This is a genomic window from Pseudomonas sp. sp1636 (assembly GCF_030376615.1).
In the GTDB taxonomy this organism is placed as follows: Bacteria; Pseudomonadota; Gammaproteobacteria; order Pseudomonadales; family Pseudomonadaceae; genus Aquipseudomonas.
In genome coordinates this window covers 54,659-166,378 of record NZ_JARRAB010000008.1, presented here as the reverse complement: position 1 = coordinate 166,378, position 111,720 = coordinate 54,659, and the positions used below count along the sequence as shown (strand labels likewise).

109 protein-coding genes and 4 pseudogenes (2 of these 113 only partly in view) are annotated in these 111,720 nt (G+C 62.1%); 67 read left to right on the top strand and 46 right to left on the bottom strand.

All coding sequences use genetic code 11. From position 1 onward, the window contains the following. The 22 genes from tsf to ispD form a co-directional block, all read left to right on the top strand. Positions 1–772, top strand: the 3' portion of a protein-coding gene (tsf, locus tag P8H27_RS10425; RefSeq protein WP_289637282.1) for a translation elongation factor Ts. 98 nt of this gene lie to the left of the window's left edge; 772 of the gene's 870 nt are visible here — the last part of the coding sequence; its start codon lies beyond the left edge, outside the window; it ends in the stop codon at positions 770–772. Between the two features lie 193 nt (positions 773–965). After that, positions 966–1,709 (top strand): UMP kinase, encoded by a 744-nt coding sequence (gene pyrH, locus P8H27_RS10420; RefSeq protein ID WP_289637280.1) that lies wholly within the window; start codon positions 966–968, stop codon positions 1,707–1,709. Then, the gene (gene frr / locus P8H27_RS10415) at positions 1,706–2,263 is read left to right on the top strand and encodes a ribosome recycling factor (protein ID WP_289637279.1); all 558 of its coding nucleotides are present in this window, start codon (positions 1,706–1,708) and stop codon (positions 2,261–2,263) included. Before pyrH ends, frr begins: the two co-directional genes overlap by 4 nt. 16 nt (positions 2,264–2,279) lie before the next feature. Further along, entirely contained in the window at positions 2,280–3,035 is a 756-nt protein-coding gene (gene uppS / locus P8H27_RS10410; RefSeq protein WP_289637278.1) for a polyprenyl diphosphate synthase, read from the top strand. Continuing rightward, the gene (locus P8H27_RS10405; protein ID WP_289637276.1) at positions 3,035–3,850 is read left to right on the top strand and encodes a phosphatidate cytidylyltransferase; all 816 of its coding nucleotides are present in this window, start codon (positions 3,035–3,037) and stop codon (positions 3,848–3,850) included. Before uppS ends, P8H27_RS10405 begins: the two co-directional genes overlap by 1 nt. Continuing rightward, positions 3,847–5,037, top strand: coding sequence for a 1-deoxy-D-xylulose-5-phosphate reductoisomerase (gene ispC / locus P8H27_RS10400; protein WP_289637274.1), 1,191 nt, complete (start codon positions 3,847–3,849; stop codon positions 5,035–5,037). The genes P8H27_RS10405 and ispC overlap by 4 nt, the downstream gene beginning before the upstream one ends. Positions 5,038–5,103: 66 nt before the next feature. Continuing rightward, positions 5,104–6,456, top strand: a complete 1,353-nt coding sequence (gene rseP / locus P8H27_RS10395; protein WP_289637272.1) for an RIP metalloprotease RseP — start codon at positions 5,104–5,106, stop codon at positions 6,454–6,456. Between the two features lie 90 nt (positions 6,457–6,546). Beyond that, complete coding sequence (bamA, locus tag P8H27_RS10390) at positions 6,547–8,898, top strand: outer membrane protein assembly factor BamA (protein ID WP_289637270.1); 2,352 nt, start codon at positions 6,547–6,549, stop codon at positions 8,896–8,898. 44 nt (positions 8,899–8,942) lie between these two features. After that, entirely contained in the window at positions 8,943–9,446 is a 504-nt protein-coding gene (locus tag P8H27_RS10385; protein WP_289637268.1) for an OmpH family outer membrane protein, read from the top strand. 2 nt (positions 9,447–9,448) lie between these two features. After that, positions 9,449–10,507 carry a UDP-3-O-(3-hydroxymyristoyl)glucosamine N-acyltransferase gene (gene lpxD / locus P8H27_RS10380; RefSeq protein ID WP_289637266.1) on the top strand — a complete coding sequence of 353 codons (1,059 nt, stop codon included), beginning with the start codon at positions 9,449–9,451 and terminating at the stop codon, positions 10,505–10,507. Between the two features lie 47 nt (positions 10,508–10,554). Beyond that, entirely contained in the window at positions 10,555–10,995 is a 441-nt protein-coding gene (gene fabZ, locus P8H27_RS10375) for a 3-hydroxyacyl-ACP dehydratase FabZ (RefSeq protein ID WP_172147869.1), read from the top strand. Between the two features lie 10 nt (positions 10,996–11,005). After that, positions 11,006–11,782, top strand: coding sequence for an acyl-ACP--UDP-N-acetylglucosamine O-acyltransferase (gene lpxA, locus P8H27_RS10370; protein WP_289637263.1), 777 nt, complete (start codon positions 11,006–11,008; stop codon positions 11,780–11,782). A 3-nt stretch (positions 11,783–11,785) separates the two neighbouring features. Next, complete coding sequence (gene lpxB, locus P8H27_RS10365; RefSeq protein ID WP_289637261.1) at positions 11,786–12,919, top strand: lipid-A-disaccharide synthase; 1,134 nt, start codon at positions 11,786–11,788, stop codon at positions 12,917–12,919. Continuing rightward, positions 12,919–13,515 (top strand): ribonuclease HII, encoded by a 597-nt coding sequence (gene rnhB / locus P8H27_RS10360; protein ID WP_289637260.1) that lies wholly within the window; start codon positions 12,919–12,921, stop codon positions 13,513–13,515. Before lpxB ends, rnhB begins: the two co-directional genes overlap by 1 nt. Before the next feature lie 131 nt (positions 13,516–13,646). Further along, positions 13,647–17,165, top strand: coding sequence for a DNA polymerase III subunit alpha (gene dnaE / locus P8H27_RS10355; protein WP_289637259.1), 3,519 nt, complete (start codon positions 13,647–13,649; stop codon positions 17,163–17,165). A 186-nt stretch (positions 17,166–17,351) separates the two neighbouring features. Next, on the top strand, positions 17,352–18,302 hold the full coding sequence (gene accA, locus P8H27_RS10350) for an acetyl-CoA carboxylase carboxyl transferase subunit alpha (protein WP_289637323.1): 951 nt from the start codon (positions 17,352–17,354) through the stop codon (positions 18,300–18,302). Positions 18,303–18,395: 93 nt separating this feature from the next. After that, positions 18,396–19,712, top strand: a complete 1,317-nt coding sequence (gene tilS / locus P8H27_RS10345) for a tRNA lysidine(34) synthetase TilS (protein WP_289637258.1) — start codon at positions 18,396–18,398, stop codon at positions 19,710–19,712. A gap of 177 nt (positions 19,713–19,889) precedes the next feature. Further along, complete coding sequence (locus P8H27_RS10340) at positions 19,890–21,521, top strand: CTP synthase (protein ID WP_289637257.1); 1,632 nt, start codon at positions 19,890–19,892, stop codon at positions 21,519–21,521. Between the two features lie 4 nt (positions 21,522–21,525). Next, complete coding sequence (kdsA, locus tag P8H27_RS10335; RefSeq protein WP_289637255.1) at positions 21,526–22,371, top strand: 3-deoxy-8-phosphooctulonate synthase; 846 nt, start codon at positions 21,526–21,528, stop codon at positions 22,369–22,371. A gap of 141 nt (positions 22,372–22,512) precedes the next feature. Then, positions 22,513–23,802, top strand: a complete 1,290-nt coding sequence (gene eno, locus P8H27_RS10330; protein ID WP_289637253.1) for a phosphopyruvate hydratase — start codon at positions 22,513–22,515, stop codon at positions 23,800–23,802. 190 nt (positions 23,803–23,992) lie between these two features. After that, positions 23,993–24,271: a cell division protein FtsB gene (gene ftsB, locus P8H27_RS10325; RefSeq protein ID WP_289637252.1), complete on the top strand. Its 279-nt coding sequence runs from the start codon at positions 23,993–23,995 to the stop codon at positions 24,269–24,271. Positions 24,272–24,286: 15 nt separating this feature from the next. Further along, positions 24,287–24,997: a 2-C-methyl-D-erythritol 4-phosphate cytidylyltransferase gene (gene ispD / locus P8H27_RS10320; protein WP_289637251.1), complete on the top strand. Its 711-nt coding sequence runs from the start codon at positions 24,287–24,289 to the stop codon at positions 24,995–24,997. Between the two features lie 80 nt (positions 24,998–25,077). On the opposite strand, the gene P8H27_RS10315 is transcribed toward ispD, so the two are convergent. Further along, complete coding sequence (locus P8H27_RS10315; protein ID WP_289637249.1) at positions 25,078–25,971, bottom strand: LysR substrate-binding domain-containing protein; 894 nt, start codon at positions 25,969–25,971, stop codon at positions 25,078–25,080. A 179-nt stretch (positions 25,972–26,150) separates the two neighbouring features. On the opposite strand from P8H27_RS10315, the gene P8H27_RS10310 reads away from it, so the two are divergent. The 9 genes from P8H27_RS10310 to rpoS all read left to right on the top strand — a co-directional run bounded on the left by P8H27_RS10310 (position 26,151) and on the right by rpoS (position 34,232). Beyond that, a complete protein-coding gene (locus tag P8H27_RS10310) occupies positions 26,151–27,263 on the top strand; it encodes an S-(hydroxymethyl)glutathione dehydrogenase/class III alcohol dehydrogenase (RefSeq protein WP_289637247.1) in 1,113 nt (370 codons plus the stop codon). 83 nt (positions 27,264–27,346) lie between these two features. Beyond that, a complete protein-coding gene (fghA, locus tag P8H27_RS10305; protein ID WP_374761343.1) occupies positions 27,347–28,201 on the top strand; it encodes an S-formylglutathione hydrolase in 855 nt (284 codons plus the stop codon). A 107-nt stretch (positions 28,202–28,308) separates the two neighbouring features. After that, positions 28,309–28,782, top strand: coding sequence for a 2-C-methyl-D-erythritol 2,4-cyclodiphosphate synthase (gene ispF / locus P8H27_RS10300; RefSeq protein ID WP_289637245.1), 474 nt, complete (start codon positions 28,309–28,311; stop codon positions 28,780–28,782). Further along, positions 28,779–29,837: a tRNA pseudouridine(13) synthase TruD gene (truD, locus tag P8H27_RS10295; protein WP_289637243.1), complete on the top strand. Its 1,059-nt coding sequence runs from the start codon at positions 28,779–28,781 to the stop codon at positions 29,835–29,837. The genes ispF and truD overlap by 4 nt, the downstream gene beginning before the upstream one ends. Beyond that, positions 29,825–30,574 carry a 5'/3'-nucleotidase SurE gene (gene surE / locus P8H27_RS10290; RefSeq protein WP_289637242.1) on the top strand — a complete coding sequence of 250 codons (750 nt, stop codon included), beginning with the start codon at positions 29,825–29,827 and terminating at the stop codon, positions 30,572–30,574. Before truD ends, surE begins: the two co-directional genes overlap by 13 nt. 41 nt (positions 30,575–30,615) lie before the next feature. Then, positions 30,616–31,251 (top strand): protein-L-isoaspartate(D-aspartate) O-methyltransferase, encoded by a 636-nt coding sequence (locus P8H27_RS10285; RefSeq protein WP_289637320.1) that lies wholly within the window; start codon positions 30,616–30,618, stop codon positions 31,249–31,251. A 27-nt stretch (positions 31,252–31,278) separates the two neighbouring features. Next, positions 31,279–32,217 carry a DUF368 domain-containing protein gene (locus P8H27_RS10280; protein WP_289637241.1) on the top strand — a complete coding sequence of 313 codons (939 nt, stop codon included), beginning with the start codon at positions 31,279–31,281 and terminating at the stop codon, positions 32,215–32,217. A gap of 56 nt (positions 32,218–32,273) precedes the next feature. Beyond that, entirely contained in the window at positions 32,274–33,122 is an 849-nt protein-coding gene (locus P8H27_RS10275) for a peptidoglycan DD-metalloendopeptidase family protein (RefSeq protein WP_289637239.1), read from the top strand. A gap of 105 nt (positions 33,123–33,227) precedes the next feature. Further along, positions 33,228–34,232 carry an RNA polymerase sigma factor RpoS gene (rpoS, locus tag P8H27_RS10270; RefSeq protein WP_289637238.1) on the top strand — a complete coding sequence of 335 codons (1,005 nt, stop codon included), beginning with the start codon at positions 33,228–33,230 and terminating at the stop codon, positions 34,230–34,232. 117 nt (positions 34,233–34,349) lie between these two features. Here rpoS and rnt read toward each other — a convergent pair whose 3' ends face one another. Together rnt and pyrC are read right to left on the bottom strand one after the other, a co-directional pair. Further along, positions 34,350–35,027: a ribonuclease T gene (rnt, locus tag P8H27_RS10265; RefSeq protein ID WP_289637236.1), complete on the bottom strand. Its 678-nt coding sequence runs from the start codon at positions 35,025–35,027 to the stop codon at positions 34,350–34,352. After that, entirely contained in the window at positions 35,024–36,070 is a 1,047-nt protein-coding gene (gene pyrC / locus P8H27_RS10260; protein WP_289637234.1) for a dihydroorotase, read from the bottom strand. The genes rnt and pyrC overlap by 4 nt, the downstream gene beginning before the upstream one ends. 237 nt (positions 36,071–36,307) lie before the next feature. Here pyrC and P8H27_RS10255 point away from each other — a divergent pair, with 237 nt between their 5' ends. The 3 genes from P8H27_RS10255 to gloA all read left to right on the top strand — a co-directional run bounded on the left by P8H27_RS10255 (position 36,308) and on the right by gloA (position 39,052). Continuing rightward, positions 36,308–37,192, top strand: a complete 885-nt coding sequence (locus tag P8H27_RS10255) for an OmpA family protein (RefSeq protein WP_289637232.1) — start codon at positions 36,308–36,310, stop codon at positions 37,190–37,192. 156 nt (positions 37,193–37,348) lie between these two features. After that, positions 37,349–38,566, top strand: coding sequence for an argininosuccinate synthase (locus P8H27_RS10250; protein ID WP_289637231.1), 1,218 nt, complete (start codon positions 37,349–37,351; stop codon positions 38,564–38,566). A 93-nt stretch (positions 38,567–38,659) separates the two neighbouring features. Beyond that, a complete protein-coding gene (gloA, locus tag P8H27_RS10245) occupies positions 38,660–39,052 on the top strand; it encodes a lactoylglutathione lyase (RefSeq protein ID WP_289637230.1) in 393 nt (130 codons plus the stop codon). Positions 39,053–39,182: 130 nt separating this feature from the next. On the opposite strand, the gene P8H27_RS10240 is transcribed toward gloA, so the two are convergent. From P8H27_RS10240 to metG, 9 genes are all read right to left on the bottom strand, one after another. Next, positions 39,183–39,362 carry a PA3496 family putative envelope integrity protein gene (locus tag P8H27_RS10240; protein ID WP_289637228.1) on the bottom strand — a complete coding sequence of 60 codons (180 nt, stop codon included), beginning with the start codon at positions 39,360–39,362 and terminating at the stop codon, positions 39,183–39,185. A gap of 105 nt (positions 39,363–39,467) precedes the next feature. Next, complete coding sequence (gene nth, locus P8H27_RS10235) at positions 39,468–40,106, bottom strand: endonuclease III (protein WP_289637226.1); 639 nt, start codon at positions 40,104–40,106, stop codon at positions 39,468–39,470. After that, on the bottom strand, positions 40,103–40,816 hold the full coding sequence (locus P8H27_RS10230; RefSeq protein ID WP_289637224.1) for an electron transport complex subunit E: 714 nt from the start codon (positions 40,814–40,816) through the stop codon (positions 40,103–40,105). Before P8H27_RS10230 ends, nth begins: the two co-directional genes overlap by 4 nt. Beyond that, the gene (gene rsxG / locus P8H27_RS10225) at positions 40,813–41,538 is read right to left on the bottom strand and encodes an electron transport complex subunit RsxG (RefSeq protein ID WP_289637222.1); all 726 of its coding nucleotides are present in this window, start codon (positions 41,536–41,538) and stop codon (positions 40,813–40,815) included. Before rsxG ends, P8H27_RS10230 begins: the two co-directional genes overlap by 4 nt. Before the next feature lie 2 nt (positions 41,539–41,540). Continuing rightward, positions 41,541–42,572, bottom strand: a complete 1,032-nt coding sequence (locus P8H27_RS10220) for an RnfABCDGE type electron transport complex subunit D (protein WP_289637221.1) — start codon at positions 42,570–42,572, stop codon at positions 41,541–41,543. Between the two features lie 146 nt (positions 42,573–42,718). Further along, positions 42,719–44,992: an electron transport complex subunit RsxC gene (gene rsxC / locus P8H27_RS10215; RefSeq protein WP_289637220.1), complete on the bottom strand. Its 2,274-nt coding sequence runs from the start codon at positions 44,990–44,992 to the stop codon at positions 42,719–42,721. Next, complete coding sequence (gene rsxB / locus P8H27_RS10210) at positions 44,989–45,564, bottom strand: electron transport complex subunit RsxB (protein ID WP_289637219.1); 576 nt, start codon at positions 45,562–45,564, stop codon at positions 44,989–44,991. The genes rsxC and rsxB overlap by 4 nt, the downstream gene beginning before the upstream one ends. Then, positions 45,561–46,145 (bottom strand): electron transport complex subunit RsxA, encoded by a 585-nt coding sequence (gene rsxA, locus P8H27_RS10205; RefSeq protein ID WP_289637217.1) that lies wholly within the window; start codon positions 46,143–46,145, stop codon positions 45,561–45,563. Before rsxA ends, rsxB begins: the two co-directional genes overlap by 4 nt. Positions 46,146–46,293: 148 nt before the next feature. Further along, positions 46,294–48,336, bottom strand: a complete 2,043-nt coding sequence (metG, locus tag P8H27_RS10200; RefSeq protein ID WP_289637318.1) for a methionine--tRNA ligase — start codon at positions 48,334–48,336, stop codon at positions 46,294–46,296. A gap of 199 nt (positions 48,337–48,535) precedes the next feature. On the opposite strand from metG, the gene apbC reads away from it, so the two are divergent. Beyond that, complete coding sequence (gene apbC, locus P8H27_RS10195; protein ID WP_289637215.1) at positions 48,536–49,627, top strand: iron-sulfur cluster carrier protein ApbC; 1,092 nt, start codon at positions 48,536–48,538, stop codon at positions 49,625–49,627. A gap of 106 nt (positions 49,628–49,733) precedes the next feature. Here the strand turns inward: apbC and P8H27_RS10190 are convergent, their stop codons facing one another. Continuing rightward, positions 49,734–49,943 (bottom strand): cold-shock protein, encoded by a 210-nt coding sequence (locus P8H27_RS10190; RefSeq protein ID WP_090498617.1) that lies wholly within the window; start codon positions 49,941–49,943, stop codon positions 49,734–49,736. A 325-nt stretch (positions 49,944–50,268) separates the two neighbouring features. Between P8H27_RS10190 and dcd the strand changes: the two genes are divergently transcribed. Next, a complete protein-coding gene (dcd, locus tag P8H27_RS10185; RefSeq protein ID WP_289637211.1) occupies positions 50,269–50,835 on the top strand; it encodes a dCTP deaminase in 567 nt (188 codons plus the stop codon). Between the two features lie 75 nt (positions 50,836–50,910). On the opposite strand, the gene nadE is transcribed toward dcd, so the two are convergent. Continuing rightward, entirely contained in the window at positions 50,911–51,738 is an 828-nt protein-coding gene (gene nadE / locus P8H27_RS10180; RefSeq protein ID WP_289637209.1) for an ammonia-dependent NAD(+) synthetase, read from the bottom strand. Between the two features lie 456 nt (positions 51,739–52,194). Between nadE and P8H27_RS10175 the strand changes: the two genes are divergently transcribed. After that, positions 52,195–52,422 (top strand): hypothetical protein, encoded by a 228-nt coding sequence (locus P8H27_RS10175; RefSeq protein WP_289637207.1) that lies wholly within the window; start codon positions 52,195–52,197, stop codon positions 52,420–52,422. A 311-nt stretch (positions 52,423–52,733) separates the two neighbouring features. On the opposite strand, the gene P8H27_RS10170 is transcribed toward P8H27_RS10175, so the two are convergent. The 4 genes from P8H27_RS10170 to P8H27_RS10155 form a co-directional block, all read right to left on the bottom strand. After that, positions 52,734–55,271, bottom strand: coding sequence for a penicillin acylase family protein (locus tag P8H27_RS10170; RefSeq protein WP_289637205.1), 2,538 nt, complete (start codon positions 55,269–55,271; stop codon positions 52,734–52,736). Positions 55,272–55,352: 81 nt separating this feature from the next. After that, a complete protein-coding gene (locus P8H27_RS10165; protein WP_289637203.1) occupies positions 55,353–55,814 on the bottom strand; it encodes a DUF2489 domain-containing protein in 462 nt (153 codons plus the stop codon). 7 nt (positions 55,815–55,821) lie between these two features. Then, positions 55,822–56,022, bottom strand: coding sequence for an SEC-C metal-binding domain-containing protein (locus P8H27_RS10160; protein WP_289637202.1), 201 nt, complete (start codon positions 56,020–56,022; stop codon positions 55,822–55,824). A 6-nt stretch (positions 56,023–56,028) separates the two neighbouring features. Next, positions 56,029–56,526: an LEA type 2 family protein gene (locus P8H27_RS10155; protein ID WP_289637316.1), complete on the bottom strand. Its 498-nt coding sequence runs from the start codon at positions 56,524–56,526 to the stop codon at positions 56,029–56,031. 112 nt (positions 56,527–56,638) lie between these two features. Between P8H27_RS10155 and P8H27_RS10150 the strand changes: the two genes are divergently transcribed. Further along, a complete protein-coding gene (locus P8H27_RS10150) occupies positions 56,639–57,193 on the top strand; it encodes a hypothetical protein (protein WP_289637200.1) in 555 nt (184 codons plus the stop codon). Between the two features lie 63 nt (positions 57,194–57,256). Here P8H27_RS10150 and P8H27_RS10145 read toward each other — a convergent pair whose 3' ends face one another. Further along, a complete protein-coding gene (locus P8H27_RS10145) occupies positions 57,257–57,745 on the bottom strand; it encodes a YchJ family protein (RefSeq protein WP_289637198.1) in 489 nt (162 codons plus the stop codon). Between the two features lie 5 nt (positions 57,746–57,750). Beyond that, positions 57,751–58,248, bottom strand: a complete 498-nt coding sequence (locus P8H27_RS10140; RefSeq protein WP_289637197.1) for a DUF6231 family protein — start codon at positions 58,246–58,248, stop codon at positions 57,751–57,753. A gap of 438 nt (positions 58,249–58,686) precedes the next feature. On the opposite strand from P8H27_RS10140, the pseudogene P8H27_RS10135 reads away from it, so the two are divergent. The 4 genes and pseudogenes from P8H27_RS10135 to P8H27_RS10120 form a co-directional block, all read left to right on the top strand. Further along, positions 58,687–59,043 (top strand): annotated as a pseudogene (locus tag P8H27_RS10135) (OmpA family protein); the annotation flags it as partial. Positions 59,044–59,147: 104 nt separating this feature from the next. Continuing rightward, positions 59,148–59,879 (top strand): OmpA family protein, encoded by a 732-nt coding sequence (locus P8H27_RS10130; protein WP_289637196.1) that lies wholly within the window; start codon positions 59,148–59,150, stop codon positions 59,877–59,879. Positions 59,880–60,010: 131 nt separating this feature from the next. Continuing rightward, on the top strand, positions 60,011–60,316 hold the full coding sequence (locus P8H27_RS10125) for a DUF1145 domain-containing protein (protein ID WP_289637195.1): 306 nt from the start codon (positions 60,011–60,013) through the stop codon (positions 60,314–60,316). Beyond that, the gene (locus P8H27_RS10120) at positions 60,309–61,070 is read left to right on the top strand and encodes a collagen-like protein (protein ID WP_289637194.1); all 762 of its coding nucleotides are present in this window, start codon (positions 60,309–60,311) and stop codon (positions 61,068–61,070) included. Before P8H27_RS10125 ends, P8H27_RS10120 begins: the two co-directional genes overlap by 8 nt. 45 nt (positions 61,071–61,115) lie before the next feature. Here P8H27_RS10120 and P8H27_RS10115 read toward each other — a convergent pair whose 3' ends face one another. After that, positions 61,116–61,580, bottom strand: coding sequence for a CopD family protein (locus P8H27_RS10115; RefSeq protein ID WP_289637193.1), 465 nt, complete (start codon positions 61,578–61,580; stop codon positions 61,116–61,118). A gap of 116 nt (positions 61,581–61,696) precedes the next feature. Between P8H27_RS10115 and dinG the strand changes: the two genes are divergently transcribed. The 4 genes and pseudogenes from dinG (at position 61,697) to pdxH (ending at position 66,544) form a co-directional block, all read left to right on the top strand. After that, positions 61,697–63,841: an ATP-dependent DNA helicase DinG gene (gene dinG / locus P8H27_RS10110; protein ID WP_289637191.1), complete on the top strand. Its 2,145-nt coding sequence runs from the start codon at positions 61,697–61,699 to the stop codon at positions 63,839–63,841. A gap of 88 nt (positions 63,842–63,929) precedes the next feature. Next, positions 63,930–65,075, top strand: a complete 1,146-nt coding sequence (locus P8H27_RS10105) for a serine hydrolase domain-containing protein (protein WP_289637189.1) — start codon at positions 63,930–63,932, stop codon at positions 65,073–65,075. A gap of 96 nt (positions 65,076–65,171) precedes the next feature. Next, positions 65,172–65,792 (top strand): annotated as a pseudogene (locus tag P8H27_RS10100) (OmpA family protein); the annotation flags it as partial. A gap of 104 nt (positions 65,793–65,896) precedes the next feature. Next, a complete protein-coding gene (pdxH, locus tag P8H27_RS10095; protein ID WP_289637188.1) occupies positions 65,897–66,544 on the top strand; it encodes a pyridoxamine 5'-phosphate oxidase in 648 nt (215 codons plus the stop codon). Positions 66,545–66,669: 125 nt separating this feature from the next. Here the strand turns inward: pdxH and P8H27_RS10090 are convergent, their stop codons facing one another. Then, complete coding sequence (locus P8H27_RS10090; RefSeq protein WP_289637186.1) at positions 66,670–66,906, bottom strand: hypothetical protein; 237 nt, start codon at positions 66,904–66,906, stop codon at positions 66,670–66,672. A 149-nt stretch (positions 66,907–67,055) separates the two neighbouring features. Here P8H27_RS10090 and P8H27_RS10085 point away from each other — a divergent pair, with 149 nt between their 5' ends. The 10 genes from P8H27_RS10085 to P8H27_RS10040 all read left to right on the top strand — a co-directional run bounded on the left by P8H27_RS10085 (position 67,056) and on the right by P8H27_RS10040 (position 76,625). Further along, entirely contained in the window at positions 67,056–67,520 is a 465-nt protein-coding gene (locus tag P8H27_RS10085; RefSeq protein ID WP_289637185.1) for a glycine zipper domain-containing protein, read from the top strand. 419 nt (positions 67,521–67,939) lie between these two features. Then, complete coding sequence (locus P8H27_RS10080) at positions 67,940–70,732, top strand: monovalent cation/H+ antiporter subunit A (RefSeq protein ID WP_289637184.1); 2,793 nt, start codon at positions 67,940–67,942, stop codon at positions 70,730–70,732. A gap of 1 nt (position 70,733) precedes the next feature. After that, positions 70,734–71,063 carry a Na+/H+ antiporter subunit C gene (locus P8H27_RS10075; RefSeq protein ID WP_289637182.1) on the top strand — a complete coding sequence of 110 codons (330 nt, stop codon included), beginning with the start codon at positions 70,734–70,736 and terminating at the stop codon, positions 71,061–71,063. Next, complete coding sequence (locus tag P8H27_RS10070; protein ID WP_289637181.1) at positions 71,060–72,565, top strand: monovalent cation/H+ antiporter subunit D; 1,506 nt, start codon at positions 71,060–71,062, stop codon at positions 72,563–72,565. The genes P8H27_RS10075 and P8H27_RS10070 overlap by 4 nt, the downstream gene beginning before the upstream one ends. After that, the gene (locus P8H27_RS10065) at positions 72,562–73,065 is read left to right on the top strand and encodes a Na+/H+ antiporter subunit E (protein WP_289637180.1); all 504 of its coding nucleotides are present in this window, start codon (positions 72,562–72,564) and stop codon (positions 73,063–73,065) included. Before P8H27_RS10070 ends, P8H27_RS10065 begins: the two co-directional genes overlap by 4 nt. Next, entirely contained in the window at positions 73,050–73,319 is a 270-nt protein-coding gene (locus P8H27_RS10060) for a K+/H+ antiporter subunit F (RefSeq protein ID WP_289637179.1), read from the top strand. Before P8H27_RS10065 ends, P8H27_RS10060 begins: the two co-directional genes overlap by 16 nt. A gap of 9 nt (positions 73,320–73,328) precedes the next feature. Further along, a complete protein-coding gene (locus P8H27_RS10055) occupies positions 73,329–73,661 on the top strand; it encodes a Na+/H+ antiporter subunit G (RefSeq protein ID WP_289637178.1) in 333 nt (110 codons plus the stop codon). Between the two features lie 175 nt (positions 73,662–73,836). Continuing rightward, positions 73,837–74,745, top strand: coding sequence for a DMT family transporter (locus tag P8H27_RS10050; protein WP_289637177.1), 909 nt, complete (start codon positions 73,837–73,839; stop codon positions 74,743–74,745). A 10-nt stretch (positions 74,746–74,755) separates the two neighbouring features. After that, entirely contained in the window at positions 74,756–75,850 is a 1,095-nt protein-coding gene (locus tag P8H27_RS10045) for a PLP-dependent cysteine synthase family protein (protein WP_289637176.1), read from the top strand. Positions 75,851–75,956: 106 nt separating this feature from the next. After that, positions 75,957–76,625: a GntR family transcriptional regulator gene (locus P8H27_RS10040; protein ID WP_289637174.1), complete on the top strand. Its 669-nt coding sequence runs from the start codon at positions 75,957–75,959 to the stop codon at positions 76,623–76,625. A gap of 20 nt (positions 76,626–76,645) precedes the next feature. Here P8H27_RS10040 and P8H27_RS10035 read toward each other — a convergent pair whose 3' ends face one another. The 6 genes from P8H27_RS10035 to P8H27_RS10010 all read right to left on the bottom strand — a co-directional run bounded on the left by P8H27_RS10035 (position 76,646) and on the right by P8H27_RS10010 (position 84,537). Continuing rightward, positions 76,646–77,776, bottom strand: a complete 1,131-nt coding sequence (locus tag P8H27_RS10035; RefSeq protein WP_289637173.1) for a mandelate racemase/muconate lactonizing enzyme family protein — start codon at positions 77,774–77,776, stop codon at positions 76,646–76,648. A gap of 3 nt (positions 77,777–77,779) precedes the next feature. Further along, positions 77,780–78,898: a mandelate racemase/muconate lactonizing enzyme family protein gene (locus tag P8H27_RS10030; RefSeq protein ID WP_289637172.1), complete on the bottom strand. Its 1,119-nt coding sequence runs from the start codon at positions 78,896–78,898 to the stop codon at positions 77,780–77,782. Between the two features lie 69 nt (positions 78,899–78,967). Continuing rightward, the gene (locus tag P8H27_RS10025) at positions 78,968–80,542 is read right to left on the bottom strand and encodes a BCCT family transporter (RefSeq protein ID WP_289637171.1); all 1,575 of its coding nucleotides are present in this window, start codon (positions 80,540–80,542) and stop codon (positions 78,968–78,970) included. Between the two features lie 467 nt (positions 80,543–81,009). Next, positions 81,010–82,626, bottom strand: coding sequence for an NAD(P)/FAD-dependent oxidoreductase (locus tag P8H27_RS10020; RefSeq protein WP_289637170.1), 1,617 nt, complete (start codon positions 82,624–82,626; stop codon positions 81,010–81,012). Positions 82,627–82,766: 140 nt separating this feature from the next. After that, on the bottom strand, positions 82,767–83,765 hold the full coding sequence (gene gap / locus P8H27_RS10015; protein ID WP_289637169.1) for a type I glyceraldehyde-3-phosphate dehydrogenase: 999 nt from the start codon (positions 83,763–83,765) through the stop codon (positions 82,767–82,769). 100 nt (positions 83,766–83,865) lie between these two features. Beyond that, positions 83,866–84,537, bottom strand: coding sequence for a COG3650 family protein (locus P8H27_RS10010; RefSeq protein WP_289637167.1), 672 nt, complete (start codon positions 84,535–84,537; stop codon positions 83,866–83,868). 66 nt (positions 84,538–84,603) lie between these two features. Between P8H27_RS10010 and P8H27_RS10005 the strand changes: the two genes are divergently transcribed. Then, positions 84,604–84,999 (top strand): DUF488 domain-containing protein, encoded by a 396-nt coding sequence (locus P8H27_RS10005; RefSeq protein WP_289637166.1) that lies wholly within the window; start codon positions 84,604–84,606, stop codon positions 84,997–84,999. Between the two features lie 15 nt (positions 85,000–85,014). Here the strand turns inward: P8H27_RS10005 and P8H27_RS10000 are convergent, their stop codons facing one another. Next, positions 85,015–85,716: a YebC/PmpR family DNA-binding transcriptional regulator gene (locus P8H27_RS10000; protein WP_289637165.1), complete on the bottom strand. Its 702-nt coding sequence runs from the start codon at positions 85,714–85,716 to the stop codon at positions 85,015–85,017. Positions 85,717–86,058: 342 nt separating this feature from the next. On the opposite strand from P8H27_RS10000, the gene P8H27_RS09995 reads away from it, so the two are divergent. Both P8H27_RS09995 and P8H27_RS09990 read left to right on the top strand, forming a co-directional pair. After that, on the top strand, positions 86,059–86,490 hold the full coding sequence (locus tag P8H27_RS09995) for a universal stress protein (protein WP_289637164.1): 432 nt from the start codon (positions 86,059–86,061) through the stop codon (positions 86,488–86,490). 90 nt (positions 86,491–86,580) lie between these two features. Next, positions 86,581–87,012 (top strand): universal stress protein, encoded by a 432-nt coding sequence (locus P8H27_RS09990; protein ID WP_289637163.1) that lies wholly within the window; start codon positions 86,581–86,583, stop codon positions 87,010–87,012. A 418-nt stretch (positions 87,013–87,430) separates the two neighbouring features. Here P8H27_RS09990 and P8H27_RS09985 read toward each other — a convergent pair whose 3' ends face one another. Further along, on the bottom strand, positions 87,431–87,688 hold the full coding sequence (locus P8H27_RS09985) for a hypothetical protein (protein ID WP_289637162.1): 258 nt from the start codon (positions 87,686–87,688) through the stop codon (positions 87,431–87,433). A 594-nt stretch (positions 87,689–88,282) separates the two neighbouring features. Between P8H27_RS09985 and P8H27_RS09980 the strand changes: the two genes are divergently transcribed. Next, on the top strand, positions 88,283–88,609 hold the full coding sequence (locus tag P8H27_RS09980) for a carboxymuconolactone decarboxylase family protein (RefSeq protein WP_289637160.1): 327 nt from the start codon (positions 88,283–88,285) through the stop codon (positions 88,607–88,609). Positions 88,610–88,798: 189 nt separating this feature from the next. Here the strand turns inward: P8H27_RS09980 and P8H27_RS09975 are convergent, their stop codons facing one another. Next, positions 88,799–89,080 (bottom strand): peptidylprolyl isomerase, encoded by a 282-nt coding sequence (locus tag P8H27_RS09975; protein WP_289637158.1) that lies wholly within the window; start codon positions 89,078–89,080, stop codon positions 88,799–88,801. Between the two features lie 175 nt (positions 89,081–89,255). On the opposite strand from P8H27_RS09975, the gene P8H27_RS09970 reads away from it, so the two are divergent. Continuing rightward, positions 89,256–89,594 carry a hypothetical protein gene (locus P8H27_RS09970; protein ID WP_289637156.1) on the top strand — a complete coding sequence of 113 codons (339 nt, stop codon included), beginning with the start codon at positions 89,256–89,258 and terminating at the stop codon, positions 89,592–89,594. A 285-nt stretch (positions 89,595–89,879) separates the two neighbouring features. Here P8H27_RS09970 and P8H27_RS09965 read toward each other — a convergent pair whose 3' ends face one another. After that, entirely contained in the window at positions 89,880–90,245 is a 366-nt protein-coding gene (locus tag P8H27_RS09965) for an STAS/SEC14 domain-containing protein (protein ID WP_289637154.1), read from the bottom strand. A 334-nt stretch (positions 90,246–90,579) separates the two neighbouring features. Between P8H27_RS09965 and P8H27_RS09960 the strand changes: the two genes are divergently transcribed. Further along, the gene (locus P8H27_RS09960) at positions 90,580–90,729 is read left to right on the top strand and encodes a glycine zipper 2TM domain-containing protein (protein ID WP_308446820.1); all 150 of its coding nucleotides are present in this window, start codon (positions 90,580–90,582) and stop codon (positions 90,727–90,729) included. Positions 90,730–91,321: 592 nt separating this feature from the next. Here P8H27_RS09960 and P8H27_RS09955 read toward each other — a convergent pair. From P8H27_RS09955 to phbB, 5 genes and pseudogenes are all read right to left on the bottom strand, one after another. Then, a complete protein-coding gene (locus tag P8H27_RS09955) occupies positions 91,322–92,656 on the bottom strand; it encodes a diguanylate cyclase domain-containing protein (protein ID WP_289637152.1) in 1,335 nt (444 codons plus the stop codon). Positions 92,657–92,865: 209 nt separating this feature from the next. Further along, positions 92,866–93,165 carry a hypothetical protein gene (locus tag P8H27_RS09950; protein WP_289637150.1) on the bottom strand — a complete coding sequence of 100 codons (300 nt, stop codon included), beginning with the start codon at positions 93,163–93,165 and terminating at the stop codon, positions 92,866–92,868. A gap of 165 nt (positions 93,166–93,330) precedes the next feature. After that, positions 93,331–95,037 (bottom strand): class I poly(R)-hydroxyalkanoic acid synthase, encoded by a 1,707-nt coding sequence (phaC, locus tag P8H27_RS09945; protein ID WP_289637148.1) that lies wholly within the window; start codon positions 95,035–95,037, stop codon positions 93,331–93,333. A 147-nt stretch (positions 95,038–95,184) separates the two neighbouring features. Continuing rightward, positions 95,185–95,601: pseudogene (locus P8H27_RS09940) on the bottom strand (beta-ketoacyl synthase N-terminal-like domain-containing protein); the annotation flags it as partial. Between the two features lie 76 nt (positions 95,602–95,677). Beyond that, positions 95,678–96,421, bottom strand: coding sequence for an acetoacetyl-CoA reductase (phbB, locus tag P8H27_RS09935; protein WP_289637146.1), 744 nt, complete (start codon positions 96,419–96,421; stop codon positions 95,678–95,680). A gap of 473 nt (positions 96,422–96,894) precedes the next feature. On the opposite strand from phbB, the gene phaP reads away from it, so the two are divergent. Continuing rightward, complete coding sequence (gene phaP, locus P8H27_RS09930; protein WP_289637145.1) at positions 96,895–97,464, top strand: TIGR01841 family phasin; 570 nt, start codon at positions 96,895–96,897, stop codon at positions 97,462–97,464. Positions 97,465–97,549: 85 nt separating this feature from the next. Here phaP and phaR read toward each other — a convergent pair whose 3' ends face one another. Next, positions 97,550–98,086, bottom strand: coding sequence for a polyhydroxyalkanoate synthesis repressor PhaR (phaR, locus tag P8H27_RS09925; RefSeq protein ID WP_289637143.1), 537 nt, complete (start codon positions 98,084–98,086; stop codon positions 97,550–97,552). 474 nt (positions 98,087–98,560) lie between these two features. Between phaR and P8H27_RS09920 the strand changes: the two genes are divergently transcribed. Continuing rightward, the gene (locus tag P8H27_RS09920) at positions 98,561–99,409 is read left to right on the top strand and encodes a CAP domain-containing protein (RefSeq protein ID WP_289637141.1); all 849 of its coding nucleotides are present in this window, start codon (positions 98,561–98,563) and stop codon (positions 99,407–99,409) included. A 6-nt stretch (positions 99,410–99,415) separates the two neighbouring features. On the opposite strand, the gene P8H27_RS09915 is transcribed toward P8H27_RS09920, so the two are convergent. After that, positions 99,416–99,829: a hypothetical protein gene (locus tag P8H27_RS09915; RefSeq protein WP_289637140.1), complete on the bottom strand. Its 414-nt coding sequence runs from the start codon at positions 99,827–99,829 to the stop codon at positions 99,416–99,418. Between the two features lie 272 nt (positions 99,830–100,101). Next, a complete protein-coding gene (locus P8H27_RS09910; RefSeq protein WP_289637138.1) occupies positions 100,102–100,560 on the bottom strand; it encodes a BRO family protein in 459 nt (152 codons plus the stop codon). A 480-nt stretch (positions 100,561–101,040) separates the two neighbouring features. On the opposite strand from P8H27_RS09910, the pseudogene P8H27_RS20640 reads away from it, so the two are divergent. Further along, a pseudogene (locus P8H27_RS20640) lies at positions 101,041–101,181 on the top strand (GNAT family N-acetyltransferase); the annotation flags it as partial. Positions 101,182–101,264: 83 nt separating this feature from the next. On the opposite strand, the gene P8H27_RS09905 reads toward P8H27_RS20640, so the two are convergent. The 6 genes from P8H27_RS09905 to P8H27_RS09870 all read right to left on the bottom strand — a co-directional run bounded on the left by P8H27_RS09905 (position 101,265) and on the right by P8H27_RS09870 (position 109,505). Further along, positions 101,265–101,564 (bottom strand): hypothetical protein, encoded by a 300-nt coding sequence (locus P8H27_RS09905; RefSeq protein ID WP_289637136.1) that lies wholly within the window; start codon positions 101,562–101,564, stop codon positions 101,265–101,267. A gap of 551 nt (positions 101,565–102,115) precedes the next feature. After that, the gene (locus tag P8H27_RS09890; RefSeq protein ID WP_289637134.1) at positions 102,116–102,652 is read right to left on the bottom strand and encodes a transposase; all 537 of its coding nucleotides are present in this window, start codon (positions 102,650–102,652) and stop codon (positions 102,116–102,118) included. A gap of 229 nt (positions 102,653–102,881) precedes the next feature. After that, a complete protein-coding gene (locus P8H27_RS09885) occupies positions 102,882–104,201 on the bottom strand; it encodes a hypothetical protein (RefSeq protein ID WP_289637132.1) in 1,320 nt (439 codons plus the stop codon). A gap of 123 nt (positions 104,202–104,324) precedes the next feature. Further along, on the bottom strand, positions 104,325–105,575 hold the full coding sequence (locus tag P8H27_RS09880; protein WP_289637130.1) for a ribonucleotide-diphosphate reductase subunit beta: 1,251 nt from the start codon (positions 105,573–105,575) through the stop codon (positions 104,325–104,327). A gap of 269 nt (positions 105,576–105,844) precedes the next feature. Beyond that, the gene (locus P8H27_RS09875; RefSeq protein WP_289637129.1) at positions 105,845–108,748 is read right to left on the bottom strand and encodes a ribonucleoside-diphosphate reductase subunit alpha; all 2,904 of its coding nucleotides are present in this window, start codon (positions 108,746–108,748) and stop codon (positions 105,845–105,847) included. Between the two features lie 394 nt (positions 108,749–109,142). Further along, on the bottom strand, positions 109,143–109,505 hold the full coding sequence (locus P8H27_RS09870; RefSeq protein ID WP_289637128.1) for a hypothetical protein: 363 nt from the start codon (positions 109,503–109,505) through the stop codon (positions 109,143–109,145). Between P8H27_RS09870 and P8H27_RS09865 the strand changes: the two genes are divergently transcribed. Beyond that, a complete protein-coding gene (locus P8H27_RS09865; RefSeq protein WP_289637126.1) occupies positions 109,494–110,231 on the top strand; it encodes a response regulator in 738 nt (245 codons plus the stop codon). The genes P8H27_RS09870 and P8H27_RS09865 overlap by 12 nt on opposite strands. A gap of 35 nt (positions 110,232–110,266) precedes the next feature. Beyond that, positions 110,267–111,720: the 5' portion of an ATP-binding protein gene (locus tag P8H27_RS09860; protein WP_289637124.1), read on the top strand. The gene runs 154 nt beyond the window's last position; the window shows 1,454 of its 1,608 coding nt (coding positions 1–1,454); it begins with the start codon at positions 110,267–110,269; its stop codon lies off the right edge, out of view.

Here is a 111,720-nt window from a genome sequence, read left to right as displayed (position 1 = left end):
CATCGAGAAAGCCATTGATGACATGCGTGCTTCCGGCGCGATCAAAGCGGCCAAGAAAGCCGGCAACATCGCTGCCGAAGGCGCTATCGCGGTCAAGGTTGCGGAAGACGGCAAGTCGGCCGTGATCCTTGAAGTCAACTCGCAAACCGACTTCCTGGCTCTGCAGGACGACTTCAAGAACTTCGTCAACAGCAGCCTGGAAAAAGCCTTTGCTGACAAGCTGACCGACGCGGCGCCGCTGATTGCCGCTCAGGAAGCTGTTCGTGAAGCACTGGTGGCCAAAGTGGGCGAGAACGTCAATATTCGTCGCCTGGCCCGCGTCGAAGGCGACGTGGTCAATGCTTACCTGCACGGTAACAAGATCGGCGTGGTGGTGGTTCTGAAGGGCGGCGACGCCGAGCTGGCCAAGGATATCGCCATGCACGTGGCTGCCAGCAACCCGGAGTTCCTGCTGCCGACGGAAGTTTCCGCAGAGGCGATCGAGCGCGAAAAAGCCGTGTTCATGAGCCTCAACGAAGACAAGATCAAAGGCAAGCCAGCTGAAATCGTCGAGAAGATGGTGGGCGGTCGTATCCAGAAGTTCCTCGCCGAAGCCAGCCTGGTTGAGCAAGCCTTCGTCAAGGATCCGGAAATCAAGGTCGGCGCTCTGGCCAAGAAGGGCGGTGCAGAAATCGTTTCCTTCACGCGCTTCCAGGTCGGCGAAGGCATCGAGAAGCCAGTCGACAACTTCGCTGAAGAAGTGGCCGCGCAACTGGCTGCCAGCAAGCAGTAAGACGCTTTATAGTTGTCGCCCCGAAGAGGCTGCCCGCTTATGCGCGCGGCCTCTTTGTCAAATCAGGGGGGCGGTGGCAGTTCGCCACGGTCGTTGCGGGCGTGGCACCAATGGCTCTGGGGCTGTCTAAGTGCTCGAGCAATCCGTGCCGCAAGGCTCGAAAAGAATTCAAACGCCGCAGGAGAGACTGGTAATGGCTCAGCAGGTGAGTGGTCGTCAACCGCGCTATAAACGCATTCTGCTCAAACTCAGCGGCGAGGCCCTGATGGGCTCGGAAGATTTCGGCATCGACCCCAAGGTGCTCGATCGCATGGCCCTGGAAGTCGGCCAGTTGGTCGGTATCGGCGTGCAGGTCGGTCTGGTCATCGGCGGTGGCAACCTGTTTCGTGGCGCGGCGCTCTCCGCGGCCGGGATGGATCGGGTCACCGGCGACCATATGGGCATGCTGGCGACCGTGATGAATGCCCTGGCCATGCGCGATGCGCTGGAGCGCTCGAATATTCCGGCAATCGTGATGTCGGCGATCTCCATGGTCGGCGTGACCGATCACTACGACCGACGCAAGGCGCTGCGGCATCTGAAAACCGGTGAGGTGGTGATTTTCGCCGCTGGCACCGGCAATCCGTTCTTCACCACCGACTCGGCCGCTTGCCTGCGCGCCATCGAAATCGATGCCGACGTGGTGTTGAAGGCGACCAAGGTGGATGGTGTGTACACTGCCGATCCGTTCAAGGATCCGCACGCGGAAAAATTCGATCGTCTGACTTACGATGAAGTGCTGGATCGCAAGCTCGGCGTGATGGATCTGACGGCCATCTGCTTGTGTCGCGATCACCAGATGCCGCTGCGCGTGTTCAATATGAATAAACCCGGTGCCCTGCTGAATATCGTGGTGGGCGGCGCCGAAGGTACTCTGATCGAGGAAGGTGAAAAATGATCAACGAGATCAAGAAAGACGCCCAGGAACGCATGCAAAAGAGCCTGGATTCGCTGATCCATGCGTTCAGTCGTATTCGTACCGGTCAGGCTCACCCCAGCATTCTGGGTGGCGTGATGGTGCCTTATTACGGCGCCGACACCCCTCTGAATCAGGTTGCCAACGTGACCGTCAAGGATTCGCGCACCCTCCAGGTAGTGGCGTTCGAGCGCAACATGCTGGCTGCCGTCGACAAGGCGATCCAGAGCTCCGGTCTGGGCTTCAATCCGACCAACCTGGGCGAGCTGCTGCTGATTTCCATGCCGGCGCTGACCGAGGAGACCCGTAAGGGCTTCACCAAGCAGGCGCGTGATGCCGCGGAGGATGGCCGCGTTGCCGTGCGTAATATCCGTCGTGACGCTTTGAGCCAGCTGAAGGATCTGGTCAAGGAGAAAGAAATCAGCGAGGACGAGGAGCGTCGCGCTGCTGATGATGTCCAGAAGCTGACTGACAAGTTCGTGGCGGAAATCGAAGTGGCTGTGAAGCAGAAAGAAGCGGATCTGATGGCCGTTTAGCGGTCAGGAGATCCACATGCACAAGACCATAGGCGGCGTTAAGGTGGCCGTGCCACGTCATGTGGCGATCATCATGGACGGCAATAACCGCTGGGCCCGCAAGCGCCTGCTGCCGGGAATTGCCGGGCACAAGGCCGGTGTCGATGCGGTGCGCGCGGTCGTTGAGGTGTGCGCCGAGACCGGGGTCGAGGTGTTGACTCTGTTTGCCTTCTCCAGCGAGAACTGGCAGCGTCCGGCCGAAGAGGTGGGGGCGCTGATGGAATTGTTCCTCGGCGCGCTACGCCGCGAGGCGAAGAAACTCAACGACAACGGCATCAGCCTGCGCATCATCGGCGACCGCTCGCGCTTCCATCCGGAATTGCAGGCGGCCATGCGTGAGGCCGAGGCCTTGACCGCTGGCGCTAAGCGTTTCGTCCTGCAGATTGCCGCCAACTATGGCGGCCAGTGGGACATCGCGCAGGCGGCGCAGCGGCTGGCTCGCGAGGTTCAGGGTGGGCACTTGCGGCCTGAAGATATTACCCCCGAGCTGTTGCAGAGCTGTTTGGCGACGGGCGATTTGCCCTTGCCCGATTTGTGCATTCGTACCGGTGGCGAGCATCGCATCAGTAACTTCCTGTTATGGCAGTTGGCCTACAGCGAGCTGTATTTCTCTGACTTGTTCTGGCCGGATTTCAAGCACGATGCCATGCGCAAGGCCTTGGCGGATTACGCCAAGCGCCAGCGGCGTTTTGGCAAGTCCGCCGAACAGGTCGATGCCGAGGCGCGTGCCTGATGCTTAAACAACGGATTATTACTGCGCTGGTGTTACTGCCTGTCGCCTTGACTGGGTTTTTCCTGCTCGATGGCGCGGCTTTTGCGCTGTTTATCGGCGCGGTGGTCAGCCTGGGTGCCTGGGAGTGGGCGCGCTTGGCCGGTCTGGCCGGGCAGCCGCTGCGAGTGGCCTATGCCGCTGGCGTTGCTGTTTTGCTGTGCGGGCTCTATCTGCTGCCGGCCTTGGCGCCCTGGCTGCTGCTGCTTGCTGTCGTCTGGTGGGCGTTGGCCACTGCGCTGGTGCTGAGCTATCCAGCCAGTAGTCGCTATTGGGCCGGGCTGCCGGGGCGGCTGTTGATCGGCTTGTTGATCCTGCTGCCGGCCTGGCAGGGGCTGGTGCTGTTCAAACAGTGGCCATTGGCCAATGGTTTGATCCTGGCGGTGATGGTATTGGTCTGGGGGGCGGATATCGGCGCCTATTTCTCCGGCAAACGCTTCGGCAAGCGCAAGCTGGCGCCGCGGGTGAGTCCGGGCAAGAGCTGGGAGGGGGCGGTTGGTGGCTTGCTTACCAGTCTGCTGATCACCCTGGCGGTCGGTCTCTACCGGGGCTGGTTCGCCAGCGAGTTGCTCCTGGCGCTGGCGGGTGCGGCGTTGGTGGTGTCGATTTCGGTGGTCGGCGATCTGACCGAGAGCATGTTCAAGCGTCAGGCCGGGGTCAAGGACAGCAGCAATCTGCTGCCGGGTCACGGCGGGGTGCTCGACCGCATCGACAGCCTGACCGCGGCCATTCCGATGTTCGCCGCGCTGTTGTGGCTGGCCGGTTGGGGTGCCCTGTGAACCAGTTGCAGCAGATTACCGTGCTCGGGGCCACGGGCTCCATCGGTCTCAGCACCCTGGATGTGATTGCCCGGCATCCCGCGCGTTATCAGGTGTTTGCCTTGTCCGGCTTCAGCCGCCTGGTTGAGTTGGAGGCGCTGTGCATGCGTTACCGGCCGCGCTACGCGGTGGTGGCGGATGAGCGCTCGGCGCGCCATCTGCAGGGCGGTTTGCATGCGGCGGGGCTGGCGACGCGGGTGCTGTTCGGCGAACAAGGCCTGTGCGAAGTGGCCGCCCATCCCGAGGTGGATGCGGTGATGGCGGCTATCGTCGGCGCGGCGGGGCTCAAGCCGACGCTGGCGGCAGTCGAGGCGGGCAAGAAGGTTCTGTTGGCCAACAAGGAGGCGCTGGTGATGTCCGGCGCCCTGTTTATCGAGGCGGTACGCCGCAGCGGTGCGGTCTTGTTGCCCATCGACAGCGAGCACAATGCGATCTTCCAGTGCCTGCCCGGCGATTATGCCCGTGGGCTGGAGCAGGTGGGCGTGCGGCGGATTTTGCTGACCGCGTCCGGCGGTCCGTTCCGCGAAACGCCGTTGGCGCAGTTGCGCGAGGTCTCTCCCGAGCAGGCCTGTGCCCATCCCAACTGGTCGATGGGGCGCAAGATTTCGGTGGATTCGGCGAGCATGATGAACAAGGGTCTCGAGCTGATCGAGGTCTGCTGGCTGTTCGACGCCAAACCGGCGCAGGTCGAGGTGGTGATCCATCCGCAGAGCGTGATCCATTCGCTGGTCGACTATGTCGATGGCTCGGTGTTGGCGCAGCTGGGTAACCCGGACATGCGCACGCCAATCAGCCATGCCCTGGCCTGGCCGCAGCGCATCGACTCGGGCGTGGCGCCGCTGGATCTGTTCGCCATCGCCCGCCTGGATTTCCAGGCGCCGGACGAACAGCGCTTCCCCTGCTTGCGCCTGGCCCGCCAGGCGGCAGAGGCGGGTGGCAGCGTGCCGGCCATGCTCAATGCGGCCAATGAGGTGGCGGTGGCGGCCTTTCTCGAGCGGCGCATTCGTTTCCCCGAGATCGCGAGTATCATTGAGGCTGTGTTGAACGCCGAGCCGGGGGTTGCGGTCGAAAGTGTGGAGGCAGTCCTGGCGGCAGATCGCCGAGCGCGTGAGCTTGCCGAGCAATGGCTGAGTCGTCGTGGTGGATAAGCGCAAGCAGGGCGCCTGTGCGGTTCGCCCTTCGCTGCCAGCACACCCCAGTCGCGGAGAAGCTAGATGAGTGCGCTCTATATGGTTGTCGGTACCCTGGTTGCACTGGGGGTGCTGGTTACGTTTCACGAATTCGGTCACTTCTGGGTGGCGCGCCGCTGCGGGGTCAAGGTTCTGCGCTTCTCCGTGGGCTTCGGCACGCCACTGCTGCGCTGGCATGATCGCCAGGGCACCGAGTTCGTCATCGCCGCCATTCCCCTGGGCGGCTACGTCAAGATGCTCGATGAGCGCGAAGTCGATGTGCCAGTCGAGCAGCTCGATCAATCGTTCAATCGCAAGAGCGTGCGCCAGCGTATTGCCATAGTCGCGGCGGGGCCGGTTGCCAACTTCCTGCTGGCGCTGCTGTTCTTCTGGCTGGTGGCGATGCTTGGCAGCCAGCAGGTGCGTCCGGTCATAGGCGCGGTCGAAGTCGGCAGCCTGGCGGCCGATGCCGGGCTGCAGGCGGGCCAGGAAATCGTTGCGCTGAATGGTGAACCGACCACGGGTTGGGCGGCGGTCAATCTGCAGTTGGTGCGGCGCCTGGGTGAGAGTGGCACCTTGAGCGTGAGTGTCCGCGACCAGGGTTCGACTGCCGACAGTGCGCGGCAAATCGTGCTGAAAGATTGGCTCAGGGGCGTCGAGGAACCCAATCCGATCGCCGCCCTCGGCATTCGCCCCTGGCGTCCGGCGCTGTTGCCGGTGCTGGCGCAGCTGGATCCCAAAGGCCCGGCGCAGGCCGCTGGTTTGCAGGTTGGCGACCGTCTGCTGAGGCTCGATGGCGAGCCGCTGGACGAGTGGCAGCAGTTGGTCGATCGCGTGCAGGCCATGCCGGCGGAAGCCATAACCCTGCTGATCCAGCGTGACGGGCGAGAGTTGCAGGTGGCCGTGACCCTCGCCGCGCGCGGTGAGGGTGAGGCCCGCAGCGGTTATCTGGGTGCTGGCGTAGAAGGTGTCGAGTGGCCGGCAGAGATGCTCCGCGAGGTCAGTTTTGGGCCTTTGGAGGCCGTGGCCGAGGGCTTTCGGCGTACCTGGTCGATGAGCCTGTTGACTCTCGATTCGCTGAAGAAAATGCTGTTTGGCGAGCTCTCGGTAAAAAACTTGAGCGGGCCGATAACCATTGCTAAAGTGGCGGGCGCTTCGGCCGAGTCGGGTTTGGGGGATTTTCTCAACTTCCTTGCCTACTTGAGCATAAGTCTGGGGGTTCTCAATTTGCTGCCAATCCCTGTGCTGGATGGGGGGCATCTGCTTTATTACCTGGTCGAGTGGGTGCGTGGCCGTCCACTGTCGGAACGGGTGCAGGGTTGGGGGATGCAGATTGGTATCAGTTTGGTGATTGGGGTGATGTTGCTGGCCTTGATCAACGACCTGGGTCGTCTGTAAACCGTTACTGAATTACAAAGCTACTGAATTACAAAACTGTCGCCTTGGGCGGCAGATTTTTTATTGTCAGTTGGAATAAGAAAGGACTTCATGAAACGTCTGCTGCTACCTGCGGTGCTTGCCGCATTGATGATCGCCGAAGTTCACGCCGAGTCCTTCACCATCTCCGATATCCGCGTCAATGGCCTGCAGCGTGTGTCTGCGGGCAGCGTGTTCGGTGCCTTGCCGCTCAACGTCGGCGAAGAGGCCGATGACCGCGCGCTGGTGGAGGCAACTCGTGGCCTGTTCAAAACCGGTTTCTTCCAGGATATCCAGCTCGGCCGCGATGGCGACGTGCTGGTCATTACCGTGGTGGAACGGCCGTCGATTTCCGGCATCGAGATCGAAGGCAACAAGGCCATCAGCAGCGAAGACCTGCTCAAGGGGCTGAATCAGTCCGGGCTGGCCGAGGGCGAGATATTCCAGCGTGCGACCCTCGAAGGCGTGCGTAACGAATTGCAGCGCCAGTATGTGGCCCAGGGCCGTTACTCGGCCGAGATCGAAACCGAAGTGATCCCGCAGCCGCGTAACCGCGTGGCGCTGAAAATCAATATCAATGAAGGCACGGTCGCCGCCATCCAGCACATCAACGTGGTGGGCAATAGCGTCTTTGCCGACGAAGACCTGATCGATCTGTTCGAGCTGAAGACCAGCAACTGGCTGTCGTTCTTCCGCAACGACGACAAGTATGCCCGCGAAAAGCTGTCCGGCGACCTGGAGCGTCTGCGCTCCTACTACCTGGATCGCGGCTACATCAATATGGATATCTCCTCGACCCAGGTGTCCATTACCCCGGACAAGAAGCACGTCTATATCACGGTCAACGTCGACGAAGGGCAGAAGTACAGCGTACGCGAGGTGAAGCTCAGCGGTGACCTGAAGGTGCCGGAAGAGGACGTCAAGTCGTTGCTGCTGGTCAAAGAAGGCCAGGTGTTCTCGCGCAAGGTGATGACCACGACCTCCGAGCTGATCACCCGTCGCCTGGGTAACGAGGGCTACACCTTCGCCAACGTCAACGGCGTGCCGCAAGCCCATGATGAAGACAACACGGTGTCGATCACCTTCGTCATCGATCCGGGCAAGCGCGCCTACGTCAACCGCATCAACTTCCGCGGCAACACCAAGTCGGAAGATGAAGTGCTGCGCCGCGAAATGCGCCAGATCGAAGGCGGCTGGGCTTCGACCTACCTGATCGATCAGTCGAAAACCCGTTTGGAACGCCTCGGCTTCTTCAAGGAAGTCAACGTCGAAACCCCGCAGGTGCCCGGCACCGACGACCAGGTCGACGTCAACTACAGCGTCGAAGAGCAGGCGTCCGGCTCGATCACCGCCAGCGTCGGTTTCGCCCAGAATGCCGGGTTGATCCTCGGCGGCTCGATCACCCAGAACAACTTCCTCGGCACCGGCAACAAGGTCAGTGTCGGCTTGACCCGCAGCGAGTACCAGGAACGCTACAACTTCGGCTTCGTCGACCCCTACTGGACCGCCGATGGCGTCAGCCTGGGCTACAACGCCTTCTATCGCACCACCGACTACGACGAGCTCGACACCGATGTGTCCAGCTATGCGGTGGACAGCTATGGGGTGGGCGCCAGCATCGGCTACCCGATCAGCGAAACCGCGCGCCTGACTTATGGCCTGACCGCGCAACAGGACGATATCAGCACCGGCGTCTACACGGTCGATGAGATCTTCAAATTTATCGAGCAGGAAGGCGACAGCTACCTGAACCTCAAGGCCTCGGTGGGTTGGTCGGAGTCGACCCTCAATCGTGGCGTGATGGCCACCCGCGGTCACTCGCAGAGCCTGGTGCTGGAAACCACGGTGCCGGGCAGCGACCTGTCGTTCTACAAGCTCGACTACCGTGGCCAGGTGTTCAAGCCGTTGGGCGACAGCTACAACCTGCGTTTCCACACCCAGCTCGGTTATGGCGACAGCTACGGTTCGACTGCAGAACTGCCGTTCTACGAGCACTACTATGCCGGCGGTTTCGGTTCGGTGCGCGGTTTCGAGGACAGCAGTCTGGGTCCGCGCAGTACGCCGAGCAAGGGCACCAACCCGGGAACTCTGAAAGACCCGGATCAAGATCCGCTGCCGTTCGGTGGTAATGTGCTGGTTCAGGGCGGTGTCGAATTGCTGTTCCCGATGCCGTTCGTCAAGGATCAGCGCTCGCTGCGTACCGCGCTGTTCTGGGATGTGGGCAATGTCTTCGACACCAGTTGCGGCAGCACCCAGGCCGACTGTGGCAGCATCGACGCCGGCCAGTTGGCCAGCTCCGTGGGCGTTGGCCTGACCTGGGTCACTGCGCTGGGTCCGTTGAGCTTCAGCCTGGCCATGCCGATCGTCAAACCGGACGACGCCGACACCCAGGTCTTCCAGTTCTCCCTCGGTCAGACGTTCTAAGCGTCTGACGACCGAACAACAACAGTTTTTGCAGGAGTTGCACCGTGCGTAAGTTGACTCATCTGGTTCTGTTAAGCGTGGCCCTGCTGGCGACCCCGGCGTTTGCTGAAATGAAAGTGGCGGTACTCAATTACCAAATGGCGCTGCTCGAGTCCGATGCGGCCAAGCGCTATGCGGTGGATGCCGAGAAGAAATTCGGTCCGCAGCTGAACAAGCTCAAGACCCTGGAAAGCGATGCCAAGCGCATTCAGGATCGCATCGTCAAAGATGGCGAAAAGATGCAGACCGCCGAGCGCGAGCGTCTGGAACTCGAGTTCAAGCAGAAAGCCCGCGATTTCCAGTTCCAGTCCAAGGAGTTGAACGAGTCCAAGGCTATCGCTGATCGCGAGATGCTGAAAAAGCTCAAGCCGAACCTGGATAAAGCCGTGGAAGAAGTGATCAAGAAAGGCAACTTCGACCTGGTGCTCGAGCGCGGCGCGGTGATCGATGTCAAACCTCAGTTCGACATCACTCTGCAAGTCATCGAGCGCATGAATCAGCTGCGCTGATCATGCAGGCTCCGGTTTATACCCTCGGCCAGTTGGCCGAACGCCTGGGTGCCACCTTGCGTGGCGCCGCCGACAGAACGATCAATGGGCTGGCCACCTTGCAGGAGGCCGGCCCCGATCAGCTGAGTTTTCTGGCCAACCCGCAATACCGCAAATACCTGGCCGATTGTCGTGCCGGTGCGGTTTTGTTGACCGCCGCCGATGCCGAGGGCTACAGCGGCGCCGCCTTGATTGTGGCCAACCCGTACCTGGCTTATGCACGGCTCTCCCATCTGTTCGATCGCAAGCCACAGGCGGTGGCCGGTGTGCATGCGACCGCGTGGGTTGCCGATGATGCGCAGGTGGATGCCAGTGCCAGTATCGGTGCTTTTGCGGTAATCGAGCGCGGTGCGCAGATTGCTGCGGGGGTGACGATCGGCGCGCATTGCGTGATCGGTGCGCGCTCGGTGATCGGCGAGGGTGGTTGGTTGGCGCCGCGGGTGACCCTGTATCACGATGTGCGCATCGGCAAGCGGGTGGTGATCCAGTCGGGGGCGGTGATCGGCGGCGAGGGTTTCGGCTTCGCCAACCAGCAGGGGGTCTGGCAGAAGATTGCCCAGCTCGGCGGTGTGCTGATCGGCGACGACGTCGAAGTCGGCGCCAATACCACCATCGACCGAGGTGCCTTGGCCGATACGCTAATCGGTAACGGCGTCAAGTTGGACAACCAGATCATGATCGCGCACAACGTGCAGATTGGGGACAACACGGCCATGGCCGGTTGTGCGGGTATTTCCGGCAGTACCAAAATCGGCAAGAACTGCATGATCGCCGGCGGCGTCGGCATGGTCGGGCACATCGAAGTCTGCGACGGAGTCTTCGTCACGGGAATGACCATGGTGACCCGCTCCATCACCGAACCGGGTTCTTATTCTTCCGGCACCGCCATGCAGCCTGCGGGCGAGTGGAGGAAGAGCGTGGCCCGCATTCGTCAGCTGGATGACATGGCGCGGCGACTGCAACAGTTGGAAAAACAGTTGGCGGCCGTGACCTCCAGCGGGAATGCCTCATCTGATGCCTGAGCCGGTTATACCGCGCTCCTCTCTTTTTATTACAGGCTTCTCTGGACATGATGGACATCAACGAAATACGCGAGTACCTGCCGCATCGCTACCCGTTTCTGCTGGTCGACCGGGTGGTGGATCTGGATGTTGAAGGCAAGTGCATTCGTGCCCACAAGAATGTCAGCATCAATGAGCCGTTCTTCAACGGGCACTTTCCCCAGCATCCGATCATGCCCGGCGTGTTGATCATCGAAGCGATGGCCCAGGCGGCCGGCATACTCGGCTTCAAAATGATGGGCTTGAAACCCACCGACGGAACCCTGTATTACTTCGTCGGCTCGGACAAGCTGCGTTTTCGGCAGCCGGTGGTGCCGGGCGATCAATTGATCCTCGAGGCCCGCCACCTCAGCAACAAGCGCAGCATCTGGAAGTTCGAGTGCAAAGCCAGTGTCGACGGCAAGGAAGTATGTTCGGCCGAAATCATCTGCGCGGAACGCAAACTATGAGTTTCAAGCTATGAGTTTGATTGACCCTCGCGCCATTATCGATCCCGCTGCCAAGCTGGCCGACGACGTTGTCGTCGGCCCTTGGTCGATCATTGGGCCCGACGTGGAGATTGCCGAGGGTACCGTGCTTGGGCCTAATGTGATCATCAAGGGGCCGACCAGGATTGGTAAGCACAACCGCGTCTATCAGTTTTCCTCGCTTGGCGAGGACACCCCGGATCGCAAGTACAAGGGCGAGCCGACGCGTCTGGTGATTGGCGATCACAACATCATTCGCGAAGGCGTCACCATGCACCGCGGCACCATCCAGGATCGCGACGAGACCACGGTGGGCGACCACAACCTGATCATGGCCTATGCCCATATTGGCCATGACAGTGTGATCGGCAATCATTGCATTCTGGTTAACAACACCGCGTTGGCGGGGCATGTGCATATCGATGACTGGGCGATTTTGTCCGGTTACACCCTGGTGCATCAGTTCTGCCATATCGGCGCGCATGCCTTCGCCGGCATGGGCAGCGCGATTGGCAAGGACGTGCCGGCCTACGTCACGGTTTCCGGCAACCCCGCGGAAGCGCGCAGCATGAATTTCGAAGGCCTGCGTCGGCGCGGCTTCAGTGCCGAATCGATCCAGGCGCTACGCCGCGCCTACAAGACCGTCTATCGCCAGGGCTTGACCATCGAAGAGGCATTGGCGGAACTGGCGGAACCTTCCTTGCAGTTTCCTGAAGTCGCGGTGTTCCGCGATTCGATCCAGGCATCCAATCGCGGCATCACCCGCTAATTTATGGCGGAGCTATTGCGCGTCGCGCTGGTGGCAGGCGAAGCCTCCGGCGACATTCTCGGTGCCGGCCTGATGCAGGCCTTGAAGGTTCGTCATCCACACATCGAATTCATCGGCGTCGGCGGCCCGCTGATGCAGGCCGAGGGCCTGAGTTCCTATTTCCCCATGGAGCGCCTGGCGGTGATGGGCCTGGTCGAAGTGCTTGGCCGCTTGCCTGAGCTGCTGTTGCGGCGCAGGCGCCTGCTCAAGGCTCTGATCGAGGCCAAGCCGGATGTGTTGATCGGCATCGATGCGCCGGATTTCAACCTGGATCTCGAACTCAAATTGCGCCGCGGCGGAATCAAAACCGTGCATTACGTCAGTCCTTCGGTCTGGGCCTGGCGGCAGAAGCGGGTGTTGAAGATTCGTGATGCCTGCGACCTGATGCTGACCCTGTTTCCGTTCGAGGCGCAGTTCTACGACGCCCATCGGGTGCCGGTGCGTTTCGTCGGTCATCCGTTGGCCGATGCGATCCCCTTGCAGGCCGACCGGGCGGCGGCGCGCGAGGCCTTGGGCTTGGCCCAGGACAGCAGCGTGGTGGCCTTGTTGCCGGGCAGCCGGGGTGGTGAAGTGGCGCGTTTGGGTGCGCTGTTTCTCGATGCGGCAGTACGTTTGCGCACTCTGCGTCCGGGCACCCGTTTCGTCGTGCCCTGTGCCTGCCCCGAGCGCCGCGTGCAGCTGGAGCAGATGCTGGCTGGGCGTGACTTGCCCTTGACCCTGCTCGATGGCCGCTCCCACGATGCCCTGGCGGCTTGCGATGCGGTGCTCATCGCTTCGGGCACGGCGACCCTGGAAGCCTTGCTGTACAAGCGACCCATGGTGGTGGCTTACAAGGTCGCGCCGCTGACCTACCGGATTCTCAAACGGCTGGTCAGCAGTGCCTATATCTCGCTGCCCAACCTGTTGGCCGAGCGTTTGTTGGTGCCCGAACTGATTCAGGACGCGGCCAGCGCGGAAGCCTTGGCTCAGGCGTTGGCGCCGCTGCTGAGTGACGGTGAAGTACAGACCGAGGGCTTCGATGTGATTCACCGTGCCCTGCGCCGCGACGCTTCTGCTCAGGCGGCCGAGGCCGTGCTTGAGCTGGTGGGGCGGGCCTGATGCAGCTGGGTCTGGATTTCACCCAGGTGCAGGAGCTGGTCGCCGGTGTCGACGAAGTCGGCCGTGGCCCGCTGTGCGGCGCGGTGGTGACCGCGGCGGTGATTCTCGATCCGTCACGGCCGATCCTCGGCCTCAATGATTCGAAGAAGCTCAGCGCCGCACGGCGCGAGCGGCTGTTCGACGAGATCCGCGAAAAGGCCCTGGCCTGGTGCATCGCCCGCGCCGAGGTGGAGGAGATCGACCAATTGAATATCCTCCACGCGACCATGCTGGCCATGCAGCGCGCGGTCGAAGGCTTGAGCGTCACGCCCCGCCTGGCGCTGATCGACGGCAATCGCTGCCCCGTCCTGCAGGTGCCGAGCGCGGCGGTGGTCAAGGGCGACAGCCAGGTGCCGGCGATCGCCGCCGCCTCGATCCTGGCCAAGGTCAGCCGCGATCGCGAGATGCAGCTGCTCGATGCGCAGTACCCCGGCTATGGCATCGCCGGGCACAAGGGCTATCCCACCCCCGCGCACCTGGAAGCCCTGCGCCGACTGGGGCCAACGCCTATCCATAGGCGCTCGTTTGCTCCGGTGCGTGTCCTGCTGAACGACTGAGGCGGCAAGCGCCCGTCGGTTATTGCTGCGCAGCGGATCGTCTGGGGCTGGCGGCGCGCCGCTTGCAGCTTGCAACGGCGAAGGCTGTACAATCCCCGCCTTGTCGTTTTTGTGTTTTGGATAGGACTGTCATGACTGCTTCGTTTGTCCACCTGCGTCTGCACACCGAGTATTCCCTGGTCGACGGTCTGGTGCGGGTCAAGCCGCTGGTCAAGGCCGTGGCGAGCGCGGGCATGCCGGCGGTGGCGGTCACCGACATGAGCAACATGTGCTCGCTGGTGAAGTTCTACAAGGCGGCCATGGGCGGCGGGATCAAGCCGATCTGCGGGGCCGACATCTGGGTGGCGAGTGCCGACGAAGACGGCCCGCTTTCGCGCCTGACCCTGCTGGTCACCAATGCCAAGGGCTACCGCAATCTTACCGAGCTGGTTTCGCGCGGTTGGATCGAGGGGCAAAGCAACGACCAGGTGATCATTCAGCGCGATTGGGTCAAGGCCGCCGCCGAAGGCTTGATCGCGCTGTCCGGTTCCAAGGAAGGTGAAATCGGCCATGCCCTGTTGAACGGCGACCTTGACGACGCCGAAACCCTGCTGCGCGAATGGCTGGAGGTGTTTCCACAGCGCTTCTACCTGGAGGTGCAGCGCACCAATAGAGTCAACGACGAGGAGCACCTGCACCTGGCGGTCGAGTTGGCGGCCAAGGTCGGCGCGCCGCTGGTGGCGACCAACGATGTGCGCTTTATCAAGCAGGATGACTTCGCCGCCCACGAGACCCGCGTGTGCATCGGCGAAGGTCGCAGTTTGGACGACCCGCGGCGTCTGCGCAGCTATTCCGACCAGCAGTACCTGAAGAGCCCGCAAGAGATGGCCGAGCTGTTCGGCGACCTGCCGGAGGCGCTGGAAAATACCGTGGAGATCGCCCGGCGCTGCAATATCGAAGTGCAGATGGGCAAGTACTTCCTGCCCGATTTTCCGGTGCCGGCCGGCATGACCATGGACGAATACTTTCGCCAGGTTTCCTTCGACGGCCTCGACGAGCGCCTGGAAGTGCTGTTGCCCAAGGACACGCCGGACTACGACGCGAAGAAGCAGGTGTACATCGACCGGCTGAATTTCGAGCTGGATATCATCATCCAGATGGGCTTCCCCGGTTACTTCCTGATCGTCATGGACTTCATCAAGTGGGCGAAGAACAACGGCGTGCCGGTGGGTCCCGGGCGGGGTTCGGGTGCCGGTTCGCTGGTGGCCTATGTGCAGAAGATCACCGACCTCGACCCGCTGGCCTACGACCTGCTGTTCGAACGCTTCCTCAACCCGGAGCGGGTCTCCATGCCCGACTTCGACGTCGACTTCTGCATGGACGGCCGCGACCGGGTCATCGATTACGTGGCCGAGAAGTACGGGCGTAACGCGGTCAGTCAGATCATCACCTTCGGCACCATGGCGGCCAAGGCGGTGGTGCGCGACGTGGCGCGGGCCCAGGGCAAGTCCTACGGCCTGGCCGACCGCCTGTCGAAGATGATTCCCTTCGAGGTCGGCATGACCCTGGAGAAAGCCTACGAGATGGAGGAACCGCTGCGCGACTTCCTCAAGGTCGACGAGGATGCCCGGGAAATCTGGGAAATGTCGCGCAAGCTCGAGGGCATCACCCGTGGTACCGGCAAGCACGCCGGCGGCGTGGTGATCGCGCCGACCAAGCTCACCGACTTCTCGCCGATCGCTTGCGATGACGAAGGCGGCAGCCTGGTCACCCAGTTCGACAAGGACGATGTGGAAACCGCCGGTCTGGTCAAGTTCGACTTCCTCGGCCTGCGCACCCTGACCATCATCAAATGGGCGATGGAGACGATCAACCGCGAGCAGGCCAAGCAGGGCTTGCCCGACCTGAACATCGACTTCATCCCGCTGGACGACAAACCGACCTTCCAGATGTTGCAGAAGGCCGAGACCACCGCGGTGTTCCAGCTCGAGTCGCGCGGCATGAAGGAGCTGATCAAGAAGCTCAAGCCGGACTGCCTGGAAGACATGATCGCCCTGGTGGCGCTGTTCCGTCCGGGGCCGCTGCAGTCGGGCATGGTCGACGACTTCATCAACCGCAAGCACGGTCGCGAGCCGATTTCCTACCCGCATCAGGACTATCAGTATCCGGGCCTGGAGCCGGTGCTCAAACCGACCTACGGCATCATCCTGTATCAGGAACAGGTGATGCAGATCGCCCAGGTCATGGCCGGTTACACCCTCGGTGGGGCGGACATGCTGCGCCGGGCCATGGGTAAGAAAAAGCCCGAGGAGATGGCCAAGCAGCGCGGCGGCTTTATCGAAGGGTGCGCGAATAACGGCATCGATGCAGACCTGGCCGGTAACATCTTCGATCTGGTGGAAAAGTTCGCCGGTTACGGTTTCAACAAGTCGCACTCGGCCGCTTATGGTCTGCTCTCTTACCAGACCGCCTGGCTCAAGGCGCACCATTCGGCCGCCTTCATGGCCGCGGTGTTGTCGGCGGATATGCACAACACCGACAAGGTGGTGACCCTGATCGAGGAGTGCCGCAGCATGAAGCTGCGCCTCGATGCGCCGGATGTGAATATTTCCGAATTCAAGTTCACGGTCAACGACGAGGGTTGGATCGTCTATGGCCTGGGCGCGATCAAGGGGGTCGGCGAGGGGCCGGTCGAGGCCATCGTCGAGTCGCGCAAGGATGGCCCGTTCAAGGATCTGTTCGACTTCTGCTCGCGGGTCGACCTCAAGCGCATCAACAAGCGCACCCTGGACGCGCTGATCCGCGGCGGCGCGCTGGATCGTCTGGGGCCGTATTTCCACGAGGAAATCAAAGCCTACAAGGCCAATATCGATCGCAATCGCGGGGTGCTGCTGGCAGCGATGGAAGAGGCGGTGCAGGCGGCCGAGCAGACCGCGCGCAGCCATGACAGCGGCCATATGGATCTGTTCGGCGGGGTGTTCGGCGATGCCGAGATGGATGTCTATGCCAATCACCGCAAGGCCCGCGAGCTGTCGCTGAAGGAGCGCCTGAAGGGCGAGAAGGACACCCTCGGCCTGTACCTGACCGGTCATCCGATCGACGAATACGAAGGCGAGGTGCGCCGTTTTGCCCGTCAGCGGATCATCGACCTCAAGCCGGCGCGCGGCGATCAGACGATTGCCGGCCTGATCGTCAACCTGCGGGTGATGAAGAACAAGAAGGGCGACAAGATGGGCTTCATCACCCTGGATGACCGTTCCGGGCGGATCGAGGCGTCGTTGTTCGCCGAGGCGTTCTCCAGCAACCAGGCGCTGTTGCAGAGCGACGCGCTGGTGGTGGTCGAAGGCGAGGTGAGCAATGACGACTTTTCCGGCGGCCTGCGCTTGCGCGCCAAGCGGGTATTGAGTCTGGAGGAGGCGCGTACCGGGTTGGCCGACAGCCTGCGCCTGAAGATTGCCGGCAGTGCCTTGAAGGGCGACCGACTGCGCTGGCTGGCGGATCTGTGTCAGCGCCATCGTGGCGCCTGTCCGATCACCCTGGAGTACACCGGTGCGGATGCCCGTGCCATGTTGCAGTTTGGCGAGGGCTGGCGAATCGACCCGGCGGACAGCCTGATTCAGGCATTGCGTGACCAGTTCGGGCGAGACAACGTCTTTTTGCACTACCGCTGATTCGTGGAGCCTCGGCTTCACGTGTTGGTTGCGGCACTTGTGGGTGGGGTAGCGAGTAAATCGCCGGATTTCGGTGACTTTTATCCAGACCCAAGTGTCGACCTGAGTGCGCCTGTTCCTATAAGGTAGGGCGCGAAACGGATACCGCTCACCGGCCACTTGGCCGTCGACGCAAGACGGATGACTATGAACCCGAATTTTCTCGATTTCGAACAGCCGATCGCCGACCTGCAAGCCAAGATCGAAGAGCTGCGCCTGGTCGGTAACGACAACTCGTTGAACATCAGCGATGAGATTGCCCGCCTGCAGGACAAGAGCAGTGCTCTGACCGAAAGCATTTTCGGCAATCTGAGCAGCTGGCAGATTGCCCAGCTCGCTCGCCACCCGCGCCGGCCTTACACCCTGGACTATCTGCAGCACATCTTCACCGAGTTCGACGAGCTGCACGGCGACCGGCATTTCTCCGACGACGCGGCGATAGTCGGCGGTGTCGCCCGTCTGGACGGTGAGCCGGTGATGGTCATCGGTCACCAGAAGGGTCGTGAGGTGCGCGAGAAGGTGCGCCGCAACTTCGGCATGCCGCGCCCGGAAGGCTACCGCAAGGCCTGTCGATTGATGGAAATGGCCGAGCGCTTCAAGATGCCGATCCTGACCTTTATCGACACCCCGGGTGCCTACCCGGGAATCGACGCCGAAGAGCGTGGGCAGAGCGAGGCGATTGCCTGGAACCTGCGAGTGATGGCGCGTCTGAAAACCCCGATCATCGCCACTGTGATCGGCGAGGGCGGTTCCGGCGGTGCTCTGGCGATTGGCGTATGCGATCAGCTGAATATGCTGCAGTACTCGACCTACGCGGTGATTTCACCGGAAGGCTGCGCCTCGATTCTGTGGAAAACCGCGGATAAAGCCCCGGATGCCGCAGAAGCCATGGGTATCACGGCCGAACGCCTGAAAGGCCTGGGCATTGTCGACCAGGTGATCGGCGAGCCATTGGGCGGCGCCCATCGCGATCCAGTCGCTGCCGCCGAATCGATCCGCCAGGAGCTGGCGGCCCAGTTGGCCATGCTGCGCAAATTCGACACCGACGAACTGCTGGCGCGTCGTTATGAGCGCTTGATGAGCTATGGGGTGGCCTGACGGCCAGAACCTTGAGCTGCCAAGCATAAGCCGCAAGCCAGGGCGTTTTTGCTCTAAGCTTGCGGCTTGTCGCTTGCTGCTTGCTGCTGTTTTATGACCCTCGAATCCCGCCTGCTGAAAACCCTGGCGCCCTGGCGTGATGCGCCGGCTTGGCGCGTCGCGCTTTCCGGTGGGCTGGATTCCACCGTGCTGCTGCATCTCCTGGCTGGCCTCGCGCAGCGCGAGGCGTTACCGCCGCTTTTCGCTATTCATATTCATCACGGCCTGCAGGCGCTTGCCGACAGCTGGCCGGCGGCTTGCCGTCGCCTGTGTGATGAGCTGGCTGTGCCGCTGCAGGTGGAGGCTGTGCAGGTGCAGGCGGGTGCCAGTATTGAGGGCGCGGCGCGGCAGGCGCGCTATGCGGCTTTCCGCGCGCTGCTGGGTTCTGGCGAGGTGTTGCTGGCGGCGCAGCATCGCGACGATCAGGCGGAGACTCTGCTGTTTCGCCTGCTGCGCGGCGCCGGTGTGCAGGGGTTGGCGGCCATGCCGCTGAGTCGGCCACTGGGTGCCGGGCACCTGCTGCGGCCGCTGTTGAACTGTTCCCGCGCCGAGTTGCAGGCCTATGCCGACGAGCATCGGTTGCGCTGGGTAGAGGATCCGTCGAATGCAGATAACCGCTTCTCGCGCAATTACTTGCGCCATCAGGTGGTGCCGTCACTGACCCGGCGCTGGCCGCAGGCGACCGCCAGCATCGCGCGTGCCGCCGAGCATCTGGGCGAGGCCGGGCAACTGCTCGATGAGCTGGCGCAGCAGGATCTGCAGGCTGCGCAGGCGCTTGGCGAGTTTGCCTGGCTCGATCTGCCGAGTTTGTCCCTGGCGCCGTTGCGGGCGCTGAGCGATGCCCGGCAACGCAACGCCCTGCGTTACTGGTTGCGCGCCCTGACCCCGATGCCGGACAGCGAGCACTGGGCCGGCTGGCAGGCGCTGCGCGATGCGGCCGGCGCCGCCACTCCGCTCTGGCGCCTGGCGGCAGGCGAGTTGCGCCGCGCCGACCAACGGTTGTGGTGGTTAAGCGGCGATTGGCTGCGTATGCCGCCGGCACCCGAGGTTCGGCTTGGTGCGGGGGGCTGGTTGCCGCTGGCGGGCAATGGTTGCGTGCGCATCGAGGGGCGCTTGCCGGCCGGCGACTGGCGCCTGGCCTATCGCCAGGGTGGCGAGGTGATGAGCCTGCCCGGCCGCGGTCGGCGCGATTTGAAGCGCTTGCTCAACGAACGGCAGGTGCCGGCGTTTGTCCGCCCGCGCCTGCCCCTGTTGCTGTGCAATGGCGAGCTGCGGGCGGTGGCCAATCTGCCCGGTGTGGATGGGCCCGCCAGTGGTCAATGGCAACTCAGTTGGCAGCCGCCGATGAATGATCAAGGTTTGAGCTGCTAAGGCCTTTCCGGTAGACTACGCTCCCGTCTTACCAGAGCTTTTGCAGACCCCTTTTCCTCAAGAGAATGGAGTCGGCAACGGCTTGCCAATTGCGCCCTGTGCGTGGTTGTGGCTTCGGCCTTCCTTCGCTTTCCCCGGCGGCGCTGACCGCCTAAACGCAGACTTCTAGGGTTTTTCATGACGCGCTTCATCTTCGTCACGGGTGGTGTTGTTTCTTCATTGGGGAAAGGCATCGCCTCGGCTTCATTGGCGGCTATCCTGGAGGCGCGGGGCCTGAAGGTCACGATGCTCAAGCTGGATCCCTATATCAACGTCGATCCGGGCACCATGAGCCCGTTCCAGCACGGCGAGGTGTTCGTCACCCACGACGGCGCCGAGACCGACCTCGACCTGGGCCACTACGAGCGCTTCATCCGCACCACCATGACCCAGGACAACAACTTCACCACCGGCCGGGTTTACGAACACGTGCTGCGCAAAGAGCGCCGTGGCGATTACCTGGGCGCGACCATTCAGGTCATTCCGCACATCACCGACGAGATCAAGCGCCGCATCATCAAGGGTGCCGGCGATGCCGACGTGGCCATGGTCGAGATCGGCGGCACGGTCGGCGACATCGAGTCGCAGCCGTTCCTCGAAGCCATCCGCCAGTTGCGCGTGGAAGTGGGCGCCAAGCGCGCCATGCTGATGCACCTGACCCTGGTGCCCTATATCGCCACCGCTGGCGAGACCAAGACCAAGCCGACCCAGCATTCGGTGAAGGAATTGCGCTCCATCGGTTTGCAGCCGGACGTGCTGATCTGCCGCTCCGACCACCCGGTGGACATCTCCTCGCGGCGCAAGATCGCCCTGTTCACCAACGTCGAAGAGCGTGCGGTGATTTCCCTGGAAGACGTCGACACCATCTACAAGATTCCGGGCGTACTGCATGCCCAGGGAGTGGATGATTTCGTCGTCGAGCGCTTCGGCCTGGAGTGCGGCGGTGCCGATCTGTCCGAGTGGGAGCGGGTGGTCGACGCCAAGCTCAACCCGGAGCACGAAGTCACCATCGCCATGGTCGGCAAATACATGGAACTGCTGGATGCCTACAAGTCGCTGATCGAGGCGATGAGCCACGCCGGCATCCAGAACCGTACCAAGGTCAACCTGCGCTATATCGATTCCGAAGACATCGAAAACCAGGGCACCGCTCTGCTCGAAGGCGTCGATGCCATCCTGGTGCCCGGCGGCTTCGGCCTGCGCGGCGTGGAAGGCAAGATCACCACCGTGCAATACGCCCGCGAGAACAAGATTCCCTACCTGGGTATCTGCCTGGGCATGCAGGTCGCGGTGATCGAGTTCGCCCGCAATGTACTGGGCTGGAGCGATGCCAACTCCACCGAATTCGACACCTCTGGCCAGCATCCGGTGGTGGGTTTGATCACCGAATGGCAGGACGCCACCGGCGTCACCGAGCAGCGTAGCAATGCCTCCGACCTGGGCGGCACCATGCGCCTCGGCGCTCAGGACTGCCAGTTGCTCGGCGGCTCGCAAGTGCATCAGTGCTATGCCAAGGATGTGATCGTCGAGCGCCATCGCCATCGCTATGAAGTGAACAATAACCTGTTGCCGCAACTGATCGAAGCTGGCCTCAAGGTCACCGGCCGTTCTGCCGACGGCGCCCTGGTCGAAGTGGTGGAAGCGCCGGATCATCCGTGGTTCGTCGCCTGCCAGTTCCATCCGGAGTTCACCTCGACGCCGCGCGACGGTCATCCGCTGTTCAGCGGTTTCGTCAACGCCGCCCTGGTGCAGCACGCGAAGAAGGCATAAGGACATGACCCAGAAGATCATCAAGGTCGGCGCCATCGAGATCGCCAACGACAAACCCTTCGTCCTGTTCGGCGGGATCAACGTCATCGAGTCGCGCGACCTGGCCATGCGCGCCTGCGAAGAATATGTCCGCGTCACCGACAAGCTGGGTATTCCCTTCGTGTTCAAGGCCAGCTTCGACAAGGCCAACCGCTCCTCGATCGGCTCCTTCCGCGGCCCCGGCCTGGAAGAGGGCATGCAGATCTTCGAAGAGGTGAAGCGCACCTTCGGCGTGCCGCTGATCACCGACGTGCACGAGCCGCAGCAGGCGGCGCCGGTTGCCGCCGTGTGCGACATCATCCAGTTGCCGGCGTTTCTCTCGCGGCAGACCGACCTGGTGGTGGCCATGGCCAAGACCGGCGCGGTGATCAATATCAAGAAAGCCCAGTTTCTCGCGCCCCAGGAGATGAAACACATCCTGGCCAAGTGCGTGGAAGCCGGCAACGACCAGTTGATTCTCTGCGAGCGGGGCAGCTCCTTCGGCTACAACAACCTGGTGGTGGACATGCTCGGCTTCGGCATCATGAAGCAGACCAACTACCCGGTGTTCTTCGACGTCACCCATGCCCTGCAGATGCCGGGCGGACGTGCCGACTCCGCTGGTGGCCGGCGTGCCCAGGTCACCGACCTGGCCAAGGCCGGCATGAGTCAGGGGCTGGCCGGGCTGTTCCTCGAAGCGCACCCCGATCCGGACAACGCCAAGTGCGATGGCCCTTGTGCCCTGCGCCTGGACAAGCTGGAGCCCTTCCTCACCCAGCTCAAGCAGTTGGATGATCTGATCAAGAGTTTTCCGCCGATTGAGACTGCCTGAAACGGCTGTTCTCCGGTAAAGTGCCGGTCTGACATAATCTGACTCGCCGGTCAGCTGGCTGTCGTTTGCCGATTTTTCCGGCGGTATGAATCGAGTTCCTGGTGGTACCGTTTTCGTCAACTTTTTGGAGTGCTAAACGCAATGGCAAAGATCGTCGACATCAAAGGCCGTGAGGTTCTCGACTCCCGTGGCAACCCGACTGTGGAAGCCGACGTGATCCTCGATAACGGCATCATCGGCAGCGCTTGCGCGCCGTCCGGTGCTTCCACCGGTTCGCGCGAAGCGCTGGAGCTGCGTGATGGCGACAAGAGCCGTTATCTGGGCAAGGGCGTACTCAAGGCCGTGGCCAATATCAACGGGCCGATTCGCGACCTGTTGCGCGGCAAGGATCCGCTCGACCAGCAAGCCCTGGATCGCGCGATGATCGCCCTCGACGGCACCGAGAACAAAGCCACGCTCGGCGCCAACGCCATCCTCGCGGTGTCCCTGGCCGCCGCCAAAGCCGCCGCCCAGGACAACGACCTGCCGCTGTACGCGCACATCGCCAACCTCAATGGCACCCCGGGCGTCTACTCCATGCCGGTGCCGATGATGAACATCATCAACGGCGGCGAGCATGCCGACAACAACGTCGACATCCAGGAGTTCATGGTTCAGCCGGTGGGCGCCAAGACCTTCGCCGAAGCGCTGCGCATGGGCACCGAGATCTTCCATCACCTCAAGGCCGTACTCAAAGCCCGCGGCTTGAGCACCTCGGTGGGCGATGAAGGCGGTTTCGCGCCGAACCTGACCTCCAACGAAGACGCCCTGGCTGCCATTGCCGAGGCCGTGGCCAACGCCGGCTACAAATTGGGCGACGACGTCACCCTGGCCCTGGATTGCGCTTCCAGCGAATTCTTCAAGGATGGTCAGTACGACCTGGCTGGCGAAGGCAAGGTGTTCGACGCCGCGGGCTTCAGCGATTACCTGGCCGGCCTGGCCGAGCGTTACCCGATCATCTCCATCGAAGACGGCATGGACGAGTCCGACTGGGCCGGTTGGAAAGTCCACACCGATAAGCTCGGCGGCAAGATGCAACTGGTCGGCGACGACTTGTTCGTGACCAATACAAAAATTCTCCAGGAAGGCATCGACAAGGGCATCGCCAACTCGATCCTGATCAAGTTCAACCAGATCGGCACCCTGACCGAGACCCTGGAAGCCATCCAGATGGCCAAGGCCGCCGGCTACAGCGCGGTGATCTCGCACCGCAGCGGCGAAACCGAAGACTCGACCATCGCCGACCTGGCCGTGGGCACCGCGGCCGGCCAGATCAAGACCGGCTCGTTGTGCCGCTCCGACCGGGTGTCCAAGTACAACCAGTTGCTGCGCATCGAGGAGCAGTTGGCCGGTAAGGCGCCGTATCGCGGCCGTGCCGAGTTCCGTGGCTGAAAACTACTGCGCTCGACTATGCTGCGTTGAAATCAGGCTCGGCATGCTCATTTACTGCAGTAAACTCCGCTGCCTCGCCTGATTTCGCCTTGCCTAGCCTTCGCTCGCGACGTTTTCAGTGACTGGCCAAGGCGTGGTAAAAGAGGGGCGGCGCGAGCCGTCCCTTTTTCGTCCGGAATCATTTACTGCCATGCGTAGTCCTTACTGGTTGTTAGTCGCCCTGATTCTGCTGCTGGTTGGCCTGCAGTATCGCCTGTGGGTGGGCGATGGCAGCCTGGCGCAGGTCACCGACTTGAGTCGCCAGATCGCCGATCAGCAAGGTGAAAATCAACGTCTGCTGGAGCGCAATCGCATTCTCGAGGCGGAAGTCATGGAGCTGAAAAAAGGCATGGAAACCGTCGAGGAGCGTGCCCGGCATGAGCTGGGTATGGTCAAAGAGGGCGAGACTCTCTACCAGCTGACCGAATGACAGCCAGCTAACCGAATGAAAACGTCCGTATTAGCGCATTTCTGGGCTCTGATCCCCGCCGCCGGGGTAGGCAGCCGCATGGGTGCCGACCGGCCCAAGCAATACCTGGAGCTGGCCGGTAAGACCATTCTGGAGCATAGCCTGGCCTGCTTTCTCGACCACCCGCAGTTGCACGGCGTGGTGGTCAGTCTGGCGCTCGATGATCCCTACTGGCCGAGTCTGGCGTGTGCGCAGGATTCGCGCATAACGCGCGCCGAAGGTGGCCGCGAGCGCGCCGACTCGGTGCTCAATGGCTTGCAGCGTCTGCGCGAGTTGGGCGCGCAGGAGCAGGATTGGGTGCTGGTGCATGATGCGGCGCGACCCAACCTGTCACGCGCGGATCTGGAACTGCTGCTCGCGGAACTGGCCGATGATCCGGTTGGCGGTTTGCTCGCGGTGCCGGCGCGCGACACCCTCAAGCGTGTCGGGGCCGATGGCCGGGTGCTGCAGACCGTCGACCGCTCGCTGATCTGGCAGGCCTACACGCCGCAGATGTTTCGCCTCGGCTTGTTGCAGCGTGCGCTGGCAGAGGCTTTGGCCGCCGAGGTGGCGATTACCGACGAGTCGTCAGCTGTCGAGTGGCTGGGGCAAGCGCCACGCTTGATCGAAGGGCGTGCCGATAATTTGAAAGTGACCCGACCCGAAGACCTCGACTGGCTGCGCCAACGCTGGGCCGAGCGCTGCTGATATAGCGCGGTCATGGTTGCGGCGCCGGTGGTTGCGCGTCGCGATTGGCGTCGTTGATGGCGGCCGGCGCGCGGGTCGAGTCAATGGGGGCGGTATTCGCTGCGTTGCGCCAGACCCGCCTTGAGACAGTCCACCAGTTGCCGCACTTTCGGCGATAGATGCCGTTGCTGGGGATAGAGTGCCCAAACTGCGGTGTTGGGCGGCTGCTGGTTGTCCAGCAGGGAGACCAGGGCGCCGCTGCGCACATGTTCCAGTACGTAGTAGTCCGGCAACTGGCACAAGCCCAGGCCGCGCAAGGCCGCATCGAGCACCGCCTGGCCGCTGTTGCAGCGCCAGTTGCCTTGCACGCGTTGCGAGGTTTCGTGGCCGTTGAGCTGGAAACTCCAGGTATCCGAGCTGCCGACCAGGCAATTGTGCCGACTCAGTTCGGACAGGCTGTGCGGGCGGCCATAACGCTGCAGGTAGTCCGGTGCCGCGCACAGGTACATGCGCCGGGGGGCCAGGCGGGTGGCGACCAGCCGCGAATCCTGCAGGCGACCCAGGCGAATGGCCAGGTCCAGGCTTTCATGCAGCAGATCCAGGTTGCGGTTGCTCAGCTCTATGTCCACCCGCAGTTGCGGGTGGCGCGTCATGAAGTCCGTCACCAGCGGCACGATAAAGCGCTCGCCGTAGGCCACGGCGCAGGTCATGCGCAACAGTCCCTTGGGTTCGCTGCCAAGGTCGCCGACCGCGCGCAGGGCTTCGTCGCGGGCGTCCTGCAGGCGCTGGCAGTGCTGCAAAAAGGTCTGCCCTGCTTCGGTCAGGGCCACGCGTCGGGTGCTGCGGTAGAACAGGCGGGTTTGCAGGCGCTCTTCCAGGCGGGCGACCTGGCGGCTGACCTGGGAGGAGGACAGGCCCAGGCGCTCGGCGGCGGCGGTAAATTGGCCGCACTCGGCCACCGCAACGAATTCATCCAGGCCTTCCCAACGGTTCATGCTGCTACTTCTCCTCGATCCCGATGCGCTCAAGCGTTCCGCTGAGGTGCTTGCAGCTTCTGGCCATTATCCCTGTATAGCAATAATGTTTTGCCATAACTCCGATTATTTACTCGTGGAGGGTGATCTACACTCTTGGCCACTGTTATATCCCGTCTATATCCCGTCGGAGAGCGATCATGATCAAGTCACGTGCTGCGGTAGCCTTTGCCGCCAACCAACCGCTGCAAATCGTCGAGGTGGATGTCGAGGCGCCGAAGGCCGGCGAAGTGCTGGTGCGCATCGTCGCCACCGGCGTCTGCCACACCGATGCCTACACCCTGTCCGGCGAAGACTCCGAGGGGGTATTCCCCTGCATCCTGGGGCATGAAGGCGGCGGCATCGTCGAGGCGATAGGCGAGGGCGTGACCTCGCTGGCCGTCGGCGATCACGTGATCCCGCTGTACACCGCCGAATGCCGCGAGTGCAAGTTCTGCAAATCCGGCAAGACCAACCTCTGTCAGGCGGTGCGCGCCACCCAAGGCAAAGGCCTGATGCCGGACGGCACCTCGCGCTTCTCCTACCAGGGTCAGCCGATCTACCACTACATGGGCTGCTCGACCTTCTCCGAGTACACCGTGCTGCCGGAAATCTCCCTGGCCAAGATTCCCCAGGAGGCGCCGCTGGACAAGGTCTGCCTGCTCGGCTGCGGCGTGACCACCGGTATCGGTGCGGTACTGAATACCGCCAAGGTCGAGGAGGGCGCGACCGTGGCCATCTTCGGTCTGGGCGGCATCGGTCTGGCGGCGATCATCGGCGCCAAGATGGCCAAGGCCGCGCGCATCATCGCCGTCGACATCAATCCGGCCAAGTTCGAGATCGCCCGGCAACTGGGTGCCACCGACTGCGTCAACCCCAAGGAGCACAGCAAGCCGATCCAGGAGGCCATAGTCGAGATGACCGATGGTGGCGTCGATTACAGCTTCGAGTGTGTCGGCAACGTGCAGCTGATGCGCGCGGCCCTGGAGTGTTGCCACAAGGGCTGGGGCGAGTCGACCATCATCGGCGTGGCCGGTGCCGGCCAGGAGATCAGCACCCGTCCGTTCCAGCTGGTTACCGGGCGCGTCTGGCGCGGCTCGGCCTTCGGTGGGGTGAAAGGCCGCACCGAGCTGCCGAGCTATGTGGAGAAGGCGCAGACGGGCGAAATCCCGCTGGATACCTTCATTACCCACAACATGCCGCTGGAAGACATCAACCAGGCCTTCGACCTGATGCACGAAGGCAAGAGCATTCGCACCGTCATCCATTTTTGAGTGTGTAGGGTGGATGCCGCTGTTTGCATCCACCGTCTTGTGGTGGAAAACGCTTCGCGGTTTTCCACCCTACGGAGATTGTCATGACCCTGGAAAACATTTCCTGTCAGAAAAGCTTCGGCGGCTGGCACAAGCGTTACCGGCATCGCTCGAGCACGCTCAACTGCGACATGGTGTTCGCCGTCTACCTGCCGCCGCAGGCCGAGCAGGGCGCCAAACTACCAGTGCTTTACTGGTTGTCGGGGCTGACCTGCAATGACGAGAATTTCATGCAGAAGGCCGGCGCGCACCGGCTGGCGGCCGAGTTGGGCTTGATCATAGTGGCGCCGGACACCAGCCCGCGCGGGCCGGATGTGCCGGGCGACCCGGAGGGCGCCTGGGATTTCGGTCTGGGCGCCGGCTTCTACCTCAACGCCACGCAAGAGCCCTGGGCACGCCATTACCGCATGCACGACTACGTGGTGCAGGAGTTGCCGGCGCTGATCGAGGCTAATTTCCCGGTCTCGGCCAGGCGCGGCATCAGCGGCCATTCCATGGGCGGGCATGGCGCGCTGGTCTGCGCCTTGCGCAACCCGGGGCGTTACCAGTCGCTGTCGGCCTTCGCGCCGATCGGCAATCCGTCCAACTGCCCGTGGGGCGAGAAGGCGTTTTCCCGCTACCTCGGCGAGGAGCGCTCGCGCTGGCGCGAATGGGATGCCTGTGCGCTCATCGCCGATGCGGCCGAGCGCTTGCCGATCCTGATCGATCAGGGCGACCGTGACGATTTTCTCGACAGCCAGCTCAAGCCGGATGCGCTGAAGAGTGCCGCGCTAGCAGCCGGGCATCCGCTGACCCTGCGCCTGCAACCGGGCTATGACCACAGCTACTACTTCATCGCCAGCTTTATCGGGGATCACCTGCGTCACCATGCGGCCGCCTTGGCGACAGGGCCAAGCTAAGCACTAAGCCGTCAGAGGCAGTATGAAGCTGGTGCGGCACTGACGGCACTTGCAGCCTGCCGCTTTCAGTTAGAATCACGCCCTGACTTTTTCAGGGCGTTGTTTTTATGCGTATTGGCCACGGCTATGATGTGCATCGTTTTACCGAGGGCGATTTCATTACCCTGGGTGGCGTGCAAATTCCCCACAAGTTCGCGTTGCTGGCGCATTCCGATGGCGATGTGCTGCTGCATGCACTCGCCGATGCCTTGCTCGGCGCCGCAGCACTGGGCGATATCGGCAAGCACTTCCCCGATACCGATCCGGCCTTCAAGGGCGCCGATAGCCGTGCGCTGCTGCGCCATGTGCTGGGTTTGATTCAGGCCAAAGGCTGGCAGGTCGCTAACGTCGACACCACCATAGTCGCCCAGGCGCCGAAGATGGCCGCGCATATCCAACGCATGCGCAGCCTGATCGCCGAGGACCTACAAGTCTCGCCGGAACAGGTCAACGTCAAGGCCACCACCACCGAGAAGCTCGGCTTCACCGGCCGCGAGGAAGGCATCGCGGTGCATGCCGTTGCGCTGTTGGTCGGCCGATGAACGAACTCGAATTGCTCGGCCCGCGCGGACATGGCGAACCTTGCGGTACGGCGGTGCTCAAGGCCGTGGCGGAAGACTTTCAGGTCGACGAAGTGTTGGACATTGCTCTGGCCGGCGAGGGCGAGCACCTCTGGCTGTGGGTGGAAAAGCGCGAGCTTAATACCGAAGAGGCCGCCAAGCGTATCGCCCGTGCCGCTGGCGTGCCGCTGCGCATGATCGGCTATGCCGGACTCAAGGATCGTCAGGCCTTGACCCGCCAATGGTTCAGTTTGCACCTGCCGGGCAAGACCGATCCTGACTTGAGCGGCGCCGAGGACGCCAGCCTGAGTATCCTCAAGCAGGTGCGCCACTCGCGTAAATTGCAGCGCGGTGCCCATGCGGCCAATGGCTTTACCCTGCGGTTGACTCAACTCAAGGCTGATCGCGAAGCCTTGGATATACGTCTTACGCAAATTGCCGCTCAGGGAATTCCTAACTACTACGGCTTGCAGCGTTTTGGCTTCGAAGGGGGGAACGTCGCCCATGCACGGCACTTTGCCGAATCTAAAACCTTGCCTGAGAAGCGCAACGTGCGTTCGCGGGTGCTCTCGGCGGCGCGCAGCTTCCTGTTCAATCGAGTGCTGGCCGAGCGGGTCGCTGCGGGCACCTGGAATCGGGCGTTGCCGGGCGACCTGTTGGCCTTTACCGATAGCCGCAGCTTTTTCCCCGCCGGCGAGGCCGAGTGCAGCGACCCGCGCCTGGCGATTCTCGACCTGCACCCTACCGGGCCTTTGTGGGGTGCGGGTGCCTCGGCGGCCGGCGGAGTCGCCCAGACCCTGGAGCAGGAGGTCGCCGCCGATGAGCACGCCCTGGTCGGCTGGCTGGCAGAAGCGGGCATGACGCACGAACGGCGTATCCTGCGCCTCCCCATCGGCGGGTTGACGTGGCATTATCCAGAGACTGACATTCTGCAACTGGAATTCGTCCTGCCGGCTGGATGCTTCGCCACCGTCGTGGTGCGCGAGCTAGTCGATCTGTTGCCTGCAGGGCAGACGGACAACCCATGCGTATTCTGATTTCTAACGATGACGGCGTGGCAGCGCCGGGCCTGGCCGCGCTGCATGCTGCTCTGGCCGATTATGCCGAGTGCGCGGTGATCGCGCCCGATCAGGACAGAAGTGGCGCCAGCAGCTCGCTGACCCTCGACCGTCCGCTGCACCCATGCACCTTGGCCAACGGCTTCATCAGCCTCAACGGCACGCCCACCGATTGCGTGCATCTGGGCTTGAACGGGCTGCTGCCGCATGTGGCGGATTTGGTCGTGGCGGGTATCAACCTGGGCGCCAATCTGGGCGATGACGTGCTCTATTCCGGCACTGTGGCCGCTGCTCTGGAAGGGCGTTTTCTGGCTCGGCCGGCGTTCGCGTTCTCCTTGCTTTCGCGCCAGCCAGATAATCTGCCGACTGCCGCCTACTTCGCGCGCAAGTTGGTCGAGGCCCACGAGCAGCTCGATCTGCCACCGCGCACCGTGCTCAACGTGAATATCCCCAACCTGCCGTTGGCGCATATCCGTGGCATCCAGCTGACCCGCCTGGGCCATCGTGCCCGTGCCGCTGCGCCGGTCAAGGTGATCAATCCGCGCGGCAAGGAAGGCTACTGGATTTCGGTTGCCGGCGATGCCGAGGACGGCGGGCCGGGTACAGATTTCCATGCGGTAATGCAGGGCTTCGTATCCGTTACCCCGTTGCAGCTGGATCGCACCTTTCAGGATGGCCTCAGCAGCCTGCAGCCTTGGCTGGAGGGCTTGTTTTGATGAGACGTGAGCAAGATGAACTGCATCATCGCGGCATCGGCATGACCTCGCAGCGTACTCGCGAGCGGCTGATTCAGCGTCTCTATGAAGAGGGCTTGTCCAACGCCCGGGTGCTGGAAGCAATCCGCCGCACGCCGCGCCACCTGTTCGTCGATGAGGCACTGGCCCATCGCGCCTATGAAGACACCGCACTGCCGATCGGCCACAACCAGACCATTTCGCAACCTTATATAGTCGCGCGCATGAGCGAGTTGCTGCTGGCCGCCGGCCCATTGGACAAGGTGCTGGAGATCGGCACCGGCTCGGGTTATCAGACGGCGATTCTGGCGCAGTTGGTCGAGCGGGTGTTCAGTGTCGAGCGCATTCAAAGCTTGCAGGAGCGCGCCAAGGAGCGCATGAGCGAGCTGAACCTGCGCAATGTGGTGTTTCGCTGGGGCGACGGCTGGGAGGGCTGGCCGGCACTGGCGCCCTACAACGGCATCATCGTCACCGCGGCCGCCAGCGAGGTGCCCCAGGCCCTGCTCGATCAGTTGGCGCCGGGCGGGCGTCTGGTGATTCCGGTTGGCGCCGACGATATGCAGCAGTTGCTGCTGATCGTCCGTGAGGAGCAGGGGTTTGCCAGGCATGTGCTGGATGCCGTGCGCTTCGTGCCATTGCTCAACGGGCCCTTGGTCTGATTGTTATCGTTTGACTAGGAAGGATCCATGAACAAACATTTCTTGCTCTTCGCCAAAGGCATTGCCATGGGCGCGGCCGATGTGGTGCCCGGCGTTTCCGGCGGCACCGTAGCCTTTATCAGCGGCATCTACGACGAGCTGCTGCGCTCGATCGCGAGTGTGCCCGTCGCTCTGGGGTTGTTGTTGCGAGGGCGCGTCCTGGCCGCCTGGCAGGCGGCCAACGCGACCTTCCTGCTGGTGTTGTTGATCGGCATTCTGACCAGTGTGCTCAGCCTGGCGCGGCTGATCACCTTCCTGCTGGCCGAGCATCCGATCCCGGTGTGGTCGTTCTTTTTCGGTTTGATTCTGGTTTCTGCGCACCTGGTGGCGCGCGAGATCCAGCGCTGGAACTGGAGCCGTTTCGTCAGTTTCAGCATGGGCGCGGCCTTCGCCTACTGGATCACGGTGGCTTCGCCGGTGCAGTGGGGTACCGATTCACTGAGCATTTTCTTCGCCGGCTCGATTGCTATCTGCGCGATGATCCTGCCGGGTATTTCCGGTAGCTTCATCCTATTGCTGCTGGGCCTTTACCCCTTCATTCTCGGGGCGGTGAAAGGCCTGGACATCAGCGTATTGGCACTGTTTGCCAGCGGTTGTCTGGTTGGCATCGTCAGCTTTGCCGGGTTGTTGCGTTGGCTGCTGGTGCGTTGGCGCGATCTGACCTTGGCATTGTTGACGGGGTTGATGCTGGGTTCGCTGAACAAGCTCTGGCCGTGGAAAGAAACCCTTACCTGGCAAGCCGGCAGTCACGGGCAACCGGTGCCGCTGCTGCAGGTCAACCTCTTGCCGGGCCGTTTTGCCGAGGTCAGTGGGCAGGATCCACAGCTGCTTTTGGCGATTCTTTTGGCCCTCGGCGGGGTGCTGCTGGTGTTTGGGTTGGAATGGCTTGCCGGTCGCCGTCAGCAAAGCGCTGGCTGCGTCGAATAATTGCGGCACAATACGCGCCAATCAGCAGACGCCACTGGCCACAAAGGGAGAGACGGGTGAGTTTCACGCAAATATGCAGCAGCGCTCGGCGCTTGCTGGCTGGCCTGGCTATTGCTGCGCTCTTGGCCGGTTGCGTCAGTTCGCCGCCGGGCGGCGTTCAGGTCGTGGATCGCAATGCCCGGGGAGTGGCGGCACAGCAGCGTCAACCGGTAACCAGCGGCCAATATGTGGTACGGCGTGGCGATACCCTCTATTCGATTGCCTTTCGTTTCGGCTGGGACTGGAAAGCCTTGGCTGCGCGCAACGGCATTACTTCGCCTTACCTGATTCGGGTCGGCCAGGTCATCCGCTTCGACGGTCGGCGCCTGACGCGCAAGCCTGCAGTTGCCGTCGCCCCAGCGGTAACCCCGCCGGTGCCCATCGGCCGTCCGGTTGTGCCGACCCAGCCCCCTGTTGTGCGGCCGCCGAGCCAGGCCTCCGTGCCAATCAAGGCAAGCCGGGCAACGACTCCGGTGCAACCGGTACAGCGCTCAGTGTCAGGCTGGGCCTGGCCGGCCAGCGGTGTGGTGATCGGGCGGTTTTCTTCAAACGGAAGTTTGAATAAAGGCATTGATATCGCCGGGGATTTGGGACAGCCTGTTTTAGCTGCGTCTGATGGCTCAGTGGTGTACGCCGGGAGTGGTTTACGGGGCTACGGCGAGTTGCTGATCATCAAGCACAGCGATACCTACGTAAGTGCCTACGGCCACAACCGCAGGCTGCTGGTTCAGGAGGGACAGCAGGTTAAAGCTGGGCAAACGATTGCCGAAATGGGTTCCACGGGAGCCGACCGGGTGAAGCTTCATTTTGAAATTCGCCGCCAAGGAAAGCCTGTAGATCCGTTGCAATACTTGCCACGCCGTTGATCTGTCGCCCGTCTGTTCCATCACGTAGGAGGGACGGGTTCAGGTGTTGCCAGGGATACAGGCGCCACCCGAGCGTGCAGTCGAACTCAGCAAGGGACAACAATAATGGCACTCAATCCAAAAGAAGCGCCGGAGTTTGACGTCGATGATGAAGTGCTCTTGATGGAGCCGGGTATCGTCTTGGATGATGTGTCGGGCGAAGAGGCAGAAAAGCCACTCGCTCGCACTAAAGCCAAGCCATCCAGCAGCAAGCAGCATAAATACATCGACTACACTCGTGCGCTAGACGCCACGCAGTTGTATCTCAACGAAATCGGTTTTTCTCCCCTGCTTACCCCTCAAGAGGAAGTGTTCTTTGCGCGTTTGGCGCAGAAGGGCGATCCGGCCGGGCGTAAGCGCATGATCGAAAGTAACCTGCGGCTGGTGGTAAAAATCGCCCGTCGTTACGTCAATCGAGGCTTGTCGCTGCTCGATCTGATCGAAGAGGGCAATCTCGGCTTGATTCGAGCGGTCGAGAAATTCGATCCCGAGCGCGGTTTTCGCTTCTCGACTTATGCCACCTGGTGGATTCGCCAGACCATCGAACGGGCGATCATGAATCAGACTCGTACGATTCGTTTGCCGATCCATGTGGTCAAAGAACTCAATGTCTACCTGCGTGCGGCGCGCGAGTTGACCCAGAAGCTCGATCACGAGCCATCGGCCGAAGAGATCGCCAACCTGCTGGAGAAACCGGTGGGCGAGGTCAAGCGCATGCTCGGCTTGAATGAGCGGGTTTCTTCGGTGGATGTTTCGCTCGGCCAGGATTCTGACAAGACCCTACTCGATACCCTGACCGATGACCGCCCGACTGATCCGTGCGAGCTGTTGCAAGACGACGACCTTTCGCAAAGCATCGATCAATGGCTGTCCGAATTGACCGACAAGCAACGAGAGGTCGTGGTGCGGCGTTTCGGTTTGCGCGGCCATGAAAGCTGCACCCTGGAAGAAGTGGGGCAGGAAATCGGTTTGACTCGCGAGCGTGTGCGGCAGATTCAGGTCGAGGCTCTCAAGCGTTTGCGCGAGATCCTGGAAAAGAACGGCCTGTCGAGTGACTCCCTGTTCCAGTAACGCTTCCCCGCAAACACAAAACCCGGCCCAGGCCGGGTTTTGTGTTTGCGGGGGGCGGTAACGGATCGGCGGATTGCCGAACCACAGCAGGCTGGCTCTTGCGGATTGAATAAGGCTTCAGTCGTCGAAATCTTGCCAACCGCCCATTTCCTTCCAGCGATTAACGATGCCGCAGAACAGTTCGGCGGTTTTTTCGGTGTCGTAGCGTGCCGAGTGGGCTTCGCGGCCGTCGAAGTCGATGCCGGCGCTCTGGCAGGCCTTGGCCAGTACGGTCTGACCGTACGCGAGGCCGGCGAGGGTCGCGGTGTCGAAGCTGGAGAAGGGGTGGAAGGGGTTGCGTTTGAGGTCGCAGCGCATGACGGCGGCATTCAGGAAGCCGAGGTCGAAGCTGCTGTTATGTCCCACCAGGATCGCGCGTTTGCAGCCGTTGGCTTTCAGCGATTTGCGCAGGCCGCGGAAGATCTCGGTCAGCGCGTGTTCTTCGCTGACGGCCATGCGCAGCGGGTGATCGAGTTTGATCCCGGTGAAGTCCAAGGCCGCCTGTTCGATATTGGCGCCGGCGAAGGGCTCGACGCGGAAAAACAGGGTGTGCTCGGGGTAGAGGAAGCCGCTTTCATCCATGCCGATGGTGGTGGCGGCGATTTCCAGCAGGGCGTCGGTGGCGCAATTGAAACCGCCGGTTTCCACGTCCACGACGACCGGCAGGTAGCCGCGAAAGCGCTCCGCCATCGGATGGCGTGAGCCGCTGCCGGCAGTCGGGTGATCCAGTTCGGTGTCGAAATCTTCGCCGCTCACGCGTTGTCCTCCAGCAGGCGCCAGCGCAGTTTTTCACCGGCGCGCAGCGGGATTACGGTTTGCTCGCCCAGCGGCAATTCGCCAGGTACGACCCAGTCTTGACGCACCAGGGTGATGGTCTCGCGGTTGCGCGGCAGGCCGTAGAAGTCGGGGCCGTGCTGGCTGGCGAAGGCTTCGAGCTTGTCCAGCGCATTGCGCTGCTCGAACGCCTCGGCATACAGCTCGATGGCGGTATAGGCGCTGTAGCAACCGGCGCAGCCGCAGGCGGCTTCTTTGGCGTGCCTGGCATGCGGCGCCGAGTCGGTGCCGAGGAAGAACTTGCTGCTGGCGCTGGTGGCGGCGTCGAGCAGGGCTTCCTGGTGCAGGTTGCGCTTGAGGACCGGCAGGCAGTAGAAGTGCGGGCGAATGCCGCCGACCAGCATGTGGTTGCGGTTGTACAGCAGGTGGTGGGCGGTGATGGTGGCGCCGACGTTGGCCGGTGCGGCATTGACGAACTCGACCGCGTCGCGGGTGGTGATGTGCTCGAACACCACCCTGAGGGTCGGGAAGCGCTCGACCACCCGGCTCAGCTGTTCGTCGATAAAGCATTTTTCGCGGTCGAATACATCGATCTCGCTGCGTGTCACTTCGCCGTGCACCAGCAGCGGCAGGCCGACTTCGGCCATGGCTTCGAGGGTCGGGAAGATCTTGTCGATGCTGGTCACGCCGGAATCGGAGTTGGTGGTGGCGCCGGCCGGGTAGAGTTTGGCCGCATGCACAAAGCCCGAGGCCTTGGCGGCGCGCACATCGGCCGGGCTGCTCAGGTCGGTGAGGTAAAGTGTCATCAGCGGTTCGAAACGGCTGCCGGCCGGGCGTGCGGCGAGAATGCGCTGACGATAGGCACCGGCCTCGTCAGCAGTGCGCACCGGCGGCACCAGATTGGGCATGATGATGGCGCGGGCGAAGGTGCGGGCGGCATCGGCGACGGTGCGCGGCAGCGCGGTGCCATCGCGCAGGTGAATATGCCAGTCGTCGGGACGCAGCAAAGTGAGACGGTCGGTCATGGATGTTTCCAGGCGGGCAAAACGTGCCGGGAATGCTACCGGAAAAGCCCCGTCAGGGCACGCCGAAAGCGGCCTGTGTGCGATGAGCTGTCAGCTAAGAGCCGGGCGCTGCAGCCGCTCCGGCGGGAATCGGAGCGTCCGGGCTGGTTTCGCTGAAGCTTCGGCCCAATCGCGGGCTCAAGTTTTGTCTGCTGGCACCGATAGTCAGGGGGTAAGTCGCATTTCCTGGAGTCTTCCGTGCGTCCGCTTTCACTCGCTCTAGTGTGCCTGTTGGCCAGTCCGCCAGCGCTCGCCATCACCTTCCAGACCCGTCTGGAAAAGGTCGAGTGGGCAGTTGCCGGTGACCAGTTCGAGTGTCGCCTGAGCCAGCCGATCACCGACTTCGGTGCCGGAGTCTTCGTGCGCCGGGCCGGCGAGCAGGCGACCTTTAAGCTGCAGGCTCCTGAGCGCTGGCTGGGCGCCGGCTCGGCAACCCTGCTGGCAGCTGCTGCGCCTTGGCAGCCTGGGCGCGGCGATATCAACCTGGGGGCGGTCAGGGTTGGCGACGGTGAGGTGCCCTTCAGCAGCACCCGCGAGCAGGCCAGCCGTCTGCTGGCCGGCTTGCTCGAGGGGCGTAGCCCGTTGGTTCGTCATCGCACCCGACATGCTGGCGACAGCCTCGAAGTGCGCTTGCTGCCGGTCAGATTTCGCCAGGCGTACAACGATTATCTGGCGTGCACGGCCAAGCTGCTGCCGGTCAATTTCGAACAGATCCGCCAATCCCATGTCGGCTTCCCGGGCGGTGGCGTGGATCTGGCGCCGCAGGCCCAGGCCAAACTGGACATCATCCTCGACTATCTCAAGGCCGACCCCAGCGTCAATCGCATCCAGCTCGACGGCCATGCCGACAACAGCGGCAATCGCCTGACCAATCGCGACCTGTCGCGGCGCCGCGCCCTGGCGGTGATGGAGTATCTGCAAGCCAATGGTGTCGCGGCCGAGCAGATCACCTTGCGCTTTCATGGCGAGCGTTACCCGCTGGCGCCCAATACCAGCGAAGCCAATCGAGCGAAGAATCGCCGGGTAACCGTGGCGTTGGCCCGCGTCGCCGAGGCGGCTGAAACGCCTGAAGCCCCGCTGTAGTACTGGCTGCGGCGGCGTCCGGCAGCGAGACGAGTGGGGCGGGCCGAGAATCGGCGTTGCTGCTTCGTCGTCACAGGCTGTCGCGGCGCTGTAAATCATCCTGCGTGACCAGTAGAATCACGGGCTTTCCCGAACAACCCCGTGGAGTTGATTGGCATGGCCGACGTAAACAAGGTAGTCCTGGCATATTCCGGTGGCCTGGACACTTCCGTGATCCTCAAGTGGCTGCAAGATACCTATAACTGCGAAGTGGTGACCTTCACCGCCGACCTCGGCCAGGGCGAAGAAGTCGAGCCGGCGCGCGCCAAGGCCAAGGCCATGGGCGTCAAGGAAATCTACATCGACGACCTGCGCGAAGAGTTCGTCCGCGATTTCGTCTATCCGATGTTCCGCGCTAATACCGTCTACGAAGGCGAGTACCTGCTGGGTACCTCCATCGCCCGTCCGCTGATCGCCAAGCGCCTGATCGAGATCGCCAACGAGACCGGCGCCGATGCCATCTCCCATGGCGCTACCGGCAAGGGCAACGACCAGGTGCGTTTCGAACTGGGCGCCTACGCGCTCAAGCCCGGCGTGAAGGTCATCGCCCCATGGCGCGAGTGGGATCTGCTGTCGCGCGAGAAACTGATGGACTACGCCGCCAAGCACGAAATCCCGATCGAGCGCCACGGCAAGAAGAAGTCGCCGTACTCCATGGATGCCAACCTGCTGCACATCTCCTATGAAGGCGGCGTGCTGGAAGACACCTGGACCGAGCACGAAGAAGACATGTGGAAGTGGACCGTCTCCCCCGAGGCGGCGCCGGATACCCCGACCTATATCGAGTTGACCTACCGCGCCGGTGACATCGTTGCCATCGACGGCAAGGAGCTGAGCCCGGCTGCCGTATTGGCCGAACTGAACCGCATCGGCGGCGAGAACGGCATCGGCCGTCTGGACATCGTCGAAAACCGCTATGTCGGCATGAAGTCGCGCGGCTGCTACGAAACCCCCGGCGGCACCATCATGCTCAAGGGCCACCGCGCCATCGAGTCGATCACCCTGGATCGCGAAGTCGCGCACCTGAAAGACGAGCTGATGCCCAAGTACGCCAGCCTGATCTACAACGGCTTCTGGTGGAGCCCGGAGCGGCTGATGCTGCAACAGATGATCGACGCTTCCCAGGTCAACGTGAACGGCGTGGTGCGCATGAAGCTGTACAAGGGCAACGTGATCATCACCGGGCGTAAATCCGACGATTCGCTGTTCGATGCCAATATCGCCACCTTCGAAGAAGACGGCGGCGCTTACAACCAGGCCGATGCCGGTGGCTTTATCAAGCTCAACGCGCTGCGCATGCGCATTGCGGCGGGCAAGGGCCGCAAGCTGCTCTGATAGACTGAGCACCTAAGCCCCGCAAACCCCGGCCCAGAGCCGGGGTTTGTATTTCAGGCCCGTGAGCGCGGGCCGCGGACAAGGAGAAACCCGATGAGGCTACTGCATACCATGCTGCGAGTCGGCGATCTGGATAAATCCATCGCCTTCTATACCGATGTGCTGGGCATGACCCTGTTGCGGCGCAAGGACTACCCGGATGGCCAGTTCACCCTGGCTTTCGTCGGCTACGGCGACGAGGCGCACAACAGCGTGATCGAACTGACCCACAACTGGGGCGTCGACAGCTACGAGCTGGGCAGTGGCTACGGCCATATCGCCCTGGAAGTCGCCGACGTCTACAAGGCTTGCGAGGACATCCGCGCCCGTGGCGGCAAGATCACCCGCGAGCCAGGCCCGATGCGGCACGGCAGTAGCATCCTGGCCTTCGTCGAAGACCCGGACGGTTACAAGATCGAATTGCTGTCGCCGTCGCGCGGAGATTGACGGTGCTCGTCTTCGGGTAGCGGGTTGCTACCCGAGCGCCATCTTGGCAGGGTATTTTCCGGCTTGCAGGCGGGCTGCAAACGCAAAAGCCCCGCTGGTTTTGCGGGGCTTTTGCGTTGTCGGCTGGGGCTTACAGGTCGAAATCATATTCGGCCAATTGTTTGTGCAGTCGCCGCTCTTCGAGAAAATTGTCGATGACGCGCCGTTTGGTCAGGTTGGTTTTGGCAACCTCGACAGGGGCTTCGCCATCGTCCGCATCTTCTGCGACAAAGTCTTCGTCGAGCTCAAGCTCTTCTTTAGCAGTGCTCATGTGTTTCACTCCCGGCTACAGGGCCATTTGCGCACCTTATAGCGGCAAAACCGGGGCGGGTAAAAAAGATTTTTTCAATCGATCGGCCGTTAAGCCATTGAAAGCTCAATCGTCCGAGGTTTTGTGCTTGTACTCGCACAGATCTTCGATGCGACAACTGCCGCAGCGCGGCTTGCGCGCCTGGCACACATAGCGGCCATGCAGGATCAGCCAGTGGTGTGAATCGAGGAGAAATTCCTTGGGCACGAACTTCAGCAGTTTCTTTTCCACCTCGAGCACATTCTTGCCGGGAGCAATCCCGGTGCGGTTGCTGACCCGAAAAATATGCGTGTCCACTGCCATGGTCAGTTGGCGAAAGGCCGTGTTGAGCACCACGTTGGCGGTCTTGCGGCCCACCCCGGGCAAGGCTTCGAGCTCCTCGCGGGTCTGTGGCACCTGACCGCCATGGCGCTCGATCAGCAAGCGGCAGGTTTCGATGACGTTCCTGGCTTTGCTGTTGTACAGACCAATGGTCTTGATGTATTCGCTTAAACCCTCAACGCCCAGGGCATGGATGGCCTGCGGCGTATTGGCGACGGGAAACAGTTTGGCAGTGGCCTTGTTGACGCTGACATCGGTGGCCTGGGCCGACAGTGTCACCGCAATCAGCAGCTCGAAAGGCGAGCCGTAGGCCAGCTCGGTTTTTGGCTCTGGATTGTCTTCGTGCAGGCGGCGGAAGATTTCATGGCGCTTGGCGGCATTCACTCGATCACTCCGGTGACCCTGACCCGGCGGCTTTGTGCCGGTGCTTGCGGTTGCCTGGCCTTGGCGCGTTCGGCCAGTTCTTGATCGATGCGGTTCTTTGCGGCAATCAGCAGGCCGAGCATGATGAAGGCGCCTGGCGGCAGTATGGCCAGGAGGAAGCCTTTGTAGTCGGCGAACAGGGTCAACTGCCAGTCGGCGGCCATGGGGCCGAACAGCAAGTGCATGTTGGCGAACAGCGCGCCGGTGCCGAACAGCTCGCGCAGGGCGCCAAGCATGACCAGCACCCCGCCGAAACCTATGCCCATCGCCAGGCCATCGTAGGCCGCACGGGCGGGATCGTTCTTCGCCGCAAAGCCGTCGGCGCGGCCGAGGATCACACAGTTGGTGGTGATCAGCGGGATGAAGATGCCGAGGATCTGGTACAGCTCATAGGTGAATGCCTGCATCAGCAGTTCGATGCAGGTGGTCAGGGCGGCGATGATCATCACGAAGGCGGGTAGGCGCACGGCGGTATTGACCACCCCGCGCACCAGCGACACCGCGGTGTTGGAGCAGATCAGCACCACCGCGCTGGCCAGCGCCAGGCCCAGGGCGTTGACCGTGGAGTTGCTGACCCCGAGCAATGGGCAGAGGCCGAGCAGCTGCACCAGCGCCGGGTTGTTTTTCCACAGGCCGTTAAGGGTGATCTCGCGATAGCTGGGGCTGCTCATGGCGCGCTTCCTCGGTCGTCAGGGGCACTGCTGTCGCCCACGCGTGCGCGCGAATGGGCGTCGTGCAGGGCGCTATCGCGGGCAGCGCCAGTATTGCTGGCGACCAGCAGTTCGGCGCGATGCTGATCGAAATACACCAGCGCGTTATGCACCGCTTTGACCACCGCGCGCGGCGTGATGGTGGCGCCGGCGAACTGGTCGAACTCGCCGCGATCCTTCTTCACTGCCCAGCCGGCCTCGCTTGGATCGCTCAGCGATTTGCCGACGAAACCCAGAATCCAGCTGCTTTTCGTCCGTTCGACCTTGTCGCCCAGGCCAGGGGTTTCGCGGTGGCTGAGCACGCGCACGCCGGCCAGGCGGCCATCGACGCGAATGCCGACCAGCAAGCGGATCGTGCCGCTGTAACCGTCCGGGGCGGTGGCCGGAAGGATCACCGCGCTGGGCTGGTGGTTCTTCAGGGCGATATAGGCGGTTTGCGGCAGCTTGTTGCCGAGCAGCAAGGGGTCGTGCACCTTGATGCGGTTGTCCAGCAGATGGTTGTCGTAGCTGTCCGTCGGGAGGATTTCGGCCAGGGTGCGCATCTGCGCCTGATGCTGGGACGCTGCGATCTGCTTGGCGGTGGCGAGTTGCACCAGCGTCACCACGCCGACCGTGGCCACGGCGAACAGGCCAAGGATCAGGCTGTTTTTCAGCATCGAGCGGCTGATTTCCGGGAGATTCATGGTCATTCTCCCAGATTGAAGCCGCGAGTCGGCTTGCGGTGGCCGTAGGTGCGCGGGCGGGTGTAGTAGTCGATGGTCGGTGCGGCCAGGTTCATCAGCAGCACGGCGAAGGCCACGGCATCCGGGTAGCCGCCCCAGGCGCGGATCACATAGACCAGCACGCCGACGCCCACGCCGAAGACCAGGCGGCCGAGATTGCTGGTGGCGCCGGACACCGGGTCGGTGACGATAAAGAAGGCGCCGAGCATGGTGGCGCCGGTGAGCAGGTGGAACAGCGGCGAGCCATTGGAATCCGAGCCCGAGCCATTCCAGAACAGCAGGCTCATCAGGGCCAGGCCGGCAAGCATGCCCGCAGGGGCATGCCAGCTGAACAGGCGTTTGTAGAGCAGATAGAGGCCGCCGGCGAGAAAGGCCAGATTGACGGCTTCAGTTGCGGCACCGCCGAGGCGGCCAAACGCCGGGCTTTGTGCCCAGAGCTCGTCCATGGTCAGGCTTTTATTGATCTTGATGGTGTCCAGGGCGGTGGCCTGGGTCCAGCCATCGGGCAGGGCGGCCAGGCCAAAGATGTGTTGCAGACCATCGAGCAGGCCGACCGTGTGCGGTGCCGGCCAGCTGGTCATTTCCACCGGAAAGGAGATCAGCACCACCACGTAACCGAGCATCGCCGGGTTGAACGGGTTCTGTCCGAGGCCGCCGTACAGTTGCTTGCCGAAGACGATGGCGAAGCCGGTGGCGATCAGGGTCAGCCACCAGGGCGAATAGGCTGGCAGGGCCAGGGCCAGCAGCACTGCGCTGACCAGGGCGCTGTAGTCCTTGAGGAAGAAGCCCAGAGGGCGCTGACGCAGGGTCAGGATGGCCGCCTCGAAACCGAGGGCGCAGGCGCTGGCCCAGAGCAGGTTGATCAGGGTGCCGAAGCCGAACAGCCAGGTCAGCGCCAGGATGCCCGGCACGGTAGCCAGTAGTACCTGCAGCATCACCTGCTGGGTACGATTGCGGCCCTTGGCGTGGGGCGATGTGATACGGGGCAGGGCCATTGGCACTCCGGTTGGTGTCTTGCGTCGGCTGCGCGGTGCGCGGCCTTAACAGCGGTTCAGAATCGTAGCCCGGATGCAATCCGGGGCATTGCCCGCGGGCACCCTCGGCACGGCCTCGCGGATTGCATCCGGGCTATGGGGGGCGGTTAGCCTGCGTGTTCCTGTAATTTCTGTTCGGCTTGCTCCAGGCGTTGACGGGCTTGCGCCAGGGCATCGGCGGCACTGCTCTCGTCGCGTTCCAGTTTGCGCAGGTCGGCGCGGGCGAAGGCCACTTCGGTTTTCAAGGTGCGGGTGGCGTCGTCGCTCGGCTGTTTATCCGTGCGCAGCGGCGTTGGCGCAGGCTTGCCGGACGCCGCTTCGGCGGCGTGCAGAGCCTGTTCGGCCTGGGCTAGCGCATCGCGCAGGCTGCTTAGTTCGGCGTCATCGTTGCCGGCTTTCTCGGCTTTTCTCAGCTCGGCGCGTTTCATCGCCAGTTCGATCTTGGCTTTTTTCAATGCGCCGTCGTCGGCTGGCTTGGCGGGCGGCACGGCTTGGCTTTGCAGGCTGGTCAGGGCCTGTTCGGCTGCCTCGAGCTGTTGGCGCAAGCGCGCCAGCTCGGCCTGCTGGTCGTCGTCCGGGGCTTCGAGTTTGTCCAGCTTGCGCAGTTGCGCGCGCAGCATGGCGGCGTCGATCTTGGCTTTCTTCAGTGCGCCGTCGTCCAGCGCAGGCGCTGCTGCGGCTGGTGGGCTGGCCGCCATGGCGGCATCCAGGGCCTGCTGTGCGGTTGTTGCGGCACTGCGCAGCTGGTCGACCTGGGCTTGCATCTCGGGCGTGGCGTGGGCCGCCAGTTGCTTTTCGGCTTTCTTCAGGGCGACCTGGGCCATGCTGGCCTCGATCTTGAGTTTCTTCAGTTCATCGCTGAGGCCGGCCGGCTTGGCGGCGTGCGCGCCGTCGGCAGTGCTGGCCGGCGCTTCGGCTTGGGCGGCCTTGGCGCGGACGGCTTTCTCGGTGCGGGCCTTGCGTTCGGCTTCTTTCTGTTCTTCGGCGCGGCGTAGGCGCTCTTGGCGCAGCTCGAAGCGCTGCTTGGAGTGTTCGGCCTTGAGTTGTTTCTGTTCCAGGTCGCGAATTTCGCCCTTGGCCGCGCGGTAGTACTGCACCAGCGGGATGCTCGACGGGCAGACATAGGCGCAGGCACCGCATTCGATGCAGTCGAACAGGTTGTGTGCCTTGAGTTGTTCGTGTTCCTGGCCGAGGGCGAAGAAGTGCAGCTGCTGCGGTAGCAGGTTAGCCGGGCAGACCTCGGCGCACTCGCCACAACGAATGCAGGGCATGGCCGGTGGCGGCGGTGGCAATTCGGCGCTGGTCGCGGCGAGCAGGCAGTTGGTGGTTTTGATCAGCGGTACGTCGAAGTCGGGCAGGCTAAAGCCCATCATCGGCCCGCCCATGATCAGGCGGTTGAGCTTGCTGCGGTCGAGGCCGGCAAACTCCAGCAGCTCGCCGACCGGGGTGCCAAATAGCACCTCGACGTTCATGGGCCGGGCCAGGGCTTCGCCGGTTAGGGTGGTGATGCGCGAGATCAGCGGTTGGCCGAGAATCACCGCATCGTGGATGGCTTTGCAGGTGCCGACGTTCTGGCAGAGGATGCCGATATCCGCCGGCAGGCCGCCGCTGGGGACTTCGACGCCGGTGAGGATCTGGATCAGTTGCTTCTCGCCGCCCGAGGGGTATTTGGTCGGGAAGACCCGCAGTTGATAGCTGCGCTCGCTCAAGGCGGCGCGCAGTGCGGCTATGGCTTCGGGCTTGTTGTCTTCGACGCCGATCAGCACCTGATCCGGCTGGATCAGCTGGGCGAGGATGTCGATGCCGGAGATCAACTGCTGGGTGCGCTCGCGCATCAACAGATCGTCGGCGGTGATGTACGGCTCGCACTCGGTGCCGTTGATCACCAGCGTATGGATTTTCTGCGTTGGCCGCGCGTTGAGCTTGACCGCCGTGGGGAAACCGGCGCCGCCCAGACCGCCGATCCCGGCCTGGCGAATCAGCTCCAGCAGGCTGCTGTTCTGCAGATGGCGGTAGTCCGGGCAGGGCGTCAGTGCGCACCATCGATCCAGGCCGTCGCTGTCGATGACGATGGCCGCGGCGAGCATGCCGGAGACGTGCGGGTAAGGCTGTGGGCCGATGAAGCTGATGATGCCGGAGGTCGGCGCATGCACTGGCACGCTGACGAAGCCATTGGCGGCGGCGATCAACTGGCCTTTAAGCACCCGCTCGCCCACGCTCACCACCGGCTCGGCCGGCGCACCAATATGCTGGTTTAGCGGCAGTACCAGGCGCTTGGGCAGCGGCGCGGGTCGGATCGGCGTGCGGTTGGAGAGTTCTTTACGCTCCGGCGGGTGAATGCCGCCGGGGATGTCCCAAACAAGGGGTTGCATCGCCGTCATGCTGCCTGCTCCCGATCGGTGGCGATCAACTGGCCGGGGGCCAGGGGTTTGCTCCACTTCCAGGTCTGCACGCTGCTGCCCACTGCAACCATGTCGATGCAATCCACCGGGCAGGGCTCGACGCACAGGTCGCAGCCGGTGCATTCGGAGACGATCACCGTGTGCATCTGCTTGGCCGCACCGACGATGGCGTCCACTGGGCAGGCCTGGATGCATTTGGTGCAGCCGATGCATTCGGCCTCGCGGATGTAGGCGACCATCTGCGGTTTTTCGCCTTCCACCGCGTCCAGCGGTTCGGCCTCGACATCCAGCAGGTCGGCCAGCGCCTGGATGGTGGCTTCGCCGCCCGGTGGGCATTTGTTGATCTTGTCGCCGCCGGCAATCGCCTCGGCGTAGGGCTTGCAGCCGGGATAGCCGCACTGGCCGCATTGGGTCTGTGGCAGCAGGGCGTTGATCTGCTCGGCGATCGGGTTGCCTTCGACCTTGAAACGCACCGCGGCGAAACCGAGGATGGCGCCGCATACCAGGCACAGCGCCAGCAGGGCAAGAACCGCGCTGAGCAACAGACTCATAGCTTGATCAGCCCGGTAAAGCCCATAAAGGCCAGCGACATCAGGCCGGCCGTGACCATGCCGATGGCGGCGCCCTGGAAGGATTTCGGCACGTCGGCGATGGCGATGCGCTCACGCATGGCGGCGAACAGCACCAGCACCAGGGAGAAGCCCAGTCCGGCGGCAAAGCCGTTGGCGGTGGCGCTGATAAAGGTGAACTCGGCCTTGTTGGCGTTCAGCAGGGCTACGCCGAGGACGATGCAGTTGGTGGTGATCAGCGGCAGGAAGATACCCAGCACGCGGTACAGCAGCGGGCTGGTCTTGTTCACCACCATCTCGGTGAATTGCACCACCACGGCGATCACCAGGATAAAGCTGATGGTGCGCAGGAACTCGATATCCAGCGGCTTGAGCACGTATTGCTGAACCAGGTAGCTGCACATCGCCGCCAGGGTCAGGACGAAGGTGGTGGCCAGGGACAGGCCGATGGCCGTCTCGATTTTCTTCGACACGCCCATGAAGGGACACAGGCCGAGAAACTGCACCAGCACGAAATTATTGACCAGGATGGCGCTGACCATGATCAAGGCGAGTTCGGTCATTGCGGGTTCCGTTGGTGGACAGGCAAAGGCCGTGGAAAAGGAGTGCCTATTATCGGCAAGCCGATCCGGCCACACAAGCTGGATCAGCGTCCTTGAGTGGCCGGCATAAGGCTGGTGTGCCGCGCTGGGGCAATCCGTCGCAGGGTATTTACTTGACCCGCTGGCCTGGTTTGGCGCCGCTGTCCGGGCTGAGCAGGTAGATTTCTTCGCCGCCAGGGCCGGCGGCCAGCACCATGCCTTCGGAAACGCCGAACTTCATCTTGCGCGCGGCCAGATTGGCCACGTACAGGGTTAGGCGGCCTTCCAGCTGGCTCGGGTCGGGGTAGGCGCTCTTGATCCCGGAAAACACGTTGCGCTTGGCATCGCCGATGTCCAGGGTCAGGCGCAGCAGCTTATCGGCGCCTTCGACGAACTCGCATTTCTCGATCAAGGCGATGCGCAGATCCACTGCGGCAAAGGCGTCGAAGGCGATTTCGGCGGCCAGCGGCTCTTTTGTCAGCTCGCCGTTGCCTGGTGCGGCGGGAGCGGTTGCGCTGGCGGCCAGGTCTTCTTTGGAGGCTTCGATCATGGCGTCGATTTTTGCAGGCTCGATACGGGTCAGCAGGGCGCTGAACGGGTTCAGTTGGTGGTCGGCCAGCAGGCTCTGGTGGTCGTTCCAGGTCAGCGGCGCGACATTCAGGAAGGCCTCGGCATCGGCGGCCAGTTTCGGCAGCACCGGTTTGAGGAAGATCAGCAATTGGCGGAACAGGTTGATGCCCAGGGCGCAAATGGCCTGCACCTCGTCCTGCTTGCCTTCCTGTTTGGCCAGGGCCCAGGGCGCCTTGTCGGCGATCCAGGCGTTGGCGCGGTCGGCCAGGCCCATGATCTCACGCATGGCGCGGGCAAAGTCGCGCGCCTCGTAGGCCTCGGCAATGCTCGGTGCGGCGGCTTGGAAGGCTTCGGTCAACTCGGGGGCGGCGTTGCCGGCGACCAGTACACCGGCATTGCCCTTGTGGATGAAGCCGGCGCAGCGGCTGGCGATGTTGACCACCTTGCCGACCAGATCCGAATTGACCTTCTGCACGAAGTCTTCGAGGTTGAGGTCGAGGTCTTCAATGCCGCGGCCGAGCTTGGCTGCGTAGTAATAGCGCAGGTATTCCGGGTTGAGGTGATCCAGGTAGGTGCGCGCCTTGATGAAGGTGCCGCGCGACTTGGACATCTTCTGCCCGTTGACGGTCAGGTAACCATGCACGTTGACCGCGGTCGGGGTGCGCAGGCCGGCGCCTTCGAGCATGGCCGGCCAGAACAGGGCGTGGAAGTTGACGATGTCCTTGCCGATGAAATGGTACAGCTCGGCCGTCGAGTCCTTGCCCCAGAAGGCATCGAAATCCAGCGCGGGATTGCGTGCGCAGAGGTTCTTGAAACTGGCCATGTAACCGATCGGTGCATCCAGCCAGACGTAGAAGTATTTGCCCGGCTCATCCGGAATCTCGAAGCCGAAGTAGGGCGCGTCGCGACTGATGTCCCATTCCTGCAGGCCGCCGTCCAGCCATTCGGCAATCTTGTTGGCCACCGCCTCCTGGAGCGCACCGCTGCGCGTCCAGCGTTTCAGCATGGCGTCGAATTCGGGCAGCTTGAAGAAGAAGTGCTTGGAGTCCCTGAGCACCGGAACGGCGCCGGAAATCGCCGAGCGCGGGTTCTTCAGCTCGGTGGGCTCATAAGTCGCCCCGCATTTCTCGCAGTTGTCGCCGTACTGGTCTTCGGCCGCGCACTTGGGGCAGCTACCCTTGATAAAGCGGTCGGCAAGGAACATGCCCTTTTCCGGGTCGAAGTACTGGGTCACCGAGCGGGTGGCGATATGCCCGGCATCGCGCAGCTTCAGGTAGATGTCCGCCGACAGCTCGCGGTTTTCTTCGGAATGGGTGGAGTGATAATTGTCGAAGTTGACCCCGAAGTCGGCGAAGTCGGCAGTGTGCTCGGCCTTGACGTTGGCGATCAGCTGTTCCGGGGTAATGCCTTCTTTCTCGGCGCGCAGCATGATCGCCGAGCCATGGGCGTCGTCGGCACAGACATACACGCACTGGTTGCCGCGCAGCGTCTGGAAGCGCACCCACATATCGGTCTGGATGTACTCGAGCATATGGCCGAGGTGAATCGAACCGTTGGCGTAGGGCAGGGCGCTGGTAACGAGAATCTTGCGGGCTTCGGTCATGTGATCGGCTGCACTGGTATAACGAAAGAAGTCGGCAACTATATAGCCGGCGCGGTTTTTTTTCATCCGCTGGATCGTCTGGACAGAGGGCTTTGTGTGCACCGGGTACTGGTTACGGGCTCGGGAGGCGGTGCGCGTGGTACGCCCGGCGAGGTAAGATACCCGCCTGTTCTGCTCGGTCTTTCCTTGGGAGTCTCTTATGTCCGTTACCCGCGCAGCAATCGAAGCTGCATTGTCCCAATACACCGATCCGCACCTCGATCAGGATCCGGTCAGTGCGGGCTGCTTGCGTGAAGTGGAGATCCAGGGCGGCAAGGTCAACGTGCGTCTGCAGTTGGGTTACGCCGCCGGCCTGTTTAAAAGCGGCTGGGCGCAGATGTTGCAAATGGCCCTGGAAAACCTCGATGGCGTCGACAGTGCCGAGGTGCAGGTCGACTGCGTGATCGAGGCGCACAAGGCGCAGACTCAGGTGCCGGCGTTGGCTAACGTGAAGAACGTGATCGCCGTGGCCTCGGGCAAGGGGGGAGTGGGCAAGTCGACCACCGCCGCCAACCTGGCGCTGGCGCTGATGCGCGAGGGGGCCAAGGTGGGGATTCTCGACGCGGATATCTATGGGCCTAGCCAGGGCATCATGTTCGGCATTGCCGAGGGTACGCGGCCTGAGGTGAGGGATCAGAAATGGTTCGTGCCGCTCAAGGCCCACGGCGTCGAGGTCATGTCCATGGCCTTTCTGACCGACGAAAATACCCCGGTGGTGTGGCGCGGGCCGATGGTCTCCGGCGCATTGATCCAGTTGATCACGCAGACCGCCTGGGATGACCTGGATTACCTGGTGGTCGATATGCCGCCGGGCACTGGCGACATCCAGCTAACGTTGGCGCAGAAGGTGCCGGTATCCGGTGCGGTGATCGTCACCACACCGCAGGATCTGGCGCTGCTGGATGCCAAGAAGGGGGTCGAGATGTTCCGCAAGGTGAATATCCCGGTGCTCGGTGTGGTGGAAAACATGGCGGTGCACATCTGCTCGAACTGCGGGCATGCCGAGCATCTGTTCGGCGAGGGTGGCGGCGAGAAGCTGGCGGCACAGTTCGGTGTCGACCTGTTGGCCTCCTTGCCGCTGTCGATGGCCATTCGCATGCAAGCCGACGGTGGCCAGCCGACCACTATCGCCGATCCGGAAAGCCAGATTGCCATGATCTATCAGGACATCGCCCGCCACGTCGGCGCGCGTATCGCCCAGGGCGAGCGGCAGGCGCAGGCGATGCCGAGCATCCTGGTCAGCGAGGACTGAATGGGTCAGCGCCGTGCGCACTGAGCGCACGGCGTAAATGACGGATCGGCGCCCACAAAAAAGCCCCGCGCATGGCGGGGCTTTTTCTCAAGCGGGTTAGATCAGGTTATACAACCTGAACTTCCTCGGCTTGCATGCCTTTCTGGCCGCGAGTAGCGACGAAAGTAACTTGCTGGCCTTCTTTCAGGCTCTTGAAGCCATCGCTCTGGATAGCTTTGAAGTGTACGAACAGGTCGTCACCGGATTGCGGGGTGATAAAGCCGTAGCCTTTCTCATCGTTAAACCACTTGACGGTGCCATTCTGACGATTCGACATGTTATGTCTCCTAACAAATTTAAATAACAGCCCTGGAAAAGCCCAGGCCGGGACTGAGTGCAACGAGTACTAGGAGTCGGACGATGTTTGGATCGAAATCTAGGCATCAAGTAGCGATTCGCGGTGACACATGCAGCACAGTGGCGCTACTGTACGCGCTTTTAACGCTAAGCGCGAACGCTCTGTAGGCCTTTTTGTTATTTGGCGACGGGCGATGTAAGGCAAGCGCTGTACGATGACATTGGTCGACAGCCTTTGAACCCTGTCGCCGGCCCCGGTAAGATGCGCTCACTTTTTCATCACCCGCTTATTCAGGACGCCCGCCATGAGCATCAAATCGGATAAATGGATTCGCCGCATGGCCCAAGAGCACGGCATGATCGAGCCTTTCGTCGAGCGCCAGGTGCGCACAGAAGGCAGTCAGCCGCTGATCTCCTTCGGTGTTTCCAGCTATGGTTATGACGTGCGCTGTGCCGATGAATTCAAGGTGTTCACCAACATCAATTCGGCCACCGTCGATCCGAAGAACTTCGATGCCAAGAGCTTTGTCGACATAAAGAGCGATGTCTGCATCATTCCGCCGAACTCCTTCGCCCTGGCCCGCACCGTCGAATATTTCCGTATTCCGCGCAATGTGCTGACCATCTGCCTGGGCAAGAGCACCTACGCGCGCTGCGGCATCATCGTCAACGTCACCCCGCTGGAGCCCGAGTGGGAGGGTCACGTGACGCTGGAGTTCTCCAACACCACGACCTTGCCGGCGAAGATCTACGCCAACGAAGGCGTGGCGCAGATGCTCTTTCTCGAGTCCGACGAGGAGTGTGAGGTGTCCTATAAGGATCGCGGCGGCAAATACCAGGGCCAGCTGGGCGTGACCTTGCCGAAAGCCTGATCGATTGGCCGCAGTAAGAAAAAGCCGGTTGCGCGCGATGCGGGAACCGGCTTTTTCTTGTCTGCGCTTTTGCGCTCAGGGCGCCAATGGCAGCTCGCGCTTATGCCGCGTGTTGTCATAAGTACGGGTGATGATGGCATAGGCCTCGTCGCGAACCGGCTGGCCATGTAGGAAGGCGTCGATCTCGGCGTAGCTGACGCCATGCGCTTCTTCGTCCGGCTTGCCGGGACGCAGTTCTTCCAGGTCGGCGGTGGGTACCTTGAACACCAGGTGTTGCGGTGCACCGAGCTGCTCGGCGATGGCGCGCACCTGGCCTTTGACCAGACCGCTGAGCGGCGCCAGGTCGCAAGCGCCGTCACCGAATTTGGTGAAAAAACCCATCACCGCCTCGGCCGCATGGTCGGTGCCGATGACCAGGCCGTTATTGGCGTTGGCAATGGCGAACTGGGCGACCATGCGCAGGCGTGCCTTGATGTTGCCGACCACGAAGTCGCGGCGTGCTGCGGTGAGCTTCTGCAGGTGGCTGACCTGCTCGCCGAGCCCATGCACGCTGCCTTCGATATTCACCGTATCTTCTTCGTCCGCGCGGATAAATTGCAGCGACGCCTGGGCGTCGTGCTCGTCATGCTGGGCGCCGTGAGGCAGGCGCACGGCAATGAAGCGGTAGGCGGCGTCGTTGGTCTCGTTGCGCAGTTCTTCCACGCTCAGTTGCGCGAGACGCCCGGCCGTCAGCGAATCGACTCCGCCGCTGATGCCCAGCACCAGTACTTTCAGGCCCGAGCTACGCAGGCAATCCTTGATAAAGGTTTTGCGCCGCTCGATCTCGGCCAGCAGGGCGCTGTCGTCGGCGAAGGGGGGCACTACTTTCAGAGCGGTGGCGATCTCGGTTTGGCGACTGCTCATGGTGGTTCCTTAGTGCAAGTCAGTTACGCGGATGATGTTGGTCGGAAAAACGGCAGCCTGCCGGTTATGGCATTGCCTCCGCTGGTGGCTGGTTTGCCGTCAGTGGCGGGCCGGTTACACCACGGCCGGACGGCTCACCCGCTGCTCGGCGGCGAGGTGGTCGCAGGCGCTGCTGGGGCTGGATCATAAGCCAACTGCGGCTTTGGGTTAACCGCCAATGGCCGTGCATGAGGGCGAAACTCAAGTAAAAAGCCGGAGAATCTCTCGATGCAGCAAGGCTAGCGGAGCGGCATGCAAGGCTGCGCAGGGGTTGGCTATTGACGCTGAAATATCTGGAAAACCTGTCCGGCGCGGATCGCCTGCAGCGATCGGGTTGCTTTGCTAGGGTGGGTCTAACCAGGATCGTGTCCGTTAGCTTGCGGACGATTGCGTATTTTAGTGCAGGAGGAGTCAGTCATGACCACGTGGAAGATCACCTACAGCAAAGATGAGCGCACCGAAGTGTTCGAGCTTCAATGCGCCAACAAACCGAGCATGGATCAGGCGGTAATGCAGCTGCTCAAAATGGCCGAGAAGCTCTACGAGCGCGAAGAGCCCAAAGACCTGCCCAACGAAATCCAGACGCCGGCCGTACGCCTGGCAGAATGTTATGGCATCACCATTACCGGCATTACTCGCGATTGATCATCGTTGCCGGTTCGGCCCAGCCGGCTGATTCCGTTGGGCTTCGTTGCTCGCAGCGAACCTCCTGCATAAGCGCCATTTCCGGGCAGGCCATCGCGGAGGGGGGAATTGCGCGCAAAAGAAAGGGCGCCAAAGGCGCCCTAAATGATGAACTATGGAGTAAGTCCGTTGATTCAGAGTCGAGGCTCGGCGGATTAGTTCAATCGCCGTCGATCGATGGCCATTAATTCGGCTATGCCCCGGTTATGTGTCGTGTGCGGGCGGCTCCTCATGGTCGCGGGTATCTGCAACGGTTAACGGGGGCAGAGCCACTAATTGCCGGGCATGAGGATCAGTCGTTTAGTGCCATAGGCCTTTTCAAGGTTCTCTGGCCGAAGCGGAAAGCTCATGTACTGGCCCTTGCGCCAGGCCGCGATACCGTCGGCATAGTGCTCGCTCGCCGGATTGCCGGATTGGCCGGAGCTGTTCAGGCCGAGCAGCGGCTCTTCGCGGCCGAAGTCGACGACGATGCGCATGGCCGGAATCAGCCAGGTGTCGAAGTCCTGTCCCCAGTTGTAGGCCGATACGTTGAGAGTGCTGTGGTCGCCGCCGGCCGGGTAGGGGCCGCGGTCGAGATAACCCTTCAGCGAGTTGATCCCGGCGCGCTGGCTGGCGCTCATGTAGGGCGCCAGTTTGCTGGTCTGCGTGATCCAGTTGTAGGTGTGCAGCTTGCCCCACTGCCAGGCGCTGCGCTCGGCGCCCAGTTTGGCTTCGGCAAAGGTCACGGCGGCGGCCAGGCTGCGCGCCAGAATGGCGGGCTTGTCTTGTTGTTGGGCGCTGCCCAGATCGTTCCAGAACGGACTGTCGTCGCGGCCAAGCAGATGGTCGGCCTGGGCCGAATAGGAGCGGTTGGCGGTTTCCACCAGGGCCAGCCAGGCCGGGCTGGTTTCGGGGCCCAGTTCGTCGAGAAAGATCTGTCGCGCGCTTTCGTGCAGGAAGGCGCCGTAGAGAGCCGCATCCGCCGAACCGGCGGCGAGGTTACCGTCGAACGCCATCAGTCGGCGGTAGGCTTCGCGCGCTTTTGCGCGTTCGGCTGTGGCTAGGGCGTCGATGGCTGCTTGCAGCGGCTCGGCCATGCCGGGGGCTGCGAGCATGCTTTGCAGCTTGCCGACGAAGGGAGTGGTCTGGTCGTACTGCATGGCAATCATGCTGCGGGTGTCGTGCTTGCCGCTGCCGGCCAGTTGCGCCAGGCGCTCGTAGCGATCCGGGTAGAACCAGGAATTGGACAGCTGCATGCCATAGCCGCGCGGCACGGTGCGGTGGTTGGCGCTACCCAGCCAGCCTTGCGGCGGATCCTGGTCATAGGGATGCAGCATCGGGTCGGCGAAGCCATCCCAGTCGTAGTGGCTGTCCCAGCCGGGCGAGGGCATCAGGCCAAGGCCTGCGCGGCGATTGGGGAAGCGCCCGGTGACTTGCCAGCCGATGTGCTGGGCGTCGGCGAAAACGATATTCAATGGCATGGCACGCACTTCGCGGGTGGCCTCGAAGGCTTGCTCCACCGATTGGGCGCGGGACAGGTCGAACAGCGCATCCAGGGTCTGATCCGCCTCGAACTGGGTGGTTTGCAGGGCCAGGCCGTAACCGCTGTTCAGTTGCAGGGGTTGCAGTGGGTGTTTGCGTTCGCCCAGTACCGAGTTGAGCAGTGGGCCGTGGCGGGTTTCGAAAATGCTTTCGCGGATCGGGCGCTGGCCTTTGATGAAGAAGGTTTCCTGGCGCTCCCGGGCGGGCAGCCATTTGCCGTCGGCCTGATAGTAGAGGCGGTCGCCCTGACGCTGGAGTTTCTCCAGGAATAGATCCTGGTTGTCGCCCATGACCATGGTCATGCCCCAGCCGAGTTTGCCGTTGAACCCGGCGACGATGGCGGGCACGCCGGCAATCGAAACGCCAGCGGCCTGGAATTTCGGCGAGCGGATCTGCACGAAGTTCCACGCCGAGGGCAGCGCCAGCGGCAGGTGGGTGTCGTTGGCCAGCAGGCTTTTGCCGCTGCGGCTGTTCTGCGGGGCTATGGCCCAGTTGTTCGAGGCGGCGACGCCGAGCATGTGTGCGCCGGCGAACTGGCTGGCGGCACTGCTGACGGCGGCCAGGCCGGGAATCTGCCCGCTCAGGGTCAGGCCCTTGAGTTTTTCGGCTTCGTCGAACGGCAAGGGTTCGTCCGGGTAGGTGGGCAGCAGCCAGGCGAGTTGTTCGCTACCGACTTTCTGCGCCAGCACCAGGGCGGCGATCTCTTCCTGCAGGTTGACTGCCAGGCTGAAGTTCAGCAGGCAGAACACCAGCACCGAGTCCTCGGCTTTCCAGTAGGGCGGGCGATAGCCGGACTGGGCCAGGTCCATCGGCAGTTTGTCGCGATAGCGGAACAGGTAGGCGTTGACGCCGCGGGCGTAGACCTCGAAAAACCGCTTCAACCGTGGCGAGGCATTGGCATAGAGCACTTCGGCGCTTTTCTTCAGATTGACCGCGCGCATCAGTCGGTCGATTTCCAGTACGCCGGGGCCGGCCATCTCCGCCAGTCGGCCTTCGGCCATCAGGCGCAGGCCGACCATCTGGCTGAGGCGGTCGCTGGCATGCACATAGCCCAAGGCGAACAACGCGTCGTGGAAAGTGTTGGTTTCGATCAGCGGCATGCCCAAGGCATTGCGCCGAACCACGACGCTTTGTGCCAAGCCCTGGATGCGTACACTGCCCTGATCCGGGGACAGGCTCGCGCGGTAACGGCTGTCGAGAAAAGATTGGCAACCACTTAGCGCCAGGCCGGCAGTAAGGGTGGCGGCGAGGCCCAGGTGGGCCGCGGGGCGGAATGCGCGCGATAGCATGCAACGAGCTCCTTGCAGAACGCAGGACTGGAAAGATCGGTGGATGAAAGTCTCGCCCAAACCCCTGCAAGTCCGGCAGGCTCAGGTGCCGGGTTGCTTCAGGCCTTCGTCGAGCAGCCAGCGTGCGGCTGTGCGAGCGGCAGCCTTGTGCTGCAGCTCCAGTTCGTTGAAGTGTTTTTCGTGCTGGCGCCGTTCGGTTTTGTCCAATGCCTTCCAGTCGTCATGGGTGGGCACCTGGGCGGTAGCTTCGAACAGCAGGTGAAACACCTGGCAGCGGCTATCTTGGCTCAGCGCGGTGTCGTAGTTGTCCAGCAGCACCTTGATCCGAATGGCGCCTTCGATCAACGGCAGCTGGCCATCGAGCAGACTGCCGGCGAGTATCTGCAAATCGCCAGCCAGACGTTCACGGCGTTGGTTTTCTGCCTGCGCCTGGTTGCGTCGTTGCGCCCATACGCGGCGCCACAGGAGCAAGGCGTACAGGGCCAGCGTCAGCACCAGCAGAGTGCCGGCCAGCAGCAGAAGCAGCAGATTCAAGGTGTTCATGGGCGCATCAGCCGCCGTGGCATTTCTTGAATTTCTTCAGGCTGCCGCATGGGCAGGGGTCGTTGCGGCCAACGTCCTTGAGGGTGTTGCGTACGGGCTCCTGGTGAGCATGGTTGCAGTCCGGGCCATGCACGTGGGCATGGTCATGCTGGTGGCCGTGTTCGGCGTGGTTGCAGTCGGGGCCGTGTACGTGGGGTTGTTGGTTCATGTGCGCTTACTCAGGAATGAAATCGCCGGGGATTATCTCGCCATTACGCGACATGTGCACGCTGCGTCCGAATAACAAACCGGTTTTCACCTGGCCTTCGAGACGATAGCGAATGGGCTCTTCGGGTCGCTCCAGCAATTTGACGATTTGCCGCAGATGTCGCCAGAGATTGGTGCGCACCGGAACATCGAACACATGGTGCCCATAGGCCGGAACCGTGAACCAGGTGTCGGATTGGCCTTCTGCCAGTTCCACCTCGTTGAGGTGTACCCGGTAATCCATGCCTCTCACCGGCAAGCTCATGCTGTTGGGGTTGTCGATACGAAAACGCAGAACGAAGTGCTGCTCCAATAACTTGGCCTTGATCACATCGACTTTGACCAAGCGGACATCTGGATCCTTAAACTCCCCGGTCGTCCAGGTGGAGCATCCGCTGAGGCCGCAAAGCAAGCCGAAAAACATCAATAGGCTGAGAGTTCTTATAGTTAGCGCCTGGGAAAACATTTCATACTCCAAAGGACGCGTCAGTGTAACAAGCACGCGCTCTGCTGCAACGTGTTGTGAGGGTAAAAAAACCTGGGCCATACTGGGCACCGATAAAGACAGGAGTGTGACCATGGTGCGTTATGAGATCGCCTTTGCTGGCCAACTGGTGCCGGGGGCGCAACTGGAGTCGGTCCAAGCCAATCTGGCCAAGTTGTTCCAGGCCGATGCGGCGCGCATTGCCTTGTTGTTCTCCGGGCGGCGCATCGTGATCAAGAACAACCTGGACGCGGCCGGCGCGGAAAAATACCGCAGCACCTTGCAGCGTGCCGGTGCTCTGGTCGAAGTACAGGGCATGGCCGAGATTGACGAGCCCGGGGCGGCACTGCCGACTGCCGTCGAAGCGCCTGAGGCCGTGCCAGCCGTAGCGGCACGGGAACCTGCCGGCAAGCGCTTGAACGTGCTGCCGCGCGATGCGTACATGGCGGCTTTCTCAGAGGTCGATGCACCGGATTTTGCCATCGCCCCGCTTGGCGAGGACTTACAGGACGACAAGCCCGCCCCACAAGCGCCGCCTCTCGATCTGTCGCAATTCAGTCTGGCGCCTGTTGGCAGCGATATGGGTGAGGCGAAGGCCGCGCCTGCCGGCCCGCCGCCGGATATTTCCCACCTGAAACTGCAGGACTAGGCTGTCCTGATCGCGGCGCCCGGGAGACCTGGCGCCAGCACGGGCGAGTTGGCGCTTGTCGTTTCAGACAAAGCCGGCGCAGCACTTCTTGAACTTCTGTCCGCTGCCGCAAGGGCAGGGATCATTGCGGCCGGCCTGCAGCGCGACCGTAGGGTCGATAAAGTACCAATGATCCTGGTGCTGGACGAAGGCAGAGCGTTCGCGATGGGCATGTTCGCCGCTGCCATCGTGCCAGCGTGCGGTAAAGGTCACGAAGCCATGTTCCGGCTGGCCGCCCAGCACTTCGGTGTTTTCGACCTCCAGGCCAAGCCAGGTGCTTTGCAGGCTCCAGGCGCCGATCGCGGTGCGATCCAGTCCTTGTCGTTGCGCCGCCAGGGTAGTCGCCAGCAAGTAATCGACCAGTCCCAGGGCGTAAGCGCTGTAGCGTGAGCGCATAAGCGCTTCGGCACTCGGTGCCGGCAGCCCTGCATGGTAGCGGCCGCAGCACTCGCTCAGTGAATCGCCACTGCCGCAGGGGCAGCTTGGCTGGGTCGTGGAGTGGACTGTGGTCATGCGACTTACCACCAGTATTTGCCAAAGTTTTCCGGGTTGGCCCAGAACTTGGCATTCAACCAGTCGGGTACCTGTTTGTAGTCAAGCAGGTCGTAGGTGAACAGGCTCAGGGTCTGCTCGCCTCGCTGAAAGCGTTCACTGGTTTGCAGGGCCAGGGCAAAAAAGTCGGTGTCCTGCCAGGCGCAGGCCTGCAGGTCGACCAGCACTGCCAAGCGGCTGGCGTTGAGGTTGCGGATGCCGCCGAGCAGCTCCAGCCCTGTGCGTTTGGGCAGATGTTCAAGGCAGTCGATGATCAGTGCCAGGTCGAAACGTTGTGCGGCCAGCTCGTCCGGCAGGGCGCCCGCGGCGGCGTGCGTAACCTGGCAGTTGGCATGCGCGGCCTGAAAAGCGGCCAGCGCCGGCAGTTCGCTGGCGCCTACCAATAACAGGCTGCTTGGAGCGTAGCGCTCCAGCAGGGTGGCCAGCGCTTGCTGTGGCGTGCGGGAAGAAATGCTCTCGCTCATCGATAATCCTCGATCGGTTGTGAAAAGACTAACGTGCGGCGGCGTGAAGGCCTAGAGCCGATCATTCTTATTGAGTATGTCAATCCTGTCTGGCGGATTCTAAAACTGACGTCTTTAATCCATAAGTATCGGTTTAGATCCGATTCCTACTGGAGATATGCGCATATGAACATCGTAAGGAAAGCTGTACCCCTGATTCTGGCGACCAGCTTCTTGACCGGCTGTGCCGGTCTGCAGAAAACCGATTGGCCGATGTGTGCGGCAATCGGTGGTGTGGGCGGTGCCGCACTGGGTGCGATTGAAAGTTCGACATGGGCGGGCGGTGGCGCGCTGGTCGGCGCCGGCATGGCAGCAGCCTATTGCTGGGTGCATGGTGCCGAGGCAGAAATGATGATGGTCGAGGAGGTGATGGTCGAAGAGCCGGTCATGCCTGAGCCCGTCGCAGAAGCCGTGCGGGTCGAGCTGGATGTGAAGTTCGATTTCGACAAGGCTCAAGTCAAGGAAGGCAGTTTTGCCGACATCAAAAACCTTGCCGACTTCATGGTGCAATACCCGCAAACCACTACCGTGGTTGAAGGACATACCGACTCCATCGGCACCGACGGCTACAATCAGGGCCTGTCCGAGCGTCGTGCCAATGCGGTTCGCGATGTGCTGGTCAACCAGTACGGGGTGGCGGGTAGCCGGGTCAGCGCAGTCGGTTATGGCGAGAGTCGACCGGTCGCCGACAATGCGACCGATGCCGGGCGCGCGATCAATCGTCGAGTCGAGGCTGAGGTCGAGGCGCAGCCTTAAGCGCGTCATGGCGCCCTTTTGACAGGGGCGCACTTGTACTATCCAGAAGGGGCGGCTTTACTCCTGTGTTACCGGCATCGCGCCGGTAACACAGGAGATTCGCCATGAGAACCAGGCTCTTAAGAGTTGCTATTCCCCTTCTCTTGGTCAGCAGTGTTCTTTCTGGTTGCGTTACGACTTCCAGCACGGGAGATGCGGCGCTCAACCAGGGGAACTGGCCCTTGTGTAGTGCGATTGGCGGCCTGGCCGGTGGTGGTCTGGGCGCAATCGAAAGTTCGGCTTGGGCAGCAGGTGGCGCCGTGGCCGGTGCGGTCATAGGCGGCATTATTTGCTATGCCCAGGACGGTGATGAGGACGGCGATGGGGTGTTTGATCGACGCGATCGTTGTCCCGGTACAGCGCCCAATACTCCAGTGCGCCACAATGGCTGCCCATCGCCGCAGTATGCGAGCCCTCCCGAAGTAATGGCGCCCGATGAGCCTGCAGTGCCGGTTCGAGTCGAGCTGGACGTGAAGTTCGACTTCGACAAGTCGGTAGTCAAAGAAAACAGCCATGCCGATATCAAAAGCCTGGCCGACTTCATGATGCAGTACCCGCAAACCACCACGACTGTCGAGGGTCACACCGACTCAATTGGCTCCGATGCCTATAACCAAGGCTTGTCCGAACGGCGTGCCAATGCCGTGCGCGACGTATTGGTCGAGCAGCATGGCATCGCAACTGGTCGGGTTGCGGCGGTAGGTTACGGCGAATCACGCCCGGTTGCCGACAACGGCGCTGAATCGGGGCGTGCCATCAATCGCAGGGTCGAGGCGGCGGTCGAAGTACAGCCGTAGTCGACGTCACCTGATGCGGGCCGGTCGTTGGTCGGCCCGGTAGCTGGCGGGGGAAGAGGTCTCTGCAGTTTTTGCTAGCCCGGTGTAAAGCAGTTAAGGTGCGGCAGAACAAAAAACTGCTAGGGGCGGACATGAAAATCTTGTTGGGGCTGGGGAAAGTGCTGGCTGCGTTATTTTGGGGCGTGGTGTTGGCCAATCTTATCGATCCGTTCACGCAGCCTTTCGCCTTGCTGCTGAATCTGGCGGGCGGGTTGCTTGTGTTGATCCATGGGCTGGAGTTGGTGCTGTTTAATGATCGTTTGAGCGGATGTGCGCGGCCCGGGCTTGAACGCGTGCAAGTTTTACTGTTCGGCATTTTCCACTTGCAGGGGCTGCCGCTGACGCCGGCGAGTGCGGCGAGTGTGGCGCCGGTGCAGTTGGAGGTCGAGCATGCGTAGCCTGCTGCTGTTGGCCGCACTGTGCAGCCCGATGGCGCTGGCGCAGAGCTTGATCGAGGTGCAGTCGCATACGTTGCTGCGCTTGCCGGCGACAACCGACGTGCTGCGGGTTGAGCGCTTGCACGTCGCTGAACATGGCACTTTGTTGCTTCCGACTGGGCTGACGGAGCTGTATGTCGCAGAACTGCGTCTGGGGCGTGACGCACGGATCGCCATTGCGCCTGGCGAGCAGGCCTTGCGTCTGGAGGTGGTGAGCGGCGAGATTGCGGCCGGCGCGCAGATCAGCGTGCGTGGCGCGCCAGGTTCGTTTCTGCAACCTGCATCGCCGGGCCGTACCCTGAGCATGCGCCTGGTGGGGGTGGCGGCTGAAGCCCTGCTGGTCGATGCCCGAGGTGGCATGGGGGCGCCAGGTTACTCCGGTTTGGATGGTGCGGATGGCAAGCCCGCTGGCTGTGCCTGGGGCCAGGCCAGTCGCGGCCATGACGGGCTGAGTGGTGGCGATGGCCAGGCCGGGGCGCGGGGTGGCCAGGTGCGCCTGGAAGTGCCGCAGGACTTTCCCCTGGAGCGGCTGCAGGTACTCCTGGACGGCGGCGCTGGTGGCGCAGCCGGTCATGGCGGCGGTGCGGGTGCCGGTGGCGCGAGCAAGGGCTGCTGGCTGTACAGCACCGCGCATGCGCGCGATGGACGCCCCGGTCAGGCTGGCCAGCCGGGCATTGCTGGGGCGGCAGGCAATCTGGATGTAGTGCGCTTTTAAATCTACGCCTGCAAAGCAGGGGCGCCATGCGCGCCCTGCTCGTGCTCAGAGGCTTGGGCGGGCGGCAGCGATGCTGATCAGCAGCAGGCCCAGAATCAGGTTGATACCCACCAGGCGGCGAATTCGCCCGAGCACGGCACCGCCGTTCGGCCAGTCTGCGGCGGCCACTGCGCGACGCAGTTCGGGCAGTTGCAGCGCCTGCACGCGGAGAAACAGCGCGAGCATGGCGATGTACAGGCCGATCATGATGTGCACATAACGCGGTGCGGTCTCGAAACCGGAAAAGCGCAGGTTGAGCATGCCCACGCCGGTAATCGGCAGCACTATCACGGCCGCCCAGACCCAGTAAAAGAAGCGCTGAAATACCTCGAGCCACAGTTTCAAGCGTGCGGGTGCCTCCAGTGCGCTAACTGCGGCGGGGCGCAGGATCATCCAGGCGAAGAACATGCCGCCGACCCACACGAGTGCGGCGAGCAGGTGCAAGGCGTAGGTCACAGCGTAAGGTGTCATGTAAAACTCCAGTCCGGGTTCTGCGCATTATCGCTTAGCGCGTTATGATAGCGGCCGTTGCCGAACACTGAAAATTTATCCAGCCTTTTCGCGCCCAGACCCCACATCCAGATCCCATGCTCAGTACCGAACTCAAGTCCCAGATCCAGGGCGCCTACACGCGTTTTCTCGAAGCCAAGGCGCTCAAGCCGCGCTATGGCCAGCGCTTGATGATCGCCGACATCGCCAAGGTGCTGGGGGCGATCGAGGTCGACGGGGAGGGTCGGCGCGAGGGCGAACCCGCCGTGGTGGCGGTCGAGGCCGGTACCGGTACCGGCAAGACGGTGGCCTACTGCCTGGCGGCGATTCCCGTGGCCAAGGCCGCCGGCAAGCGTCTGGTGATCGCCACTGCGACCGTGGCCCTGCAAGAGCAGATCGTGCACAAGGATTTGCCCGACCTGATGCGTAACAGCGGTCTGAATTTCAGTTTCGCCCTGGCCAAGGGCCGTGGCCGCTACCTGTGCCTGTCCAAGCTCGACATGCTGTTGCAGGAAGGCCAGGCGCAAAGCGCCACCGCCCAGTTGTTCGAGGAAGAAGGTTTCAGGATCGACGTCGACGAACAGAGCCAGAAACTGTTCGTCGCCATGATGGAAAAGCTCGCCGGCAACAAATGGGACGGCGACCGCGACAGCTGGCCCGAGGAACTGGAGGACACGCGCTGGTCGCAACTGACCACCGATCACAGCCAGTGCACCAGCCGGCATTGCCCGAACTTCCAGCAGTGCGCCTTCTACAAGGCGCGTGAGGGCATGGGCAAGGTCGATGTGATAGTCACCAACCATGACATGGTGCTCGCCGACCTGGCCCTGGGCGGCGGCGCCGTGCTGCCCGACCCGCGGGAAACCCTCTATGTGTTCGACGAAGGCCATCATCTGCCGGATAAGGCCATCGGCCACTTCGCCCATTTCACCCGCTTGCGCTCGACCGCCGACTGGCTGGAACAGACGGCGAAGAACCTCAGCAAGCTGCTGGCCCAGCACCCGCTGCCGGGCGACCTGGGCCGCTTGATCGAACAGATCCCGGAGCTGGCGCGGGAGATCAAGACCCAGCAGCAGTTCATGTTCAGCGCCTGCGAGCAGGTGGCCGAGTTCAAGCCCGGCGAAGACATGCAGGGCCGCGAACGGCCGCGTCACCGTTTCGTCGGCGGCCAAGTGCCCGAGCACCTGCGTGAGCTGGGCACTGAGTTGAAGAAAGGTTTTTCCAAACTCAACGACCTGTTCACCGGGGTGACCGAGAAACTCAAGGAAGCCATGGATGGCGAGGCCACCATCGGCATCGCCAGCCACCAGGCCGAGGAGTGGTACCCGCTGTTCGGCAGCCTGCTGGCGCGGGCCCATGGCAGTTGGGAGTTGTGGCTGGCCTTCACCGCCGACGACCCCGAAGACAGCCCGCCGATGGCGCGCTGGCTGACCCTGGCCGACAGCGGCGCCTTGTTCGACATCGAAGTCAACGCCAGCCCGATCCTCGCCGCCGAAACCCTGCGGCGCAACCTGTGGAACGTGGCCTATGGCGCCCTGGTGACCTCGGCGACGCTGACCGCGCTGGGTACCTTCGACCGCTACCGGATGCGTGCCGGCCTGCCCAAGGTGGCGGCGACCTCCGTGGTGCCGAGCCCCTTCCATCATGCCGATGCCGGCGTCTTGCGGGTGCCGAACCTGCATGCCGATCCGCGCGATGCGCAGGCGCACACGGCGGCGATCATTCGCGATCTCCCGGCATTGGTGGAGGGCTCGCGCGGCACCCTGGTGCTGTTCTCCTCGCGCAAGCAGATGCAGGACGTGTTCGAGGGCCTGGAGCGCGAGTGGCGCAAGCGGGTGTTCATCCAGGGCAACCTGTCCAAGCAGGAAACCCTCAACAAGCACAAGGCGCGGGTCGATAGCGGCGAGGACAGCGTGTTGTTCGGTCTGGCCAGTTTCGCCGAAGGCGTCGACCTGCCCGGCGCCTATTGCGAACATGTGGTCATTGCCAAGATTCCCTTCGCCGTGCCGGACGACCCGGTGGAAGCGGCGTTGGCCGAGTGGATCGAGGCGCGCGGCGGCAACCCCTTTATGGAAATCGCCGTCCCCGACGCCTCGCTGCGCCTGGTGCAGGCCTGCGGGCGTTTGCTGCGTACTGAAGCAGACCGCGGCACCATCACCTTGCTCGATCGACGAGTGGTGACTCAGCGCTATGGCAAGGCGATTCTCAATGCCTTGCCGCCGTTTCGCCGGGAAATCAGTTAAGCGCGGCCGGTTGCGCGGGTTCCCAAGCGCAAGCCGGGCTGGAACAATGCGCGGCTGATCATCCATTCCCCCGACCAAGGAGCCGCTTGTGCAGATTCAGGGCTATTTCGACCTCAAGTTCGAGGCGGTCAAGCACGCCTTTGCCGCCTTGTTCGAAGACCCGCAGGAACGCGGCGCCGCGCTTTGCGTACAGGTCGCCGGCGAGACGGTGCTGGATATCTGGGCCGGAGTGGCCGACAAGGACGGTGAGCAGGCCTGGCACAGCGACACCATCCTCAACCTATTTTCCTGCACTAAGACCTTTACTGCCGTGACGGCCTTGCAACTGGTCGGCGAGGGCAAGCTCGAGCTGGACGCGCCTGTGGCCCGTTATTGGCCAGAATTCGCCGCCGCCGGCAAAGGCAAAATTACCCTGCGGCATTTGCTCTGCCATCAGGCTGGGCTGCCGGCGTTGCACCAGATGCTACCGGCCGAGGCCTTGTACGATTGGCAGACGATGACCGCCGCACTGGCGGCCGAAGAGCCCTGGTGGTCGCTCGGTCAAGGCCATGGTTACGCGCCTATCACCTACGGCTGGCTGGTCGGCGAATTGTTGCGGCGCATCGAAGGCCGCGGCCCGGGGGAGTCGATAGTCGCGCGCGTCGCCAAACCGCTGGGCCTGGACTTTCATGTCGGCTTGGCCGATGAAGAATTCGACCGCGTGGCGCATATCTCCCGCGGCAAGGGCAGCCTGGGGGATGCCGCTGCGCAGCGTCTGCTCAAGGTCATGATGAGCGACCCCGCGGCCGTGAGCACGCGAGCGTTCACCAATCCGCCGTCGATCATGACCAGTACTAACAAGCCGCAGTGGCGTCGAATGCAGCAGCCGGCGGCCAATGGTCATGGTAATGCGCGCAGTCTGGCCGGTTTTTACAGCGGTTTGCTCGATGGCCGCTTGCTGGAGAGCGAGCTGCTCGATGAACTGACCCGTGAACATGCTGTCGGTGAGGACAAGACCCTGCTGACCCGCACCCGCTTCGGTCTGGGCTGCATGCTCGACCAGCCCGCGGTGGCCAACGCTACCTATGGCCTGGGGCCGCGGGCTTTCGGCCATCCGGGGGCGGGTGGTTCCAGCGGCTTTGCCGACCCGGAGCGCGATCTGGCCTTTGGCTTCGTGGTCAACAATCTGGGGCCGTTCGTCTTAATGGATCCTCGTGCGCAGAAACTTGCGCGTGTTGTGGCAGATTGTTTGTAGGAAGCTCGGCTAAACTCCCAGCACCTTGTGGTTGTTTTAAGTGTTCATGCCGGCTCGTTGCCGGTTTCTTTAGACCGTTTCGTATGTGGATAACCGATGCCCGCCACTAAATCTCTCGCCTTCGTCCTGTGCCTGCTCCTTGCCGGTTGCGCAGGCCCTGAAAAGAGCAAAACACCCGCACCGGTCGCCATGCCGAATCCAAAGGTCACTCAGGCCTGGCTGGACGATTACGAACCGCGTCTGCGTGAAGCGATCAAAGGCAGTCATTTCGAATTGGAGCGGCGCGAGAATCTGCTGGTGGTGACGGCGCCGGTGCAGGGTACGTTCAATCCGGATCGGCCATTTATGCTGTTGCCGGTGACCCTTGGGCCGATCAGCCGGGTTGCCAAATTGCTGGAGAACGATCATGGCATTGCCGTGTTCGTGCTCGGCCATGCCGACAGCAGTGGCGCCGCTGCGGCCAATCGCGAGCTCAGCCATGAGCGGGCGCGGGCCTTTACTGCGATCTTCCGCTTGAGCGGGTTGAAGCAGAACCGTCTGATGGTCAAGGGGATGGGCTCGGACATGCCGCGCGCGGCCAATGACAGCGCCGAAGGGCGCGCGCTCAATCGGCGGGTGGAGATCCTGCTGACCTCGCAGGACACCATGCAGGCGCTGGTCGCCAAGTACAGCCAGCCAGCCCCGGCAGTCGAGCCGGCGGTGGTTGTAGCCAAGGCGACGAATGCCAAACTGGCTGCCGGCAAGTAGATAATTGCCGCAGATCAAGTCAAATGAAGCGTCTCCGGGTAAGCTAGGCAGCCACCGTTCTAGAGGGCTTTGCCATGACCCAGACCCTGGCGGATATGCGCCGCGACTACACCCGTGATGGCTTGAGCGAGGCGCAGGCGCCTTTCGAGCCATTCAGCTTGTTCAAACAATGGCTTGCCGATGCGGTGAAGACCGAGCAACCGCCGGTCGAGCCCAACACCATGACGCTGGCCACTGTCGATGCCGAGGGTCGTCCGCATTGCCGGGTGTTGCTGCTCAAGGGGCTGGACGAGCGCGGATTCACCTTCTTCGGCAACTACGACAGCGCCAAGGGCCAGGAACTGGCCGCCAGACCCTATGCGGCCATGACTTTTTTCTGGCCGGGCCTGGAGCGTCAGGTACGCATCGAGGGCCGGGTTGAACGCCTTTCCCAGGCCGAATCCGATGCCTATTTCCAGGTGCGGCCGCTGGGCAGTCGCCTGGGCGCCTGGGCTTCGCCACAGAGCCGGGTAATCAAGAATCGCGCCGAGCTTGAAGGTCTGCTGGCGCAAGTCAAGCAGCGCTTTCTCGAGCAGGCGCCAGACTGTCCGCCACATTGGGGTGGTTATCGCCTGCTGGCCGAGCGTATCGAGTTTTGGCAGGGCCGCGCCAGTCGCCTGCATGACCGCCTCGACTATCGCCTGCACAACGATGGATGGAGCCGTGAACGTCTGGCACCTTGATCTCTGCGGCGGATTCAATCGGTTCTACGGGGCGCCTGCGGGCGCCTTGCTGTTTCTGGGGGAAGACAAGCGACTTGGCTTCGGGCAGCGCCGCATGGTTCTCCGCAGTGGGTTGTCGCGCCCCCTCAGTGCGCCCGGTAATCGGCGGCCGCGCGTTCCAGCCAGGCTGGTAGTTCGCGGCGTTTGACCTTGCTGGCTCGGGCATCGGCCAAGCGCTGGAGCATATAGTCCTTCTTCGCGGCGTCCTGGCCGGCCAGCGATAAGGCCAGGTCGCGGTCGGCCCAGCGTTTGATGCGTACGAACAGCCACCAGTGGAAGTAGAGACCGGCACAGGTCAGGCTGGCGATGATGAAGTAATCCATGGATATTCCCCTCCTTGCGACGAAGCCTAACCGATAGCCTAAGCTGACTGACATAGACAGATCGTCGGACAGGGTTTTCGATGGACAGGATGACAGTTGCGTGCTTTGCCGGTCTAATGAGACATATATTGAAAACGGAGGCGGTTCTCATGCGTAAGCCAGTTGCGTTGGTTACAGTTTTTACGGCATTGGCTCTGGCCCTGGGGGGCTGCGCGTCCAGCCTGACGGGCGACAGCTATTCGCGCGATGAAGCCCGCGCGGTGCAAACCGTGCGCATGGGCACTATCGAATCGCTGCGGCCGGTGAAAATCGAAGGCACCAAGACGCCGATCGGTGCCGGTGCCGGTGCGGTGGTGGGCGGAGTGGCCGGTAGTGGTGTCGGTGGCGGTCGCGGCAGTGCCGTCGCGGCGGTGATCGGTGCGGTGGCCGGTGGTTTGATCGGTGCCGCCACCGAAGAGGGCTTCACTCGCACCCAGGGCGTGGAAATCACCGTACGTGAAGACGACGGCACCATGCGTGCCTATGTTCAGGCCGTCGAAGAGAACCAGATTTTCCGGGTGGGTCAGCGCGTACGGATCATGACTGTCAACGGCACCAGCCGCGTCGCCCTGTGACTCGTGCCCAAGCCGGATCAGCGCCAGCTGATCCGGCTTTTTCGTGGGTCACTCAATGATCGCCACCCTGTGCCCGGCACTCGCTAGAGTCAGACAGCCGGCCGGCTCGCGATTTTAGTAATACTTCTATTCATGACGTTGCACCGATAGGTATGGATAATCGGGAAATAATCCTGTGTCGACAAAGGCTTAGCTGGCTCCGATCAGGCTTGGCGAGCGCCGGTTGAGCCATCTGAGGATACCTGCAGCACTAATTGTCATTGCCTCTTCAGGCTATGCAGTCGGCGTAGACCGGCCAATACAACAAGCTACGCCCGCCGCACGCCGGTGAGTCCCGGTCATGCGGCGGGCGTAGCAGTTTGGACGCTAACCCTCGGCCATGACCCGGTCGGCGGACTTGCAAAAAAGGGGTTTTGTGTATGGCGCTTGCGCTAATTGTCGCCTTGCCATTTTTGGGGATGATCCTGCCACTGTTGGCCGAGCGAATGGGGCGTTCGGCCTGCTCGGTGGCGGCGGGGCTGGCGCCGCTGGCGGCTTTGCTCCTGTTGTTGTCGCAACAATCGTCGGTGTTTGCCGGTGAGTTGCTCAAGGTCAAGCTGAACTGGTTGCCCTCGCTGGGGCTGAACCTGAGCTTGCGCCTGGATGGCCTGGGTTTTCTGTTTGCCTTGCTGATTCTCGGCATCGGTCTGTTGGTGATTCTCTACGCCCGTTACTACCTGGCGAAACAGGAGCCGATCGGACGTTTCTTCGCTTTTCTGCTGCTCTTCATGGGCTCGATGCTTGGCGTGGTGCTGTCGGAAAATCTGCTGCTGATGCTGATGTTCTGGGAGCTGACCAGCCTCTCGTCGTTCCTCTTGATCGGCTTCTGGAGTGGCCGTTCGGATGCGCGCACCGGTGCGCGCATGGCCTTGGCGATTACCGGCGGCGGCGGTTTGGCTCTGTTCGCGGGGATCTTGCTGATTGGCCATATCGCCGGCAGCTTCGAGCTGTCGCAGGTGCTCGCCAGCGGTTATGCGATTCGCGCCCATGCACTGTATCCCCTGGCCCTGGTGCTGGTGTTGCTCGGCGTGTTCACCAAGTCGGCGCAGTTTCCCTTCCACTTCTGGTTGCCCCATGCGATGGCGGCACCGACTCCGGTTTCGGCTTATTTGCACTCGGCGACCATGGTCAAGGCCGGAGTGTTTCTGCTGGCGCGGCTGTATCCGGCGCTGGCCGGTACCGAGTGGTGGTTCTACCTGGTCAGTATCACCGGTCTGGTGACCTTGCTGGTCGGCGCCGGGATGGCCTTGTTTCAGCACGATCTCAAGGGCTTGTTGGCCTATTCGACCATCAGCCACCTGGGCCTGATTACCCTGCTGTTCGGTCTGGATACCCGCCTGGCGACGGTGGCGGCGGTGTTCCATATCATCAACCACGCGACTTTCAAGGCTTCGCTGTTCATGGCCGCGGGCATCATCGACCACGAAACCGGCAGCCGCGACATGCGCCGCATCAACGGCATGTGGAAGTACATGCCGCATACCGCCATGTTGGCGATGGTGGCGGCCTCGGCGATGGCCGGGGTGCCTTTGCTCAATGGCTTCCTGAGCAAGGAGATGTTCTTCAGCGAGACCCTCAACCAGCACCTGCTCGGCAGCTTCAACTGGGCGATTCCGGCGGCGGCGACCCTGGCCGGGGTATTTTCGGTGGCCTATTCGCTGCGCTTTATCCATGACGTGTTCTTCAACGGCGAACCGATCAACCTGCCGAAGTACCCGCCCCATGAGCCGCCGCGCTACATGAAACTGCCCGTGGAGGTGTTGGTATTCCTCTGTTTGCTGGTCGGCATAGTGCCGGCTTACACGGTCGCGCCATTGCTCGCCGTGGCGGCGACGGCGGCCCTGGGCGGGAGCCTGCCCGAATACAGCCTGGCGATCTGGCATGGCTTCAATCTGCCGCTGCTGATGAGTTTCATCGCCTTGTTTGGCGGGATTCTCGTTTACTTATGCCGCCAGCCGTTGTTCCGCTGGTATGCCGGTTTGCCGAGCATGGATGCCCGCTTGCTGTTCGAGCAGGGCATGCTGTTGCTGGTGCGGATTTGCCTGGCGATCACCAAGCGCCTGGAAAACGGTTCGTTGCAGCATTATCTGGGGTTGTTATTGGGCGCCGCGCTGGTGGTGGTGACCTTTGCGCTCAGCCCCTTGCCGCAAGTTACCGGCGCGCTGGCGCTGACTCCGGTCGATGGCATCACCGCCTTGGGCCTGGGCGTCCTGGCACTGGCCGCGCTGGCCACGGTGGTGTTCCATCGCCAGCGTCTGGTGTCGCTGCTGATGCTCAGTGTGGTCGGCCTGATGGTGGCGCTGGCCTTTGCCCGCTACTCGGCGCCGGATCTGGCCCTGACCCAGCTGTCGGTGGAGGTGGTGACCATCGTCCTGCTGATGCTGGCGCTGTACTTCCTGCCGGCGCAGACGCGTGGCGAATCGAGCAGTATCCGTGGTTTGCGCGATTTCATCCTGGCGGCGGGCTTCGGGGTGATGGTGGCGATCCTGGTGTTTGCCGTACTGACCCGGCCCTATGACAGCATTTCCAGTTTCTTCCTGGAGAACAGCCTGTCCGGCGGCGGTGGCAGCAATGTGGTCAACGTGATCCTGGTGGACTTCCGCGGCTTCGATACCCTGGGCGAAATCAGCGTACTGGCGATTGCCGGTGTCGGCATCTACGCCATGCTCGATGGCCTGCGCCTGTTCCAGCCGCACGCCGATGCCGAAGGCCGCAGTTGGGCGCATGATCGCCACCCGCTGATCCTCGCCACTCTGTCGCGGGTACTGTTGCCGATGGCCCTGTTGATTTCGGTGTTCATCTTCCTGCGTGGGCACAACCTGCCGGGCGGCGGTTTCATCGCCGGCCTGGTCACTGCCGTGGCGCTGATCCTGCAATACGTCGCCAGCGGCGTGCAGTGGACGCAGTCGCGGTTGCCGCTCAATTATCACCGCATGGCCGGGGCCGGGGTGCTGATCGCCGGGCTGACCGGGCTCGGCAGTTGGCTATTCGACCGACCGTTTCTGACCTCGGCATTCGGTCATTTCGAGATCCCGTTGATCGGCGAAATCGAGCTGGCCAGTGCCATGCTGTTTGACCTGGGCGTGTACCTGACCGTGGTCGGTGCGACCCTGCTGATTCTCTCTAACCTGGGCAAGTTGACCCAGGAAAAGGCCGGACAAGAGGTACTTTGAGATGGAAGCTTTGTTTGCCGTAGCCCTCGGCATCCTCACCGCCAGCGGTGTTTACCTGTTGCTGCGAGCGCGCACCTTTGCGGTGGTGATGGGCCTGACGCTGATCTCCTATGCGGTCAACCTGTTCCTGTTCGCCATGGGTCGCCTGCAAACCGGCGTAACCACGGTGATCGGCGCCAACGCCGAGTATGCCGATCCGCTGCCGCAGGCGCTGGTGCTGACCGCCATCGTCATCGGCTTTGCCATGACCGCCTTCGTGGTGGTGCTGGCGCTGCGCAGCGTCGGCGAAATGAAAACCGACCACGTCGATGGCCGGGAGTCCGCCCGATGAATCATGGCTTGATCCTGCCGGTGTTGCTGCCGATGTTCATCGGCTGCCTGTTGCTATTCGGAGCCCGGCTGAGCATGCCGGCCAAACGAGCCTTATCGCTGAGCAGCGCCGCGGTGCTGGTGGCGCTGAGTCTGTGGTTGATCTGGCTGGCCGACCAGGGCGGGCTGCGGGTCTATGCCCTGGGCAACTGGCAGCCGCCGTTCGGCATCATCCTGCTGCTCGACCGGTTGAGTGCGCTGTTGCTGGTGGCTACTGCGCTGCTGGCCTTTTTCGCCCTGCTTTATGCGACGCGCGGCGATGACGAGCGCGGGCGCAATTTCCATGCGCTGTTCCAGTTCCAGTTGATGGGCATCAACGGCGCCTTTCTCACCGGCGACCTGTTCAACCTGTTCGTGTTCTTCGAGATTCTGCTGATCGCCTCCTATTCGCTGTTGCTGCACGGCGGTGGAGCGGAGCGGGTACGGGCCGGCTTGCATTACGTGATCCTCAACCTGGTCGGCTCGGCCTTGTTCCTGTTGGCGGTCGGCGTGCTCTACGGCATCAGCGGCACGCTGAACATGGCCGACCTGGCCGTACGGGTGGCTGCGGCCAATGCCGATCAGGCGCCCTTGCTGGGCGCCGCCGGCTTGTTGCTGTTGGTGGTGTTCGGCTTGAAGGCGGCGTTCCTGCCGCTGTATTTCTGGTTGCCCAGGGCGTACGCCTCGGCCACGGCGCCGGTCGCGGCACTGTTCGCGATCATGACCAAGGTCGGTCTGTACTCGATCCTGCGCGTCTATACGCTGATCTTCGGCGACGACGCCGGCATGTTGGCCAACATGGCCCAGGACTGGCTCTGGCCGTTGGCGCTGTTGACCATCGGCTTGGGCGTCATAGGCGCGTTGGCGGCGAGCAGTCTGCACCACTTGCTCGCCTATCTGGTGGTGGTCTCGGTCGGCACCCTGCTTGCGGGGATTTCCCTGGGCACGCCACAAGCCTTGGCCGCCGCCTTGTTCTACCTGCTGCACAGCACCTGGATTGCCGGTGGCCTGTTCCTCCTGGCCGATCTGATTGCGCGCCAGCGGGGGCAGAAAACCACTCTGCTGATCCAGGGGCCGCAGTTGCAGAATCCGCATTTGCTGGGAATTCTGTTTTTCGTCGGGGCGATCAGCGTGGCCGGCTTGCCGCCGCTGTCCGGGTTCATCGGCAAGCTGCTGTTGTTGCGTGCGGTGGAGCCGGGCCTGCAGGCGCTGCTCCTCTGGCCGGCGGTGCTGGGCGGCGGTCTGGCCACGTTGATCGCGCTCAGCCGCGCCGGCAGCACCTTGTTCTGGCGGGTCGGTCAGAGCCAGCTGGACAGTGCCGAACTGGACTATGGCCGCTTGCTCGCCTGCATCGGACTGTTGCTGCTCAGTCCGCTGCTGGTCGGCCTGGCCGCGCCTCTGTTGACGTATGCCGAGGCAACGGCCAGCCAGTTGCTCGACCTGCAGTTGTATCGCCAGATCGTCCTCCCGGGAGGTGCGCCATGAAGGCCCGCCGCTGGCTGCCCCATCCGCTGCTGAGCCTGACCTTGCTGGGGGTCTGGCTGCTGCTGGTGAATGATTTGAGCCTTGGCCACTGGCTGCTCGGCGCACTGCTCGGCGGGCTGATTCCGCTGGTGACCCAGGTGTTCTGGATCAACCCGCCACGCGTTCGCAAACCGCTGAAGCTGTGCCTGTTCTTTCTGCAGGTATTGGGCGATATCGTCATCGCCAACCTGCAGGTGGCCAAACTGATCCTCGGCCCGAGTGCCAGGCTGCGTCCGGCCTTTGTCGAGATTCCCATGCTGCTGGAGGACGAGCTGGCCCTGACCATGCTCGCCAGTATCATCTCCCTGACCCCGGGGACGGTGTCCGCCGATTTGAGCGACGACCGCAAAACCCTGTTGGTACATGGCCTGGATGTGGACGACGAAGTCGCCCTGGTCGCGCAGATCAAGCGCCGCTACGAAGCGCCGCTACTGGAGGTATTCGCATGCTCGCCTACGTGATTCCATTGTGCCTGGCGATCATGGGCCTGGCCCTGATGCTGACCCTGGCCCGCCTGATCAAGGGGCCGGATCTGCCGGATCGGATCCTGGCCCTGGACACCCTGTACATCAACGCCATCGCCTTGCTGGTGCTGTTCGGTATCTGGCTGGGCTCGGATCTGTATTTCGAGGCGGCGCTGCTGATCGCCGTGATGGGCTTTATCGGCACGGTGGCGGTGGCGAAATACCTGCTGCGCGGCGACATCATCGAGTAAGGAGTTGGCATGCATAGCTGGATCGAAGCCTTGGTCGCCCTGTTTCTGCTGCTCGGCAGCCTGTTCGCCCTGGTCGGCGCCATAGGCCTGTACCGCCTGCCGGACTTCTTCATGCGCCTGCACGGGCCGACCAAGTCGACCACCCTGGGCGTCGGCGGCATGGTCATCGCCTCCCTGTTCTACTTCGGCAGCCGGGGCGACGGCATCAGCCTGCACGAGCTGCTGATCACCCTGTTTTTGTTCATCACCGCGCCGGTCAGCGCCCACATGCTGGCCAAGGCCGCCCTGCAGCAGAAGCTGCGCCTGAGCGACAAGACCCGCGGCAGGCCCTGGCAGCAGTAGAGCCGCGCCGCAGCCCGGGTCGGTGCCGCGCAATCCGGGGCCGCATGATTCGGCCTTGCCCAAGGCTTGTCCGGGCTATCCATGCCGAGCCGCCGGCATACAGTTCCAGCGCCTGACTGTATCTGGCGGCAGCACTCAAGCCGTTCTACACTCCGGCTTTTACACGGAGGTGGCTATGGGCGGGCAGGGCAGAGGGGTGGCGATGGTCTGCCTGGTGGTCGCCATGGCGTTGTGGGGCAGTTCCTTTATCGCCCTGAAACTGGCTTTTGCCGAGTTACCGCCGTTGTGGGTGATCTGCGCTCGTATGGCCCTGGGTAGCCTGGTCTTCCTGTTGGCTTGGCGCTGGCGTGGGCGCATGCAGTACCGCCGTGGCGACTGGAAATACCTGCTCGGCCTGGCGGCCTGCGAACCCTGCCTGTACTTTCTCTTCGAGGCTCTGGCGCTACAAAACACCAGTGCCTCCCAGGCCGGCATGGTCACGGCGCTGCTGCCGTTGTTGGTGGCGGTCGGGGCCTTTGTCTGGCTCAAGGAGCGCATCAGTCGCACCACCCTGGCCGGTTTTCTCATCGCCGTGATCGGCGCCATCTGGCTGAGCCTGGCCGGTGGCGCGGATGCACACGCCCCCAACCCGCTGCTGGGCAACTTCTACGAATTTCTCGCCATGCTCTGTGCCATGGGCTACACCCTGCTGCTCAAGCATTTGTCGGCGCGCTATTCGCCCTTTCTGCTGACCGCCATGGTGGCCTTCGTCGGCACCCTGTTCTTTCTGCCGCTGGCCTTGCTGGCGGCACCGCTGCCGCGCGAGTTCAGCCTGCTGGGAGTGGGCGCGGTGGCATACCTGGGCGTATTGGTGACCGTGGGCGCCTACGGGCTGTACAACTTCGGGGTCAGCCGTTTGCCGGCCAGCCAGGCTTCAGGCTTTACCAACCTGATCCCGGTGTTCACCCTGGTGTTCGCCATGCTGTTGCTCGGCGAGCGTCTCAATAGCCCGCAGATGCTCGCCGTGCTGCTGGTATTTGCCGGGGTGGCATTGAGTCAGTGGCGCACCGCCGCGCCGCCGCTGCCGGCGGCTGTACTGGATTGAGGACATACCGATGAGCAACTGCAGAGCCTGGGCGCGTGAGGCGATCCGCATCATCGAGGCGGATTTCCAACGCAGTGCCGATACTCACCTGATCCCCCTGGCGTTGCCCGGCCTGCCGGGCGTCGAGCTGTACTTCAAGGACGAATCCAGTCACCCCACCGGCAGCCTCAAGCATCGCCTGGCCCGTTCGCTGTTTCTCTACGCCCTGTGCAACGGCTGGCTCAAGCCCGGTGCGCCGGTGATCGAGGCGTCCAGCGGTTCCACGGCAATTTCCGAAGCCTATTTCGCCGGCCTGCTGGGCTTGCCCTTTATTGCGGTGATGCCGGCGTCGACCTCCAGGGAGAAGATCGCCCAGATTGCCTTCTATGGCGGCCAGAGCCACCTGGTGGATGATCCGACCCGGATCTATGCCGAATCCGAACGCCTGGCGCGCGAGAGCGGTGGCCACTTCATGGATCAGTTCACCTACGCCGAGCGCGCCACCGACTGGCGCGCCAACAACAATATTGCCGAGTCGATCTTCCAGCAGCTGCGTAGCGAGCGTTATCCCGAGCCGGCCTGGCTGATCTCCAGCTCCGGCACCGGCGGCACTCTGGCCACCCTCGGCCGCTACGTGGGTTACCGCCGTCACACCACCCGGGTGCTGTGCGCCGATGCCGAGCGCTCGGTGTTCTTCGATTATTACCGCACAGGCGATGCCGGCCTGACCCTGAACTGCGGCTCGCGCATCGAAGGCATCGGCCGGCCGCGGGTCGAGGCCTCCTTCCTGCCCTCGGTGATCGACGCCATGTGCAAGGTGCCGGACGCCCTGTCGCTGGCGGCCATGCACTACCTGGCGCGGCGCCTGGGCCGGCGCGTGGGCGGTTCCAGCGGCACCAACCTGATCGGTGCGCTGCTGGTCGCGCAGCGCATGGCCGCGGCCGGCGAATCCGGCTCGCTGGTGGCGATTCTCTGCGATGGCGGCGAGCGCTATGCCGGCACCTACTATGACGAGGCCTGGCTGCACAGCCAGGGCTTCGAGCTGGCGCCGCTGATCGAGGCGGTGGCCGCCTGTGCCGAGCGGGGCGTGGCCTTGCCGGGTGAGTTGCCCACGGCTGGGTTCTAGCTATCGGTCTAGTGAGGGACGGTGCGGCGTCTGGGCGCGTTCTAATTTTTCGGCTTCTTGATATGATTGTCGGCCAATCAGACAATTTAAAAGAACGTCATAGCATATGAAGAAATCAGCAATGATCAACAAGCGCAGCTTGGAAGATCAGGCCGCGGACTTACTGCGTGATGATATTGTCAGCGGCGAGCTGACACCGGGGATGCGCTTAGTCGAAACCAGCCTGGCTAAAGAGTACAACCTGTCTCGCGGAACTATCCGCATCGCGCTACACCAACTCGGCTCTGAAGGGCTAGTGACTCAGGTACCTTATGCTGGCTGGTCGGTATCGATGCTTAACGATCAAGATATTTGGGAGCTCTATACCCTGAGGGCTACTTTGGAAGGGTTGGCCGCGCGTCTTGCGGCGGAGCGGATTGACGATGAAGGCGTCGCCCGCTTGCAAGCGATCTATCAGAAGTTATTGGTGCTTTGTGAGGGCGAGGACATCAAGTCCATTGCGCGAGCCGACCTCGATTTGCATAGAACTATCGTCGAGTTGTCCAAGCACAATCGTTTGGCCCTGCAATACCAGCTGATCGAAAATCAGTTCCTGGCCTATATCGCCGCAGCTAACCAAGTATTCGATCGGCATCAGGTGGGTAGCAGCCACTATGATCTGGTCGCTGCGATTTGCTCCGGCCAAGGCGAGCAAGCGCAAGCGGAAGCAATCCGAAACATCACCTACTTCGCGGAGCTACAGCAACATTCTGCCCCTGATGATCAGGGGCATTAATTCTGGTTGGTTGCCGGCGCTTATCGCACGCGATAGCGCTGTATCGTTCGTTCATTGAGTTCAATCCCCAGGCCTGAACCCTGAGGAACTGCGATCATGCCGTCGTCATCGATCTTCGGTCCGTTCTCGCACAGTAGCCAGCGTAGGGGCGAGGCCGAGGTCGAGAACTCGGCGTATTCGGCTTTTGGCTGTACGGCCAGGAAGTGCAGATTGGCTGCTAGGGTCAGATCAGTATTCCAGCCGTGCGGGATCAAACGGCTTCCTTGCGCCGCCGCCATGACGGCTATCTGTTTCAGAGCGGTAAAGCCGCCGACCCAACTAATATCCGGTTGGGCAATATCAATGTGTGCCTCACTGAAAAATGGTTGCCATTCGGCTGGGGCGGTCAAGCCCGTATCGCCGGCTCCGATGGGTATCCCTGCGCTTTTCAAGTTGCGAAACTGGTCGATATTATCCAGCGGGAAGGGGGCTTCCAGCCATTGAATTCGACACTCGTGCAATGCCGGAAGCAAAGGCTCCAGTTGCGCGCAATCCGTGTAGGTCGCAGTGGCATCGAGCATGAGTTCGAGTTCGCTGCCAACATGGGCTCGTGCAGCATGCAACAGCTCTATGGCTTGTGCCGGTTCATCTTTCCAGAATGAATCGATGGCCAGCTTCAATGCCTTTACCGGGAACTTTAATGCGTGATCGATCGCCTGCCGTAGTTCGTCAACGGTGCGGCCAAGTGGATAGACCGTGGTGTAGGCGGGGAGACGTTCGTGCTGCGGATATCCGAGCAATGCCGATACGGGCTTGTTTTCCAACTTGCCGCGCAGATCCCAGAGCGCAATGTCTATGCCGCTGATGGCATGCATCACCACGCCTCGGCGGCCACAGTAACTGGTGTGGTGATACATCTTTTGCCATAGTCGAGGAATATCGGTCGGATCCTCGCCGATCAGTATCGACTTTAAACCCATGAGGGTTTTGATTCGCGGTGGCGCGTCAACAATCGCTTTGATAACCGAGGGCAGGCTGTCCACCTCGGCGATACCGCTGATACCGGCATCGGTATGTACGCGGATCAGGCAGCCATTGTTGGTCGGGTCGAGGTTCAATTCTCGATCGTCAGGCACCCGGAGTTCGATCACTTCTATATCGGTTATTTTCATCGCTTATCCGCCAATCTGATGCTGCCAAAGTGTGTCCTTGCGTGCCTGCTGCCAATCGAGTTCTATTCCTAGGCCTGCCGCCGTGGGAGCTTGGATGACGCCATCCCGGGTTCGGATCGGCGTCAGGCAATAGGCTTCATGACTGGAGTAGGGAACCGGTTGCTCGAAATACATGGCGTTGGGAATCGACAGCATCAGATGCAGGTTCGCCGCCTGTGAAGGTGTGTACCCCCAGGACTGCAGCTCCAGTGGCAGGTTATGGGCTTGCGCCAACGCGGCAATGGTGCGCGCGGCGGTAAAACCGCCGGCATAGGTGACATCCGTGCGTAGGCCATCCCAGGCGTGTAGTTGTATGCCTTGGATCATCATGCCCGGGGTTAGCAGGGTGTTTCCCGCCGGTAGAACTGCTGTCGATGTGTGGCGACGCAGTTCCGCATAGCCGATCAAGTCGCTATCGACCAACGGCGCTTCTAACCAAACGCAGTTCATTTTTTCCAGTCGCTTGGCAATTATCCGTGCATCTTTCCGGTTATACCGCTCCTCCAAATCGATCATGAACGGCAAGGAAGTACCGAAGGAACTCTCGATTGCGTCCAGCAGAGCCAGGTCTTTCTCCAGTTCACAACAAACATGGAATTTCACCGTGTCAAAGCCTTGTGCGCGCAGGTCGTGGACGAAGGCCACATAGTCTTCTGGGCTGTTGAGAAGCGGCGTGCTGGCATAGGAGCGAATCGTCTCCCGACTGCCGCCGAGTAACTTATAAAGCGGCAGGTTTACTGCTTTGGCTTTTAGATCCCAGATGGCGATATCAATGGCCGATTGGGGTTTAGGCGTCATGCAACTGTAGCGACTCATCAGGTGTTGCCAGATGATGTCGGAGTTCCATGCGTTGCGCCCCAGTAATTCTGGTAGAAGGGGTTTAAGTGCTGCGCCCAACGACTCGTCGAAACAGTGTTCGGAATAGGTGGTGACGCCGGCGATACCTTCTAGTCCGCAGCGCGTCTGCAGGCGCAGTAGGGTCAAGGTTTCATATACTTCGCCCATGTCGGCCGCTAGTCGATGACGCGGTACCTCTGGGCCGACTACATAAATTTCTGCGCTATCAATTAGAAGTTCGTTCATGAGTAGCATCGTGTGGAGAGGCGGTGGCTTGGTGGCCTCGTAAATAATGAGGCCACCATGGAGTTGAGCTCAGGGAGTGGCGGTTACGTTGGCCGCCGTGAAGCTCTGAGAGGTATCTGCGACCCGCGAGGCGCTTGGCACACCGTTGATTTCATCATGGCGCAGCCAGCGAACAAGGGAGATCGCCATGATCGCGGTGATAAAGAGTTGTGGTAACGCCAGGGTAATGGCTGCCGTTTGCAGCGCTTTCAGGCCGCCGACGAACATCAGGCTGAGTGGTAGAGCAGCCAGGGCCAAGGCCCAGAACAATACATGCCAGCGCGCCGGATGCTCATTTTCCGTCAGCTTTACAGTTGCCACGGCGGCCATGATATAAGCGGCGGAATCGAACTGAGTGGCGAGGAAAATCAGTGCCAGCACGCAGAATAACGGCAGCACTAAAGAGGACAGCGGAAGCGATTTAATCACGGCGATAATGGCGGTGGGGGCATCTTTCTCATTCAGTATGCTGGTGACGGAAAGAATGTCGTTTAACTCCAGATGCATCGCATAATTGCCTAGCACCCCAAAGTAGGCCCAGCAACCGAGGCTGCCATAAACCAGCATGCCCGTGATGACTTGGCGAATCGTACGGCCTCTTGAAATCTTGGCGACGAACAAACCCATGAATGGACCATAGGCGATCCACCAGGCCCAGTAGAAGACGGTCCAGCTTTCCGTGAAGCCAGAGTTGGTTATGGGGTCGGTCCAGAAATTCATCTGCACAAAATTTTGCAGCATCAGGCCAATGCTATTGGTAGTGGTCTTGAGGATGAACAGGGTCGGGCCAACCAGCAAAATGAAAGCGATCAATGCAATTGCCAACCACACATTGATGTCGCTGAGTATCTTTATGCCCTTCTTTAGGCCGGAATAGGCGCTAACACCGAAGATTGCGGTGCATAGCAACATGACGAAGATGCTGAGGCCGAAGGAGTTTTCAATACCAAATACTTCGCTCAACCCTGCCGCCACCATGGGCGTACCCAAACCAAGGCTGGTTCCAACGCCGCCGAGCAGGCCGAACATGAACAAAATGTCGATGACTTTGCCCAGAGCGCCATGTGCGTATTTGCCGAGTACGCCTTCGCAAGCGGCACTCAGTTTCAACTCCGGTTGCTTGCGGACGTGATAAAGATAAGCAAGGGGAATGGCCGGTACGCCGTAGAAAGCCCAAGCGGTGATGCCCCAATGGAACATGCCATAAGTCGCGGCCCATTCCGCAGCTTTATCAGTATTGGCAGTAATCCCCAGGGGGGGAGTTTGCAAATAATAGGCCCATTCGATGGTGCCCCAGTAGAGAATGCCGGAGCCAATGCCGGCACAAAACAACATTCCCGCCCAACTAAAAGATGAAAATTCTGGGCGCTCGCAACTGTTGCCCAACTTGACTTGGCCAAAGCGGCCTAGCGCCAGCCACAACAGCAGACCGACAGCTGCAATACCGCCCCACTGATAGAGGATGCCGAAGTTTGCGGTCATAACGCTAAATGCGGCATTGATAAAGTCGTTGGCTTGCTCCTGCATGACCAACAATGGAATACAGATACCGAGCAGCACCACCAGCGTGGCGCCAAATGTCGGCCAATCAGTACGGACACCCATGTTAGAGACCTCATATTGTTTTTGTGGTTACTGCGTCGAAACTCCCTCTGGGCTCTGTTATCAGCAGCGACGTGGCGGGAGGAGGGTGATGCTAGCACCGCAATTGCAGATTGTACAACAATCTGCAATTGCGGCGACGAGCTCCTATTCTCATGCGCGTGCCGTTGCAGGCTGAGACCAGTGTGAGAGCTGGCTGCTGGGAAACTGAATAAGTCTTGGTTGCGCAGGTGAGCTCTGTCGAGGTTGCACGCAATGAGGCTGTGGATGAGGGGCTGCCGGGGGTGTGGCCAGGCGTTTTGCTAGCGGCGTCAGGCGCTAGATCGCCACCGTGCGTGTCTGCCAGACTCTCAGCCAAGATGGCGCCGCCCGGGCAAGGAGCCGAAGTCCTTGGCCTGGGCAACGTTATTAGTCTGGAATGGACTCAAGTCAGGCAGTAGGCCAACGTCAATCCAAGGAGGTGAGCGGGCTCAGGTGTTCGCAAGCCCCAACATCTCCCGCGCCAGCGCCTCGGCCACCCGAATGCCATCGACCCCGGCCGAGAGAATGCCGCCGGCATAGCCCGCACCTTCGCCGGCTGGGTACAGGCCTCTGACGTTGAGGCTCTGCAGGTCGGCGCCGCGGGTGATGCGCAGCGGCGAGGAGGTGCGCGTCTCGATGCCGGTGAGCACCGCGTCGTGCAGGGCGAAGCCCTTGATCTGCTTGTCGAAGGCCGGCAGCGCTTCGCGGATCGCCTCGATGGCGAAGTCCGGCAGGGCCAGGGCCAGGTCGCCCAATTTCACCCCGGGTTTATAGGAGGGCTCGACGCTGCCCAGCTCGGTCGAGGGCCGCCCGGCGATAAAGTCGCCGACCAGCTGTCCCGGCGCTTCGTAAGTGCTGCCGCCGAGCAGGTAGGCTTGGGACTCCAGGCGTTCCTGCAGCTCGATGCCGGCCAGCGGCCCGCCCGGATAGTCCTGCTCCGGAGTGATGCCGACGACGATGCCGGCATTGGCATTGCGCTCGTTACGCGAATACTGGCTCATGCCGTTGGTCACCACCCGGTTAGGCTCGGAGGTAGCCGCCACCACGGTGCCGCCCGGGCACATGCAGAAGCTGTACACCGAGCGGCCGTTGCTGGCGTGGTGCACCAGCTTGTAGTCGGCGGCGCCGAGCTTGGGGTGGCCGGCGTATTTGCCCAGGCGCGCACGGTCGATCAGCGATTGCGGGTGCTCGATGCGGAAACCCACCGAGAACGGCTTGGCTTCCATGAGCACGTTGCGCGCGTGCAGCATGCGGAAGGTGTCGCGCGCGCTGTGGCCGAGGGCCAGGATCACGTGGCGGCTGAGGATCTGCTCGCCAGTGTCCAGCACCACGCCCTGCAGTTGGCCGTCTTCGATCAGCACATCGCTGACCCGCTGCTGGAAGCGCACTTCGCCGCCCAGGGCTTTGATCTCCTCGCGCATGCTGGCGACCACGCCGGTCAGGCGGAAGGTGCCGATATGCGGCTTGCTGACGTAGAGGATTTCCTCCGGCGCGCCGGCCTTGACGAACTCCTGCAGCACCTTGCGCCCCAGGTGTTTGGGGTCTTTGATCTGGCTGTACAGCTTGCCGTCGGAGAAGGTGCCGGCGCCACCCTCGCCGAACTGCACGTTGGACTCGGGGTTGAGCACGTTCTTGCGCCACAGGCCCCAGGTGTCCTTGGTGCGCTGGCGCACCTCGGTGCCGCGCTCCAGCACGATCGGGCGCAGGCCCGCCTGGGCGAGGATCAGGGCGGCGAAGATGCCGCAGGGGCCAAAGCCGACCACCAATGGGCGTTCTTCGAGGGGCTGGCTGGCCTGGCCGACCGGCTGGTAGCTGGTGTTCGGGGCGGGGCCGACATGCTTGTCTTCGCTGAGCCTGGCCAGCAACGCCGCCTCGTCGCGCACGGCGAAGTCGAGGGTATAGATGAACTGCAGCTCGCTGGATTTTTTGCGCGCGTCATAGCTGCGCTTGAACAGGCTGAAGTCGAGCAAGTCGTGATCGTCGATGCCCAGGCGTTGCAGCAGGGCGGGGCGCAGGGCCTCTTCGGGGTGGTCGAGGGGCAGTTTCAGTTCGGTGATGCGCAGCATGGGGCAATCCAGAATCAGGGCCGGAGGCAACCCGGCAGCTTGGGTGAGGCGGCGATTATAGGCGGGTTCGAGCGCACAGGGTGGGCCGCGCGGCATTTACCGAGGAGCGGCAGGGCGCATTGCGCGCCCTGCGGATGGCATCAGGGCTTGAGCCAGGCCAGCAACACATCGAGCATGCGGTTGGCGAAGGCCCACTCGTTGTCGTACCAGGCCAGCACCTTGACCAGCTCGCCCTGCACCCGGGTGTGGTTGAGGTCGACCACGCAGGACACCGAGTAGCCATTGAAGTCGCGCGATACCAGCGGCAGCTCGTTGCACTCCATCACCCCGGCGGGCATCTGTTGTGCGCCTTGCCGCAGGGCGGCATTGATCGCCTCGCGGCTGGTCGGGCGCTCGGCGCTGAACGTCAGGTCGAGCAGCGACACATTGGCCGTCGGTACCCGCACCGCCAAGCCATCCAGGCGTCCGGCCAGCTCCGGCAGAACCAGGCCGATGGTCTTGGCCGCGCCGGTGCTGGTGGGGATCGTCGACAGCGCCGCGGCCCGGGCGCGGTAGAGGTCGCCATGGGCATTGTCCAGCAGGTTCTGGTCGTTGGTGTAGGCATGCACGGTGTTGATCAGGCCTTGGCGGATGCCCACGGCCTGGTGCAGCACCTTGGCCAGCGGCGCCAGGCAGTTGGTGGTGCAGGAGCCGTTGGAGACGATCTGCTGGCTGCCCAGGCGCTCGTGGTTGACGCCATAGACCACGGTCAGGTCGGCGCTTTCCAGCGGGTGCGAGAGCAGTACCCGCGAGGCGCCGGCGGTCAGGTGCTGCTCGACCTGGGCGCGTTGTTTCAGCTTGCCGGTGCACTCCAGCACCAGGTCGACGCCGAGCTGATCCCAGGGCAGCTCGACCGCCTCGCGCTCGCGCAGCAGGTGGATCGACTGGCCATTGACCTGCATCGAGTCCTCGTGCATGCCGACATGCCCGGGAAAGCGGCCGAAGGTCGAGTCGAAGCAGGTCAGGTGCACCAGGGTGACGGGATCGCAGAGATCGTTGATCGCGATCAGGTGCAGCCTGTTTTCCAGTTTGCGTTCGACCAACGCGCGCAGCAGCGCCCGGCCAATACGTCCATAACCATTGATAGCGATACGCAGCATATGTCACCCCCATTCACTGTGTAGCCTTCAGCTTAGGTGAATGACGGCTTGCCGTAGCGGCAATCTGGCGCTGGTCGTGTAAGCAGAGCGTGGCGCGCGTTCAGTCGTTGCGCGCGCCGCCGAAGTAGGCGCAGCCGCGCATCACTGCACCGTTCAGGCGCAGTTCGGCAGACAGGTGCTGCAGCGCGCCGCTCATGCTGTCGACACAGCGTTGCGGCGCGGCCCAGAGTTGCAGGCGCTGGCCGTTGGCTTCACTGCTCAGGTTGAGGCGGCCTTCCGGCAGTTGTTCCTCCAGGTAGGGCAGGGCCAGCGGCTGCTGGCCTGGGCGGTTGAGAATCAAGCCCTGGCTGCTGACGGCCACGCTCCAGCTTGGCTCCTGGCCGCTGGCGTGGAGGAGGGTGCGCTTGAAGTTGAGGTCGGCGCAGCCCTGGCCTTCGCGTTGCAGGCGGTACACCCGGCCGAGCGTCAATTGGCCATCCACGCCGGCTCGCGGGCTGGCCGCCAACTGGCCGCGCAGGTCGACGAACAGCGGGCCGGGGCCGGCGGCCAGCAGTTCGCTCGCGTCGCGCATGAGGTCGGCCGCGCCGTCTTCGCCGATGACGAAATGCCGCTGCTCTTGGCAAGGGCGCAGCAGCAACTGTCCGGCGTCCAGGCTGAGTTCGCCTTGCAGGCGGATGTGTTTCGCCGAATCGGCCTGGGGTTTTTCGCTGAACACCTGGCAACTGGCAAAAAGCGGCAACAGGGCAAACAATAGGGTGCGGCTAAGGTGCATTGGAGCTCTCCTGGCAAGAGCGGCCACGGTACTCAGGCATATGGGCGATCACAAGGGTAGAGGTCGATGATTCAGTGCAAGCGGGTATACGAGGGGGTGGCGGCGGCGGATGGCCGGCGGGTGTTGGTCGACCGGCTATGGCCGCGCGGCTGCAGTAAGGCAACGCTGCAGTTGGACGCCTGGTCGCGCGAGGTGGCGCCGTCCGCAGAGCTGCGGCGCCAGTTCGGCCATGCGCCCGAGCTGTTCGCCGAGTTTCGCCAGCAGTATCGCCGCGAGCTGGCCGCCCACCCCGAATATTGGCAGGGGCTGCTGGAGAGCGCCGAGAAAGGCACCCTGACCCTGCTGTTCGCCGCGCGCGACCTGCAGCTGAACAACGCCCAGGTGCTCGCCGAGTTTCTCGAGGATGAACTGGATCGCCGCGCCGAGCCGAGCTCGCCGGTCTGTTATGCGAATCGGCTGTAGGCGCGTGAGTCCCTGCTAGCCGGCCAGGCCGACATAGACGTTCTGCACATCGTCGTGGCCGTCGATGGCCTCGAGGAAGGCTTCGACCTCTTCCAACTGGGCGTCCGTCAGGCTGGTGACCGGGTTCTTCGGCCGATAGCCCAGGTTGGCCGAATTGACCGTGAAGCCCTGCTCGGGTAACGCCCGGCACACGGCGTCGAGATCGGTCAGCTCGGTGATGAACAGGGTGTTGCCCTCATCGGACGCCTCGAAATCCTGGGCGCCGGCTTCGATGGCGGCCAGTTCCGGGTCGGCGTCGCTGTCGCTGGAAGCTTCGATCAGGCCAACGTGGTCGAAGTCCCAGGTTACCGAGCCGGAAGCGCCCATCTGCCCCTTGCGGAACAGCACGCGGATCTCGGCCACGGTGCGGTTGATGTTATCGGTCAGGCATTCGACGATCACCGGCACCTGGTGCGGGGCGAAACCTTCGTAGGTGGTGCGCTCGAAGTTGACGGTTTCCCCGCTCAGGCCGGCGCCTTTCTTGATTGCGCGCTCCAGGGTGTCTTTGGGCATTGAGGCTTTTTTCGCCTGATGCACGGCCAGGCGCAGCTTGGGGTTCATCTCCGGATCGGCACCGTTACGCGCGGCGATCATGATTTCTTTCACCAAGCGGCCGAAAATCTTGCCTCTGGCGTTGGCGGCGGCTTCTTTAGGTTTGGCTTTCCATTGTGCGCCCATGCGGATTCTCTTGGTCTGTGCGGGTGGATAAGTAGCCGGGGTTTTACCGGTGATGCTCCGCCCCGATGAGCGGCAGCCAGCAGAAAATCAGGGCTACGCGGTTAGACCACGGATTTTAATCGGTCTGTCTGCGCATGGCACCCTTTGATTGACCATGCCCCTTCGCCAAGGCTCGCGACCATCTATGAGCAGCGACTGCCGCGGTCAAGTTGGCCAGGCGCGGGGCGCTCGAGACGAAGGCGAATCGCCACAGACCCCGCGGCTTGTCGACACTTTGCGGGCGCAGTCGGCTGCCCGGGGCGCTGGTCTATGCTTGTCGTGGATCAGCAGAGGAGACAGGTTATGCGCAAGGTATTGGTTGCCTTCGACGGTTCGGACAGCTCGAAGCGTGCGCTGCAGTACGTCATCGATTTTGCCCGCGATCACGCAGCGACGCTGGAGGTGCATCTGCTCAATGTGCAGTACGAACCGGTGCTGTATGGCGAGTACGTGACTGGCGAGTTCATCGATCAATTGCAGCAGTCACTGTTGGTGGCGGCTGCCAAGGCGCTCGAGTGGCCGGTCGATCAACTGCAGGCAGCCGGTATCGGCCATAAAACGCACACCGCGCTCGGCAACGTGGCCGCACAGGTGAGCGAATTCGCCGACCGGCTGGGCTGCGACACCGTGGTGATGGGCACTCGCGGCCTGGGCAGTTTCACCGGCATGCTGCTGGGTTCGGTGGCCACCCGGGTGATCCATGAAGTGTCGGTGCCGGTGCTGCTGGTGAAATAACCGGCCAGTAACCCAGGGCCGATCGTTGCCAGGCTCCGCGCGAGGTTGCGCCGGTCTATGCTTGTAATGGATTGGTAATGGAGACGCGTGATGCGCAAGATACTGCTTGCCTTCGATGGTTCTGACAGCTCAAAGCGTGCCCTGCAGTACGTGATCGATTTCGCCCGCATGCATGCTGCAACGCTGGAGGTGCATCTGCTCAATGTGCAGCATGAACCCGCGATATATGGCGAATACGTGGATGATGAAATGATCGGCAATATGCGCCAGTCCTTGACGGTGGCAGCCAATGAAGCGCTCGAATGGCCGGCGGATCAATTACAGACAGCGGGAATTGCCCATGAAAAGCACACCGCCTCCGGCAATGTGGCGGAGCAAGTGAGCCTCGCCGCCAAGCATCTGCAGTGCGATACCGTGGTGATGGGCACTCGCGGTCTGGGCAGCTTCGCCGGCATGCTGCTGGGCTCGGTGGCCACGCGGGTGATTCATGAGGTGGCGGTGCCGGTGCTGCTGGTGAAGTAGCCGGTTAGCCATCGCGATGGCGCTCACCGCAGCGGAAGATGTCGGCGGCTTTTCAACGGCTATGCCGTGGTGATGCGGTGCATGGGCCGGTGCGGGTTGCCCGCAAGTTCAGGCCGCAACCAAGTCGAGCGGCGCAGGCGGATTCCCCCCGCAACGCCGACCTGACGCGTGCCCGATTTGGCGAGGGTGCGCCGGGCTGACAGATGCAGCTTGGCGCACCCTATTGACCAGGGCATCAGCCTGAATTCGAACCTGGTGTTGAGCTACCTGGCCTTCGGCGCGACCCTTCTCGACTTTGGCGTGTGGAGTTGAGGTTCGCGGCGTTGCTGCTCGACGAACGCCTTGGTTCGCGGCAAGCGCTGGGCGCGGCTGCGGGTCACGCTCGGGCTGTTGCTCAACCTTGGCGGTTGTACCGACGCTAGCGCTTGCCCATGGAGCGGCGGGTGCCATTCGGTGCCGGGCCGATCTTCTTCTCGTGAGCGGACTTGCTGCCCTTCTGCTGCCAGGCTTGATTGCCGCGCTTGGCCGAGGCGAGCGTTGCGGCGCAGAACAGCGAGGCAAAGCCAGGCAGGCCGGCTTTTTTAGCCGGGATCGGCTCGTCGGGGGCGGCGGTGCCGGGTTCAGCGTCGGCAGCCTGAGCGGCGAGCGTGGGGTCAGGCGAGTGGGTGCTGGTCATGGAAGGTCTGCGGCTGCCGAGGGAAAAGTGGGGCGCGAGTATACCTGGCTATCAAGCGCCGCCCTATTCCGTTGAGCGAGGGTACGAGCAGTTTGCTGCGCCGGGCTTCCAGGCCGCACCCGAGCGTTTAGGGTTCCAGGTTGGTCTGTCGTAACGAGCGGCCTGCTAGTGGCCTGATCGATTAATCCGTTTATCCATGGACTCAAGCCTGTCCGCAACCTTGTAGGAGGCGCGCCCCGCGGCGAATGCAGCCCGCAGGGCTGCCAAGTTGTGGTGTCGCGGTGCAGGACAACGGCTTCGCCCCGAGGTCGGGCCGCCCACAGATAAGACTCAAACCGGCGAATTTGAAGTAATCAACTAGCCAAACAGTCCTCTCGCGAGATTATCGCCACGCAAAATCCCCAACATGGCGTGTCAGGCCGTCGCAATGACCCGCTAGTCCAAGACGTTGCCCGCGCCAGGGGCTCGTGCGCGGTCTGCCGTCTGGCCGCACCCCGTCATCTTTCGCGTCAGGCGGACTAACCTGAGTTAACAGGCCGTCCTGCCTGAGCCGCAAGGCAAATTCCGGCGCACGCCCAACACGAGGAGAGCAGCATGGAAAACAAAAGAGAGCTCGAGACCTATCAGCGTTTCAGGAAGCAACACCCGGATTATTTCGACGCCGTGGAGGCGCTGGGTAAGGCCGTGCGCAATGCCGGCCCGCTGGAGCAGCAGGTCGTTCAGTTGGTTCAGCTCGGCGCGGCGGCGGCGATCCGTTCCGAGGGCGCAGTGCATAGCCATGTTCGGCGGGCACTGGAAGCGGGGGTGACGCCAGAACAGATCCATCACGCGCTGCTCTCGCTCACCAGCACCATCGGTTTTCCGACGGTCGTGGCGGCGTTGAGCTGGGCGGACGATGTGATGGGCAAGACCAAGCCTTAGCAGGCCGTTGAAAAATGTAGCGAGCGACGGCCAGGCAAGGCGAAAACGGCCGCAACGTAGCGCAGTTTACGTGCTGTAAATGAGCGTTTTGAGGCCGTTTTCAACGCGGCATAGCCTAGCGCAGTAGTTTGTCTACGGCCTGCTAAACGGAGAGGGTAGTGCCCACGCAGAGCCTGGGCACAAGCGAAGTCAGTCCTGGCGGCTGGTGACTTCAAGCAGGTGAAAACCGAACTGGGTTTTCACCGGGCCTTGTACGACATTCAGCGGGGCGCTGAACACGACGGTATCGAATTCCTTGACCATCTGACCGGGGCCGAACGAACCCAGGCTACCGCCGTCGCGGCTGGACGGGCAGGTGGAGTTGTCTTTGGCAACTTGAGCGAAGTCGGCACCGCCTTCGATAGCGGCTTTCAGTTCGAGGCATTTGGCTTCGGATGCAACCAGGATGTGACGGGCAGTGGCTTTGGCCATGGGGGATTACTCCTTTCAAATAGACTGCAAAGCCTACCGCAATCGCCGAGCTATTCAAACGCCGGTCTTGATGAGGCGCGCTCGGCGGCAATGGATCAACGTTTCCTCGGGCTTGTCTAAAATTAGACAGGAGGGGCATGACAGCCCCCGGGCATCCACTTCAGGAGGTCTAGCCATGAACACCTTGACCATTGAGGGCTGGTGCAAAGCACGCGGCGCCAGCAGATCTACTCCGGCGGGAAGCTTCCATTTTCGCGTCAGTGAGCCCGATCATTTGCGTCTGGAGCAGGCCGAAGAGCGTTTGCAGAAGACCCACGAGCCAGAAGCCCTGGTCGATGCCGACATGAGCCGCATGGAGTTGGATATGCCGCAGGGGTGCGGCCCCTTGTCCGATTGCCAATGGCGCGTCTATTTGAATGAGAACCAGCGTGGCCAATTCCACTTGGTCGGGCATCGCGCGAGTGATGGCGGCCTGGTTTACACCAACGCGGTCATGATTGACCAGTTGGGTTAGCAGGCCGTTGAAAAATGTAGGCGAGGCAGCCAAGACAAGGCAAAAATGGCCGAAAAAGCGGAGTTTACGTGGTGTAAATGAGCATTTTGAGGCCATTTTTAACGCAGTATTGGCAACGCAGGTAGTTTTTCAACGGCCTGTTAGCCGCCTGTTGCCCGGTTTCGCAGGGGGGGTGTCTGCCTCGGATTGCGCCTAGGCTCCGTGGCGCAGGGCATGCTTGCCCCCTGAGCGATGCCGGCTGCTGCGATTTGTCGGCGCTGTTCCGTTCCAGGTTCCTTACGAAGCCTACTGTTGCAACCAGGCTTCGGCCTCCGCCTCCTGAGACAGATCGAATGCCTTGATCTGCAGACCCGGAATCAACGCGCCCTCAATTTCGCTGGCCTTTCTCACCCATTCCTTGTCGGCGACCACCGCCATGCGGTCGAAACGCCGAACAAAGCGGAACAGTTGCGGGATGCGCGCCAGCTCGACGGCCATTGCGCCCAAGGTAGGTAGGGAAAAATCGCCGATGCGATAAAGCATCAGGCCGTGTTCGATATCTTCGGATTGATGGCTCAGTTCATCCAGTGCGACGCGCATTTCGGCGCTGTCGAGCTTGCCGGAGAACTCCACGTCGATGCGATTCTCGCCGTTGCGCATTACCTTGAACATAGCGACTTCTCCACGGGGTGGGTGTGACTCCCACAATACGCCGCCTAGCCGAGCGCAGCAGGTTTTTAACGGCCAGTTAATGGATAAGTGACTTTGCGGCACGGGCAGCGACAGCTTCCGAAGCAGTTAACCCACGGCGCCCGATCGCTATGCGCGTTAACGTACAGACGGCTGGTCGCCAGCCCATGGACAATGAAACGTTACCTGTGCGTGAGCAAATTGAGCGCCAGGGACATTTATCAAGTTGTGCACTGGAGTACCTCATATGGGCATTTTCAAGCTTGTTTCCACCGCCGTCTTGCTCTCCGCTTTAGGGCTGAGTGGCTGCTCTAACATGACCCATCAACAGAAGGGTACTGCTGTAGGTGCTGCCGTCGGTGGCGTGGCCGGTAACGTGCTCTGCGGTGGCGTGCTGTGCACCGGTGCCGGCGCCGTGGTGGGCGGGGTGATTGGTCACGAGGTCAGCAAAGACAAGAAAAAATAAACTCGCCGGCGTTAGCGCCTGGTGAGCACGCAAGGTGCACATCGGGCCGAGCGTTGGATGCGATCAGGCCGAGGGCGGCGCTCGGTTGATTTATTGCAAAAGGGCTTTGGCCGCGAAGCCCGCTTCGGTTAATTCCTGCTATGTCTCCTCGGTGACGATCCATGCCCAGGGTTAACCTGTAGCCAGGCTATAATGTGAGAAAAGGCGGTAGATCGATGCCTGCGCTGGCCTGGATTAGGGTGGGTTCACTTCCCCTTCGGCCTGGAGATACGCAACAACTGGATCATCGGTTGCCCTCTCGACGACGCCCGAGCCGTGTTGGCCTCCGGCGTAGTTTGCCGCTACTGGCCCGCGTGGCATATGGCCAGGTAGAGTCAGTCGAGCCTTGATATGGCGGCTCAGTTATAGACCCAGCGCACGAGCTTCCCGGGCTGGTAACCACGAGCGGCCGGGTGTCGGCCTTGGATTGCAACTGGTGTGGGTCGATCCGGCAACGCTGCAATGCTTGCTCAACCATGATGCACTGGCTGGGAATCAGCAGTGGTATAGGTTGCAGGCGTGGATTGGAAACCGCCAGCGCCAGCCTGGTCGACTACGGGGCTGGGCAGGCAGGGCTTGGTTCGCCAGCGTTCGCCATGCCCAGGCAATATTGGTTGTTGCCGTTGCGCTTGGCCGCGTACATCGCCTGGTCGGCAATGTGGATGAGGCTGTCGATGTTCGGCCCGTGCTCTGGAAACATGGCAATGCCAAGACTGGCGCCGACCCGATGGCTGGCATTACCGAGGTCGATCGGCTGGGATAGCCGCTGCAGAATCTTTTCGCTGATTAATTGCGCCTCGTCGTGCAGGCTCTCGCCCAGTGCCAGCCCCTCGATAATCACCACAAATTCATCGCCGCCCAGCCGCGCCACCATGTCGGACTCGCGCAATGCCTGCTGTAAGCGTTGTGCCGTGCTAACCAATAGTCGGTCGCCAACGGCATGCCCGTGCTTGTCGTTGACTTGCTTGAAGCCATTGAGGTCGATAAATACCAAGGCCACCCGGGTTGCATTGCTGCGTGCGCGCGCCAGCGCATGGGTTAAAAACTCCTCAAGCAGCAAGCGGTTGGGCAACCCGGTCAGCGGGTCGTGGCGGGCGATTTTTTTCAGTTGGTTGACCGAGGCTTTTTCTTCGCTGATGTCGCGCACGATGCCCATCATCTTTACCGGTTGGCCACAGGCGTCCTTGACCACGTTGCCGGTCTCGCGCAGCCAGTGGATGCTGCCGTCAGGCCAGATCACCCGATATTCTTCATCATGGTTATGGCCGGTTTCAATGCAGCGCAGCTCACCGGCCCGCACGCGCTCGAGGTCATCCGGGTGGACGCAGGTACAGAACAGCTCATAGCTCGGAGTTACTTCGCCGGCCTTGAAGCCGAACATGGCGTAGATGGCCTCCGACCAATACAACTTGTCGGTATCGATCGACCAGTCCCAGGTGCCAATGCTGGCGAAGTACTGACTGCGCTTGAAGCGTTCGGCATCTTCGACGGGGTTGTCGTGCAGGGACGTCAACTGGACCAGGACGAGGGCATGGCCATGAGTGGCCGCTGCCACTCGACTGACACCCACGGCCTGCTGCTGGCCATCCACCGACAGCAGGATGCGCTGGCGAGTCAGGGCTGTGGTGTGCTCGCCGGGTTGCGGCCACCAACGCTGCAGCGGCGTGCCTTGCAGCGTTGCGGCGGGATTGCCCAGCATCCTTGCCGCGGCGGCGTTATGCACACTGACGCGGCCGTCGTGACCCACCAGCAACAGCCCCTCGGGAAGGGCGTCGAGCAAGGCGCGATGTTGTGCCAGCTGTTGTTTCACCCGGCGCAGGCACAGCAGCACAAGTGCCGAGAAGACGATCAGTAGCGCAGCGATGATGGCGAGGCTGGTGGCAAGCATTGGCTTCCGTGCACGGGAGTGAAGAACAGGTCGCTGAAAAACGGCCGATGGCGGCCAGTATGCCCGGTAACTATGCCCGGTAACTATGGGGATAAGTACTTGGTCGTTATCGGGAGATACCCGAAGATCCGGCCTGGCAGCACCGCACAGATCTGCCGGCGGGTGATCGGTGATGGCTATCGCCGCGCTCAACCACATCCTCCAAGCGGTTACTTGGTGGCATCCAGGCGCTGATCGGTGAACACGCAGAGCACACCGGCTCGGTTGTGCATCACCTGATGATTGAAGTCGCAATAGGCCGCCGCCACGCTCAGCGCCATCTCCTCGCTGATCAATGTTCCCTGATTCGGACGGAACCAGGCCATCTGGCCGGGCTTGCAGCGCTCGGCCTGGGGGTCGGTGTTGTAGGTGCACAGGCCAGCTTGTTCGATGCGCGGGGCATCGTCGAAACAGGCGGACAGAGACAGGGCAGCGGTACTCAGCAGGAGCAGGCGGATGAGGGGGCGCATGGCAGGGTATCCCGACTATCAAAGAAAGGGTGCGGGTTTAGTGTCGAGAATGTTGCGAAGGTTCCGTTGCCGCCGGGTTGATCGCGTTCATGCGCCAGTTGCAACAGAACCACCGGTCGGGGCCGCGCCGTCGCTGCCCCGGTCGGTTGCATTGGCGCGCCCGGCTCAGTCGCGTTGTTTCACGTACTGACCGGGTGCCGCCTCCAATGGCGGGTACTGCTTGGAACCGAGGCGGGCGACCGGCGCGGCGCTTTTGCCGGCGTATTCGCTCAACCATTCGATCCAGTCGCTCCACCAGCTGCCGGGGTGTTCCTCGGCGCCAGCCAGCCAGGTGTCCGGGTCGGCCTGCAGCTCGGGGTTGGTCCAGTAGCCGCGTTTGTTCTTCAGCGGCGGATTGATGATCCCGGCGATGTGCCCGGAGCCGCCGAGCACGAAACGCAGCGGGCCCTTGAACAGGCGGGTGCTGGCATAGGCGCCGGCCCAGGGCACGATATGGTCATCGCGGGTACCGACCAAGTAGGTCGGCATGTCGAGTTTGCCCAGATCGATCACCTCGCCGCAGCATTGCAGCTTGCCGCTCTTCAGGTCGTTCTGCAGGTAGGTGTGGCGCAGGTACCAGCAGTACATGGGGCCGGGCAGGTTGGTGCTGTCGTTGTTCCAGTACAGCAGGTCGAGCGGTCGCGGCTTTTGGCCCTTGAGGTACTTTTCGACGCTGTAGTTCCACCACAGCTCGTTGGGCCGTAGCTGCGAGAAGGTGTTGCCCATGTCCTCGCCGCGGAACAGGCCGCAGGCTCCACCCTTGCCGCCGATGGTGCGTTCGCGGTAGCCGACGGTTGCTTCGTCGATGAAGATGCTGAGCACCCCGGCGTCCTCGTAGTCGAGCAGCGAGACCAACAGGGTCAGGCTGGCAGCCGGCTTCTCGCCGCGCGCGGCCAGAACCGCGAGGCCGCAGGCGAGCAGGGTGCCGCCGACGCAATAGCCGAGGATGTTGAGCTGTTTCTGAGTACTGATGCGCTGGGTGACCTGGATCGCCTCGAGGATGCCCTGCTCGACGTAATCGTCCCAGCTGGCGTCGGCGATGCTGGCGTCGGCATTGCGCCAGGACACCAGGAACACCGGGTGGCCCTGCTCGAGGGCATGGCGCACGAACGAACTCTGCGGCTGCAGGTCGAGGATGTAGAACTTGTTGATCATCGGCGGCACGATCAGCAGCGGGCGCTGGTGCTGTTGTTCGCTCTGCGGCGCGTACTGGATCAGCTGGATTAGCGAATTCTGATAGACCACCTGACCCGGGGTGGTGGCGAGATTGACGCCGACCTCGAAGGCGCCACTGTCACACTGGCGCAACTTGCCTTCGCGCATGTCGCTGGCCAGGTTCAGCAGGCCGCTGAACAGGCTGGCGCCCTGGGTTTGTACGGCACGTTCGAGGGCTTCGGGATTGCTGTTGAGGTAATTGCTCGGCGCGGCGGCGGCGACCAGTTGTTCCACCAGGTAGTGCAGGCGCTGCCGCATCTTGCCGGATTCGATCGGCAGCTCTTCGAGCAGGCGCATGAAGAAGCGCGAGTTGAGCAGGTAGAGGGCTGCCAGCGAGCCGAACAGCGGCTGATGCCAGGCGTTGCCGGCAAAGCGCGGGTCGCTGAAGGTGAACGGCTGCTGGGTCAGCGTCTGCAGGCTCAGTTGTGTCCATTCGCCGTTGTATTCGGCCTGCAGGCGCTCGAGGACAGCGCCATCGACCTCGAACCAGGCATCGGTTTGAATGCCCTGGAACCAAGGGTTTAGGCGTACCCAGAAGCGCAGTTGTTCCACCGCCAGGCGCACGCCGAACGGCAGGTTAGGCGAGAAGAAGGGGGTGAAGGGCGAGGCGTTTTCCATAACCAGTGTCCGCTATCTGAAAAGACTGCTGATGCTCAGGCGGCTGCCTGAGCGGTGCCGGCGTGACCCTTAAGCCAGGCCGGGGTCGGTCGTTCGGCCCTAACCGCGTTCGACTGCCAGGGCGATGCCTTGGCCGCCACCGATGCACAGGGTGGCCAGGCCCTTGCGCAGTCCGGTACGCGCCTTGGGCAGCACATAGGGGGCCAGGCTCATGTTCTTCTGGCCGCCGGCGATGACCAATTCGGCATCGCCGCAGCGGATCGCCTGGGCAGCCAGGTGCACGGCCTTGAGGCCGGAGCCGCAGACCTTGTTCAGGGTCAGTGCCGGGACTGCAGGGGGCAGGCCGGCCTTGAGCGCGGCCTGGCGCGCGGGGTTCTGCCCGGCGCCGGCGGTCAGCACCTGGCCGAGGATCACTTCGTCGATGGCGCTCGGCTGCACGCCGGTCTGCGCCAGCAATTGGCGAATCACGGCAGCGCCCAGATCGGGCGCGGAAATGCCGCTCAGACCGCCCTGAAAGCTGCCGATGGCGGTACGGGTGGCGGCGACAATGACAACATCGTTCATGTTCAGACCTCTACGGCAAACAAGGGAGGAGGCGAGTGCCCGCTGGGGCAGCCGCCAACAATCAGCCGGGCCCGGTTCAGGCCATGTTCAGGCCGCCGTTGACCGAGAAGTCGGCGCCGGTGGCGTAGCCGGCTTCTGCGCCAGCCAGCCAGGCGACCATGGAGGCGATCTCGTCGGGTTGGCCGAGGCGCCCGGCCGGAATCCCGGCGACGATCTTCTCCATCACGTCCGCGCGGATGACCGCGGTCATGTCGGTCAGGATATAGCCGGGGGAAATGGTGTTGACGGTGACGCCCTTGCTCGCCACTTCGCGGGCCAGCGCCATGGTGAAGCCGTGAATGCCGGCCTTGGCCGCCGAGTAGTTGGTCTGGCCGAACTGGCCACGCTGGCCGTTGACCGAGGAGATGTTGATGATGCGACCCCAGCCGCGCTCGACCATCGAGTCGACGACCTGCTTGGTGGTGTTGAACAGGCCGGTGAGGTTGGTGGCAATCACCGCGTTCCAGTCGTCCGGGGTCATGCGCTTGAAGGTGGTGTCGCGGGTGATGCCGGCGTTGTTGACCAGCACGTCGACCGCGCCGATCTGTTCGCGCACCTCGGCGAAGGCCCGCACGCTGTCGTCCCAGTCGGTGATATCGCCCGTCACGCAGTGAAACTCGAAGCCATCGCGGCGTTGCTGCTCCAGCCAGGCCTCCTTGCGCGTGGACTGCGCGCTGCAGCCCACCACCACGATGAAACCGTCACGGTAGAGGCGCCGGCTGATTGCCGTGCCGATACCACCCATGCCGCCGGTTACCAGTGCGATTCGCTTGTCCGTCATGCTGATTGAGCTCCATTTTTTCAAGTGAAAGCCGGGGCAGCCGTTGCCGGATCGGACAGAGCGCCTGGCCCGCCTGGCGGCGGTCGAGGCTCATCCGATGCTGCCCAGGCGAGTCGATCATGCGCGCGAATTGTGAAGAGATGAATACGACTTATGGGTCAAATAGTGAATGCTGCGTCAGTGTTCCGGGGTTGAGTATGCATTGATTTACGCTATGCAAAAATTAATTTCTGGATTTCGCTTTGTCGTCACCTTGGCGACATGAAACCTTGCTATCAGATGGGCTTTTCGCCCTTGTGGCGCTGGGTTTGTACGGGGCGGCTCGATTGTTGCGAGGCGATGATGGTTTTTTTGCAGTGCAAAAAAATAGTTGCACGCGAATCGAAGATCGCCAAGAATGAGTCAGCGGGTCGGGTGCAGCAGCACACGACAGCATGGCTTTTCGACCTTTCTATCCCCAGGAGACTCACCCCATGTCTTTCTTCGATTCGGAAAAACTGCAGGCTGACCAGAAAGCCAACCTCGACCTGCTGGAGCAGGTGAACGGCAAGGTTCTCAAAGGTGTCGAGCAGCTCAGCCAGCTGCAACTCGCCGCCATGCGTGCCGTCAGCGAGGAAGGCTTCGACAGCGCCCGCAAGTTGTTCTCCGCTCGCGATCCGCAAAGCTTCTCGGCAGCCTTCGGCAGTTTCGCCAACCCCGCGCAACAGGCCGAGCGCCTGCTGGAGTTCAACCGCAAGGTCTACGACCTGATCTCCGCCACCCAGGCCGATATCGCCAAGCTCGGCGAGCGTCAGGCGGCCCAGGGCACCCAGCAGATGCAGGATCTGGTCGCCGAAATCGCCAAGAATGCGCCCGCCGGCACCGAGTCGGCGGTAGCCATGCTCAAGTCGGCCGTCGAGGGCGCTGGCAGCGTCTATGAGAGCGCGCAGAAAACCGCCAAGCAGGCGGCGGAAATGGCCGAGAGCGGGCTCGCGGCAGCGGCCTCGGCCGCCGGTCAGGCCACCCGTGAGGCGGGCAAGGCGACTGGCGGTGCGCGCAAGTAAGTCTGTTTTAGCGTGACCTGCAATGCCCCGGCGCTGCCGGGGTCATTGCAGGGTTTTGCGGGGAACTGCTGCAAGACAAGCCGCTTCAGGCCTTGTCGTCATCCTTGCTGTTCTTGTTCTTGTCTTTGTCAGCTTGGCCAGCCGCACCGGGAAAACCCGGGAACAGGCCGAACAGGTTCTGCGTGTTCAGATAGAGCTGCTTGGACTGCTCGACATATTGCCCCATCACCTTCTGCATCATCGGCACCTGGCTGCTCATGAAATCGCTCCAGGCCTGGGACGATTGCTGGCCGGTCTGCGCCTGGATGTCGGTCACCGCCTTGATGCTGTTTTCCAGATAGCTGCCGAGCATGCCCTGGAAGGGGCCGTAGAAGCGGATGATGCCCTTGAGCATGTCGCTGGAGAAGATCGGCTCGCCATCGCTCTCGGCTTCCTGAATGATCTGCAGCAGGATGCTGCGGGTCAGGTCTTCGCCGGTCTTGGCATCCACCACCTGGAACGGTTCTTCCTCAACGACCAGTTTGCGGATGTCGCTCAGGTTGAGGTGGGTACTGGTCTGCGTGTCGTAGAGGCGACGATTGGGGTACTTCTTGATCAGGCGAACCTGCTTCCGATCAGACATGCTGCGGACTCTTGCGCAGAGGATTAGATTGCCATGGTAACTCAAAGCACGCAGGGCGGGACTTGCGCCCAGTGCCTGCCAGTGGCCTGATCGATTACTCCGTCTATCCATGGACTCAAGTCCGCCCGCAACCTGGTCGGAGGCGCGCCCCGCGGCGAATGCAGCCCGCCGGGCTGCCAAATTGCGGGGGCGCGGTGCAGGACAACGGCTTCGCCCCGAGGTCAACCGCCTCGAAGGCAACGCAGCGCTGCTGTGCGGGCAAATAGCCTCGACCCCTTCAGTGTTCCGCTTGGGGCGTCCCGGCCAATGGCTGGGCCGAAAGCCTTGCCCGTCCTAGGCTAATTCGGATCCGCCTTTAGGTATCCTTGATCCTGGCTGGGCGTCGCTGCGTTCAACCCATGCCACGAGCTTTAACTGTGCGCAGATCGGGGCGGAATCAAGCATCATGGCCAGCACAGATTCTGGGAGGTTTCCATGGGTGTGAATTCATTCGTTGTGCGTTTGGCGGCCTGGTCGCTGGGGCTGCTGGCTACTGCGGCCATCGCCGCCGAGGAGCCGCAACTGCTCGAGTCGATCAATGCCTACCGCAGCCAGGTGCAGCGCTGTGCCGGGCAGGCGTCCGAGGAGCTGCCGCCGCTGGCGGCCGATTCGCGCCTGATCCTGCCGGTTGTTGGCGCCGTCGATCTGCAGCAGGCGCTGGCCGCCGCGGCCTACCCCATGGTCAACGTGCAGGCCATCAGCCTGTCCGGCCCGCGTGATGCACCCTCGGCGATGAAGGTGTTGCAGGAGAGCTTCTGTCAGACCCTGCTCGACCCGCAGTTTGTCGATATCGGCGTGAGCCGCCTCGAGCGCGACTGGCGCATCGTGCTGGCGCGACCGCTGCTGGGCGGGCGCCTGGGCGACTGGCAGGCGGAAGGGCAGAAACTGCTGGAACAGATCAACGCCGAGCGCGCACAGCCGCGCCAGTGTGGCGCGCAAACCTTTGCCGCCGCTGCGCCGCTGGTCTGGAACGCCGCGCTGGGCTCGGTGGCCATGGCCCACAGCCGGGCCATGGCCAACGGTAACTACTTCGCCCACAAGGATCGCGACGGCCGCACGCCGGGCGACCGGGCGGAGCTGGGCGGTTATGTCGGCGGGACGATCGGCGAGAACATCGCCGCCGGGCGGGAGACCTCGCGCCGGGTGGTCGATGGCTGGTTGGCCAGCCCCGGTCATTGCGCCAACCTGATGAACCCACAGTTCCGTGAGTTGGGGGCCGCTTATGCCGTTGATCCGCAGAGTGATGCGGGGATTTATTGGACGGCGCTGTTTGGCGCGCCGTAAACCGTTTTAGGTTGCCGGCCGCGGAATAAACTTGCGCACATCCAGGTGATAGAAACGGCGCTTGCCATCCTGCTCCAGCCATAGACCGTGCTCATCGGCTTCCGCCTGGCTGGCCGTGATAACAGCCTGCGCAATGCGTCCTCGTTGCGGGTGCAGATAACCCGGCACAAAGGCTCCTTCGCGGTATTGGAAATCATGCACCTTGCCGGTGGCAATCTCCGGAGCCTGCGGGTTGTAGCTGATTTCCCACACCTCACCCAAAGCGCCGCTGACCACGACAAAACTCTGCCGATTGGGAAAATGCCAATGCTGATCCACCTGGGTGGCTGCATGGCTTGCATCGGCATCAGTCAGCGGCCAGCGCAGATTTTGTTCCCCATCGCAGAGCATCAGGCCGCCGGCATACGCTTGCAGGTACACCTTTTGCGACTGTTCCAGGACTGGCGCATCGGCAAGCGGGCACCCTGCCTGAGCATGGGTAGCCAGAAGTGCAGCAAGCATCATGGGAAACCGGCGCATGGCGTGGCCTTTTCTGAGTGGCTCGGCTTAACACTGTAAAAGGCGCTGGGCGAACAGGGGATGATTTGAAACAAGCCGCAGCGTTTGCCTGGAGAATACGCCCGAGCTGCTTTCGATAATGGCGGGGCAGAAGCATCAAACTCCGCCAGGGCGGGGTTTGATGCTTTATTTCGCTACGCCTGGCCGCTGATCAGGCGAGGTAGTTCGCTATAGGGCACCCACAGTTGACCTTGCCAGTGCAGCACACCCAGCTCGAGCGCCTGCCACCGCAGCAGGCGGCGACGCGGGGCGGCATCGCAAGCCTGGTTCTGGTCGCGCAACAGCGGAATCACCTCGTGGGTCAGCCATTGGCGCAGGCAGCGGTTTTCCGGGTGGTAATAGTGCAGTAGCGCGACGTAGACGCCGGATTCGCTGATCAACAGCGCCTGCTCATAGCCACCATCGCCGCTGCGCAGCCGGGCGACCTGCAACTGATCGTCATCCAGGCTGCGCCGCAGCCCGTCCTCGATGCGGTGGTTGAGCAAACGCCCGAGGTCGCGAGCGGCGAACCAGGGCTGGCCATCCAGCAACAACGCCCGCAGTTGGCGGCGATGACGGGTGAACGTGGTGGGGATCAACACTTCGTCATGCATGGCGCACCTCCTGGCAGGAGGCGGCATGAGTCGTGCGGGTGTGCGGCGAACGGCCTTCGGGCCGAAGGCGGGTGACTGTAGGCATATCCATTACCTCTGTGTGAATACAGCTTTCTTAGGGCTAAGGTGCCGGGAGCTAAGAAACCCCACACAGAGGGCCGGACATATTCCCCTTTCGGGTCTTGTATTCGCCCACTCCCGACATAACAGAGGTGCATTTTTTGCGCGCAGGGTAAAACCGCAGGCACAAAAAAGCCGCAAACTTTCGGGAGCGGTCAGGCCGCTGTGTGGATCAAGACGTTTCTTAGGCGCCGGCCGTGAGGGTAGGCGGTAGATGCGGAGGGGTCAAGGTTCCTTGGATTTCCATGGTTGCTTACCTGCGGCCCAGTTGCTGGATTGATTGATCGTTCCCACGCTCTGCGTGGGAACGCAGCCAGTGACGCTCCGCGTCACGCATCCTACCGGTCGACCTCGATCAATCTTCCCGGGGTGGACGCGCTGGAGTTCGCCGACCTGTTCATCCTCAAGAAATACCGCCGCCAGGGCATCGGCCGGGCGCTGGTCGAGCAGGTGATCCTCGCCAGTCAGCAGCCCTGGGTGGTCAGCCTCTACCTGCAGGATCCGCTGGGCGCCATACTTACCCCGTCCGGCGCGGCATCAGCCGTGCTTCGCTGGCGAAGCCGGTGCGCGGGGCGAACGGCTCGCTACTCCATCGAGCGCGCCCTGCCCGACAGGCGCTGCACGACGGCCTGCTCACACAAGCGGAAGAGCAGGTAGCAGGCCATCGCCAGCAGCGCCATCAGCGTGAGCTGGGCAAACTGCAGCAAGCCGCCGCTCATCAGTGCCATCCAGCCATGCCTGACGATAAAGACGGTATTGCTGCTGAGCAGGTGAACCAGGTCGATGGTGAAATAGCCAAAGGCCAGAAAACTGACCGTCATCAGCAAGAAACTCACTACCAGGTGACGGTGTAACCAGCGATAAAACGAACTGTAGGCCTGCATGGTCGCTCCCGTGGCGATGGTCGTCTGCTTGGGCACCCTCGCGGCCGGCATGGGGCTGCCACGGCGGCGAAGGCATACAGGAAAGGTAGCTGAGCCGAGGACTGGGCGGGCTCGCCGACAGGAGGGAACGCGCCGCGTCCGGCATGCCCAGGGGCTGGGCTGGCCAGGCCCGTTCTGGCGATTTTTGCCGGTAGGCTAAGATGCTGCTGATCGTTCCCACGCTCTGCGTGGGAACGCAGCCAGTGACGCTCCGCGTCACGCATCCCACCGGTCGACTTCGATCAGTCCCGCCTGCCCCGCGTAGTTCCGGGCACTGGAGTAACGCCAGTGCTCCGCCCGATCCACGTAGCCCCGCTGATCGTTCCCACGCTCTGCGTGGGAACGCAGCCAGTGACGCTCCGCGTCACGCATCCCACCGGTCGATCTCGATCAATCCTGCCTGCCCCGCGTAGTTTCTGGCACTGGAGTAACGCCAGTGCTCCGCCCGATCCACGTAGCCCCGTTGATCGTTCCCACGCTCTGCGTGGGAACGCAGCCAGTGACGCTCCGCGTCACGCATCCCACCGGTCGACCTCGATCAATCCTGCCTGCCCCGCGTAGTTCCTGGCACTGGAGTAGCGCCAGTGCTCCGCCCGATCCACGTAGCCCCGTTTGAGTGGGTTGTGGTGGATGTAATCGAGCTTTTCCCGCATCACCTCGGAGCTGTAAACCAGCTCCGCATGTGAACCTTCCTGCCAGAGTTGGTGCACACGGTCGCCCTTGTGCGCACGTTTGGCGAAGCGCAGTCGCTCCAACAAACGTTCTGCTCCTCGGGCTTGCAGGTGGTCAATGATCTGGCGTGCCGTGAATGACTTGAATCCACTGACGCATTTGCCCAAGTCAGGTGCCTGGGCGATGAAGTGCAGGTGGTTCTCCAGTACGACGTAGCCGTAGAGGCGCAAGCCTTGGTTTGCCTGTTGATAGCGCCAGCAGTCGAGCAGGATTTCGACCAGAGCGGGGCGGGTGAACAGCGGTAGCCACTCCAGCACTGTGCAAGTGAGGAAGTGTGGTTTTTCAGATTCGATGATGACGTAGCGGCTGCGGCCCATTGGATTCTTCCTTGAATCGGCTGGCTGTGAATGGAATAGGGCGGTTTCTCTATCTGCGATGATCCCCATGCTTTGCGGAGGAGCCTAGCCCGCCGCGCTCTGCGTCGCCACCTGAGTTGCGGGTAGGTGGACGCTGGAGCGTCGAAGGCTGCATTCCCACGCGGAGCGTGGGAACGATCTGAAACGAAGAAAATAAATTTGTCACCTTTTTCCTTTTTCCCCTTTTTTATTAAGAAAGACTTTGAGCAGGATCAGGATGTGGTATTTCGCTCATAACCTCGTTAGGGGAGCAATTGTCGATGAAAAAATAGAGGGTCGAGTCGACAATTTTTACACGACGAGTCCCTCTGTCATAGTCAAATAGCGGGGGGACTATCTTTGCGTTTGTTTGTATTGTGGGGAGGCGCAATAGCATGCCAGTGACGTCAGAGGTTCTCACGTTGTCTGGTGTTGGGTGTTGCTCTCTAATTAGTTCTTGAAGCCACTTTCGTTCAATGCCATCTTTGAGCTCTTGATAGGAGCGGTTAACTAGAACGCGAACCAAGTGATATGGAAGATAAAGTGCTTCGGTATCTTCAGTTGCTCTTCTTGTTCGAGAACCGGCTGCGATCGATTCAAGGCTTCTGACATGCCGGGATGCATATTCATCTACTTTCTCCTTTATCGAGAGGTCAATGGTGGCTATGTCATTTATAACAAAAGGTTGTGTTCCGTTGTGGTGTTCAAGTAAATTGCATTTTTCACATACTTTTTTGATTATTTCTTGCACTACAGCAACGCTACCATGAGCTTGCTCGAATATTTTTCTCCGAACATTTTCTTCAAAAATGACATTCATGTGAGGCTCGCCAGTATTTACTAGCTTCTCGAAATCTGGAATCTCCCAAGGCTCCACAGGTATCTCCGCAATTCTGTCTTGGAGATCTCCGTTGAATTGTATAAGGCGGTTTGCTTCTCTCCAGACGCCAAGAATAATGAAGCGGAGCCCCATTTCTTCGAATGTTCTCAAATCAAAGGCAAATGCGGATTGAACATCTGGGGTTAGGTAGTGGAAGTTTTCCACTACAAAAAATAGATTTTTATTGTTGGTTTTTTGCAGTATTTCTCCCACGTCTTGAGCTAGCAATAAGTTGAACTCAATAGGTTTTTTAGTAATGCTTTCATTATTTCCAGCAGTTGCACTTCCGCTGGTTTCGGCCTCCCCCTTTCCAAAAAAAGGTATTAAGGCAGTGAATTTTGCAGTCACTGATGCTTCAACTTCGCGAGATGTTTCACTCGCCTTTTCGGTTGTTACTTCTACACCCATTTGTCTCAGTAATGATCTATATAAGTCTTCGGTAGAAGTTTGTGGGCTGCAGTGAACGGTTACACGTTGGTCTTCAGGTACGTGGCGTTGAACTAGCGCTGTCTTGCCTTGTTTGGATGATCCGTAGACAATTATCTGTCGGGTCTGTCGGAGCGCACTAGCAAATGCCTCGTCAACATGCTCTCTCTCCGTGTAACTGGCGATGAGATCTTTCGATACTCCAAACACTTCTTCAAGTTTCATGTTTTGCTCGGCTACTTTATTTTTTAAAAAGCCCCGCACTAGGCGGGGCTCTTGATTTTTAATCGCCGCCCCAAACATCCATTTCAGGTAAAGCGCTCTTGATCTTTCAGTGAATGAACGGAATCAATCCCAACTCAACGCCCCACCCGTCTGATACTCAATCACCCGCGTCTCGAAGAAGTTCTTCTCCTTCTTCAGGTCCATGATCTCGCTCATCCAGGGGAACGGATTCGTCGTGCCCGGATATTCCTCTTTCAAGCCAATCTGAGTCAACCGACGGTTGGCGATGAATTTGAGGTAGTCCTCCATCATCGCCGCGTTCATACCCAGGACGCCGCGCGGCATGGTGTCGCGGGCGTATTCGATTTCCAGCTGGGTGCCCTCGAGGATCATCTGGGTCGCTTCGTCCTTCATCGCGGCGTCCCACAGGTGCGGGTTTTCGATCTTGATCTGGTTGATCACGTCGATGCCGAAGTTCAGGTGCATGGATTCGTCGCGCAGGATGTATTGGAACTGCTCGGCGACGCCGGTCATCTTGTTACGGCGGCCCATGGAGAGGATCTGGGTGAAGCCGCAATAGAAGAAGATGCCCTCCAGCACGCAGTAGTAGGCGATCAGGTTGCGCAGCAGTTCCTTGTCGGTCTCCACCGTGCCGGTGTTGAAGGTCGGGTCGGAGATCGAGCGGGTGTACTTGAGGCCCCAGGCGGCCTTTTTCGCCACCGAAGGGATCTCGTGGTACATGTTGAAGATCGCGCCTTCGTCCATGCCCAGCGATTCGATGCAGTACTGGTAGGCGTGGGTGTGGATCGCCTCTTCGAAGGCCTGGCGCAGGATGTACTGGCGGCACTCGGGGTTGGTGATCAGGCGGTAGACGGCCAGTACCAGGTTGTTGGCGACCAGCGAATCGGCGGTGGAGAAGAAGCCGAGGTTGCGCATGACGATGCGGCGCTCGTCGTCGGTCAGGCCGTCGCTGCTCTTCCACAACGCGATGTCGGCGTTCATGTTCACTTCCTGCGGCATCCAGTGGTTGGCGCAACCATCCAGATACTTCTGCCAGGCCCAGTCGTACTTGAAGGGTACGAGTTGGTTGAGGTCGGCGCGGCAGTTGATCATGCGCTTCTCGTCGACCGCGACGCGGGCGGAGGCGCCTTCCAGCTCGGCCAGGCCTTCGGCGATGTCGAGTTGATCGAGGGCGGCCTTGGCACGGGCCACGGCGGCGCTGTCGTCGGCAGCGATGGCGCGGGCTTCGACCGCGGCGGCACCGCCGACCTGGTCGAGTTTGTCGATGTTCATGTCGGCGATTTGCGCGGTGGTGTGGCTGGCAACGGCGGCGTCTGCGCCGTCTACCTGGTCGAATTCATCCCAGCTCAGCATGGCTTGGCTCCTGCTCGGGGCCGGTGAAATAACCGGCTTATGTGGCTGTACAGTTAACTTTGGTCTGTTGTCGGGTGCGCAACAAAGGTTCGTCACCCGGTGTTCTTGTCGGTTGATGGGGCGACCTGCGGGGTCGAACCATCCTGTGAGCTGTTATGCCTGGCCGCAGACGCGGAGCGTCCGGGGCGGCGTGCCCACGCGGAGCGTGGGGACGATCAACTCCCTCAATTCGAGCGGCAACGACGCGAATGCCGCTCAGATCCGCACGCTTACTGACACGCCTCGCAGTCGGGTTCGTCGATGGCACAGGCCTTGGGCACCGGTGCCGGGCCTGCCGACATTGCCACTGGCGCGGCTGCCGGTGCGGCACTGAGGCCGTCGTTGCCGCCGCTGGACACGGCATTCAGCTTGCCGGTGTTGACGGTGGATTTCTCAGTGCTGGTGGCGGCCAGGGCGCGGAGGTAGTAGGTGGTTTTCAGGCCGCGGTACCAGGCCATGCGGTAGGTCACGTCGAGCTTCTTGCCGCTGGCGCCGGCGATGTACAGGTTCAGCGACTGGGCCTGGTCGATCCACTTCTGGCGGCGACTGGCGGCGTCGACGATCCACTTAGTTTCCACTTCGAAGGCGGTGGCGTAGAGGTCTTTGAGCTCCTGCGGGATGCGTTCGATCTGCTGCACCGAGCCGTCGTAGTACTTGAGGTCGTTGATCATCACCGAGTCCCACAGGCCGCGGGCCTTGAGGTCGCGCACCAGGTAGGGGTTGATCACGGTGAATTCGCCGGACAGGTTGGATTTCACGTAGAGGTTCTGGTAGGTCGGTTCGATCGACTGCGACACGCCGGTGATGTTGGCGATGGTCGCGGTCGGCGCGATGGCCATGATGTTGGAGTTGCGGATGCCTTTCTGCACGCGGGCACGCAGCGGCGCCCAGTCCAGCGACTCGGTCAGGTCGACGTCGATGTACTTCTGGCCGCGCTGCTCGATGAGGATCTGTTGCGAGTCCAGCGGCAGCACGCCCTGGCTCCACAGCGAACCGGCGAAGGTCTGGTAGCTGCCGCGCTCGTCGGCCAGGTCGCAGGAGGCCTGGATGGCGTAGTAGCTGACCGCTTCCATGGATTTGTCGGCGAAGTCGACTGCCGCATCGGAGCCGTAGGCGATGTGCTGCAGGTACAGGGCGTCCTGGAAGCCCATGATGCCCAGACCCACCGGGCGGTGCTTGACGTTGGAGTTCTTCGCCTGCGGCACGCTGTAGTAGTTGATGTCGATGACGTTATCGAGCATGCGCACGGCGGTCTTGATGGTCTTCGCCAGTTTCTCGCGGTCGAGCTGGCCGTCGACGATGTGGTTCGGCAGGTTGACCGAGCCCAGGTTGCACACGGCGATCTCGTCGGCGTTGGTGTTGAGGGTGATCTCGGTGCACAGGTTGGAGCTGTGTACCACGCCGACGTGCTGCTGCGGGCTGCGCAGGTTGCATGGGTCTTTGAAGGTCAGCCAGGGGTGGCCGGTTTCGAACAGCATGCTGAGCATCTTGCGCCACAGGTCTTTGGCCTGGATGGTCTTGAACAGCTTGATCTTGCCGTATTCGCACAGGGCTTCGTAGTACTCGTAGCGCTCCTCGAAGGCGCGGCCGGTGAGGTCGTGCAGATCCGGCACTTCGCTCGGGCTGAACAGGGTCCAGGGGCCGTCGTCGAACACCCGCTTCATGAACAGATCGGGGATCCAGTTGGCGGTGTTCATGTCGTGGGTGCGGCGGCGGTCGTCGCCGGTGTTCTTGCGCAGCTCGATGAACTCTTCGATGTCCAGGTGCCAGGTTTCCAGGTAGGCGCAGACGGCGCCCTTACGCTTGCCGCCCTGGTTGACCGCCACCGCGGTGTCGTTGACCACCTTGAGGAAGGGCACCACGCCCTGGGATTTGCCGTTGGTGCCCTTGATGTAGGCGCCCAGAGCACGTACCGGAGTCCAGTCGTTACCCAGGCCGCCGGCGAACTTGGACAGCAGGGCGTTGTCGCGGATGGCGTCGTAGATGCCGCCCAGGTCGTCCGGCACCGTGGTCAGGTAGCACGACGACAGTTGCGGCCGCAGGGTGCCGGCGTTGAACAGGGTCGGGGTCGAGGCCATGTAGTCGAACGAGGACAACAGGTTGTAGAACTCGATGGCGCGCTCTTCTTTGTGCTGCTCTTCGATTGCCAGGCCCATGGCCACGCGCATGAAGAAGATCTGCGGCAGTTCGAAACGGGTGCCGTCCTTGTGGATGAAGTAACGGTCGTAGAGGGTCTGCAGGCCGAGGTAGGTGAACTGCTGGTCGCGCTCGTGATCGAGCGCGGCGCCGAGTTTTTCCAGGTCGAAGCTGTTCAGCACCGGGTTGAGCAGTTCCAGCTCGACGCCTTTGGCGATGTAGGCCGGCAGCGCCTTGGCGTAGAAGTCGCTCATCTCGTGGTGGGTGGCGCTGCTGGCGACACCGAGAAAGCCCAGGCCTTCGGCGCGGATGTTGTCCATCAGCAGGCGCGCGGTGACGTAGCTGTAGTTCGGCTCGCGCTCGACCAGGGTGCGTGCGGTCATCACCAGGGCGGTGCTGACGTCGCTCTGGGCCACGCCGTCGTAGAGGTTTTTCAGGGTTTCTTTCTGGATCAGCGCGCCGTCGACTTCGGCCAGGCCTTCGCAGGCTTCGCTGACGATGGTGTTGAGGCGGCCCATGTCCAGCGGCGCCAGGCTGCCATCGGCGTGGGTCACGCGCAGGCTCGGGTGCGGCTGGGCGATGTCGCTGGCGGCGCCACGCTTGCGCTCCTGGCTGCGCGATTCGCGGTAGATCACGTAGTCGCGGGCGACTTTCTGCTCGCCGGCGCGCATCAGGGCCAGTTCGACCTGATCCTGGATTTCCTCGATGTGGATGGTGCCGCCGGACGGCATGCGCCGCTTGAAGGTGGCGCTGACCTGTTCGGTCAGGCGCGCGACGGTTTCATGGATACGCGACGAGGCGGCAGCGCTGCCGCCTTCTACGGCGAGAAAGGCCTTGGTGATGGCGACGGTGATCTTGTCATCGGTGTAGGGCACCACGGTGCCGTTACGCTTGATCACACGCAACTGGCCTGGCGCGGTGGCGGCCAGCTCCAGGTTGCCAACGGCGGCCTGCGGCGCTTGGGCCGGCGAGTTCTCGCGAGTGGTGTCGGTATGCATGAATGTCTCCGTGATCGGTAATGTGTTGAGTCGGGCGCTTTGCGGTGGATCTACTGCCGTTCATTGCCATTTCGACAACGTCTGCACGCAGCGAAGCGCTGGGGGCAGGGGTTCTGCAAACTGGCTGGAAGGGTCTGGCTGAAAGCGCCTTCCTGGCTTTATGGGTTGTGCCGGCGATGGCCGTCACTACTAGATGTAGTGGTAGGCGCGCAAAGGCCACCTGCCGTTATCCTGGCTCTCGCAGGCGAGTCGCGCTGCCGGAGCAATGGCCGCCCTGGTTGTCCAGAAGCACCATCAAGGTTGTTTTGTGCAGCAGATTCGGGTCTGGGTATAGACCTTTCGAGGGCAGTTGTGCTTGTTCCGTATTTAAGGTCAAAACCCAACATGTAGGTGTTTATTGCCGTTGAGATACAAGATAGTGCGGTGTTTGGGGGATGGCAAGTCCTCTGGCCTGTGGATAAAGCTGTGGGTTAACTTGGGGTAACTTGGTCAAACCCGCGTGCTTGCTGGGGTGGGCGGCCTTGTGCCGTTCGTCGTTGTTTAGGTTTTTTTTCTTGTCCATGGACAAGTTTTTAAGCCCGCCACAAAAACACAATATGTAGTTTTTTTTGTGGTGTTTTGGCCTGCTCTGTGCAGTGCCGGCGTGGCGTTTTTCACGATGTTGCGGCAGACCTGCGCCATGGCGGTCGGCATTGCTACAATCAGCGTCTTTTCCGCCGTCGTTGACCTGTCCCCGGAGGCAGCCGTGCAGCAGCAAGACACCTGGCACATCCTTATCGTCGAAGACGACCAGCGTCTGGCCGAGTTGACCCGTGATTACCTGCAAGGCAATGGTCTGGCGGTGAGCATCGAGGGTGACGGCGCGCAGGCGGCCGCGCGCATTCTGCAAGAGCAGCCGGATTTGGTGATTCTCGATCTGATGCTGCCGGGCGAGGATGGCCTGTCGATCTGTCGCAAGGTGCGCGACCAGTACGACGGGCCTATCCTGATGCTGACGGCGCGCACCGACGACATGGATCAGGTGCTCGGTCTGGAAATGGGCGCCGACGATTATGTGTGCAAGCCGGTGCGCCCGCGCGTGCTGCTGGCGCGGATTCGTGCGCTGCTGCGCCGGCGCGAGGGCGTCGCGGCGGCTGCCGGCGAAGAGCCGCGGCGCCTGGAGTTCGGGCCGCTGGTGATCGACAGTGCGATGCGCGAGGCCTGGCTGGGCGAGCAGGGCATCGAGCTGACCAGCGCCGAGTTCGATCTGCTCTGGCTGCTGACGGCCAACGCCGGGCGGATTCTCTCGCGCGAGGAGATTTTCAATGCCCTGCGCGGGATCGAATACGACGGCCAGGATCGTTCCATCGACGTGCGCATCTCGCGCATCCGGCCGAAGATCGGCGACGATCCCATGCATCCGCGGCTGATCAAGACGGTGCGCAGCAAAGGCTATCTATTCGTCGCCGAGGCTGCCGAAGCGCTAGGGTCTGTTGAGGTTTAAGCCGTGGCCGCGATGAAGCCTCAACAGGCGTTAATATGAATTCGATCTTTTTGCGCATTTATGCCGGCATGCTGGCGGTACTGGTGCTGGTGGCGCTGCTGGGCGTCGGCACCCTGCACCTGGTCAACGAGGTGCGCGCGGAGCAATACCGCGAGCGTCTGGCGCGCGGCACCTTCCGCCTGATGGCCGACAATCTGGCGCCGATGAGCGAACTCGAACGGCGTCGCGCCGTGGTGCTGTGGGGGCGGCTGCTGGGTATCCCGCTGACGATCCAGCCGGTGGCCGAGGCCAATCTCGACAGCGGGGCGCGCAACCGCCTGCTGCGCGGTCAGGTGCTGGTGCGGCAAACCGGTCCGCATGCGGCGACCATCTATAGCCAGGTCAACGAGAAGCAGCTGTTGCTGACCGGCGAGGTGCAGCAGATCAGCGAACAGCTGGCGCGGGCGACGGTTTTTCTGCTGATCGACGAGCTGATCCGCTTTCCGCTGGCCGAGCAGCCGCAGCGTCTGGCCGAGCTTAAAGAGGCCAAGCAGTTTGGCTTCGACCTGCGCCTGATCAGTCTCGACCAGGCCAATCTGGATACCGATCAGCGCCGTCGGGTGGATGAGGGCGATACTGTGATGGCGCTGGGTAAGGGCGGCGACAGCATTCATGTGTTCTCCGGCATCTCCGGTTCGTCCTGGGTGCTGGAAATCGGCCCGCTGTATCAGATGAGCCCCTATCCGCCGCAGTTGCTGGTGCTGATCGGGGTGTTGGGCTTGAGCCTGATCGGCTTGACGGTCTATCTGCTGGTGCGTCCGCTGGAGCAGCGCCTGGGGGGGCTGGAGGGCGCCGCCACGCGCATCGCCAGCGGCCGCCTGGATGCACGGGTGCCGAGTCGCGGCAGCGATTCGGTGGGACGGCTGGCGGCGGCGTTCAATGCCATGGCCGAACACCTGCAGCGCTCCCTGAGCATTCAGCGCGAGATGGTGCAGGCGGTGTCCCACGAGCTGCGCACGCCGGTGGCGCGCCTGCGCTTCGGCCTGGAGATGATCGGCGATGCCGAGAACGAAACGGCACGGCGCAAATACATGGACGGCATGGACAGCGATATTCAGGATCTCGACAAGCTGGTCGACGAGATGCTGACCTACGCGCGCCTGGAGCAGGGCGCGCCGGCGCTGAACTTTCAGCAGGTCGACCTCGGCGGACTGATCGACCAGGTGATCGACGAACTGGCGCCCCTGCGCGCCGGTGTGCGGGTCGAGCGCGGCCCGGCGCTGGATGCCCTGGATGGCAGCGGTGCGCTGGTCGAGGCGGAATTGCGCTACCTGCACCGCGCCCTGCAGAACCTGGTGAGCAACGCCATGCGCCACGCCGAGGCGCGGGTGCGGGTGAGTTACCAGATCGGCCAGCAGCGTTGCCGCGTGGATGTCGAGGACGACGGCCCCGGGGTGCCGGAAGACGCCTGGGAACGCATCTTCAACCCCTTCCTGCGCCTGGACGACAG

Bases quoted from the DNA above. Each gene is read 5' to 3' on its own strand.
- P8H27_RS10190 (WP_090498617.1), bottom strand. From the start codon at position 49,943: ATGTCGAATCGTCAGAATGGCACCGTCAAGTGGTTTAACGATGAGAAA.
- gap (WP_289637169.1), bottom strand. From the start codon at position 83,765: ATGCTGCGTATCGCTATCAATGGTTATGGACGTATTGGCCGGGCGCTG.
- P8H27_RS09990 (WP_289637163.1), top strand. From the start codon at position 86,581: ATGCGCAAGATACTGCTTGCCTTCGATGGTTCTGACAGCTCAAAGCGT.
- phaR (WP_289637143.1), bottom strand. From the start codon at position 98,086: ATGTCTGATCGGAAGCAGGTTCGCCTGATCAAGAAGTACCCCAATCGT.
- nadE (WP_289637209.1), bottom strand. From the start codon at position 51,738: ATGAGCAGTCGCCAAACCGAGATCGCCACCGCTCTGAAAGTAGTGCCC.
- tilS (WP_289637258.1), top strand. From the start codon at position 18,396: ATGACCCTCGAATCCCGCCTGCTGAAAACCCTGGCGCCCTGGCGTGAT.
- P8H27_RS10250 (WP_289637231.1), top strand. From the start codon at position 37,349: ATGGCCGACGTAAACAAGGTAGTCCTGGCATATTCCGGTGGCCTGGAC.
- lpxA (WP_289637263.1), top strand. From the start codon at position 11,006: ATGAGTTTGATTGACCCTCGCGCCATTATCGATCCCGCTGCCAAGCTG.
- P8H27_RS10150 (WP_289637200.1), top strand. From the start codon at position 56,639: ATGGTGCGTTATGAGATCGCCTTTGCTGGCCAACTGGTGCCGGGGGCG.
- P8H27_RS10115 (WP_289637193.1), bottom strand. From the start codon at position 61,580: ATGACACCTTACGCTGTGACCTACGCCTTGCACCTGCTCGCCGCACTC.
- phaP (WP_289637145.1), top strand. From the start codon at position 96,895: ATGTCTTTCTTCGATTCGGAAAAACTGCAGGCTGACCAGAAAGCCAAC.
- P8H27_RS10130 (WP_289637196.1), top strand. From the start codon at position 59,148: ATGAGAACCAGGCTCTTAAGAGTTGCTATTCCCCTTCTCTTGGTCAGC.
- rsxC (WP_289637220.1), bottom strand. From the start codon at position 44,992: ATGACGGCGATGCAACCCCTTGTTTGGGACATCCCCGGCGGCATTCAC.
- P8H27_RS09910 (WP_289637138.1), bottom strand. From the start codon at position 100,560: ATGCATGACGAAGTGTTGATCCCCACCACGTTCACCCGTCATCGCCGC.
- uppS (WP_289637278.1), top strand. From the start codon at position 2,280: ATGCACAAGACCATAGGCGGCGTTAAGGTGGCCGTGCCACGTCATGTG.
- P8H27_RS10085 (WP_289637185.1), top strand. From the start codon at position 67,056: ATGCGTAAGCCAGTTGCGTTGGTTACAGTTTTTACGGCATTGGCTCTG.
- fabZ (WP_172147869.1), top strand. From the start codon at position 10,555: ATGATGGACATCAACGAAATACGCGAGTACCTGCCGCATCGCTACCCG.
- P8H27_RS09950 (WP_289637150.1), bottom strand. From the start codon at position 93,165: ATGCGCCCCCTCATCCGCCTGCTCCTGCTGAGTACCGCTGCCCTGTCT.
- kdsA (WP_289637255.1), top strand. From the start codon at position 21,526: ATGACCCAGAAGATCATCAAGGTCGGCGCCATCGAGATCGCCAACGAC.
- P8H27_RS09965 (WP_289637154.1), bottom strand. From the start codon at position 90,245: ATGTTCAAGGTAATGCGCAACGGCGAGAATCGCATCGACGTGGAGTTC.
- P8H27_RS10030 (WP_289637172.1), bottom strand. From the start codon at position 78,898: ATGAACGAACTTCTAATTGATAGCGCAGAAATTTATGTAGTCGGCCCA.
- P8H27_RS10220 (WP_289637221.1), bottom strand. From the start codon at position 42,572: ATGGCCCTGCCCCGTATCACATCGCCCCACGCCAAGGGCCGCAATCGT.
- metG (WP_289637318.1), bottom strand. From the start codon at position 48,336: ATGACCGAAGCCCGCAAGATTCTCGTTACCAGCGCCCTGCCCTACGCC.
- pyrH (WP_289637280.1), top strand. From the start codon at position 966: ATGGCTCAGCAGGTGAGTGGTCGTCAACCGCGCTATAAACGCATTCTG.
- P8H27_RS09875 (WP_289637129.1), bottom strand. From the start codon at position 108,748: ATGCATACCGACACCACTCGCGAGAACTCGCCGGCCCAAGCGCCGCAG.
- P8H27_RS09960 (WP_308446820.1), top strand. From the start codon at position 90,580: ATGACCCATCAACAGAAGGGTACTGCTGTAGGTGCTGCCGTCGGTGGC.
- bamA (WP_289637270.1), top strand. From the start codon at position 6,547: ATGAAACGTCTGCTGCTACCTGCGGTGCTTGCCGCATTGATGATCGCC.
- P8H27_RS10055 (WP_289637178.1), top strand. From the start codon at position 73,329: ATGCATAGCTGGATCGAAGCCTTGGTCGCCCTGTTTCTGCTGCTCGGC.
- P8H27_RS10090 (WP_289637186.1), bottom strand. From the start codon at position 66,906: ATGGATTACTTCATCATCGCCAGCCTGACCTGTGCCGGTCTCTACTTC.
- P8H27_RS10175 (WP_289637207.1), top strand. From the start codon at position 52,195: ATGACCACGTGGAAGATCACCTACAGCAAAGATGAGCGCACCGAAGTG.
- P8H27_RS10315 (WP_289637249.1), bottom strand. From the start codon at position 25,971: ATGAACCGTTGGGAAGGCCTGGATGAATTCGTTGCGGTGGCCGAGTGC.
- P8H27_RS10065 (WP_289637180.1), top strand. From the start codon at position 72,562: ATGAAGGCCCGCCGCTGGCTGCCCCATCCGCTGCTGAGCCTGACCTTG.
- dnaE (WP_289637259.1), top strand. From the start codon at position 13,647: ATGACTGCTTCGTTTGTCCACCTGCGTCTGCACACCGAGTATTCCCTG.
- P8H27_RS10005 (WP_289637166.1), top strand. From the start codon at position 84,604: ATGATTCAGTGCAAGCGGGTATACGAGGGGGTGGCGGCGGCGGATGGC.
- P8H27_RS10020 (WP_289637170.1), bottom strand. From the start codon at position 82,626: ATGCTGCGCATCACCGAACTGAAACTGCCCCTCGACCACCCCGAAGAG.
- dcd (WP_289637211.1), top strand. From the start codon at position 50,269: ATGAGCATCAAATCGGATAAATGGATTCGCCGCATGGCCCAAGAGCAC.
- eno (WP_289637253.1), top strand. From the start codon at position 22,513: ATGGCAAAGATCGTCGACATCAAAGGCCGTGAGGTTCTCGACTCCCGT.
- rsxG (WP_289637222.1), bottom strand. From the start codon at position 41,538: ATGAATCTCCCGGAAATCAGCCGCTCGATGCTGAAAAACAGCCTGATC.
- P8H27_RS10050 (WP_289637177.1), top strand. From the start codon at position 73,837: ATGGGCGGGCAGGGCAGAGGGGTGGCGATGGTCTGCCTGGTGGTCGCC.
- fghA (WP_374761343.1), top strand. From the start codon at position 27,347: ATGACCCTGGAAAACATTTCCTGTCAGAAAAGCTTCGGCGGCTGGCAC.
- lpxD (WP_289637266.1), top strand. From the start codon at position 9,449: ATGCAGGCTCCGGTTTATACCCTCGGCCAGTTGGCCGAACGCCTGGGT.
- P8H27_RS10160 (WP_289637202.1), bottom strand. From the start codon at position 56,022: ATGAACCAACAACCCCACGTACACGGCCCCGACTGCAACCACGCCGAA.
- P8H27_RS10025 (WP_289637171.1), bottom strand. From the start codon at position 80,542: ATGGGTGTCCGTACTGATTGGCCGACATTTGGCGCCACGCTGGTGGTG.
- rseP (WP_289637272.1), top strand. From the start codon at position 5,104: ATGAGTGCGCTCTATATGGTTGTCGGTACCCTGGTTGCACTGGGGGTG.
- P8H27_RS09980 (WP_289637160.1), top strand. From the start codon at position 88,283: ATGGAAAACAAAAGAGAGCTCGAGACCTATCAGCGTTTCAGGAAGCAA.
- P8H27_RS09920 (WP_289637141.1), top strand. From the start codon at position 98,561: ATGGGTGTGAATTCATTCGTTGTGCGTTTGGCGGCCTGGTCGCTGGGG.
- rpoS (WP_289637238.1), top strand. From the start codon at position 33,228: ATGGCACTCAATCCAAAAGAAGCGCCGGAGTTTGACGTCGATGATGAA.
- P8H27_RS10120 (WP_289637194.1), top strand. From the start codon at position 60,309: ATGCGTAGCCTGCTGCTGTTGGCCGCACTGTGCAGCCCGATGGCGCTG.
- rnhB (WP_289637260.1), top strand. From the start codon at position 12,919: ATGCAGCTGGGTCTGGATTTCACCCAGGTGCAGGAGCTGGTCGCCGGT.
- P8H27_RS10060 (WP_289637179.1), top strand. From the start codon at position 73,050: ATGCTCGCCTACGTGATTCCATTGTGCCTGGCGATCATGGGCCTGGCC.
- P8H27_RS10035 (WP_289637173.1), bottom strand. From the start codon at position 77,776: ATGAAAATAACCGATATAGAAGTGATCGAACTCCGGGTGCCTGACGAT.
- gloA (WP_289637230.1), top strand. From the start codon at position 38,660: ATGAGGCTACTGCATACCATGCTGCGAGTCGGCGATCTGGATAAATCC.
- P8H27_RS10125 (WP_289637195.1), top strand. From the start codon at position 60,011: ATGAAAATCTTGTTGGGGCTGGGGAAAGTGCTGGCTGCGTTATTTTGG.
- P8H27_RS10070 (WP_289637181.1), top strand. From the start codon at position 71,060: ATGAATCATGGCTTGATCCTGCCGGTGTTGCTGCCGATGTTCATCGGC.
- P8H27_RS10140 (WP_289637197.1), bottom strand. From the start codon at position 58,248: ATGAGCGAGAGCATTTCTTCCCGCACGCCACAGCAAGCGCTGGCCACC.
- pyrC (WP_289637234.1), bottom strand. From the start codon at position 36,070: ATGACCGACCGTCTCACTTTGCTGCGTCCCGACGACTGGCATATTCAC.
- P8H27_RS09880 (WP_289637130.1), bottom strand. From the start codon at position 105,575: ATGCTGAGCTGGGATGAATTCGACCAGGTAGACGGCGCAGACGCCGCC.
- phaC (WP_289637148.1), bottom strand. From the start codon at position 95,037: ATGGAAAACGCCTCGCCCTTCACCCCCTTCTTCTCGCCTAACCTGCCG.
- truD (WP_289637243.1), top strand. From the start codon at position 28,779: ATGAACGAACTCGAATTGCTCGGCCCGCGCGGACATGGCGAACCTTGC.
- P8H27_RS09905 (WP_289637136.1), bottom strand. From the start codon at position 101,564: ATGCAGGCCTACAGTTCGTTTTATCGCTGGTTACACCGTCACCTGGTA.
- P8H27_RS09995 (WP_289637164.1), top strand. From the start codon at position 86,059: ATGCGCAAGGTATTGGTTGCCTTCGACGGTTCGGACAGCTCGAAGCGT.
- P8H27_RS10230 (WP_289637224.1), bottom strand. From the start codon at position 40,816: ATGAGCAGCCCCAGCTATCGCGAGATCACCCTTAACGGCCTGTGGAAA.
- pdxH (WP_289637188.1), top strand. From the start codon at position 65,897: ATGACCCAGACCCTGGCGGATATGCGCCGCGACTACACCCGTGATGGC.
- P8H27_RS10280 (WP_289637241.1), top strand. From the start codon at position 31,279: ATGAACAAACATTTCTTGCTCTTCGCCAAAGGCATTGCCATGGGCGCG.
- P8H27_RS10040 (WP_289637174.1), top strand. From the start codon at position 75,957: ATGAAGAAATCAGCAATGATCAACAAGCGCAGCTTGGAAGATCAGGCC.
- P8H27_RS10145 (WP_289637198.1), bottom strand. From the start codon at position 57,745: ATGACCACAGTCCACTCCACGACCCAGCCAAGCTGCCCCTGCGGCAGT.
- P8H27_RS09985 (WP_289637162.1), bottom strand. From the start codon at position 87,688: ATGACCAGCACCCACTCGCCTGACCCCACGCTCGCCGCTCAGGCTGCC.
- rsxB (WP_289637219.1), bottom strand. From the start codon at position 45,564: ATGAGTCTGTTGCTCAGCGCGGTTCTTGCCCTGCTGGCGCTGTGCCTG.
- P8H27_RS10170 (WP_289637205.1), bottom strand. From the start codon at position 55,271: ATGCTATCGCGCGCATTCCGCCCCGCGGCCCACCTGGGCCTCGCCGCC.
- frr (WP_289637279.1), top strand. From the start codon at position 1,706: ATGATCAACGAGATCAAGAAAGACGCCCAGGAACGCATGCAAAAGAGC.
- ispF (WP_289637245.1), top strand. From the start codon at position 28,309: ATGCGTATTGGCCACGGCTATGATGTGCATCGTTTTACCGAGGGCGAT.
- P8H27_RS10010 (WP_289637167.1), bottom strand. From the start codon at position 84,537: ATGCACCTTAGCCGCACCCTATTGTTTGCCCTGTTGCCGCTTTTTGCC.
- P8H27_RS10310 (WP_289637247.1), top strand. From the start codon at position 26,151: ATGATCAAGTCACGTGCTGCGGTAGCCTTTGCCGCCAACCAACCGCTG.
- P8H27_RS10045 (WP_289637176.1), top strand. From the start codon at position 74,756: ATGAGCAACTGCAGAGCCTGGGCGCGTGAGGCGATCCGCATCATCGAG.
- lpxB (WP_289637261.1), top strand. From the start codon at position 11,786: ATGGCGGAGCTATTGCGCGTCGCGCTGGTGGCAGGCGAAGCCTCCGGC.
- P8H27_RS09970 (WP_289637156.1), top strand. From the start codon at position 89,256: ATGAACACCTTGACCATTGAGGGCTGGTGCAAAGCACGCGGCGCCAGC.
- apbC (WP_289637215.1), top strand. From the start codon at position 48,536: ATGTCCGTTACCCGCGCAGCAATCGAAGCTGCATTGTCCCAATACACC.
- P8H27_RS10405 (WP_289637276.1), top strand. From the start codon at position 3,035: ATGCTTAAACAACGGATTATTACTGCGCTGGTGTTACTGCCTGTCGCC.
- P8H27_RS10285 (WP_289637320.1), top strand. From the start codon at position 30,616: ATGACCTCGCAGCGTACTCGCGAGCGGCTGATTCAGCGTCTCTATGAA.
- phbB (WP_289637146.1), bottom strand. From the start codon at position 96,421: ATGACGGACAAGCGAATCGCACTGGTAACCGGCGGCATGGGTGGTATC.
- ispD (WP_289637251.1), top strand. From the start codon at position 24,287: ATGAAAACGTCCGTATTAGCGCATTTCTGGGCTCTGATCCCCGCCGCC.
- P8H27_RS10000 (WP_289637165.1), bottom strand. From the start codon at position 85,716: ATGGGCGCACAATGGAAAGCCAAACCTAAAGAAGCCGCCGCCAACGCC.
- P8H27_RS09955 (WP_289637152.1), bottom strand. From the start codon at position 92,656: ATGCTTGCCACCAGCCTCGCCATCATCGCTGCGCTACTGATCGTCTTC.
- P8H27_RS09885 (WP_289637132.1), bottom strand. From the start codon at position 104,201: ATGAAACTTGAAGAAGTGTTTGGAGTATCGAAAGATCTCATCGCCAGT.
- dinG (WP_289637191.1), top strand. From the start codon at position 61,697: ATGCTCAGTACCGAACTCAAGTCCCAGATCCAGGGCGCCTACACGCGT.
- P8H27_RS10080 (WP_289637184.1), top strand. From the start codon at position 67,940: ATGGCGCTTGCGCTAATTGTCGCCTTGCCATTTTTGGGGATGATCCTG.
- P8H27_RS10165 (WP_289637203.1), bottom strand. From the start codon at position 55,814: ATGAACACCTTGAATCTGCTGCTTCTGCTGCTGGCCGGCACTCTGCTG.
- surE (WP_289637242.1), top strand. From the start codon at position 29,825: ATGCGTATTCTGATTTCTAACGATGACGGCGTGGCAGCGCCGGGCCTG.
- P8H27_RS10155 (WP_289637316.1), bottom strand. From the start codon at position 56,526: ATGTTTTCCCAGGCGCTAACTATAAGAACTCTCAGCCTATTGATGTTT.
- P8H27_RS09975 (WP_289637158.1), bottom strand. From the start codon at position 89,080: ATGGCCAAAGCCACTGCCCGTCACATCCTGGTTGCATCCGAAGCCAAA.
- P8H27_RS10240 (WP_289637228.1), bottom strand. From the start codon at position 39,362: ATGAGCACTGCTAAAGAAGAGCTTGAGCTCGACGAAGACTTTGTCGCA.
- P8H27_RS09890 (WP_289637134.1), bottom strand. From the start codon at position 102,652: ATGGGCCGCAGCCGCTACGTCATCATCGAATCTGAAAAACCACACTTC.
- P8H27_RS10075 (WP_289637182.1), top strand. From the start codon at position 70,734: ATGGAAGCTTTGTTTGCCGTAGCCCTCGGCATCCTCACCGCCAGCGGT.
- rsxA (WP_289637217.1), bottom strand. From the start codon at position 46,145: ATGACCGAACTCGCCTTGATCATGGTCAGCGCCATCCTGGTCAATAAT.
- accA (WP_289637323.1), top strand. From the start codon at position 17,352: ATGAACCCGAATTTTCTCGATTTCGAACAGCCGATCGCCGACCTGCAA.
- P8H27_RS10340 (WP_289637257.1), top strand. From the start codon at position 19,890: ATGACGCGCTTCATCTTCGTCACGGGTGGTGTTGTTTCTTCATTGGGG.
- ftsB (WP_289637252.1), top strand. From the start codon at position 23,993: ATGCGTAGTCCTTACTGGTTGTTAGTCGCCCTGATTCTGCTGCTGGTT.